The sequence below is a fragment of the Paenibacillus sp. RC73 genome, assembly GCF_044908085.1.
GTDB classification, from domain to species: Bacteria; Bacillota; Bacilli; order Paenibacillales; family Paenibacillaceae; genus Paenibacillus; species Paenibacillus terrae_A.
This window is the reverse complement of the sequence record NZ_JBIYCV010000003.1, coordinates 461,371-576,713: the sequence shown is the minus strand read 5'-3', so window position 1 is coordinate 576,713 and position 115,343 is coordinate 461,371. Positions and strand designations below refer to the sequence as shown.

The following is a 115,343-nucleotide window of genomic DNA, read 5'->3' as shown; positions in this document are numbered from 1 at the left end:
CCTGCACATTCGCAAGTTTGGACAACTGGTCAATCGCATAATCCCGCTGATCCCGCAAATCATTCGGGTTATCTCCAATTTGCTCCAGTTTATAAATATTACCGTTCAGATCCGCTACAGACTGCAATAATGAGTTCATCTCAGTTGTTTTTAATGTAACGTTACTAGTCAAATCAGAACTGAGTGCATCCAACTGTTTGCTGGCCTGATTCATAGCATCTGTCAGAGCAAGCGTAGTCTCTTTTACAATTTTGCGATTCGTAACATCCTGAGGATCTTGGCTCAGATCGGACCATGCATCCCAAAAGTTATCCATGACTTTGCGGATCCCCGTATCCGAGGGCTCGTTCATAATCGTTTCCAGCTTATTCAACGTATCATAGCGGATATCCCAGCCACCTTGAGAAGAACTTTCGTTGCGGTACTGGTCATCCAGAAATGTCTGACGAACACGCTCAATAGCGGTAAATTCGACCCCTGTACCCATCTGACCTCTTACAACAGAACGGTTCAAACCATACGCCTCCATAGATTCAGAGGCTTTCATACTGACCACTTGTCTGGAATAACCGGCTGTGTTGGCATTGGAAATATTGTGTCCGGTTGTATTTAATGCTGCCGTTTGTGTGTTTAAGCTTCTTTTGGCTGTTTCTATACCATGAAATGTTGAGACCATGTTTTCCTCCTTCTATTAGGCGCGTGTATCAAATAGGCCCGCCGTCACAGTTGATATACTTTTATCGGCCGGGCGCTGGTAAGTCGCTTCCGATTCCGCATAATATGACATACTCTCAATGGAAAAATCGATATAGGAAATCGCCTGCTGTATAAGCTGTTGATTCAACTCATTTAGTTTCTTCAATTCCTGAAGAGTATTCGCCAAATTTTTTTGAATATGAAGGAGCCGCTGCTTGTCTTCTAGATCAAAAACGAGACGGGACAATTCCGTAATATTGAGGTTCAACCTGGACTTAATACCACGTTCCTGCAAAAATGCATATGCAGCCTGCATACGTTGTTCATCCAACTGCTCAATGTATCTGGAAAGCTTCGATTCCTGATTCATGACAGCGATAAGTTGTTCCACCCGATTGGAGATCAGCGCATCTTTTTTCTGCTCTCCCAATGAAATTAATTGCTGATGTGACACTCTGAGTTCCTCCAACACATCAATCAGGCGCTCTAAAGGCATACCCTTCACCTAGCTTTCGGAAGACTGTTTGAAGTAAGGTAACAGCTTCTCTGCAATTTTGTCAGCATCCACACGGTAGGTTCCAGAAGCTACTTGCTGCTTAAGCTCCTGAATCTTTTTAACGCGGTCTGCGTCACTGCTGCGGTTCAGCATTTCCATCGCTTCCGGGGAAATCGAGACCTCGTCCTTGCGACGGGATTTCTTTTGTTCCTCCTGGCGTCCTGCTTCAATATTTCGTTGATATGGGTTAATGGCTCCGATGCGGTTGGTCTCGTTAATTTTCATAACTTCCACCTTCCTTATTTATTTGAAATGGTCAGAATGTATCAGACGACATAGCGTCGAACATGGTTCGTATTATGTCTTACTTCTTTATTTTGTGCATGTTTGCTAAAAATAAAAAAACCGATAAGCTCTATAAAGATTATCGGCGGTATTTGAAACTTTTTGAATAGCTGAATTCGTTTTTAATTCCCTTGTACTACTTTCCGCGAAGTTTATCAATCGCACTGTAGGTACCTGAACCCATACCATTACTCTGATCCTGCTTGCTGCTTTCGCTGGCGGCCTGATGCAGGTCTTTGGTCAGGCGTGTTCGACAAGAATCGCACATATGCCCTTCCCGTATCGGTGTCCCGCATACCTCGCAAGGATACGTCATATTAGGCGCATTAGCAATGGAAATACGTCCCTCACGTATAAAGGTCGTAACTTGCTTAACGGATATCCCGGTAGCCTCCGAAAGCTCCTGCATATGACAGCCCTTATTTTCACGTATATATTTGACGCATTGCTCGTATTCAAGCTCAATTTCTTTAATACAGTTTGGGCAGATTCCCCTAACATTCATAATAAACAGCTTTCCACAGCGAGGACAGTTATCCAAGTTCATCCTCTGCAGCGCCCCTTTCCTGTTTCCGGTCTTGTATTGGTGTATCCTTACATTACCTTACACCTAAGAGCCTCGTCTAGCGAATATTTTTAAAAAAAGTGTGATAGATTTTACACAATTGCACATTTTGTACGATATCATAATAAAGGTACAAAATGCTTAACGTACTCTGTATTAGGAAGTGCAACGAGAAATCTAAGCATTTAAATCCTACACCAGCTAACGGGGCCATAACCTAATATCAAATCTTTACTTACATCTATATAATGATATGCAAATCGCATGTAACCTAAGGAGACAAATGATTTCTCCCAGATCAATCTAATGCATGTGTCTATTTATCGTCATACAACGCTCAGGTTTTTAGATGAAAATAAAATAAGCGCCATTCCGGTTATTTCGGGAATAGCGCTTCACTATAATTAAAATAGCTGTATATGATTATAATTGGATGTAGATATACGAATCAAGATGAGGGAAAAACCGGGCGAAACAATCCTCAGAAGAATTCATGTTCACCTGTGCCCCGAATGCCACCAAGTAACTGATACAAATCCGGGGGAACGGCGCCCATACGAATGCTCCGCACATGGAGTGTGGGTATTCATTATATCAATGCGACTAACATCATCCCAGCTTAAAATCTATCTGAAGATAGGTGTAGACGCACCATTGAAAATTTGCAGTCCAAAAAAACATGCTATTTCACAAATAATTATTCAAAAAAGCATTGTTTTAATAGAGGCCTTCCCGTATACTGTAGTCAAACACTTGGTTTAATAAAAACATTTTATTATGAATTTATAATGGATTATTTATTAGTGTTTGTTTGTGGAACTTGCAGTTCTTGGCCTGCTTTAATCAGGTTGTTGATTTTAAGCAGTTCTTCAACAGTTACACCGTATTTTTCAGCAATGGAAGTCAGCGTATCGCCATCTTGAACACTTACTGTGATTGTATTTACAGTAGCCGGTGTTACAGTTGTAGTAGCTGGTGTTGTTGTTTGATTATTGTTCTCGGCAGCTGGTTGAGCCGGTGTTGTAGTCGTAGCATTTTCAGTTCCGAAGAGTCTAGCTTCCAGTGCTTTCTGTGCTGCTTCTTGTTGTTCAATAATCAGTTGTAGTTCTGCCTGATCCTTGTTGTAATCCGAGTTAGACTTTGCGGATACTTGACCTGTAGCAAGTGGACTCAACAGAGATACTGCACCTAAACTGATTGCCAACATGCTAGATACTGCTACTTTTTTCATTACGTTTTTCATGATTTTTTCTCTCCTCTTTTTTAAGTCAAATTTTAATTAACTGCTTTACTACTGAGCGAGACACTCCCAATGTCCGCTCTGTTGTCGTTAGCTAATCATTTATTACCAAACCATGTTAGCTATCAACAGATAGAAATTGTACTCCTATTTTCCAAATAAATCAACCTCTAAATTGAAATATTCTGTTTTCATCCCTCACTTCCTTACTTTTTGTGTGTGTCTATATTTTTATTATATACCTCTCTCTATCTCGTTGTCAAATCTTGCTTATTGTGCGGTTTAAAAGGCTTCTCTGCTCTAGCATTTGGGCTTTTCTCGGAACGGTATGAACTTTTTTCCCTGGCTCCAAACCAAAACTCTCGTAAAGGGGACATGAAATTCAGGCTTATGACCTTGCCAAAGTCAGACAAAAAATGGTCATATGTATACCCTCTTCGGATGCCTTTTCCCCTAAAACACGCGCACACGCTTGTAAAGTACTTCCAGTTGTATAAATATCGTCCACCAGCAAAACAGTAACATATTTATGATACTCCATTTTGCGTTGAAACTCAGCATTTAAAACAAAATGCTTAATTAACTCCGTCATACCTGGCACAACAGAGAACGCATTATACATCGTGTGTGTGCGTTCTTTTTTTGTTTTGAAGCTTTGTTTGCCAGTATCTTGCGGACGAGCAAGTAAAGGTAAAAAGAGCAGCTTATTCCGCTTGGCAAGCTCCTCTGCCAAAATTTGAGCCTGATTGAAACCTCGCTCTGTCAGTCGTGTCTCACTTACCGGAACACATGTCACCAAATTCACGTTCCGCAGAGACTGATTGAAACGAAAATATTCCCGACCAGTAAACTCATGCCTCATAGCCTGATAAGCCCGATGCATCATTTCGCCGAGCGGAGGACCGTACTTTTCATTTCCGCGATACTTAAACTGCCCAATCCATTCTCTCATGATAGGCGTATAGCTAGCCGCACTCCGATTACACACATAGTAGCGTGCTGTCCGGTCAGACCTTACACAATCAGGACAAAATGTCGAGCGTCCACAATGAACACATCGAATGTTGTGAATCCAGGGAATTTGAGCCGAACAAGAAGTACAAATCCCGGGAAACTTGGAAAAACTCCCAGCGTGAATTCCACAAGCGATACATGTTTCCGACTGACGCTGAAGTAGCCAATTCAAAAAAAGTTGAGTTCTGCGCATCATTTTCATACAAAATGCACCTCTCTTGGTAGTTTACGTGTCAACATTGCATCAGGTTTCACATTTCCAAAAAAACTTTTTTTATTTTGCGCATTTAATGTTTTACCTCCTGTAGATAGCCCTTTTTTCGCGCTAGTGTATTCATACGCTTAATTTGTCTAATCGCCCTCTTTTGGCCGCGAGTCCATTGGGGAGATGTGAAAACGACGCTTCCACGCGGGTCATCCTTCGACCTTCCTGCTCGACCAGCCATTTGTACCAGAGAGGCTTCATCAAAAAGACTGCTATCCGCGTCCAGTACATATACATCACTCCGTGGAACCGTCACACCGCGTTCCAAAATAGTGGTTGTGACCAGTACACGTATTTCAGTTGCCCGAAAGGAACGTACCTTAGCGCTTCGCTCTTCATCCTGGGATGAGGTGCCCGCAATTGGGATATGAGGCAGGCGTTTGATCAACAATTCTACTAGAGATTGAATATGTGAGATTCGTGTTACAAACAGGAAGACCTGAGCGCCGCGATGTATGGATGCGGACAAGCGTTGAATCAGGGATGCAGGAAGCCGCCCTTTTTGCAGCCAATGCTTCACCGGAGTAGTCTCCAAACGGAGTGGGACAGGCAGTGGATGACGATGAAAACGAACGGGAACCTTGGCGTGCGGTAATAGGCCGCGTGCAGCCTCTTTTTGCAATAGTATCGGTGGAGTAGCAGACAAATAAATGAATTTCCCCTCCGGCTTACACACAGCCTGTGCGGCAAAGGCGAGCATAGGATCATTGTGATAAGGAAACGCGTCAATCTCGTCAATGACAACCAGATCAAAGGCCTGACGATAACGCAGAAGCTGATGAGTTGTCGCAAGTGTCAGCTGTCCCCTTTGCCAGCGTTCATCACTGCCTCCATAGAGCGTCACCATGCTTACATGGGGAAAGGCGATAGCCAAACGGGGGGCCAATTCCAGTACCACATCCCGACGCGGTGTCGCTACAAGCGCCGTTCCTCCATGCTCCAGCACATGTTGCAGGAGTGGAAACATCATTTCTGTCTTGCCTGCGCCAGTCACGGCCCAGAGTAAAAACCGCTCTGCCGCGACATCGGCCTTACCGCCGACGCCAGGCATGTGCCATACGCCTTCGCCAGTTGTTGGCGAAGAATGCCTGCTGCTGCTGTCGCGGGCAAGGACATTGCCCTGCGGCGCAGCAGCAGGGCTTGGCCCCCGGCGTGTAGCCATGCCACGCCGCAGCAGCTCGCACGCCCGGAGCCAGAGGCTTTGCGGGCGGACTGGCCCCCGCACCCCACCGGGCGGTGCGGCCAAAAAGCGCAGCGCCGCTTCGGCGGCGGCGCGTTGCGCAGGGCTCAGCCCCCAGCGGTCAAGCTCCGCGGCCGGGGCTGTGTCCGCCGTGCGCGGCACGGCGGGTTTCGCTGCACCGCGCAGCAGCAGCGAGCACTCACGGCTGCGCCCCAGCGCGAGACACGTCTCGCAGTAGGCGCACGCCTTGCGTCCGCACGATGCACAGCCCGTGCGGTACATCGCCCCGCTGCCGCAACGATTGCAGCGGAGATCACGCGCGGCGGACCGGCGCGTATATGGTGCAAGGCCAGCAGCAAAGCTGAGCCGGCCTTGCAGGTACGCGAGCTGCGCAGCTGAGCGCCAAACGCGCTCCAAACCTGGCGCCGCCTCAGCCAGCAGCGCTTCAGCTTCCGGAACGAGCAACTGGCGTCCTGACAGCAAATCAGCCAGCACATCCGCTTGTCGTGCCACACACTCCATATCCAGTTTTTCGATTTCACTGTTAAAATGCCTTGTTTGACTGAGGTACGTTACTCCTGCCATTCTCCGTTCCTCACTCCCTCTCCCAAACATCATGCTGCTTGGATGGAGTATCTGCCCATCCCAAATGCATATAGCATCGATTCCTTTGGCCAAATACTGATCTGCGTCAAAAGGCTCTGAATTCAGCTCATCCTTTAGCTGTGCGAGAACGTATTGCCACCATTGCTCCCTTGTCCATCGCTCCATGTCCGTTGATCCCCTGAACACTTCACACAGCTTTACGCCCCAAGGCAACGGAAGACCTCGCCCCAGTATCACCCATTTTTCGACAGCATTCTCCTGTCCATCGCTCGCTTTCAACCACCATGTCATATCTACTCGAATATCCACGGATAAGCGGATATCCCATTTCCCCCTATAATTGACCACATATACCGAAATTTTCATTTGGCCCCCCTCCCACTCCTCAAGTGTTTGTTTTTCCTCCTACCCATACAACAAAAAAAGCACACTTCCATGGCTCATAGCCTGAAGTGTACTTCACATCATTCGGATTTCAGCGAAATCCCTTTTATCTTGCATATGCAATTCCTTATAACATTTATATCCGGTTTCGACCGTAATGTCCACAATACTTTGTCATTAACGAACAAGTGGAGCATCCACCAACGGGTTGACTGTTCTGAGGTCAATAACAACCTGCTTTTCACCGCCTGACCTCGGTAAAACCGGGTTTCCCGGTGAAAAACGATATGAAATGACCGAAACATCCATATGGCTGTAACCTATCATCCGTGTAAGGATCGGCAGCGTATCGTCCACGGATTCATCATCCAGTACCGTCACATGCAGCGGCTTACGACGTAACCAGGCAAGTATGCTCAATGAACGCATCACCCACTCCACACGTTCTCCGTCATTAGAAGTAATGACAATATAACGGGTCGGCCATTGATCCGAAGATAACGCACGCACATCGTCGCCATTGCGATAGGCTTGAACCGCTTGCCGTATATACATAAGATGCACGACTGCGGCTCCCAGACCATATATAAGCAATATCCAAACCAAATGAGCCATCACGAAGGTTCCACCTCCTCCTATAGCGACAATATATGCCGTATAACAGGAAGAGGTGTCACGGTTATGTACTGGGTTTCAAAGACTACACTTTACAGCGTAACCCATCCGTATTTGATTGAGTTAATAACCGCTTGTGTCCGGTCATCAACCTCCATTTTTTGCAAAATACTGCTGACATGGTTTTTGACCGTTTTTTCACTAATGAATAAATATTCACCGATCATCTTGTTGCTCTTGCCTTCTGCCATTAAGCGCAACACTTCAGCCTCACGACGGGTCAGTGGGTTATTTTCGCCTGCGACGAACTTCACGCCAGCTTCCTTGGTATGACCTTCAGCCATAGCCCCGGTTTCATTCAGGTACGTCATCCGACGGAGCTGCTGAATGAGTTTACCCGTTACCTTCGGATGAATAAACGCATACCCTTCATGTACAGAGCGAATCGCGTTAATGAGGGACTCGGCCTCCATATCTTTTAACAGGTAGCCGTTAGCTCCCTTGCGCAACGTCTCGAATACATAGCTTTCATCATCATGAATGGACAGAATGATAACTTTGACATCCGGGAACATCTCACGCAGTTTTTCAGTTGCCTCTACACCGTTTTCAATAGGCATATTAATGTCCATCAGAACGATATCCGGCTTCTCTACATTACAGAACTCCAACACCTGAATACCATCGCCACATTCGCCGATGACCTCAATGTCGTCCTCCATATTCAAAATACGTTTAAGCCCTTCACGGAACAACTGATGATCGTCCGCCAAGAGTACTTTAATGGGTGCGTTACTAATTTCCTGATTTTCCATGTTGTTACTCCTTTCCCTTTTCCACGTTGGTTGGGATATGAATCACTATCTTGGTGCCTTGATTCTCAGCTGATTCGATCTCCATTCTCCCCTCGAGCAGTTCAACCCTTTCCCGCATACCAATCAGACCAAAATGCCCATGATCTTTGCTTTTCTGCTGAAAAAGCTCTGGCTTAAAGCCCAGACCGTTATCCTGCACCACGATTTTTACAAGCTGCGCCTGATAAGTAATCTCAACAAGCACATAGGTAGGATAAGCATGCTTGGCAGCGTTGGTCAAAGCTTCTTGGATCAGACGGTAAATGGCTGCTTCCATCGCGGAAGAGAGACGGTGTTCCTTGCCCCTTGTTTCAAAAAGCGATCTAATCTTCGTTTTCTCTTCAAAATCCTGCACATATTTCCGGAGCGTCGGAACAAGTCCCAAGTCATCCAGGGCCATAGGACGCAGATTGAAAATAACCTTTCGCATTTCCTCAAGACTGGAGCGAACCTGTTTCTTCAAGTCTACTATTTCGTCCTGAACCATCTTAAATTCCTGCTTGGCGATCATTCTTTCCACAATTTCCGTCCTAAGCACTAGATGCGCAAGAAGCTGTGCAGGTCCATCGTGAATTTCACGGGATATCCGCTTGCGCTCCTCTTCCTGGGCTAAAATAATTTTCAGACCAATAAACTGCCGGTTTTTGGCCGATTCGATGATCCGCGTTACTTGTCCCAACTCACCCGACAAGTATTCCAGCACGACGCCCATCTGCGAACCGATGGTTTCGGCCCGCTCGACAGAGGCCTCGACACTTTTAGCCCGCTTTTGAAGATCATCTCTTCTGGCCTTGAGGTACATTTCCTTCTCGCGAAAGATCATCACATCGAGCTGAAGCTGTGTTGCTTTCTCGTAAGCCTGCTTGATATCCTCTTCCGAATAGCGGACAAAGTCACGGCTGACCTCAGTCAGCCGAATACGGGACCGCCGATAGTTCATTTCCAACTGGTCCACCTTTTCAATCGTTTCTGCCGTTTCCTTCAGGACGCTCTGGAGTTCCTGATTTAATGTGATCAGCTCGGTCCGGGCCGTGTCCAAAATTTCGAACATCTGATATTTACTGTTCTCCATCACCTGAATGGCATTCTTAATGACTCGGTCTATGATATCGGCTTGAAAGTCCACAAATGTTCTACTCCAATCCTAGCATTTCAAGTATATATCATACCATATCATGACTGGAGGGTGATGGTCTTCGTTTCTTGTTCCCATTTTACAGTCATTCCTAACTGCTCTGACACGAGTCTTAATGGGACTAAAGTCCTGCCACCTAACACAATGGGCGCTACATCAGTGCTCTGACGCTTGCCGTTCATGACGACTTCTTTTTTACCCACCGTCAAATCCATCAGCACACCGCCACGCATAATCGTAATCCGCTGATCGCCTGCGTTCCACTTGGCTTGCCCGCCAAAAGCGTCCAGCACGTACTTGATCGGTACATACGTTGAACCGTTGCGGGTCATCGGAGCCGCATCAATTGTTGTTAGCGTCCCGTTCACGGTCATTGACTTTTGTCCGATTGCCATTTGAGCCGTTCCTTTTTTGAGTCCTTCGGTTCCGACCGTTCCCGGTGTATTAAAAGAAATATTATCAAAAGCAATATTACCTGTTTTAGCACGCTCATCCTGACCTTCAGCGACATTGACTACATACAGGCGCTTGAGCTTCGCCGGATATGAGATATTCAAACCGCTCATGTCTGCGTTAATTGTTTTCCAGCCGTTCCAGTCGATCACTTTGGCCAGGTCTATATATGCCGTTTTGCCTTGGGCATCTTCCAGCTCCGCCCGCAACCAGTTCAGGCTCTTATCTCCTCTAACATCAATCGAGATGGATGTAGCCGCTTGTTCAAGCGTTTTGCCAGTTGTACCGTTCAGCTGGGCGTAAGCATACATGTTACCACTGCCGTTCGTCATGTCATAATTCAGCTCAAGCACTTTGGAATTGGCATGGTCGCCATCTCCTTGTGCAACAGCCGCTGTGCCAGTAACGCCTTCCACATTCGAAGTAAAGTCAACCGGATACGAAACATTTTCGAAGTTCTCCCAGTTGTTTGTGCTCGCCCCGTCAGCAGACAGGAAGACGACAGCGCTGAAACCATCGTAGCGACCGATGGCATAGCCCGTTTTCACACCCGCATCTACCGTATTTACCGTAAGTTGATTGTCCTTAACACTTCCCTTAAAGCCGATGAACTCCCATTTGAGCGCATCTGACGAAATGCTGACGCTCTGGCCGTCTTTCGTCTTTGCAGTTACCGGAACCGCAATTTTAGCTCCTGCCGTAAGCGATCCTGTGCCACTGCCTGCTGTAAGTGATGAAATTTCATCTGCTCCCAGCACAGTAACCTTGGTTGTAGCACTGGCTGAGCCACTGGACGCCGTCAACGTAGCTGTCCCTGGTTTGGCTCCCTTCACAACCCCGCCACTCACCGACACGACGGACGGGTTGCTCGATTTCCACGTCACTTGTACATTCGAGGTATCGAACGGATTGTAGTAGGTATCATAGCCTTTAAAAGAATAGCTTCCGGTCTGACCAATAAGCAGCGTTTTATTGCCTTTAATCGTGAAGCCTTTGAGCGTCCCTTTAGGCGCACTGGTGTACACACCCACACCGTTTACTACGCTCCGTTGCTCCGTACCGTATTCCGTATTGAACGTAAGTCCTGCTGTCGTATCTCCCAAATCACGGGTTACCATCGTGGTGGAGCCTCCCCCATCCAGGTTCATACCCTTCCAGACACCAATATCTTTCATCAGCGTTTGCAACTCACTCAGGGATACACCCACGCTGTTCCCGTTCTTCTCAACGGCAATGACGTAAGCGTAACGCTTGTCACGGGAATATCCCAAAGCCGTCCGCGCCCGCGTCCCGCCTATGCTCGTTGTACTGCGGGAAAACGAAGTTTTCTGACCGTCATTCACCAATATGGTGTGTCCGCCAATCATCATCTGGAGATTGGAAGGATCCACCTCACTCCCTGTCGATTTGACACGAAGATGATAGCTGGTTTCTACCGTTTCTCCCACTGTCAGATGGGCTTTGACATAATCGGCCGCTTTGCCGTGAGTACGTAAAATATAGCCGTCCTGTGGCACAGTCATATTCAACGTAGCATTGTTGGAAATTTGTGTAACCACACCATTTTGCACCAACACCTCGGTAGGCGTTGTTGAGCTGTTTTTCGGCCGCTCAATTGCTTTCCAGGCAGATGTATAAATATACATTGCGTTGGAATGACTATAGCTGCTTCCACTTGTTTCAGGCGAATACGAAGCCTTATTCATCCCCGTTAAAGGGAAAGTTGATCCATCCCCGGCTTTTACTGTGCCTTCAAAGGTAAACTGCTCTACCATTGGGGAACCGTCCTTGGTTACTGCAAAAGCATACATCCCCGTTAAATCGGACGGAGTAGACATCAATACCCCCTTCGATACTTGTCCACCAATCGGGGCACCCTCGCTGGAGGTATTAAAATAATCTCCGTTCACACCAGCGACTGCTCCAGTCTCTTTTGCCATACCACCTGTGCTTTGACGGGTTGTGAACTGTCCATTTTTCCCGGTCATAACATCCAGCTTGACATACGGATTTTGCAAGTCTACCCGGACGATATCAGCTAACGCTGTTCCTTTGGAGCCTTTAAAACGATAATTCATCAATGTTGCACCAGAAGTAATTATTTCTTCCCCCAACTTTACAGTTGAACCGGAAGCTGCACTCGCAATCGGCGCAGATATCCAGTCGTTTAACGGAATCAGGGCGCCTGTTCCGGCTACGGGTCCAACCCACAATACTCCCGCCAGTGTCAAAACAGCCCATCTTTTAGCGATCCCTCTGCCATCTACCTTCTCATTGCCTTGTTTCCTATTACCTAAAACCATATGGATGATAGCTCTCCCATCTTCATTGTATTCAAACGGACTTTTCCGATCATGTACTCTAAACTCTATCAAATAAACAAAAAAAGCCTCTTATGTTAATAGACTTATTATAAAGGCAAAAGTTACGAAAATCCCGTTAACTATTTCATAAAACACAAACTATAAATTGACGAATGCATAATCAGCACACTATAATACACATGAACTAACAAGTTCAAATAATACTAATCAGTTCAGGTCTAATTTTTGTGACCTATCGTGGAGGTTTGAAATCATGAATAAACAACGGGCACTCATCGTACTTACTTTATCCCTGAGCATAGCGACCGCTGGATGTTCCAGCGTGGAGAAAGATGCCACTCTAAGCTCAGCTGCACAGCCAACCGTTGTGCGTACTGCAGTTGTCAAATCCTCTCCGCTCTATACTGCCTATAACTTGTCAGGCACTCTTCAGGCTTATGAGGAGCACACACTGGCTTTTCAAAATGGAGGTACTGTAGCCAGTGCATATCTCACTGTCGGCACTGCTGTACAGAAGGGCGGCATTATTGCTCGTTTGGATGACGCTGACTACAAGCTTCAGGTAGCGCAGGCGACAGCCTCCATCCTGGAGGCGCAGGCTGGGATAGATAACGCACAGGCTAACCTACAGGCTGCTGCCTCTGCGATTCAATCCGCCGATGCTGGTATCACAGGTGCTCGCGCGAATGTCAACAAGGTCAATAAAGGTGCACGTGCTCAAGAGAAGCAGCAAGCGCAAGCCGCTGTAGATAAGGCGCAAAGCGCTTATAACAAGGCCAAGACGGATAGCGAGCGTACACAGAAGATGTTTGAGGCAGGCGCTGCTACCGCGTCGGATAACGAGAATGCCCGCCTGAATGCTACGGCAGCCCAGAAAGATCTGGAGCAAGTCAAGGAATCCCTGTCCCTTTTGCTGGAAGGGGCTACAGCCGAAGATCATCAATCCGCCCAGGCTTCCTTTCAGGATGCGCTTGCAGGTAAAAGCAAAGCTTATGCTGCCATTGAACAGGCGGAGGCTTCCAAAAAACAAGCCAGTGCCAACTACGAAAAAGCCCTTGTCGCCAAGGGGCAAGCAGAACTCGCACTTTCACGTACCCGTCTAATTTCTCCTGTGAACGGCGTTATTTTAGGCAAAAGCGTGAATACAGGTGACTTGGTCGCTTCAGGCCAGGCCATCTATCGCATAGGCTCCATTGATCGTCTCAAGGTACTACTTCCGGTACCGGACAGTGAAATCAGGGATTGGAAAAAAGGGCATCCGGTGAATGTGGTGCTATATGAAGAAAGCCGCCAAGGTACGGTGTCCAACATCTATCCTTCAACCAGTACCGATACGGGAAGAGTTAACGTAGAGGTCGTTATAAACAATCTGCAGCGAGACTGGTTACCCGGTCAGGTCATTAAAGCTGCTCAGCAGGTGACAGACAAGAACGGCATTCTCGTTCCCGCCGAAGCGGTCATTAACACGGGAAGCAAGCCTTTTATTTTCAAAGATGTTAAAGGGAAAGCTGTTAAAACACCCGTAGAGCTTGGCGATCAGGTTGTAGAAAATCAATTGCAAATCGTATCCGGCCTTCGTGAAGGCGAACGTATTGTCATTAAAGGGTCGGAAAACCTGTTTGATGGAAATGCGATTCAGTCGGAGGAAGGCAGGCGCCCATGATTGAGTATATCGTAAAAAAACGGAAAATTACGTTGCTGTTTTTTGTCATGCTGATTTTAATTGGGGCTTTCGGATTTTTCCAGTTGCCGAAGCAGGAAATGCCAGATGTCACGATCCAGAATGCTATGGTAACAACAGTCTACCCTGGCGCTTCACCACAAAAAGTAGAACAAACCGTAACCAAAGAACTGGAAAAACGCATCAAGGAAGTGGAAGGCGTTAAAACGATTAATTCGACTTCTGGTAACGGATTCTCCTCTATTTTAATCGAATCCAAAAATGGAGTTGATCCTCAAACGGTTTGGGATAATATGCGAAAAAAAGTACAGGATGCGCAAGCTGATCTTCCCCAAGGTGCTGAAACACCTGTTGTGAATGATAAGCTGACCAGCTCGTTTATCGGCTCCTATGCCCTGGTCGCTGACTCTCCTGCACCGCTGTATAAACTAAATGATTTGACCACAACGTGGAAAGATCAGCTCAATACATTATCAGGTATATCAAGTGTCAAGTTCAATGGTCTTCCTGACCAGGAAGTACGTGTCCAAATCGACAATCAGAAGCTTCAGCAGTACCATCTGTCGTGGGGGCAGGTCGCACAAGCAATCCAGTCACAAATTGATCGGGTTCCTACCGGTGATATTGAATACAACGGACGCACCTTTCAACTCATTGTCAGAGAAACCCAAAAAGCCGAAGAATTAAATCAGGCCATTCTGACACGTACAGAGGAAGGGGCTCCTGTGTATTTGCGAGATGTCGCTACAACGGAGCTGACACATCCCCAAGCAGAATACTTTGCCTATGTTGGGGGTAAACCAGCCATTACGCTAAACATTGGAGCAGAAAAAGGTACAGACGTCCCGCCTATGAGCGAAAAGGTCAATACCAAGCTCAAAGAGCTGGAGAAAACACTTCCCGAAGGTGTTCGCCTTGAAACTCTTTTTGCACAAAAGGATCAGGTAGATCATATCTTCGAGGACTTAAAACGTGAAACGATTCTTGCGATTGTGGCTGTTATTCTCGTTTGTATGCTGGGCTTGAATTTGCTTACCTCTGCTTTTGTCGCACTAGCGATTCCGATTTCGGTTGCGATTGCTATTATCTTTTTGCCTATGCTCGGTATTACACTCAATCAAATTTCCGTTGTCGGTCTGATCATTGTACTTGGCATACTCGTCGATGACGCCGTAGTGGTCAATGATAATATTGAGCGGAGACTTACGGAATTAGGAGAATCGCCTACAGATGCAGCTATAAAAGGAACCAAAGAGGTGATGCTTTCTATTTTGGTTGCCACACTGGCTACCATCTCGGCCTTTGCTCCACTGTTGTTTCTACCCGGAAATGTAGGGGCATTCATCAAGCCCATTCCCACCATTGTTTCTCTGACCATGCTTGCCTCCATGATCATGTCACTCACCATCATCCCTATTTTCCGAGAATGGTATGAGAAACGCAGACAGACTCGTCACCCTAAGGGTAAAACTAAACCGGCAGGCTTGTTGGGCCAACAGATTCAGTCTTTAAACAAGCTGTATTCACAAAAGTTGATGCCCAAAGTCATTAAGCGTCCCTTGCTGACTGCAATGGCAGGACTCATGCTCGGAACAGCCGCTTATGGATTGGTTCCTTTTACCTCAGTTGAACTCTTTCCTGAATCGGAGGACCCTCATGTCGCATTAAATATAAAGATGCCTATAGGCACCTCCGTTATAGAAACAGACCAGATCGTCAAAGACATTGCAGGCTGGATAAAGAAGCAACCCGAAACCTCCAAGGTCGTCTACAGTGCCGGAGGAACTGCACCGCAGTTATATAGTGACATTAATAGTTCGGGTGGAGATATTAGATATGATGAGACCGTAGGACAAATTGCCGTCGTCGGCAAACAAAATATTTTTGATCTCGATACGACAGTTGATGCTTGGGAACAGCATGTTAAAAAGTCCTACCCTGGAACTACAGTTACGACGTATGTTCCACGTCTGGGAGTCCCGGTGGGTAAGCCCGTTTCTATCCGGATTTCAGGTCAGAATCTGAATCAGCTGCAAACCCTTTCCCAAAAAGTAAAAGAGCAGATCGCCACAGTAGAGGGTACAACCGGCATCGTGGATGATATAGGAATTGAAAGATATGCACTGGATTTGCAGGTTAACAAGCAAGCCATGGATCAATATCTGGTAAGCTACACAGATCTGACCCGTACTCTGCTTCTATTAAAAGAAGGGGCTAAAGTTAGCCAATTTGATACAGGTAACGATCTGGTGGATATTAAATTGTATTTGAATCATAGCAACGAGGAGCCCAGCGCGCTTTTCCAACAATTAAGTGTAGTCAATTCAGCCGGTGTGCAGATTCCGTTAAACCAGCTCGTACTGCTTAAGCCATCATTTGCTATTCAGCAAATCAAGCATTACAATATGGAGCGGACGATTACGGTGGAAGCCGACTTGAACGGGCGAACTGCAAGCGAAGCGATGGTGGATGTAGAAAGCAAACTGGCACAAATGAAGTTCCCTGAAGGATATAAATGGGAAGTGGGCGGTGAAACCTCCGATCAGTCCACCATATTCGGGGATTTAGGGAAGCTGGCGATTGTTGTAGTCTTGCTTATTTTACTCTTGATCACTATGCAATTTTATTCTCTCTCCATTCCTATTATCATTATGACGACAGTGTACTTGGCAGCAGCCGGCGGCATTATTGGTATTTTCCTGACAGGTATGCCTATCGGATTTATGAGCATCATGGGAATTATCGCGCTGGCGGGAATTGTAGTGCGAAACGGAATTGTGTTAATTGAGTTCATCGAGGATGCCCGGCATGAGGGAATGGAGTTGAAAGAAGCTGTGATAAGAGCAGCCGCTGCCCGTTTTAGACCCATTTTATTGACTTCTCTGGCTGCAATAGTAGGTATGATTCCGTTAGCCCTATTGGGAAGCCTGCTCTTTAAACCACTGGCGTTTACCGTCATTTTCGGATTGTTATTCTCGACTTTTTTAACCCTGTTTGTAGTACCATCATTGTATATGATCATGGCCAAGTTCAAGATGCACCGTCAGCTCAAAAAACAGCAACACACGGCTATCACACCCGATCAACCTTTGTAGTTGCATGTAGTGAAGTATATACTGTCGGATTGAACCCTAGGGGGAAGTAAGTATGGAAAGCAAAAAAAATGATATCTTACAGGCAGCCATTCGGCTGTTTTCCAGAAAAGGCTACTATTCAACATCTGTTGAAGAGATCGCAAAAGAAAGTGGGATGGCAAAGGCATCCTTTTATAAATATTTTCAGGGAAAAGAAGAACTGCCTCTAGAAATGTGCATTATCCTAGAGAAAAATATTGAACAGGATATCCGGGCACTTTACAGTAAACCTGATCTCACTAATCATGATAAACTGCACGGTTTTGCCGTTCTTTATTTGAAAAACCTCGTTGAAAACAAAGTGTATCTCATGATGGATCTTCCTGAGCCGTCCATGCTTATTTTTCAAAATGAGCAACTCAATGGCGCCTTTGAACAACATGAGTACAAGCTGTACAAATGGGTACGTGACTGTCTGATTGATGTTTTCGGACCGGAGATTGAAGATCATGCATGGGATATGACCTTTGTGCTAAAAAGTGTTGTATTTGAATATATTCGCTTCTTTGCCGATCGGATGAATGATGAAACGATTGAGCAGCTTGCGCAATTCATCATCTTCTTATCCAATTCCTTGGTTGCCAGCCTGAAGAGTACCGATTCGGCCTCTCATTTGTGGAGCAATCAGGGTTGGTTACCTGAAAGCATTCTAAGCAATCCCTTTGATCAGGGCCGCCAGATTAACGGCCTTCTCTACTCTCTGGAGGACAGTATTCTGCTGTCTTCATGGAGTTCGAGGGAAAAGCAGGAGTACCAGCAAATTGCGACTCTATTAAAGGAAGAAGCTTTGAAAGCGAATCCCCAAATGGGTCTTTTAAAAGCTCTTTTCTCATATTTGGAGCAGCGTAAGGAGCTGAAAAAAGTTTGTCATTTGCTCCAAAAGCTGTTGAATCTTACACCCCCAACAGAGTAGTAGGCGCTAGAAATTCATCACAGCTATTCACAACTTAGCTTGTAGAATACATCAAAAAAAGACTGCTCATGTAAATCATGAGACAGTCTTTTTTTGGTTATTGCTTATATTTGATAGCATATGAGAAATTACAGACCGGCTTGCACTCTCAGAGCGTCAGCTTTGTCTATGCTCTCCCATGGCACATCCAGATCTGTACGACCAAAGTGACCGTAAGCAGCCGTTTGCTTGTAAATTGGACGACGCAGATTCAGCATTCGAATGATACCTGTGGGGCGAAGATCAAAATTGTTACGAATCAGTTCAACGAGCTTCTCGTCGCTTACTTTCCCAGTACCGTATGTATCGACGCTAATCGAAACTGGTGTAGCTACACCAATGGCATAAGCAAGCTGAATTTCCACTTTATCTGCCAATCCGGCTGCAACTAGGTTTTTCGCTACATAACGGGCAGCGTAAGCTGCGGAACGGTCCACTTTGGTCGGATCCTTACCAGAGAATGCTCCCCCGCCATGACGCGCATAACCACCATACGTATCTACAATAATTTTGCGGCCTGTTAGACCTGCATCCCCTTGAGGTCCGCCAATAACAAAGCGACCTGTTGGATTAATGTAATACTTGGTTTGCTCATCCAGCAATTCCGCAGGAACAACTGGCAAAATAACCTTTTCCTTGATGTCTGCTTGAATTTGCTCCAACGTAGTATCTTCTGCATGCTGCGTAGAAACTACAATGGCATCAATACGAATTGGCTTGCCATTTTCATACTCTACCGTTACCTGGGTTTTACCATCCGGGCGAAGGTACTTTAATGTTCCATCCTTGCGCACTTCGGCCAAGCGGCGTGCAATACGGTGAGACATGGCGATAGGCAACGGCATCAACTCAGGTGTTTCATTCGTAGCAAAACCGAACATCAACCCTTGATCGCCTGCTCCAATGTTTTCCGTTTCTTTATCTACTTCAGCAGGATCACGGCTTTCCAGAGCAGCGTTAACCCCTTGAGCGATGTCCGGCGATTGTTCATTCAAAGAAGTCAATACAGCGCAAGTATTATAATCAAAGCCGTATTTCGCACGTGTATAGCCAATTTCCTTAATCGTATTGCGTACAATGGATGGAATATCCACGTATTCCGATTTGGAGCTGATTTCACCAATGACGAGAACGAGACCAGTAGCTACTGATACTTCACACGCTACCCGTGCATTAGGGTCGTTAGCCAAAAAGGCGTCCAATACGGCGTCGGAAATCTGATCACAGATTTTATCCGGATGACCTTCTGTTACAGATTCAGACGTAAACAAATGACGGCCTTTTACAGACATGAATTTCAACCTCCCACAATTAAAATACATGAGGACTTATATAAAATCCTGACATGGCAATGGCATTAGCCAGACACTCTCACGCCAACATGTGGCTGGAAAATGACTTCTATACCTGATTAACAAAAAATGAACCTTTTCCGGTAGGAAAAGGTTGCGTACAAGCCTCAAATGCCATGATATCCTATTTAAAACAAGGTGTCAATTCATATCACTCAATTACAAAGGGCAAAACTAAGGCAAATTGACAAGAAATAAATTTCTGATCCACATGAGGATAGCCTTATTTTAAAAACGATTGCACGTCAAAATCAGTAAAAATTATTGCAACTTACAAGGTACCAAATTCAGATAAGCTGCGTTCGGCAGATTGTACCAATCGCTTGGTAATTTCACCACCTACAGAGCCATTCTGTCTTGATGTCAAATCGCGCCACTCCACATTTGCGTTTCCTTTAAACTCGCCCAACTCCGCAGCAAACTCACTGTCTGCACTCGGATGTATATGCGCATATTGGGGATTATAAACAGGAAGCCCAAACTCAGCAGCAATTTCATACTTCAAATCATGTAATCTGGTACGGCTTTCGGGAATCAATCGTCTTTGACCTCTTGATGCCATCGTACACACCTCCATCAATTGTATTTTCTTTCATGAGGTTAGTGTGCAGCGTTTGGAGTCAGCTTAGCCAAGAACAATTTTCTATCCTAAGAAGTATTTACGAAAAAGAACATTCCAACATACAACCTATTGGAGAGTATAACCGCCACGTACCATGACGACCAGGCCAAACTTCTGGCCTTCTTTTACCTGAATACCTCTTCCTTCTCTAGGAAAGGATAGTAAATGATTTTTCTCAACCGCCTGATTATGGACAATTTCTGTTCCAGAAGTGATATCAATAGCTCCGCTGGCATCCATAGTATAAACAACAGCATTCCCGTTACGTAAAATAAATTCCGCTCCAACTTTGGCAATCAGCTTTTGACCAGGCTTTACATCAACAACCTTCAATTCCTCGGTCTGTTCCACAGCTGTGGAAGCTTTACCTGAGCTAGAAGCTCCAGCTGTCGTGGCGTTAGAAGTAGCATTTGTGGTGGGGGCTGCTGAGCTAGTCGTTTTACTATTAGTGCTACTTGCTGATGCTCCACCTTTGATTGCCGCAGCGATTTTCTGGTCAACATAGCTTTTGGTTACGACTGGATCATCAGCTGTACCTGGTTGTCCGGAGCTGGAGGCTCCATTAACTGAGTTGTTCATTAAGGAGCCTGCAACTATCCCTCCTCCAAGCAAAACTGCTGCCAGCGATACTTTGTAGCGTGATTTCATGTAAATCCTCCTACAGCAGGTTAATGCATCTGTAAAAAAAAATTATATTAGCATTATTATTGGCTTGCTCCAGAAGAACCGCCTTGCATAGCCCAAGGCTTGTCATAAGCCAGCTTCAACGTATCAATACTTGTAACTAAATCCTCAGCTTGTTGTTCTGCGGTAGTCACTTTCAGATTGGCTTCATAAACCTGGAGCTCGGTCGCCAAACCTACATCAAATTGCTTTTTAGCCATATCGGCCGCACTTCTAGCGCTCACTAAACCAGCTTGAATTTGAGAATACTGACTTTCCAAACCTTTAATGTTGTTATAAATTGATCTTACAAGTCCTTCGAGCTGTTTCTTTGTTCCCTCAGTAGCATACTGAGCTTTTTCAACGTTAAGCTGTTCAGCTTCGTAAGGCGTATTTCCAGAAGCATTAAAATTATAAAGCTTTAGGCTTAATTCAGCTAAATCCACTTGTTGCTCACTTAACCAAATAGCAGTGCTGCTAGTAAGTACCTGGCTTACCTTAGTTTCCACATTATCTTTAAATTCAGAATAGACAGGCTTATCCTTTAATTCATAACGTTGCTCCGGTTTATAGCCAATCGCTTGATTCAAAGATATATACGCACTGTCCAGATCTTTTTTAGCCTTATCTAAAGCAGCTTGATTTTGAGTCAACTGGTTGGTTGCTTGAGTGACCTCATAGTCACTTGACATTTGATTGTCTCTTTTAATTTGTGCGACTTTCAGCTTGCGCTCGGCATCTTCAATATTCAATGCAGTTAGCTTAACTGCATTTTGCTTTTGAAGAAGCTTGTTATAAAGATCCTTCACGTTGTATTGAATGCCTTCCTTAGTCATCTCTAAGTTTTTCTTTGTAGTCTCATAGTTAAGATTTGTTTGAGCATAACCTTTGAAGGCTTTATCAGAGGCTTCAACACCGGCTTCAGCAGGAACAAAGTCAATATTTTTGCCTGCTTCTTTCATGATTTTCCCAGCTTGATCAATACTGGTTTCTCCTGATTTAACTGAGGTACTATCAGCTATAGCCAGTTTAACTGCATCATCGTAGCTCAAAGAATCATTATAGTAGGTATCATACGTAACTTTAGTCACAGGAGCTGTGAAAGGCTTACTGGATAAGCTGTTGGCTTGATCACCAGCAGTGCTTCCATCAGCTTGATTTAAAATAGTTACCGTCCGAGTAGTCTTATCCCAATTTACTTTGGCGCCTAATGATTGGCTCACAAAGCGCAGAGGAACGAACACTTGACCCTTTTGAATTTGAGTAGCTGCATCGAGTTGTACAGGAGCACTATTCTTATAAGCAAGTTTAGAACCAACATTCAAAGTTAAGGTATCATCATTTTTGGATGCAATTACTTTTTTAGCTTTGCTATCCCACTCCACTTGTGCTCCCAGGCTTTCAAAAACCCCGCGAAGAGGCACTAAGGTTGTACTTTGACTAATCACTGGGGACTGTGTATATTGCTGAGTTACACCGTTAATAATAACCTTTATATTACCTGTTTGAGCCCCTGCAAGATTGGCAAATGCAGAAGAAAGAACCAATGTGGAAAGTACCGCCACTCCAAAACGTTTCATAATTTCTCTCCTTTGTCAATAAGGCTAATAAAAGAAAAGGGCTCCAAAAGGAACCCTTTTCTCATCTAATTCAGTTAACTCAAAAGAGCTGCTCTTAAATTAGTTGTTGTTTTCAACAGTTACTGTTTTCGCAGTTGCATCATAGTTGATGGATGCATCCAACGCTCTGCTTACCCAGAAGATAGGCAGTACAGTACGGTTTTTGTTAGTTACAGCTTTAACGTCCATACGAACCACAGAACCGTTAATTGTCAACAGGTTAGTGTTCAGTTTGATTTGAGCAACGCGGTCACCTTTAATCAGGGTAACTGTGGAAGTTGCTTTGTCAAACAGGATGTTTTGTTGGGATACACCCAGAGCTTCAGCTGCATAACGTACTGGCAAGTAAGTGCGTCCGTTTTCAGCATAAGCAGCTACATCAGCTGTTTTAGATTCGCCGTTCACTGTGTAAGCAGTGCTTCCCAGTGTGAATACAGCTTTGGATTTAGTAGCACCTGGAGCTGGAGTTCCAACAGTTGCGATTGCTACTTCAGCAGCTGCAGTGTTGTTGTCTTTCCAGTTTTGAGTGTTGTCAGTTGCGCCTTTGTATGCAGTGTAAGAAACAGCGCTACCTTTCAGCTTAGCAACGATGTCGCCTTGAGCTACAGTACGGTCAACAGTCAGCTTAGGAGCCGAGATTGTGATTGTACTTGGAGTAGCACTTTCGCTATCGATGTAGAAGCTCAGACGGCCTTTGTTGCTTTCGCCGTAAGTATCAGTAGATACGCTCTTCACTTTAACGTCACCAGCTGTAACTTTCACTTCTGGAGTAGCAGCAAAGCGTACGCCTGTTGGCAATTCCAAGATTACTTCACGGCTACCATCTTTCTTAACGAAAGCTTCTTTAGCTGCTTCAGTAATTGTGATGTCGCCAACTTGTTGGTCGCCCAGACCGATTGTCAGAGTTGGTTTGGATGCAGCAGCCAAAGTAACAGCTTGCTTCACAGCTGCAACCTTAACAGTACCGCTCAGACCTTGGCTACCAGCAACATCAACGTTCAGGTCACCGGAGAAACCTGGTTGTGTAGCAACTTCAACGTTTTTCAGTTTCAAAGTACCAGCGTCAGTAGTGCTGTTAGCGTTCTTGAAGGTCAATTTCAAAGTACGTTTGTCAGAGTCAGTATAGGAAACCTCTGCTCCACCCAAGCCGTTAGTGTTCTCCATAGAACCGGAGAAGTTGCTTCCAGGGTTGTTGCTTTCAAAAGTTGACTGCCAACGAGCACCTTCAGGCAGACGCAAAGTTACAGTACGTCCTTTTACAAAGGAATTAGCAACAGTTTCTTTAATTACGATATCACCAATTTTTTGCTCATCATGACCAGCAAGAATTGTTGTTGGAGTAGCAACGGAAACGCCACCACCGATTTGACCATAGCTACCAACTACAAGGGAGCTAACGTCAGTCGTTGCGTTACCAGAGATACTAACAGTAACATCGCCCTCTTTAGCACTGTTTTCATCATCAACATAGAATCCTACAGGCAATTGGAAAGATGTTTGGTCGTCACTTACTGTTCTCAAAGACAAAGTAAGTGTATCGCCATCAGTAGAATACTTCACATCATCTGGCTTAATTGCTTTGTCTGTCTTAGAAGTATACAAAATAGTGGCTGGGGCTTTAGGAGCGGAGTCCCATTTGAAACCGCTAGGCAATTTCAATTTAATGTTGTTGGTACCCAAGGAACCAGCAGTTTCTTCTTTAACTTTCAAAGTTGCAGTAAAGTTTTCTTCACTGGAAACTGTATCAGCAGCAGACAAAGATACTTGACCAGAAGAAACTACGTTTGCAATTGTCGCTTCGCCGCTAGTAAAACCACTTGCAGAAGCTGCATCAATAGTAGCTTTTACAGGTCCATTGCTAGGTCCGTTAACATTGATTTTACCAAAGTTCATATAAAGATCAACGCTATCTTTAGAGTTAGTAAAGTTGAAAGTCACTCTTGCAGAGTTAGTAGTGAGCTTCTCTACAGTCAAACCTTCACCCGGAACATATCCAGTTTCTGCACGAGCAGCAGCATCATCATTGTTATCGCCTGGATCAATGTAAACGCCCAAACCATAAGTAGAATCAATAGCAGTAGGAACAACTCCAGGGTTAGTAGCAAATTCAAAGCCTTTAGGCAATGTAACAGTGAAAGATTCACCTTTACCAACAGAAGCTTGGCTTACGTTAACTTTTACTCTACCCAAAGTAAGAGGTGTAGTAGATTGGCTTGAACCAATGCTAGGAGTATTAACAGCAGTATAGCTAGAAGCTGCATGAACTGCAGTTGGGGAAGTCAGTGCTGCGATTGGAGCTGCAACACCAGCAACCAATGTTGCTGTTGCCAGCACGTTGATCATTTTTTTATTAAACTTTGTCATAACCTTTTTTTCTCCTCCTTGAATATAACCAGAAATATTATTTTTGTCTTTTTGTCGGATCTTGTCACTCATCAGTCGTTACACCTCCTTTCCGAGCTTTATGAGAACCCTTATAAAATGATATCTGTGACAATATCACAGAAGCTTGGAATCTAGTTGAAAGAAAGCGTCCATTTATGACGTACTCCAGTATTATACAATGTGATAACAATGTCGTAAAGAATTTTTTTAGCGAATTATGTCTTTACGCTTTTGTACCCCTTTGTTTCATACTCACCCAATTAGACGTAGCATGGGTTCGAAAAGTTGCGTCCGTTTCAAAAAAAATTTTTATTTTTTTTGAATATGTATTCCGCTTTCCTACAGTCATAATTATACTATTGAACCTGTTCCTCCGTCATCCTACAACTTTTACCTGTTCAACCTTAATGTACAAGAGTTCTCTTGCGCATTTATGGTAGTCCCTTAATGAGTATATTCACTGTACATTATCCATAGAATATAAAGGATACATAAATCCCAAGGATACGCCCAGATTGAACACTTAAAGTAGCAGGTAATGACGGAGGATCAGCAATTTTTATAGCCTGCACACCCAGAACAAAACAAATTACTTCACTATATTAACCTTAGCACCGTCAGTAAGCAGGCTTATCCCCTTAACGGCAATGGTCTGACCCTCGGTGAGCCCCTTGGTTATTTCAACCTCCTTGGCGCTTTCCTGACCTGTTTGCACTTCTACCCGTTTAGCAGTAGTACCCTCAACTACATAAGCATACTTTTTCCCAGCCTGCTCCGTAATGGCATCCTGTGATACCAGAATGTTTTGTGCAGCTTCGGATTTCATATAAACATACACAACCATACCGGATTTGAACTCGCCAGATGGATTGGGTACTGAAATTTCGACAGGATATGCCTTGAGATCATTATCCATAACCGGATTGACAGCTGTCACTTTGGCTTCAATGCGCTTATCCAAAGAGTCCACCCCTACGGTTACAATAGATCCTACTTTTAGCTTAAGCAACTCTTCCTCAGAAACGTTCACTTTGGCGAGGATAGGATTTGTATTTGCAATCGTAACAACGGTCGCCTGAGGACTGACCATTTGTCCTGTTGTACCAGTCACAACTGAAATGGTGCCAGACATAGGTGCTCTGACTACAGCATTGACAAGCTGACTACGTGCAGTGTCCAAAGCAGCCTTGGACTGATTGGCCGAAGCACGTGCTACATCAATACCCGTTTTCTGTTGTGCAAGACGCAATGACTTCTGGGCATTAGTATATGTTGTCTGGGCACTTTCCTTGGATGTTTGCGCATTATGAAGTGAGAGCTGGGCGTTTTCCAATGCAGTTTGAGCTCTTCTATGAGCTATTTGAGACTGTTCCAGGTCAGATTGCGAAACAGCACCAGCACTAAACAACTGCTGGTTACGATTTAGCGTATTCTGAGCATCACGCACAGAACTCTGGGCATCTACCACAGCAGTCTGCGCTTGGGTAATGGCATTGTCTTGCTGTACCAGTGCGCTCTTAGCCTGGTCCACAGCAGACTCTCCCTGCTGAACAGATTGCGCTGCTCCGCTTTCAGCTTGCTTCAAACTAGCAAGGGCAACCTGGTAAGATTCCTGAGACTGCGTAATCGTGTCGTGAAGGTCTTTCTGATCAATCGTAAACAAAATATCGCCTTTGTTTACCTTTTGTCCCACCGTCAAATTAATGTTCAGTATTTTTCCGCTAATTTTCGGGGCAACCTGAGCCGTGTCTTTGGGCGCAAAGCTGCCTACAATACCTGATGAATCCTCAATACTGCCTTTAGCCACTTTTGCTACCTGGATCGGAATCGTTTTCTGCACCGCGGCCGGAGCGGCGGGGGCTTCCCCCCCACCGCAGCCTGCCAATGCAACTGACAAAAGCAATGTCGTGGCAATCAGAGCACTTTTTTTATTCATTATATCTCTTCACCTCATTATTAAATGTGAACACTCTTTTGTTGCATCTTTGCTTCTTTTTTGAGCTGTCTTTTCAATTTCCGTTCTTTACGCTTTTGTATCCTATTATCCATGATAACGTAGACTACCGGAATAAGAACCAATGTAATAACAGCTGCGAAGGATAACCCGAATACAACAACAACTGCCATCGGCGCTTGTGACTCGTTACCACTGCCTGTAGCAAATGCCATTGGGAGCAAAGCTAGTACAGTAGCCAGCGTTGTCATCAAAATCGGACGCAACCGCTCAGACGCTCCATGAATAATAGCTTCATCCCGATCTTGTCCTTCTTTTCGGAGCTGAATGATGAAATCAATCATGACGATAGCGTTATTCACAACCAGGCCGACGAGCATAATATAACCGGTTAGAGCCGACACACTAAGACTAGATCCTGTTACAACCAAACCAATAAGCACACCTATTAATGTAGGTGGAATCGAGAACATAATAACAAACGGCGTAAGCAAGGATTCAAACTGCCCTGCCATGACCATATAAATCAGCACTACAGATAGTAATATAGCTACTGCCAGATTTGTAAAGGACTCCATCATTTGCTCATTTTGTCCACCACCCGTATCTGCACTATATCCCTCAGGGAAATGAGTACCTTTCAGGAGAGCATCTATTTTTTGATTAACTGTAAGAATGTCTCCTGTTCCGTCTATGTCAGCAGTAATCTGTACTTGACGTGTTTGATTCTCGCGTGTAATAGTCTCGGGAACCTCACGCTTATCGATACTGGCCACCGATGACAGAGGCACATCGATCCCTTGTGCAGTTGTAATCCGCAATGTTTGCAGATAGGCCAGATCATGGCGATACTCATTCGGCAACGATATTTTCACATCAATCTGGTCTTCTCCGGTACGATAGCTTGTAGCAACCGAGCCGTTAAAGGAGGTACTCACAACAGACAAAATTTGAGATGCTGACAAACCATATCGGCTGGCAAGCTCTCGATTAATCGTAATCTCATATTCCTCACGAGTAGCATTCAACGTACTCTTAACATTCACCGCTCCCGGTATATTCTTAACCTCAGCTACGAGATTATCCGAAAGCTCGCGCAATACTTCTACATCATCACCCTTCAAGTTGATGTTTACGGCTGATCCACTTGATAACCCGGTTGAGGATTGAAGAATGATTTCCGCATCAGGGATATTTTCGACTTTTTTTCGGAGCTCATTTACCACGTCGTCAGTAGGCCGGACATGCCCATCCTTCAGCGTAACGCTAATCTGCGCAGCATTAGCAGATGTTGAACCGGATACACTTGATACACCGCCTCCAGAGCCTATAGTTACTGACATTTTATCAAGTTCAGGAATCTTTAAAATTTCCTTTTCAATTCCTCGAACAACCTTCTCTGTTTCTTCCAACATGGTTCCATTAGGCATCGTTACAGAGAGCGTAAACTCACCTTGGTCCGATTCAGGAATAAATTCCGTTTTAACCATAGGAATCAAAGCTGCCGCAGCTACAAACATAAGCAAAGTAATAGTCAAAACACTTTTACGGTGGTTAATCCCCCACTTGAGAATACGGCTGTATCCGCCTTTAAATTTCTCAAAGGCGATATTAAACCAGATAATCGGGTTAATCCCTTTATAGGTACCCGAAGAATATATTGACTCATCTGGTACAGTAGGCAACCAACGTGAACTAAGCATAGGTACAAGCAAAAGCGATACTAGCAAAGCAGCAATATGAGAGAAAATTACGGTCAAGGCTAACGGCTTAAACAGCACGCCCGCAATTCCATCTACAAATACAACTGGTAAAAACACTACTATTTGTGCAAGTGCAGATGCCATTACCGCATTACCCACTTGCTTGGAGCCATCAATAGCGCCCTGCAGCATGCTTTTGCCTTCATGTCGTTGTCTAAAAATATTCTCGATAATAACGACAGCAAAGTCAACAAAGGATCCTAGCCCCAGTAGCAATCCACTCAATGAAATAATGTTAATGGTTTGTCCACTGAAATACATCATCATAAACGTTGCTACAAAAGAAATTGGAATAACGATACTTGCAATAATTGTAGAACGTGCGCTATTAAGAAATAACAGTAACACGATAGCTGCAATAATAAGTCCTAATACAGCATGCTCTACTAGTGAATGTACAGAATCGCTAATAGGTTTGGAAGCGTCTGTGACCATCTCAAGCTGAGTCCCCGCAGGCAAGTTCTTACGGATTGAATCCAGGCTTTCCTTCACAGAATTAGCAATGGCAAGTGTATTCCCTCCGGTAGCCTTTGTGACTGAAATATTAATACTTGGCTTACCATTGTATGTGGAAATGGTGGTGACATCATCCAAGGAATCTTCAATGGTTGCGACATCCTTTAATTTCACACTGCCTTTGCCCACAGTGATCGGAGTCTCTCCCATTTCCGAAACAGCCTGATATTCACCTTGAACCCTGATTTGAATCTCCGTATTACCACGATCAACAGAACCTGCAGAGCCGGCCACATTATTAGCTGATAATGCCTGGCTGATCTGATCTAACGTAATACCATAACTTTGCAGTTTGGCTTGGTCTACAGTAATTCGAACCAACCGCTCTTGTCCCCCAGACAAACCGACTGAAGCGACCCCTGAGATTCTTTCGAGCTGTGGTTCGATGATATCCTCTGCAATAGGCTTCAGTTTGTTAACATCCTGATCACCAGTAAATGCCAAATTAATTACAGGTGTAGCATTGAGATCCAGTTTCAAAACACGCGGTGAATTGGCAGCTTTGGGAAGTGAACCCCGAACACCATCCAATTTATCTCGCATATCCAATGTAGCCTGATTTAGATCTACTCCCCAGTTAAACTGAATCATGACCATAGAGGTCCCCTCAGAAGACTGAGAGCTAATCGTATCCACATCCTGAATGGACGATAGACCTTTTTCAATAGGCTTGGTAACCAATTCCTCAACTTCTGTCGGTGTCGAGTTTGGAATACTGGTCACTACCATAGCAATAGGCAGCTTCATATCCGGCATCTGCTCGACAGGAAGTCTTAACGCAAAAATACCGCCCCCGATCAACAAAGTAACAATTAACATAAATACTGTTACAGGACGGCGTATTGAAAACTGAGACATCTCATCACTCCCCACTCACTTCTTTATGTAGCATTTAAGCACACTAATCCTCTACTACGATGAAATAGGCGTAAAGTTTCAGATAAATGTGCAAAAAAACATATAAGCAAATAATAAACACATTTTGAGATAAATACTTAAAAAAAAGTAGTTAATTTAAATGCATTTATGGTAGTTCAAGAACAAAAACGCTGTAAACTTACCCATCAGTTATCTGCTCATTGTTATTATGGCATAGGCCCTTAATCCCAGTCAAATAGCTGATTTTTAAAAAACATCCCTCTCATGTATATGAAAGGGAATTCCAAGTTCGCATGGAGGGATGTTCAATAAATTCAGTTTTTTTAGGATCTAGATTTTAGGAAGCAACTTTTTATCAGCCATAACTTTAGCTATAATAATGGCCGCATCTCCACGCAAGGTCAGAGATGTAGGATTAAACATATACCCTTTTTTCAGATCACTAGCATCAACAGGTGAACCCGTGATAAAGCCCTTCTTGGCAATCGCAAGCACAGATGCTTGTGCATAGTAATCAATCTTGTCTGCATCTTTAAAGGTTTTAGACAGATTCTTCATGATCTTGTCGTGATCTGTCTCCAGCTTCAAATTCAATGCCTTGGCGATAATGACTGCTACATCCTGACGTGTAATTACATCTTCCGGCATAAAGATTCTCGGTTGCGAACCTTTTACAATACCGGCACGTGCGGCTGTTTCAATATAACGATAATCATAGAGAGCATCTGCCGATATCGTATTTGGAATAGACACGTCATCAAAATGCTTCGCTCCGCTGAAATTAAGAGGAATTTGCAGACCTTTGACAATCATAGACGTAAATTCGCCTCTTTTAATGTAGCTGTCAGGTCCAAAGCTATTAATTGGATCCATTGGGTTCATGACACCCTTAGCCAAAGTGGCCTCAATGTAATCTCTGGCATACTTGTGCTTAATGACATCACTATACGTTTCTCCAACCTTAGCTACAACATAGTAGCCGAAACGATCAAACGGTACTTTAATGGTATGTTTCTTCGGATCCACCACACCGCCAATGTTCTGCCAATCTTTAAGATCCGAATCAAAATAGAACACTGTCATTTGTTTCCCTGCATCCTGCGCGATACTGCTATCATACGTCAAGGTTAATGTTGCACGCTTGGATGGTACTAATTCATTAGAAGGATCACGCCAGTAGAAGTTTTTGATCTTACTACTGTCATTTTGTGACTTATTAGCCAGTTGATAAGGATCAGTACCATAAGTTACCGGATCGTAAGCATCCGTTTTGATATCATCTGCTGTACCTGGGTCAATCCAGAATACCGGACTTGACTTGGTAAAACGAGTTGGGAATTCTCTGTTGAAGTATCTACTTCCATCTGCAATCAAGCTCTGCATATCCGACAATGCTTTTTCAGTTTCAAATTCATGACGGTCCACCACACCATCTTCGCTATTTGCTATCGCAAAGTACAATGTATGACCAGAGAAAACCTGATTTTTGAATTGCTGCGGTTGATCATAATCCCGACGAATCAGACTAGTTCCCTTAGCAAAAGCAAGTGTAAGATTACCATCAAACACTTTGTGCGATGTTTTCATCGCTTCCATGTACTGCTCACCAGGAATATTAGTAGGCACATATTTAACCGTAATGGTCTGTTTCAGTTTATCTTTACCTTTTGTAACCACTACGTCAATTTTATTATCTTTGTTGGCCTTTAGACCTGTGACGATAGCTTTGTAGGTTGAAGGGTAATCAACAGTGCCATCATAATCAGAATCGAATCCCTCTTGAATTGCTGTTTCCTTACCTACCATAACACTATCTGCATTACCTGCGTTCACAACCACTTGCACAAAGTTTTGATTCACGATTCTCTTTTCAGGAAGCGGACGCAAAATATCAAAAGATGTGGATTGACCAGATACTTGCAGTCGGAACGTTGCAAATGGTCCGCTCTTGCCACTGTTGTACAAGGTAATGTTATAGGCTACTGGTGTTCCATCTTGCGGAACGGTTTGGTTTTTCAACACAAAGCTGAAATACTTTTTGTCCGGGTGATAGTACACAAGCAGGTCTTTTAATTCTTTATTTGTAAATTTATCTGTAGTGGAACCAGAGTTGTATGCTGTCTTAGCATCTTCTGCTGAGTAAAACTCATTATTCAGCGTCCAATTAACCTCGCTGTCGTCCGATCCCTTAATCTCCAAAATATATTGATCTTTATTGGCAATATCGCTTAACGAACCATTGACCTGATCCGCTTTACCCAAATCAGCAATACTGAATGTACCAAATACATTGATATTTTTCAGGGATGTATTGTAATTGGTATCATCCACTTTAGTGAAATTAGCATCTTTTGTTTTCGGTGCAATTTCGCTATATTTCGGAGTACTGCTCAAGCCACTAACAGGTGTAAAAGGAATAATCCCCTGTGTGTTTGGAACTGGAATTACTGGAATATTGGTCTGTGTAAAGTTTACTTTTACCGTATTGCTATATTCAATACCTGGCTTGTACACAAATTTGATTTCATTATTCCCGCTTGCCAGTGCGTTGGCTGCGGCTGTTTCCGAGGAAGAAGCAAGCTTAAAGTCCGCCCCTGAGCCATCCAAATCAACCAATACATTATTAATATACAGGAATACATTTCGGTTACTTCCAGTGTAATGAATATCTGCTGTGTTGCTCACATCAAGCAATTTACCTTTAAAGTAGCCCAATTGAGTCAGCTTATAGGTATTCAAGTTTGAGCTGGAGGTATTTAACGGAATTTGTTGTCCGTCATAAATCGTATCATATTTCATGAATGGACCCTGCAACAGATTCACTGTGGCTTTAATTAACTTGGTCGAGTCACCATTCAGGTAAAAATTCAGTACGTTCTGTCCTTCTTTAGGCAAAGTGTCTACATAAGCAACGATTTTCTTCACTTGTGTTGACTTGCCATTGATTGTCCGAATCACATCTTGAGGTGATCCTACAGTATGAACCGATACCCCAGAAAGCTCACTGATTGAAGAAGGTGCACCGTTAACAACGATGAACTCCATACCTACAGGAACAGATGGAGCATCTGTAGTCTTGTTCTTCATAGAGCTTCCAGTTAACTTCATAGCTTCATCTATGGCAGTCGCCTGATCAGACCCGCTTCCATTAATTCTACTCAACAATTGATTGTTAAAATCAGGAAGATAGTTTACATCATCAATATACGGCTGAGTGCTGCTGCGCAATGTAAATTGGACAGCCGATGGAGAAGGCGGGGTACTGGTATCACTATAAGTTAGACCCAAGGATACTCTGGTCAAATGATCCACCACAACCTCTGAAGGTACAGTCACCTGAAATGGATATACCTTATAACCATTGGATGTAACCACATTAGCAGTATCAATCGTGGCATCAATCCCACTAGCACTACCCACAGCACTGCCATTGTTACTCACATCTGTAAACCGTGCATTGATTGTAGCCACTCCCGGATCGGATGCACCGCCTGGAACCAAAACCTTACCCTTCAAAACAACTCCACTCGTAGATGATACGGTAAAGTCAGGCGAAGTGGTCAGATCGGCCGACACATTCCCGTCCATGTTCAGGTTCAAATCGGAAAATTCAGGCTTGCCCGTATAGATCGTAATTTCACGTGTAACCGTAAGAGCCTGAGTTCCGTTACCCACTTTAAGAGTCACTATATTTTTACCCGGACTGAGTACAACGCTTCCTGTTAGTTTGTAGCCGGTATAAGAGTTAACAGTATACGTATTACTGCTTTTTGCAGACGTGAGTGTTACACTGTCAGCATTAGGCGCCGTACCTTGAATGACCACTTTAACGTCATCCGAACCGCTATTACCAGCGTCTGTCAGCACAGCTGTCTGGTTCTCTACTAACTGCTCAGTTTTACCGTTCAGCGTAGCAGACAGATCATAAACCTTTGGTCCATCCTGGTACTCTACGTAAATAGAATCCTTCATATCCGCCGAGTTTTGGCTGCTTTGGAATGTGATTCGGTTCAAACCAGGAAACAGTTTAATGTCTGTAACTTTAAGCGTGGAGCCAGTGACTGTAATTCCGCCCTTTTGGCTCTCATTTTTATTTACCACGTTAAGGGTCGTTCCATTTTTGGAGAGCTGGAATACACTATATGATATCGTGCTTCCGTTCACTCCGTTAATCGTTCCGTTAACTGTAATACGGTCCGTGTTTACCGACCTGGCTGAATCCACGTCATATTTTTCATTTGGAAAAATAAAATAAGTTCCCGTCGCAGCATGAGCCGTACCTACCAGGGCCGCCGGCACCAAGCCAATGATGAGACCAACCGTCAGCAACATAGATAGCAATCGTTTCAAATCATTGTCCTCCTTAGATTCTGTCGCACCTTGGGGTACGTAATCATTCAATATCTTTTTTATCGGTAGCGAACATACAAAAAATTAGTAAATACGCAAAAAAGGAGGGAGTTTTTTCATAGCGAAGAACAAAAAAGCCCTCAAACCCGCGGTATACCGCCAAGCTTGAAGGCTTACTTTTTAAAATAAAAAATTATAATTTCGAACGAGTCTGAGAATCTGGCTTAGCCAGCAACCGAATCAAGGTGTTAATCACCGGACGTTTGGTTTTACCGACAAGACCAATAACCTCGGCGCCGATCTGCAAGAAGAACATCATAATACATATCACGACAAAGATAACCCAGTTCGCTTCATTAAGCGCAGCATATGATTGAATCACGGCTAATACACCGAAAAATGCAGCAATAGCGTAAATAATCAATACGGTCTGTCTGTGGCTAAAGCCCAATTCACGCAGGCAGTGATGTAAATGACCTTTATCTGGTGAGAAAATCGGTTTTTTCTGCAACTTGCGACGAATGATTGCAAAAAATGTATCTGACAAAGGTACGCCGATAATGATCAATGGCGTAATAAACGATACAATAGCGATCTGTTTGAATCCAAGCATCGACAGCATCGCCAGGCAGAAGCCCAAAAATAGAGATCCTGTATCACCCATAAATATTTTTGCAGGATGAAAGTTAAAAAACAGAAATCCGATAATGCTGCCCAGCAGCACCAGACAAAGCATAGCAACCATATAGTTGCCCATCAGAAGAGACATTACAAAAATCGTTCCGATTGCGATTCCCGAAACACCAGCAGCCAGTCCATCCAGACCATCAATCAAATTGATGGCATTCGTTACACCTACAATCCAGAAAATCGTAAGCGGGATGGAGATCCAGCTTTCCAAAGAAGAATATGCATCCTGAAAAGGCACATTCACAAAATCAACACGAATATCAAAAGCAAATACAACCATACACGCAACGGCAATTTGAGCCAAAAATTTCAATTTTGCATTAAGATCAAAACGATCATCGAGAGCACCAATCAGTGTAATCAGCGTTCCGCCAATCAGAAAGGCTGCGATAAAATTAATATCCCGTGAGGACAACATTCCTTCAGGCACAAAAGGTAAAATCGCCAATAAGGACAAAAGAAATGCCAGGAAAATCCCCAGACCGCCAAGACGCGGCATAATTCGGGTATGTACCTTTCGGGCATTCGGCACATCGACGGCTCCAACCTTCACAGCAAATTTCTTGACGAGCGGTGTCAATAACAGCGCAAGTCCCAGTGCCATGATGAAACCAATAATATAGATCAATAGCATTTGATCATTCGACCCCCAATTTTAAAGCAATCCCTTTTCAGATGTAACCGCATTGAATTATACTCTGATCGAAAATAAATACCAAGCTTCATATTCTGGCAAATTAGTGGGTTTTGAAGGCAGATTCAAGCTATTTATCACACTTTTGTGACGTTTTCTTTTTCACGCATCACTTTCACGGCGAATTTCGGCAGCGCAAGCATTCTTTTGTAGCGACTTGGCTCTTTCAGTAGCCTATACAGCCACTCAGCTCTGAGCTTTTGGAACAATTTAGGAGCGCGTTTAGCTTTACCGGATATGACATCGAAGCTGCCGCCCACCCCCATCATCACGGGAACTCCTAATTCTTCTTTATATTTACCAATCCAGGGTTCCTGCGTGTCTGCTCCACGTGCTACAAACAGCAAATCGGGATTTGCTTCACGAATAGCTGCAATCACTGCTTCATCCTCTTTCGGTCCAAAAAATCCGTCACGCTTGCCGCAAACCGTAATTCCAGGATAAAGCTCATGTACCCGTTGTGCAGTCGCTTGAATCACCTCGGATGTCGATCCGAGCAAATAAACCTTCCAATGATAGTTTTCTCCAGCTCCAAGCAATTCATGTAACAAATCAAAACCCGCCACACGTTCTGGTACTGGATGCCCTACATAATTTGCGGCCCAAACCACGCCAGTCCCATCCGGGACGATGAGTTCCGCCTGCTTCATCACGGACATGTACATTGGATTTTCCAATGCAGCCATAACCATAATTGGATTAGCAGTAATTACTTGATGCGGACGGCGAGACTCTACCGCTTGGATCAATACATTTAATGTATCTTTCATATTAAGCCTTGATACCGGAACACCGAAAATCGGGACGGTAGGCACATTCGTAACCTTATCAACTGTCACTGTATCCATCATCCTTTGCGACACAAGTAATTAACGATATGCTGTGCCGGTAAGCGAGCCTCGCTTTTTAACAAAGCAATTGCCGCTCCCTGGCTCTCGATCCATTGACTTCGCTGATCCAGCAGTCGTACAGCCTCAGCAGCCAGCTTTTGACCATTCAGCGCTTCTGTGGTACCTACAGGCTGGCTACCGACACGATCAAGAAAATGGTCAATTTTCGGATCATAGGATATCCCCAACGGGGGCACATGATGGGATGCTGCATAAATCAGACTATGCAATCTCATCCCGATCATCAAACTGCAACGGCTGACTTCCAGCAGCATCTGCTGAGGATCGGTAACCTGCTCACACATGCTGACACGACTGCCCGTTTCCCTAACATCCCCTAATAAATCCATTACCATCCTTGAAGCCTGCTCATCGTCCGGCAGATGAAAAGGGAAAAAGCGCAAATGCACACGGCGTTCAGCAACTAATTTCTTCAAACCTTCCGCAATCGCCATTAATTCACGACGCTCCTTGTCCCAGTAACGTACCGACACACCAACAATCGGAAGTTCATCCTCCCCTTCAACAGCCGCTTTGTGCAAACCTTCAGAATGGGAGGGCATTGGAAGCCCCATTACGGGATCGGGAACAACCTCTACAGCAGGGCGTTTTAATTTCATGGTGCCCAGTAGCGCCGCAGACTGTTCATCTCTTACAGATACATATTCGCAGCGCTGAAACACAGACCGGATCATAGGGTAGAATATCTTCCGTTGCACCGGACCAATGCCTTGAGCATACACAAACGTCGGCTTTCCGGCCCACTGAGCCAGCTTGAGAATCGCAAGATAATAAGGAATGCTTTTGGGACTTGTTGCGTCCTGAAGCAAACTTCCGCCGCCGCTGATTAACCCGTCACTGTTTTTAATCGCTCTCCGAACTTCTCCCAGACTCATACGTGGTACGGCTTCTACTCCGTACATCTTCTGCGTCCAATCGGGGTCCGAAGACAGCACAACAGGCTTAACCGTAATACCCGCATGACGGCTTTCCTCCTCTAATGCTGTCAAAATCGACTTGAGCACTGCCTCGTCTCCACTATTGCGAAAGCCGTAATAACCCGAGATTATTATCGTTTGAACGGTGGTGACCATTTCTTCCAACATCCTTCCAGCACTTGCCACACGACAATTGCGATAATTCCCAGAATCAGACCAAATCCCAATCCTAGCAGCCCACGACTAAGCGAGAGTGCCGCTGGAGAATGAATGTGAGCAAAGGTATCGACCATAGAGGCTTGACCAATAACAGCTATAATCAGCAAATAGATCGCTTTGCGATATTTCAACGCAAGGAATGCACCTGCAATAAACAGTGGGTGTGCCATCAAAAATTCCTTATTACGCGGACGCACACCAAATGCATTCTCAAGGAAATTTCGGAAAACCAGCTCTGTGTTAGACACGGTACCCGCATTCCCTGTACGGCTCAAATAGTACACTCCTGCAGCTCCAATAACAGCCAGTACGATGACCCATAGTACGGTAATCGGCGTGCGCAGCAGCTTTGAGATTTCTTCGCGTATAGAAACGCCCCGATAAAAGAAAATATATATTGCCGCCAAAAAAATCGGCAAAATGTGAAGCAAACTTACGCCTCTAAATTGGTTCAGCACAAGGCTGTAAGCAATACTATTCAACAACGCAATAACAAACGGTACAGCAGCCAACGACAAGACTGCTGTCTGAACGTACAATACAAGTGTTTGAACGAGACGACGACCTACTGAAAGCTCAGGCTCCTGTTCACGTTTGATTCTAATCGTACGCACAGCAATAACCATTGCAACTGTGGGTCCGCTAATCGCTGCAAGTAGTGCCAAGCCCTGCTCCATCAAGCTGGAGTTCAGAACGTAAAGACCTGCTGAGCCAATCAATCCCAACCCAAATGCTAGCAAGGTCAACGCTGGAACAAAATACGACACCATAATGGAAAAGAAAGCCAGTGCCCCCAGCACAACCACCAATTTCAGGTAACGCTGGTACGACGAATCAACCACTTGAAATGATTCAGCCTGTCCAAGCTCAAATCCCTTTTTCTCCATCCGTTGAACAGCATTACCCGGTTTGTCCAAACTATGGATCAGGTTATCTACAGAATCCTTCACTTTGGCCTCAGCCACACTGCGGGTCGGAGCTGTATTAAGATACAGCATGCGAATGTTGCGGTCCTTGGTCGCCAATGCAAAACGATCAGCCAACGTCTCCACATCAAGCGTTGAATCTTTGTCGCTCAGTGAGTACAGGCGCACAACGTTATATTTTATAGCGTAAGCCAGCTTGTTGAAGCCTGCCTGCGGTTTTTTCAAGTTTTCAATAGCGGCCAGGCCAATATTGTATTTGTTCAGTAGTTGAGCGAATGCCGCCAGACTGTTTTCTTTCTCATTATCTGTAAACCCTTTGACAGAATCTCCTTCAAACAAAATGCGTTTTACGCCATTCTCCTGAAAAGAAGCCAACGTCTCTTCCGTCAATTCCTGATTGTAAGGAAGACTGTCGCTCATCCGAGGAACGATAAAAAATCCTTTACTCCGAAGCTGTTTCACGGCAATCGGATCAGGCTGCATGGGTTTGAGATACGCATCCTCTGGAGAAGTTTCTACAACGAGCCCTTCATGGCCCTGATAAGTCCATGGTTTTACGTTAATGTCCAGACTGTTAAAAGTACGTTCAATTAACGGCTTCAATGCCGAAGCGTTTTCCTGATTAGTGAAAACAACGTAAGTAAAATTCTCGTTGGCGGGTGATACCCGCTTTTCCATATCTGCAATGTTCTGAGTCGTATAGGTTACAACATGGCCTGCTTTGCGGAAATCATCCAGCGTGCTTTCATACATTGCCATACTGTTCACACCGGCCTGCTTTAAGCGGTCAAGCTGCTCATTCAGGTAATCCTGCGGGTGAGCCTGATACGAAGCTGCCTCCGTCAAATCCCGATAGTCGAATACGATCTCTACTTTTTTACTTGATGATTCTGTCTGCAGACGATCGGCAATTATAGGAATTGAAGCCAGCAAACCAAGTGCAACCAGAATCCATAACCATTTTCGAGAAGCCGTATTCCAATACTGCCATTTCTGATACACTAAAGAACCTCCTTAATATTCGGGATTTTGCAAAATCCAATGCTGCTCACCTTGTCCTTACTCAGTTGTTGGTAGGCACTCATTGGATTTTGCAAAATCCTCCGTTACCGGAACAAGCTTATTTTCCCAAAGCCTCTTCCAGTTTATTCTACAACACAGAAATAACCTCCACGGCGTACTGCCCTTTGCCGTGAGAGGTCACCGATTTCTTAGTTCGTATCCAATTACCTTAACCCTATTCTATTATAAATGGATTTAGCTCAAGCGTCTACGCGTGCCATAACAGCTTCCACCAGACGGCTGATTCTTCGCTCAGCATCCGCCAGAGAGGAACCTCGTACGGCAAAGTATACTTTAATCTTCGGCTCGGTACCGGAAGGACGCAAGCAGAACCACGAACCGTCTTCCAGTAAGAACTTAAGCACATTCTCTTGCGGAAGTCCGTCCAACCCCTGTGAGTAATCCAGCACTTTTTCCACCTTCACGCCTGCAATTTCCAGAGGCGGGGTAGTACGCCAATCCGTCATTTTGCCTTGAATCTGCGCCACTCCATCCTTGCCCTTGAGTGTGCGGGACTCCAGCTTTTCCAGAAAGTAACCAAACTGCTCGTACAGCTCCTCTAAAACATCATACAGCGTCTTGCCTTGGGTACTGTAATAAGCAGCCGCTTCAGCGATCAGCATAGCCGCCAAGACCGCATCCTTGTCACGGGCATAATTACCTGCCAAATATCCGTAGCTCTCCTCATAGCCAAACAGGTAGGTATAATCGCCTGTTTGGTCAAACTGATTCATTTTCTCACCAATGTACTTGAAGCCCGTAAGCGTGTTAAATACGGTTGCTCCAAAATGCTCAGCAATCACTGCGCCCATTTCACTCGTTACGATGGTTTTAATGACCGCTCCGTTACTTGGAAGCTTACCCGTTTCTTTTAGCTGGTTCAACAAGTAGTAGACCATGATCGCGCCAGACTGATTACCGGACAATACTACATACTCGCCGTCACGGTTTTTCACAACCGCTCCCATGCGATCTGCATCCGGGTCTGTACCGATCAACAAGTCCGCACCAATCTTTTCACCCAGCGCAATCGCCAGCTTGAAGGCATCGCGTTCTTCCGGGTTTGGAGATTTGACAGTGGAAAATTCAGCATCTGGCTGTTCTTGTTCAGGCACAATATGCACCTGCTCGAAACCGATTTTCTCCAACACATGGCGAATCGGTACGTTGCCTGAGCCATGAAGAGGTGTAAACACAACCTTGAAGTTTTTGCCCGGTCCAGCTGCAATCAGCTCACGATTAACACTCACACTGGCTACCGTATCCACAAACGCTTCATCTTCTTGCTCTCCAAGCCAAACCAGCAGGCCCTGTGCCTCTGCTTCTTCACGTGTCAGACGGTGAATATCAGCAAAAGAAGGAACCTCATGGATATAACCAATTACCTGCTCGGCCTGATCGGGAACAAGCTGACCACCTTCATCGTTGTATACCTTGTATCCATTATATTCAGGAGGGTTATGGCTTGCTGTTACGACAATCCCGCCACTGGCTCCCAAATGTCGTACGCTAAAAGAAAGCTGTGGCGTTGGACGCAAGGACGGGAATAGCTTGGCAACGATGCCGTTGCCTGCCAGCACCAAAGCCGCATCCAAAGCAAACTCTGGCGAGAAATGACGCGAGTCATGCGCGATTACAACCGAAGGCTTCCCTTCTTTCCCCGCATGCTGCTCCAAAATATAACGAGCCAGTCCCTGAGTCGCACGTCCAATGACGTAACGATTCATCCGGTTGCTGCCCGCCCCGATCACTCCGCGCAGACCACCTGTACCGAATTCCAGCTCTTTGTAAAAGCGATCCTCCAACTCCTGCTCGTTGCCTTCCAATGCGCGCAACTCCTGTTTGGTCTCTTCATCAATATAAGGGTCATGCAGCCAGCTCTCAATGCTTTCCAATGCTTTTTTACTCAACTGCGTCATGCCAATTTCCCCTCTCCGTTTTTGGTTGGTCAAAACAGGATTTCTATGTACACATCCACTCGGTTCAGACGTCGTGCTTATGTCAGCAGAGCTTGCTTATTGGGGAGGATCGGACAATGCAAACATAATCTCGCCCTCAGCTACTACTGTATCGCCTACCTTAGCCGTAGCCTTCCCTTTGCCGAATGCTCCTTTGGAACGGGTTATTTCCACTTCAAGCGTCAGCGTATCCCCAGGAACCACCTGTCCGCGAAAACGGAAGCCATCCAGCCCTGCCAAGAAACCAATTTTGCCGCGATTGCTTTCCAGATGCAGCAGTGCGAATGCCCCTACCTGAGCCAAGGCTTCAGTAATCAGCACACCCGGCATAACCGGATAACCAGGAAAGTGTCCAATGAAATGAGGCTCATTCATCGTTACATTTTTAATACCTACTGCTCTTTTCCCTTCCTCCAGCTCAATAATGCGGTCCACCAACAAAAACGGCGGCCGATGCGGGATAATCTCCTGAATTTGATTAACATCCAATTGCAATTTGTCCATTTACTTTAATAACTCCTCCCGCTTGCAGGGTTCAGGCCCTTAACAAAATAGAGCCGCTGCAAGCATAATATTACCCCGCCTGCGCTGCATAATAACAGTTCAAAGCGGTAACAATGTTAGATATCCTTCACCTACTGCAGAAGTGAAGGTTGAGATAAGGGGCTTTTTCCGCCGGTTATGCAACCAGAGGCGCGAAGAGGCCCTTTTGCCCGTGCTTGGTCTTACCCCGCAGTGTTTAAACTTCCCCATCATTATACAGTTATCAGATGTAAAAAGAAAATTACGCGGAAGTACCATATTGGGTGCTCCTATTATGGGGTGAAGCGGAGCTTCAATTTGAGTCAAGGGGGATGGGCTGCGCGATTTATTTGATCTTCCGATCGCTGTTGCCCCTTAATTTTTTCATTATATAAAACCCGATAAGGCTAAAATTCAGGGGCAAAGGCGAACGCTGCCGCTTCTCCAGATTCAAATAAACCTCTCCGCCAAGTTACTTTTGGCTCAAAAAAAGAAAGCCTCGCTTCAATAATACTCGCTTGGCGTGAAGGGCGGAACAACACCGAAGGCCCATGCGATGGCCTTCATTGGCCCTCCAACGACGTGCTGCGTTGGGCCAGTTACGTTTGGGCATAACAAAACCCTGCGCCGCTTGGCACAGGGTTTTGTTGTTTTTATATGCTACCCAACACAAATTGCGAGTGGTTTACCTTAACAAGAGTGGGGTCGATTGCGGGTAGCCAGCGGAGCGAAGGATTTGAATCTGGAGAAGCGTAAGCGTTCGCCTTTTCAACGGGATTTTCACATCTGAATAACTTATAAAAAAAGAAAATCCGGTTGCAACAGCGATCGTAAGATCAAATCATTCGCGGAGCGACCTTCTCCCTGCCCCACTATTTTTAAAGTAAACTAAGGCGCAAATATAAGATCAATGACATGCTGCCAGGTTTTCCATTCAAATACGCCTGCCAGCCCTTGCTTGCCTACGATCACATATCCTGCAATCAAACCACCCAGCAGCGAGAATAGGAACAGCAACGGGATTACGAAATAACGGGCAGTACTCCAGCGAGACTTCGCCTTTTCAGGCACCGGACGAGAATCGGGTTGTTCTTCTTTCATCACCAAATCCCTATGCCCTCAGATTGTTAGCCAGGTTCAACATTGTATCGCTAGAAGTCAGCGCCCGTGCCGCCAATTGATACATTCGCTGAACTTGCATCATGTCCGTCATTTCACCCGCTAAATCCACATTAGACTGTTCCAAATAGCCGGAACGTACAGATACGTCCGCTGGAACAGCGCCCGCTACACCTGCTGCACCAAATACATTCGCTTCTGTCACACCATATGCTAACACGAACAGGTTATCGTCCCGCTGTTCCAATCCTTCTGGACGTTGCACATCCATCAGCTTGATCCGCTGACCAACTATTGGATTTCCCGTTCCGTCTGGGCGAATGAGCAATTCACCGTCCGGGTTAATCGCTACCTTGGAGCCAGACGGAGCAGTTACAGGAACATCATTGTTATCCAGCACTTGATAGCCTTCAGCAGTTGTCAGGAACATCGTTTTGCCGTCATTCGGATCTGGAACAAAATGAAAGCTGCCGTCACGCGTCCAAGCCTTCTGTCCATTTCCCTGAACTTCGAACATGGCATTGCCCTGGATCGCCAGATCGGTAGGAAGCCCCGTCTCTTTAAGCGGTCCCTGCTCCATATTTTTCATAGCCGAAGCTAATTTCACACCGTAGCCCAAATTATAGCCGAGCGGCATAGCCCGTCCATTTTGGAGATACGTCGAAGGCTGCTGCTGCACATTGGCCAGCACATCTTCAAAAGAACCCTGTTTACTCTTATAACCAACCGTATTGACATTGGCGATATTATCGGCAATCAAATCCAAGCGTTGCTGCACACTGGCCATAGATACCATTGCGCCGATCATGGAGTTGTTCATCACTTACCCCCTGTTATACACGGCCTACTTCATTAACGGCCTTGTCCAAGCTTTTATCATAAAATTGAATGACCTTCTGATTCGCTTCATACGCTCTTAACGCAGCCATCATATCCACCATCGACTGCGAAGCGTCCACATTAGATACTTCCAGATAGCCTTGACGGACAGATACCACATCATTTGCAGTCATCGTTCTGGCCGTAGCACCGTCTGTATCATTCAGACGAAAATTCCCGTTACCTTCACGAACGAGCTGGTATGGACGGTCAATGACACTGATTCCGAGCGTCGTTCCCAACGTCTGATTGGAGGCTTTGTCCACCAATTCGCCCCGCTCATTTACTTTAAGCGCTGAAACAGCCCCCGTCAATTGAATCGGCTTACCATTCGTATCCAGCACTGCTGAACCCGTCGACGAGAGCAACGCACCCGTTCCATTTACCTGAAAATGCCCATCACGTGTGTAGCGTACATTACCGTTGCTGTCTTGAACCGTAAAAAACGCTTCCGGACGATAGGTGACTTCACCGTTAGCATTGATGAATTTCCCCGCCCGATCAAAAGCCATTGGCCGACCGGTTGCCGGGTCATTCACGTTAATATTGGACTGTATCGCGAAATCCGTAGCTTGTCCGCTATCCTTCAATGCCCCCTGAATGTAAGGGGAGAGGCTTTCCTCAGCAAAAACGCCAGTATTGAGCTTGCCGACCGTACGGTCCGGGTTATTTGGATTGCCCCCGGTCATCGAAATAAGCATTTCGGGAAAAGAACGCTGAACACTATTTTCCTGCTTGTATCCCGTTGTGTTCATATTGGCAATATTTTGCGTCACAGTGTCATGGCGTCGTTGTTGCGTTGTCATTCCGGCGGCCGCAGTATATAAACCTCTCAACATGTATCGTGCACCCCAATCCTATACTCTCCTGGTCAAACATCTGCTCGTACGGAGGCATGGAAGCCAAAACCTAGATAGCCTGCCTGACCGTATACGAGTCTTTTATAATCACTATCGGCAGATTAGAACTTTTTCTTAACGACATGATCCAAATTATCCAGCATAATTCCTGTGCCCTTAACGACACAATGCATCGGATCTTCAGCAACCAGCACCGGAACACGCAGTTCCTCGGCAAGCAGCTCGTCCAATCCGCTCAGCAACGCGCCGCCGCCTGTCAAAATAACACCGCGGTCAATAATGTCGGCTGACAGTTCCGGTGGGGTCTGCTCCAATACAAACTTGGCCGCAGCAACAATCGCTGACACAGGATCTCTGAGCGCATCCTGCACTTCAGCCGCAGAAATACTTAACGTTTTAGGCAACCCGGATACCATATCTCGTCCCCGAATGTCCATCTCTGCCTGTCGTCCGCTCGGATGCACGGTGCCGATGGCGATTTTAATATCTTCCGCCGTACGTTCCCCGATCAAAAGCTTGTACTTTGTTTTCACATATTTCATGATGGCGGAATCAAACTTGTCTCCTGCCATTTTAATGGAAGAAGCCGTTACTACATCCCCCATAGAGAGAACCGCAACGTCTGTTGTTCCACCACCAATATCCACAACCATGTTGCCACTAGGCTCAAAAATATCCATTCCTGCCCCGATGGCAGCTGCTTTTGGCTCTTCCTCCAAAAATACTTCTTTAGCCCCGCTACGCTCCGCCGCTTCACGAATCGCTTTTTGTTCCACTGAGGTAATGTTCGTCGGCGCACAGATCAGAATACGAGGGTGGCTATACCAGCTTTTTCCCCCTACACGATTGATAAAATATTTTAGCATGGCTTCAGTCACTTCAAAATCGGCGATGACACCGTCGCGCAGTGGACGGATGGCTATGATATTACCGGGAGTACGTCCAACCATACGGCGTGCTTCCTCTCCGACAGCCAGAACTCTTTTTGTATCGCTTTCTATTGCAACAACGGAAGGTTCGTCAAGAACAACCCCCTTCCCTTTGACGTGGATAAGCACGTTGGCCGTACCGAGGTCGATACCGATATCATTACTGAACATATTAAAAAGGCCCCCAAAGTGATATTTTAAAAAGCTAAGATTCGACAAGAAGCGGCAAATATATGTATAAACCTACGGTTACATGTCATTTTTCGATCTTGTACCATCTTTTAACATATCATACTTCAGGGGGTTGATTCAATGGCTTTGCCAGCCAATTCACTATATATTTTTAAGACTTGCCTGAAACGAGGATCTCCCTTCTTTTTCCGCTCGTTTTTTTGTACTTGATTTTCGTCGCTTCCCCTCCCCGCAGATGACGAATGGATTTATGGTATTCGAGAATGTGCTTCACCTGATCTGCAAGGTCTGGGTTGATTTCAGGCAGCCGTTCGGTCAGATCTTTATGCACCGTGCTCTTGGAGACACCAAATTCCTTGGCAATCGTACGGACCGTATTCCTTGTTTCCACGATACAGCGACCGATTTTGATGGTCCGTTCCTTGATGTAATCGTGCACGCTCCCGCCTCCCCACTGTGGATAGTTTGGTACATTATATGAGGAGTATGCCTATATATTCGCGGTATGGCGGGAAGACATGCTTCGGAAGGCCTATTTATTTGGCAAAAGCAACTTATGTTTACCCAATGAACTACAAAAGCACAAGAAAAAGCGAGGGATGATGATCCCCCGCTTTGCATGAAAAGCTATGCCGAATTTATTTTTTAGGAAGCAGACCGGTTGGATTCACTGGCTTGGCATCCTGATACACTTCAAAATGCAGATGTGTTTTCAAATCCTTTTCAAGTTCATTACGACCCGCCGAAGCGATGACATCGTTCTGTTTTACTTGATCGCCTTCTTTTACTTTCAGATCGTTCAAGCTTTGGTAAACGGTTCTGAGATTGTTATCATGCGTAATTTCCACAACATTGCCTGCCAGCGGGTGTTGTTCCACACGGGTCACCTTACCACTGAGGGCGGCTCTCACTTCGAACGTTTGATCATCGGCGCGAGAAAGATCAATGCCAGTGTTGGCGGTAAAGGTTCTATCGTACTCTACCATCGCAGCCGCCTGTTCGTCAGCTGTCGCGTTTTCGTCAAAGAATGGCTTTACGACCTGTACTGCGGCAGCATCCGCCACCGGCCATGCGAGATTTTCCGACTGGGCAACGACTTCCATACTTTCAGGCTGTTGTCCGGTGACATCGGTATTGACCGTTGATGTATTCTGTACCGATGAATTAGCTGGGTCAGGTTTGAAAGACTTCTGGTTGGCATCCTGATAGACCCACACTAAAGTTAGTATAATGGCTGCTGCGGCAATGTAGGCTGCCGGGTATGCCCACCTTTTGGACAACAGCTTTTTCCACGAAGACGGCCGTGAAGCCCTTCCACCCTGAAAGGTTTTGGGTGTTTCTTCATGATTTTGGTTCTGGTTTTTATTTTGTTCACTCATTTGCTCATCACCTCAGTAACCAGTGTTACCGGGTGCAACTCTTTTATACTTCAAAGTTTTGAAAAATTTACTAACTTAGAATACGAGAGGCTTGGGCAAAGGAAACGCCCGTGTAATAGTGAAGGAGAATTTGAGTGGCTGTATGTCCTTCCTTGGCCATTCCGTTAGCTCCCCATTGGCTCATACCGACACCATGTCCGTAGCCGTAGGTTGTAATGGCGATCTGATCTCCTTCGGCCTTCCACGTAAATTCAGCAGAACGCAGCCCCAGCTTGTTTCGGATTTCCGGTCCTGTAAAAATAGTGCCTCCTACCTCGATCTGCTTGATCCGATGCCCCTTTGTCTTGGAAAGTACCCGAATTTCCGGTATACTCCCTCCTCCAGTAGAAGCGGCTATCGCTGTACGGCTCAATCCCAATCTATCAAGCACATTCTGACGGCTCAGCGTGATGGTTTCTGTATAACGGGGCGCAAGCTGCTTGTCCCATGGACTTGACACACTCCGTAAATAAGGCACAGCCTTGGCCCATACATCCTCTGAATTTTCAGTATAACCGTTACTGGTAGAAAAAAAGGAAGCGGTAATCGGTTTACCCTCATATACCATGATCGTATCCTTGGTGTCGCGTACAGCCTGCCGGATTTTGGCCAGTTCTGCGGATTTGCCAGAATGCCCCCACTCTCTATTAAGTTTGGCTTTGGAAATGTAGGCCTGGTGCTTAACCGTATCGGTCACATCCGCCCCCGCCGGAGCGCCGCTGGTGTCATCAGCCAGCAAACGCCGGGCAATGAAGGTACGCGCGGCAATAGCCTGCGCCTTCAGCGCCTCGCCCTCGAAGCTGGGCGGCATTTCGGCTGCTACTACGCCGACAATGTATTGCTCTAGCGGCAGCGTCTCCGTGCGACCGGTGGACGTGACGTACACGCGCACGTCCGGCTCTGCCGCCGCTGGTACACTGCGCGCTGGCGCGGCGGGCACCGCAGGAATGGGCGGGACGCCCGGCAGGCGTGTAACAGGCGTCTCGCCCTTCGCAACCGCAGACGTGGCCGTGCGGTTGCTAGGCGGCAACGGCTGCGCCGTGTGGCTAGGCCATGCCAGCAGTGTGGGCACGGCCAGCGCTAGCGCCAGCAGGCCCGCCATAGCCGCGGCGGGCAGCCATGGGCGGCGGCTGCCCCAGCGCGGGACACGCCCAGCAGAAGGCCGCAGATGCGGCAGCAGCGCGGGCGGCAGGCTGCCGCGGGTCGTAGCTGCCCCAGAGACGGGCGGCGACGCGGGGATAGGGCGCTGCGCGGGAGTGACCGCCGCCGCCGTACGCCGGGCGGTGAAGGTCACTCTGTCAGGAGCTGACGCGCCCGGCGGAACGATCTGCTGTGGCACAGGACGCCCTGCCTGTACAACAGCTATAGAGCCGTGACTGTCTCCCTCAGGTGAAGCCCGGCGATGTTCCTTGGAATGATGAATCGGTATACGAATACGAACCTGTGAATCTTTCATAAGCTGAAACCTCCATCAAAGGGCTTGAGTCCGGCTGGAAGCAGTGATATGCTCCAGCAGATACTTTCAATCATATGAGGTCGTCCACTTTGATAGAACCCTTTTAAGAGAACTGAAAGAATGAAAAAGACAGGCTGAAAACATAAAAAAACCAAGCCCTTTATGGACTTGGTTTCTCACTTGTTCGTAAATGTTACAGCATGTAGCCGCATGAGGCTATATACGCTAAAGCTTAGGCCAGGGAAGGCTGGATCTTAAACAGATTCCCTGATGCCGGTTCTGGTATGACGCGCTCAGCACTGGAGACATCCAGCTTGGGCTCTTCTACCGTTACTCTGTAAATGTCCGCGCCTAACCCGGTCAGCTTCTCGGCCAGATGAACATAACCACGGTCGATGTGATGTACGCCGGATACCTCCGTTGTACCTTCCGCAATCAGTCCAGTCAGAATCAAAGCAGCACCTGCACGCAGATCTGTCGAGGTCACTTTTGCACCTGTCAATTTAGCATTGCCGGTTACAATTGCGGAACGGCCTTCAACTTTAATCTCCGCATTCATCAGATGAAATTCATCCACATGCATAAAACGATTTTCAAACACGGTTTCCGTGATAATGCTGGTGCCTTCAGCGGCAAGTTGAAGTGCCATCATCTGGGACTGCATATCCGTAGGGAAACCAGGATAAGGCAACGTTTTAACATCAACGGCCTTTAACGGTTTATCCGAAATCACGCGAATTCCATTTTCATCCGGTTGAATGATTACACCCATTTCTTCCATCTTAGAGATAACCGGTCCCAAATGGTCCGATATCGCGCCTTCTACATATACGTTCCCGCCTGTGATCGCAGCAGCAACCATGTAAGTACCTGCTTCTACCCGGTCGGGAATGACCGTATGCTTCACACCGTGCAGCTTTTCAACGCCTTCAATGCGAATAACGCCTGTACCTGCACCGCGCACCTTGGCACCCATACCGTTCAGGAAATTCGCAAGATCGACGATCTCAGGTTCCTTCGCAGCATTTTCAATGGTGGTAATGCCCTCCGCAAGAGTAGCGGCCATCATAATATTTTCGGTCGCACCTACGCTGGCTACATCCAAATAAACTTTGGCTCCACGCAGACGCCCGTTAATTTTAGCTTCAATAAACCCTTGGCCCAGACTAATCTCGGCACCCAATGCTTCAAAACCCTTCAAATGCTGATCAATCGGTCGCGTACCAATTGCACATCCGCCTGGAAGCGAAATTCTTGTGTGTCCCAAACGTGTAAGCAACGGCCCCATAACCAAAAACGATGCGCGCATTTTCCTAACCCACTCGTAAGGGGCTTCACAGGAAATTATCTTCCGTGCGTCAACACGAATGACCTCGTCTTGGTATGTAACGCCTGCTCCTAAGGACTCCAGCACTTTGCTAATGGTCATCACATCGTCTAGAGGAGGTGCATCAATGATAACACTTTCTCCTTCTTCTCCTAAAAGAGATGCGGCGATGATCGGCAGAACTGAGTTTTTGGCTCCGCTGACTTTGACACTCCCGGTCAATCTGTTGCCACCGCGGACGATAAATTTGCTCATCTATGGTTCCCTCCGCGCGTCATTTCCCTTTTCCATCATGGAAAAAAAGAACATATTCCGCTATTTTCATGCCTTGCTTTTTCATTACATAAAAAAACAAGATTTTACTAATACACTAACTGCCATCATAACACTGATTAAATCAAGTATACAAGCGTTTTTTAAACATGACGACTATTGTGTTTCCAGCCTGTCGGGCCAGCTATACACGTATAGTTCTTTTGTTTACCATTGTTAACAATATGGCGCGATGTTATTCGACAATTCCCGCAGATACAGGGCCATAAAGTCATATAACCCGCCCACTTCATATTAAAACACATTCTAAAGCATCTGGCTCCATGAGATATAGCTTAAAAGAAAGCCGGACACCAGCTGTCCCAACATAATGGCAAGAAACAAGTGCAGCAATCTGCCCTGTGGCCCCTTAGGATGCCTGATGAATAAATCCAGCTTTAAGCTCTGTAAAGCCCACCAAGCTAGCGCTATACAAATGAGCGACACGATCATGGAGACCAGCGCGGTCATACTCGCCGATTGACTTAACTGTTCAGCCAATTGCTGCTTCCCGTTCATCCGTAATCCCTCCCATCTGCGTCACAGACTTCTTTATAATACTCGGCGAACGCCTAATATGCCAGTGCTATTTCTACTTTCAGGACAATTATTTCGACAAAATACGAACATTTCCTTCTGTTTCGTGAATTTAAAAGGTACTATGTACCTAGCTATTAAGCAAGAAATGGGACAGTATTTTTGGAAATCATATCAAAAAAAGGGCTCGATCACAGTGATCGAAGGAAGGAAAAGTCTACCTCATCTTCTTCTGCCGGAACATCATTTGGCAGAAACTATGAAGCGGTCTCCTTGTCATCCCATCCGTATACCATGCCGAACCCTTTTACAATCCAGTTAAAAACCCAATGTTAATTCTTATTGGTTCTGATGCTCGTTGCATTCAGACGATTAAGTGCCCGTTGCAGGGCTACCTCCGCCCGATGATGGTCTACTTTCTCCTGTTTGCTCTGGAGCCGCAGCTCTGCCCGCTCCCTTGCCGCACGGGCACGCTCCACATCAATATTCTCGGAACGCTCCGCACTTTCAGCCAAAATGACCACTTTATCCTTGCGGACTTCGACAAAGCCCCCATTGACCGCAATCACTTCTGTCTGACCGCCAGTTTTAATACGTACCGGCGCAATCTTCAAGGGAGTGACCAAGGGAAGGTGTCCGGGTAAAATCCCGAGATCGCCTTCCGAGCCGCGAACACTGATGCTGTTTACCTGTTCTGCAAAGACCAGGCGCTCCGGCGTCACAATCTCCAACAAATATGTGCTCACTTGAATCCCTCCTGAAAGCTGCCCGCAGACAGCTCACTTCGTAAGGCTCGGCTATTCTTCGCCTGTATGCTACAGCGTTTTGGCTTTTTCTACCGCTTCCTCGATGGCCCCTACAAAAAGGAAGGCCGCTTCTGGAAGATGATCATACTTGCCTTCCAGAATTTCTTTGAAGCTTCGTACAGTTTCTTTAACCGGTACATATTTACCCGGGAAGCCGTTGAACGTTTCGGCAACGTGGAAAGGTTGGGACAGGAAACGCTGGATTTTGCGCGCACGGGCTACCAGCATTTTGTCTTCTTCACTCAGCTCGTCCATACCCAGGATGGCAATGATATCCTGAAGCTCGTTATAGCGGGCCAAAATTTGTTTTACGCCTTGTGCTACATTGTAGTGCTCTTCACCTACAACTTCTGGAGCCAAAATCCGGGAGCTTGATGCTAGTGGATCAACCGCCGGGTAAATACCCATTTCGGAAATTTTGCGCTCCAGGTTTGTCGTTGCATCCAAGTGGGCAAACGTTGTAGCAGGAGCCGGGTCAGTGTAGTCATCCGCAGGCACATAGATGGCCTGAATGGAAGTAACAGAACCCTTTTTAGTAGAAGTGATCCGTTCTTGCAATTGACCCATCTCAGTTGCCAGTGTAGGCTGGTAACCTACTGCCGAAGGCATACGTCCCAACAGGGCGGAAACCTCAGAACCCGCTTGGGTAAAGCGGAAGATGTTATCAATAAAGAGCAACACGTCACGGCCTTCTTGATCACGGAAATACTCCGCCATCGTCAGACCGGTAAGGGCAACACGCAAACGTGCGCCTGGAGGCTCGTTCATTTGTCCGAACACCATCGCTGTTTTATTGATAACGCCGGAATCTCTCATTTCATGGTACAAGTCATTTCCCTCACGCGTACGTTCACCAACGCCTGCGAATACGGAAATACCACCATGTTCCTGAGCGATATTGTTAATCAATTCCTGGATGGTTACGGTCTTACCTACACCGGCACCACCAAACAATCCGACTTTACCGCCTTTGGCGTACGGAGCCAGCAGGTCGATAACTTTAATGCCGGTTTCGAGCATTTCTGCTTGAGTTGTCAATTCATCGAAGGCAGGAGCCTGACGGTGAATCGGATTTCTAGCTGCTTCACTCAAATCAGTACCATTATCAATTGGCGTTCCAAGTACGTTAAATACGCGTCCCAGAGTTGCTTCACCGACAGGTACCGAAATAGGTGCTCCCTGATCGATTGCTTCAACTCCACGAACCAGACCATCTGTGGAAGACATGGCAATACAACGCACACGGTTGTCACCAAGGTGTTTCGATGCTTCGAGCGTCAGGTCAACTTTGACTCCGTTCTCCAGCACAGTCCCAATATGAATGGCATTCAGGATTTCCGGAAGCTGTCCGCGTTCAAACTCAACGTCGACAACCGGACCCATGATGCTCACTACGCGTCCTTTGTTCATCTTTTGGTTTCCCTCCTACAAGCTTGCACAGCCGCAAATCCGAACTACACGATTTGTTTTGCGCCCGCAAATTATCATATTAGTATAGGACCAGCTATACAGCAGTCCGCAAAAAAAAACCATTAAGACTGGGCACTTGCCCCTGCCACGATTTCCGTAATTTCCTGGGTAATAGCCGCTTGACGAGCACGGTTATAGGTCAGCGACAGCTCACCAATCAGCTTCGTAGCATTTTTAGTGGCAGATCCCATTGCTGTCATTTTTGCTCCCAGTTCACTCGCCTTACCGTTCAGCAAAGCACCGTAGATGAGTGTTTCCGCGTATCGCGGCAACAGCACTTCCAGCACTCCTTCCGGTGACGGCTCATACTCATAGTTAATCGAGGATGCAGCAGCAGCGGAATCCGGCGTCGCCATAGGCAACAGACGGTCAACGGTTGGAATCTGAGTCAATGCATTAACAAAGCGGTTATAGCATAGATACAGCTCATCAAATTCTTTGAGCTCAAAACCCTGCACAGCTTTGTTGGCAATCGTCTTGATATCTGCAAAAGCAGGTGTATCCGACAGATCTGTTACCGACTCGGCAATAGGAAACTCGCGGCGTCTGAAATAGTCCCGTCCTTTTCGTCCAATAATGAAAATTGTAAATTCATCCTGTGAACGGTGACGTTCCGCAATTGTCTGTGTAACCTGCCGCAAAATGTTGGCATTATAACCACCAGCCAGACCACGATCAGATGTAATGATGAGATATGCCGTCTTTTTGACCGGACGCGATTCCAGCATCGGGTGCTTAACGTTGTTTGACCCCGCAGCAATACTGGTCACAACTTCCCTAAGCTTTTCCGAATAAGGACGAGCCGCCTCAGCCTTCTCCTGAGCTTTTCTAAGCTTGGATGCAGCTACCATCTCCATCGCTTTCGTAATCTGCTTCGTACTCTGCACACTTTTGATCTGACGTTTAATCTCGCGCATACCTTTTGCCATGATTTCACCACCTTCAAGCTTTGGCAAAGCCAAAGCTACTTCGTAAGCATTCACTTAGCTTTGACAAAGTCAAAGCTAACTTCGTAAACCGGTTCTGGATATCCGGCCGTCCATGATGAAGGACAGTCCAGCCGGACTAATCATAAAGGGCCTGTTATTGAGTATAAAACATGCCAAGGAAGCCACAGCCCGGAGGGCACGCTTCCTTAGGACACTTCTCGTCATAAACTGGCAAATTCCAATGTATTAAACCGACGTGGCAAATGATTTTTTGAATTTCTCGATAGCTGCTTTGAGAGCCGCATCGTTATCAGGAACCAAGTCTTTTGTATCACGAATAGATTGAAGAATATCTTGATGATCAGACTCTATATAAGAAAGGAAGTCTTTCTCAAAACGTTTCACGTCTGCTACAGGAATATCATCCAGGAAGCCTTTTACCGCAGTGTACAAGCTCACAACCTGTTGCTCTACAGCCAGAGGCTGGTTAACACCCTGTTTCAAAATCTCCATCATACGCGCGCCGCGATCCAGACGAGCTTTGGTGGACTTGTCCAAATCGGAACCGAATTGGGAGAACGCTTGAAGCTCACGATATTGGGCGAGATCCAGACGCAGGGAACCTGCAACCTTTTTCATCGCTTTGATCTGAGCCGAACCACCTACACGGGATACAGAAATACCTACGTTAATCGCCGGACGTTGTCCTGCATAGAACAAGTCAGCTTCGAGGAAGATTTGTCCGTCTGTGATGGAAATAACGTTCGTTGGAATATAGGCAGATACGTCGGAAGCCTGTGTTTCAATGAATGGCAACGCAGTTAGCGATCCGCCGCCTAACTCGTCATTCAGCTTCGCTGCACGTTCCAGCAAGCGGGAATGCAGATAGAAAACGTCTCCTGGGTATGCCTCACGGCCCGGTGGACGACGCAGCAACAGGGAAAGTTCCCGGTAAGCTGACGCTTGTTTGGTCAAGTCATCGTATACAACCAATACGTGCTCGCCTTTGTACATAAAGTACTCACCCATAGCGCAGCCAGAGTAAGGTGCGATATAGAGCAATGGTGATGGGTCGGAAGCTGCCGCTGTAACGACAATCGTATATTCCAAAGCACCATGACGACGCAAGGTTTCAACGACTTGAGCTACCGTAGATTGCTTTTGGCCGATGGCAACATAAATACATTTCATGCCGCTGCCTTTTTGATTCAAAATCGCGTCAATCGCAATAGAGGTTTTACCTGTTTGACGGTCACCGATGATCAGCTCGCGTTGACCGCGACCAATCGGAACCATCGCATCAATAGCTTTAATCCCCGTTTGCATTGGCTCATGTACCGATTTACGGGCCATAACGCCTGGAGCTTGGCTTTCTACCGGACGGAATTCCGTTGTAGCAATCGGGCCTTTACCGTCAACTGGTTGTCCCAGCGGATTAACAACACGTCCGATCAATGCTTCCCCTACAGGAACCTGCATGATCTGACCTGTACGTTTCACTTGACCGCCTTCACGGATATCGGAGAATTGACCGAGAATAACAACACCGACATTGCTTTCTTCCACATTGAGCGCCAAGCCCAAAACGCCGTTTTCGAATTCAACCAATTCACCGGACATGACTTTTTCCAGTCCGTAGACGCGGGCAATACCGTCGCCGACTTCAACAACAGTGCCGACTTCAACGACCTCAATATCATTTTTATATTGTTCAATCTGACTTTTAATCAATGAACTGATTTCTTCAGGTTTGATACTCAAGTGTGTTCACCCCTATCTTCTATACTCGTCTGTTAAAGGATTTCTCAAGACGATCCAGCTTGCCGGCCAGACTACCGTCGTACAGCGTATCGCCGATAACCACTTTCAATCCGCCCAGCAGACTCGGGTCCACTATGTTTTCCACACGGATTGTTTTATGTTCACGGGCTCCGAATTGCTCGGCTACCGCTGTTTTTTCCTGCTCACTGAGCGCATAAGTGGAATACACCTTTGCATGGGCAAGTCCCAGCTTGTACTCCTGAATATCGAGGTATCCGGCGAGAAGAGATTCAAACAAATCCGCTCTGCTACGCTGGATCAACAGCTTAATCGTGTTGATCAGTGGGGCAGACAGCTTGCTCTCAAAACTGTTAGCCAGAACCTGAAGCTTGACCGCTTCCGTAATGTTAGGAGAGTTGATGAACTTACGGATTTCAGCATCCCCAGAGACAGCTTCTACAAAAGCACGCAGCTCTTGCTCGGTCTCCATAATGGTTTGCTCTTGCTCCGCCACTTCAAACAAAGCTTTCGCATACCGTTTGGCAACTACCGTATCCCGGCTCATGCTTTGCCTCCTACCTCTTTAAGGTACTGGTCGACAAGCTCTCCCTGGACTTGGTCTTCCTTGATTTCTTTTTGAATCAGCTTGGAAGCGATTTGTACCGAAGCACGGCCCACTTCGCTGCGCAGCTCGGCAACTGCCTTATTGCGCTCGCTTGTGATCTCACGAACAGCTTCGTCTTTCAGGCGGACAGCTTCGTCCTTAGCCTGAACGATAATTTGCTCCGCTTGCTTGCTACCTGTTTGTTTCGACTGCTCAATAATATCGTAGGCTTCTTTGCGTGCCTGTTGGAGAGCCTGCTTTTGCTCCTCAACATAAGCAGCAGCCTGTTCACGCGTCTGTGCCGCTTCATTCATTTGCTTCAAAACAAGCTCACGCCGCTTCTCCATAACTGAAAAGAGGGGGCCGAATGCATAACGGGTCAGCAACCAGTACAAGATCAAAAATGCAATTACAGTAAAAACGATACTTGTCCAATTAAAATGCAATTGAAGTCACTCCTTTCCGGTGAACGTCAGTCCTAGATCTTTCATATCTCAAACGAACAAAGAAGGCGCGGATGGCTGTGCCTTCCCCGCCAAACCTTGCTTCCATTCAATTAAGCTGCTGCGTAGAAAATGAATGCCAGGACGACACCGATGATTGGCAGTGCTTCGACCAGACCTACACCGATAAACATGACAGTTTGCAATGAAGCTTTTGCTTCTGGCTGACGAGCGATACCTTCAACTGTTTTACTTACGATCAGACCGTTACCAATACCTGCGCCGAGCGCACCCAAACCTACTGCGATAGCTGCTGCTATTAATGCCCAAGCTCCCATTTTAAAAATCCTCCTTAGAGATGTGTATTTGTGTTGTACATGTATTTGCAGTTAAGAGCGAAGCGCACTCCTGAACTTAACTAAAAACCGGAAACTGAAATGACCTAATGCTCTTCTTCGTGCGTATCAATTGCCTGTGAAATATACACGAACGTCAAAATGGTAAAGACGAACGCCTGAATACTGCCGACAAAGATACTGAATCCTTGCCATACAACCAGCCCCAGTACGGAGGCAATCCACCCTCCAACACCAATTGCTGTCAATTTCAGCAGCACACTAATCAAAACCTCGCCGGCAAAGATATTACCGAATAGACGCATACCATGTGTCAAAAGTTTCGAGAACTGCTCAATCAGGTTAATTGGCAAAAAGAAAGGGAATGGCTGAATGTAATGCTTGAAATAAGCTTTGGTGTTACGGAAGATTCCCAGGAAATGAACCAGCACAAAGATCATCAATGCCAGACCAATGGATACCCCTGCATCTGCGGTAGGTGATTTCCACCAGTTGACACCCACGTGGGCAGGTTCGCCCGGATGAGCCGCCTGTGCTTGCTCCAATGCTTCCTTGACTGGAACGATTTCATGCCCAAATACTTGTGCGCTTTGTACATTATCGAATTCAGTCACGATTCCGAACGGCAAACCAAGCATATTCCCGACGAAAATGAACATGATCAGCGTCATCCCCAATGATAGGAATGGCTTCCCTTTCTTCAAATCCATCGTACTGGATATAAGCCCTTGAACGAATTCTACAACCCATTCCATAAAGTTTTGCAGCTTGCCAGGATTGTCTACAGACAAATTGCGTGTTGCGGCAAAAGCCAGTCCAAACACAATAGCACAGGTTACTATAAGCATAATAATGATGGACAAGTCAATGTTGAACCCGCCCAATTGGATAATCGGTGATTCATGCAACATGTTTTCTCACCCCTTTCTCAGTTGAGCCATCATTTTTCCTGTAGCGCGAATATGATGCCTATAATTAAAAGAAGAAACTGTCCAGTTACCAGGCTTGCCATTACAGCGATCTCATGGAAATAGGCCGGAAATTCTATCGCCAGCACTACCGCCAAAATAGAGGTCGCTACACGAACTCCAAAGCCGATGCCCACCCTTTTCTTCTTACCTTCACCGGCGGCCGCACTCGCAACCTGTCGAATTTTGTAGGCCATATACAGCACATTAAGACAGCTTACTCCCGTTCCCAGAATGATTCCGTGAGCAATGTCACGATGTTGGGGCATGAAGGCGGAGACCAGGAAACACAGAGCCATAATACAAAGCGCTACGATCCATAACATTTTTTGCATTCGGGTCATCTCACTCATGGTTATCCCTCAATACCTTTCCGATCACAAGGGCAATACTCAATGCGCCTACAACCAAGCCTGCGAGAACGCTTACGCCAATCCAAATTCCGGAACCACCAAGTTTGGTGTCTAGCCACTTTCCGGCATAAAAACCACCCAGTGTGCACACGGCCAAATCAATGCCGATAGCGCTCACCAGTCCAATTGCCTTGAAGGCATTTCCGGTGTTATTTCGGTTGTTGTTTTGCTTGGAAGGTTTGACCACTTTTCCATGTCACCCCTGCAATTCCAGTCCATTTTACTTAAATATAAGATGCTTTGTCAATTGAGATATTTTAGTGCCCTAAAGTATAAAATCAGTCGACAAAGCATCCTAAAATGCCGTACCCCTTGGTAACCGTACAGTTTAACTGTATGCTTACCCTGTAAGGATGATTATGTGGTGCGGACACCTTTTGTGAACATTGTGTGAAATTCTTCAGGACGTTCGGATTGAACACCATAATGGTGCAAAATAGCATTGACAATTCTTACCGAAGCTCGTCCATCGCCATAAGGGTTTGCTGCCTGACTCATAGACTCATATAATGCAGAATCCGTCAAAAGAGCCTTGGTCCGATTGTAGACGTTCTCTTCACTCGTACCCACCAGTTCCAGTGTGCCAGCTTCAATTCCTTCCGGTCTTTCAGTCGTATCACGCAGTACCAGTACAGGCACGCCGAATGAAGGTGCTTCCTCCTGAAGACCACCCGAATCAGTAAGTATGAGATGAGTGTGCGGATAAAAGTTGTGTAAATCCACCACATCCAGCGGATCAATCAGCTTAATACGCGGATGGTTGCCTAAAATCTCAAATGCAGGCTCCTTCACAGCCGGACTCGGATGAACTGGATACACGATAGCGATATCCTCAAACTCGTCTGCGATCCGTTTGACCGCACTAAAAATTTGGCGATGTGGTTCGCCCTGGGACTCCCGGCGGTGTGCCGTCATCAGAATCAGGCGTTTGCCTTCAGCCCATTCCAGCACCGGATGCTCGTAATCCTGGCGAACCGTATACTGAAATACGTCAGTCACGGTATTGCCTGTTACATATATTCGCGATTCAGGTTTATTTTCCTTCCGCAAATTCCCAGCAGATAAAGATGTAGGAGAAAAATGAAGATCAGACAGCACTCCTGTCAGTTGACGGTTCATTTCCTCAGGGTACGGAGAAAGCTTGTTCCACGTCCGCAAGCCCGCTTCCACATGCCCTACTTCGATCTGTTGCATAAAGGCCGCATAGCTGGCCAGGAAAGTCGTCAGCGTATCCCCGTGAACGAGCACGATATCAGGCTTTGCCTCACGTAACACAGGTTCCAATCCTTGAAGTACACGAATGGAAATTTCATTAAGCGTCTGACGATCCTTCATCACATCCAGATCATAGTCAGGGTGGATATTAAACACTTCCAGAACCTGATCGAGCATTTGGCGATGTTGAGCCGTTACGCATACTAAGGACTCGATATGCTCGGGGTGACGTTGAAGCTCCAAAATAAGAGGAGCCATCTTAATCGCTTCCGGACGCACGCCAAAAATAGTCATCACTTTGATTTTGGACATTTTCTGTTGAACCCCTTTTCAAGATAAACGTCCGGTTCCAAGACCGTTCTCCTATGAAAAACGACTTGTCCGTAACGCCCATATATTATGCCGAACCAGAGGCCCTTTACTTGGTTCCGTACAGACGGTCTCCCGCATCACCAAGACCCGGAATAATGTAGCCGTGATCATCCAGACGCTCGTCCAGTGCAGCAACATAAATATCTACATCAGGATGGGCATCCTGAACGGCCTTGACTCCCTCAGGAGCGGCAATCAAATTCATCATCTTAATTTGGGTACAGCCTCTCTTTTTCAACACATCAATAGCCGCGATCGCCGAGCCGCCCGTTGCAAGCATCGGATCAATCACGATCAATTCACGCTCAGTCACGTCTGTAGGCAACTTCGTATAGTATTCCACAGGCTGCAATGTCTCGGGATCACGGAACAGTCCCACATGCCCTACCTTTGCTGCCGGCAGCAGTTTGACAACGCCATCCAGCATCCCCAAGCCTGCACGCAAGATTGGAATGAGACCCAGCATGCGACCGGAAATAACCTTGCCTTCTGTCTCAGCAACCGGTGTCTGCACCGTAATGCTCTCCAGCGGGATATCCCGCGTAATTTCATAAGCCATCAATGTTGCTACTTCATCCACCAGTTCGCGGAAATCCTTGGTGTTGGTCCGCACATCGCGGATAAATGTAAGTTTGTGTTGGATCAAAGGGTGATCACAAACCACCAGTTTTGCCATGATATATTCCCTCCGGTATTATCGTCACGTTCTTTCGCACCAGAATATCGAACATCCTGTATGGAAAGGATCTATGTAACCTATTTGTACAAACCAAATAAGCACAGATGCAATGCGTGCCTGTAAATCCTGTTTATTATAACATTCCCTTGATTGATTTAACACCTGCCACCGCAACCTTTTGTCAAGAGGAAGATATGACAGGTAAAATGCATACTTCGCCACTTCAAGAGTGACTTTTGTCATACAAAAAGTGCATAAAAAAGGCTCTGACGGCACTTGACCGTCAGAGCCTTTTGAATTTTGGACTTCCTGCCTAACCTACAGGCTTTGTGTCCTAATACAGCATCAGTCTTTTATCTGTACTTCAAATTGTCCCATGCCTCCTGAAATTGCTGGAGCATTTCATCCTTCGTAATGACTCCCGCAATATAGGCCTGCATGCTACTACTCAGATCCTGATTCAGTCCCTTAGGGAAACGTTGAAAGTTCCAACTCCATATCTTGTCGCTGTTTTATTTTATTCCAGGCATTCGCGTAGTTCTCAAAATGGAAGGTCATCGGCCACGAAGCGAAATGAGCCAAAATGTCGCTTGTTTTTCCCATTACATTTCGACCTCCTTTTTCTTCGTCAGACACACCTGGATGCTGGTAATGATTGCAACGATGACAAAGAAAATAATGGCTTTGGCAGTACCCAATCCAAGACGGTTATTTGTAAACGCTTCATTATATATGTCCAAACGCAACAGACTCCGTCGACTTGAAGGGTCCACCCTTTGTCAGCGCCAAATTCAACTCAAATACTTTAAAGGACCAGGATATCGCCAGAAACAGGCAGAATCGCTAGAAATCAAAAAAAGGCTGTTCCCCCTCCGGCTTACGGAAGAAAAACAGCCTTATCAGTCACATCATATGTGTAGTCATGGCCCCCCCCCAGATACCAAGGCTGACAACCTGAGGCTGAGGGGGAGCATGAACAAGCCGATTGATTAGTATTGAATACTTGGGTAGATCGGGAATTTGTCTGTCAGTTCGCCAACAGCTTGGCTGGCTTTGGACAATACCGTATCATCCTTCGGATTTTTAAGAGTTTCGGCAATGATTTTACCGATTTTGACCATAGCCTCTTCATCCATACCACGGGACGTTGCAGCAGGTGTACCAATGCGGATTCCGCTGGTAACGAACGGACTGGTCGGGTCGAAAGGAATCGCGTTTTTGTTCACTGTAATGCCCACGGAATCCAGCACATGCTCCGCTTCTTTTCCAGTGATGTTCAAGCTACGCGTGTCCAGCAGCATCAGGTGATTATCCGTACCACCGGATACAATGTTAATGCCTTCAGCCAGCAATGTCTCAGCCAGCACCTGAGCGTTGCGAACTACGTTTTGTGCATAGGTTTTGAAGGAAGGCTGGAGCGCTTCACCCAAGGCAACGGCTTTGGATGCGATCACATGCATCAACGGCCCCCCTTGAGTACCTGGGAAAATAGCTTTATCAATCGCTTGCGCCCACGCTTTGCGAGTCAAAATCAGACCTCCACGCGGACCACGCAGCGTTTTGTGTGTCGTTGTTGTTACAAATTGAGCATGCGGAACCGGGCTTGGATGAATACCCGCTGCCACAAGACCCGCGATATGTGCCATATCGACCATGAACAGAGCGCCCACATCGTTGGCAATGGAAGCGAAGGCTTCAAAATCAATGGTGCGCGGATATGCGCTCGCGCCGGCTACAATCAGACGAGGGCGATGCTTGAAGGCTGCCTTGCGCACTTCATCATAGTCGATGCGGAAGTTGTCTTCACGTACACCGTAAGCGGCAAAGTTATACAACAAGCCGGAGGCGTTAACCGGGCTTCCATGTGTAAGATGGCCGCCGTGCGCTAGGTTCATACCCAGTACGGTATCTCCAGGTTTAAGAGCTGCCAGATATACTGCCATGTTCGCTTGCGCTCCAGAGTGAGCTTGTACGTTAGCATGCTCTGCACCGAACAGTTCTTTGGCACGGTCGCGTGCAATGTCCTCAACGATATCTACATGCTCACAGCCACCGTAATAGCGTTTACCCGGATAGCCTTCAGCATATTTATTTGTCAGTACAGAGCCCATTGCTTCCATTACCGCTTCGCTGACGATATTTTCGGATGCGATCAGCTCGATATTGTGGCGTTGTCGTTTCAGTTCAAGTCCCATTGCTTCCAGCACTGCCGGGTCACTTTTACGCAAATGTTCCATCATGATTGATTACTCCCTCTCCATGGTCAATTGTCAGGTATACAGGCAAGCGCCTGCTCCTCTGTTGGGTACCTCATCATCAATACAAAAAAGATACAAACATGCTGTCCAAACCAAATTGCAAATGCTAGTCACAGCTTCCGCCGGCTTCTTGCTCCAGACTATACACCGCTCGTTGTCCACCGATGAGCGGGGGACGAGTGAACGCCGCCGTCACACGCGCTTCGCCAATCCAGCGAAGGCCTGGACGAAACGGAACAGCAATCGGTTGCAAATGCATACCGATCAGCGTCTCACCAATGTCTATCCCCGCATGTGCTTGTACATTCGCCGTCAGACATGCATCTTCCAGCGCACGATAGGCGACGGTAGCCATAGATCCGCCTGCCGTACGAACGGGAACGGCGGCAACCTCCGTCAGTCCCAGCCGCTCCAGCACGGCTCGCTCAACGACTAGCGCACGGTTCAAATGCTCGCAGCATTGAAATGCCACGTCAAAACCATACGCCCTGCTAACGGATTCCACTCCAGCCAGCAATTGCTGCGCTACATCGAGCGCTCCCGCCGTGCCAATCCTGCTTCCAGCCACCTCACTGGTGCTTACCCCGATAACCAGCAAACGACCAGCCTTGAGACTGGCTGCTTCTGCTATTTCCTTCACGACAGAAGCGGTCTGTGCTTCAAGCGTAACCTCATGATCCAATTGTCCTGCCATTGGAACCTCCTTTGGTTGAACAGCCCCACAGAGACTGGGCACGGGCTTATGCCCCATGTTCAACACACTCTCTCCTGAATCACAATCTGACTATATTATAGCCGATGAATCGGATTTCGAGCAGGAAAAATGGAAGACCCAACTAAAAAAAGGACCCTCTCTCGGTTCGAATACTCGAAGTAACAGCACACGGAAGAATCATTGTCATTTGTCTGGACAGAAGGCCACCGGAGGCCGGACCTAGCTCATATACGAAAAAAGAGCAGTCCACAGCCAATGTGGATTTGCTCTTTTGCCCAGGCGACCGGCCGTATATCCGGTGCTCCATCGTGGTTAATCCCACTTTTGTCGCCAGTTACACCGGATTCTTGTTTTTCCACCTTATCTTAACGGATTAACCGTCGAAAATCAACAGATCCCGTACAAAATAGATGAGTGATACAAACTTTATTCGGACAATGCCTTTAGCTTGTCCACCAGCTTATGCAGCGCCGTTCGGATTTCCCCAGCCGTGACATCGTAATCTTCACGCGGACCGCCGAACGGATCAGAAATATCAAAGCCCGGAATACGTTGATGCAGTTCAATCATCCGCTCACGCTCCCGTGCCGAAAGCTCCTGCCCCAGCGAACCCATCAGTTGTTGTGAAGCGTACAGACCATCCAGCTCCTGTACATCATTCAGCACCGAATCCCGGTCCTCCACATATTCCTTGAGCGTAAACACTTTGCCCGCCGTTTGGGGAAAGCGCTGAATTACGTGCTGCTTATGCCCTTGGGTCAAGGTTAAAATCAGATGCGCCCACTCGGCAAGCCCACCGTTCAAAGGAGTTGAGGTGATTTGATCCGAGATATTGTGGTCACGTAGCACCGCCTCTGCATGTCGGGAAATGGGTGTGCCTTCCATCGCAGCTACTCCCGCCGAACGCACTTCCAACCCTAGTCCGTGCTCAGTAGCCAGCTTGCGCAGCATCCCTTCAGCCATCGGACTGCGACAGGTGTTCCCTGTGCATACGAATAAGATATGTTTCAACGTCTTCACCCCCCGTATGTTGAAATAATATATAATTAAAACATAAACATAAAGCCGAACGCCAGTAGAATGGCACCGCCCACCGCTTCTCCATAGTCTCCCAGATTGCGGCTGACCTTTCGGCCTAACAGCAGTCCCAGCATCGCCATCGCTCCCCCGCAAAAGCCAAACGCCAGAACGGTTAGTACCAAATCACTCTGGAACATGCCAAGTGACACCCCAACAGAAAAGGAGTCAACGCTCACTCCAAGCGCAAATAGCAAAAGGCCCAAGGACGAACGATGGTCCAACACCTGTACTCCGTCCCCTTTGAAGGAATTATAAACCATATGCCCGCCCAAAAGGATGAGTAATCCCCCTGCAAAGTAGGTCGTCACATGGCCCAGTAAAGAACTCATATAATGGCCTGTGAACATACCCAGCAATGGCATCAGAATGTGAAAAAAGCCAATGACCGTGCTGATCCGCAGCACGTCCCGCAGGCGTATTCCTTTCATGCCGATCCCTACGCCCAACGATAACGCATCCGTCCCCAGCGCTACAGCCATGACCAGAATCGTTACAATCTGCCCGGCATGGGCAGAGGCTGCCAGCATACTCCATCCCCCCAAATATCCGTCCGCTCTTGTACACGTTATGCGGACAAGAGGCAAAACAGTACAAGCATACGGTGAACGTGCCTGTACCGGGATAAGTTGAGAGGAAACAATGCTGAAAAGTTAATCCATCTAAAGCCTCTACATCATTGGACAAATATCGGCGCCGTCCTAGAGACGGACGATCCGATGGCCCGCCGCTTTGAGCAGGCGGTTCATAACGGCGTCTCCCAGCCCTTTCGGCGGACAGGCTTCCGCCAAAATAAAGGTGACGCCTTCCTCATCGCAGCGGCGCAGCACGCCGTACAGGCGCTGCGCTGCCTCATGGAGTGCGTCCAGCTTGCCCAGCGTGTAAACGCGCTCTCCGGCATAGCCGGCGGCATGCTCGTCGAACGCGAGCACTGCCGTGCGCTCCCCCCGCGCGGACGCCTCCGCCAGCGCGGCGCGAATCCAGCCCGTCACCTCAGCGGATGACGAGCCATGCACTACGCTCAAGCGGCCTCGCGGCGCGTAGTGCGTGTACTTCATGCCCGGCGAACGTGGTGCCGGGCTATCGGCGTCCTCGCCGGACGAAGCGGCGACCAACGCAGGGTCCAGCTCGACGGCGCGAGCGACCGCAGCGAGCTGCTCGGCCGTCACGCCGCCGGGGCGCAGGATGGTGACGGTTCCGTCGTCACCGGCCTGCACCACCGTGGACTCCAACCCCACACCCGTGGGGCCACCGTCCAAAATGCCGCCGATGCGGCCCTCCAGGTCCTCACGCACATGGTGTGCAAGGGTCGGACTGGGCCTGCCCGAGCGATTGGCGCTTGGCGCAGCCAGCGGACAGCCTGCTTCTGCGATCAGACGCAGCGCTACCGGATGATCCGGCATGCGCACGCCGACCGTGTCCAGCCCCGCCGTCACACGAGGCGACAGTGCTTGAGGCATCACGGGCAACACCAGCGTCAGCGGTCCCGGCCAGAACGCATCCATCAGCGCCCGCGCCGTATCATTCACTTCCGTTACCATGCCGTCCAGCTGGGCAGGGTCGGAAACATGCACGATCAGCGGATTATCGGAAGGACGCCCTTTGGCGGAGAATACCGATTCTACCGCTTCCGTGCTACGCGCATCAGCGCCCAAGCCGTACACCGTCTCGGTAGGGAACGCTACCGTCTCTCCTGCTTGCAGCAGCACAGCGGCCTCACGAATGCCTTTTTCCGCCGCAATACGGTCTTGTCTGGATAACATTTCACCAGATGATTCCCCTTCAACAACCAATTCTCTTACGTCCCACCATTTCGTATGGGAATCGGCCAACGGCGGCTTTAGCCCATGAAGCCCCTGTTCGTCCAATACCCGCTCACATATTTCCTTCTGCAAAGACTCTCCGCGCAAACCTTGTATTTGGTTCGATTTATCACTCATATTAGATCATCCCATATCTTATTGTCATACAGTCCTGGTTCAGTTAGCTCTATCCCTAAAGAACTTACTTGGGCGGCTTATCTGAACCAAATCTGTCCATGTCTCATAGCTGTAAACCCTATATCCCATTATAACATACCGGGGTCATGCACCCGTTGTTCTCTTTTCTACAACTTACGACGATTAGGCAAAAAGACCACTCACCCATCCCCACAACCCCGTCAATGCATCCCATAGAAAAAACCGTACTTCCGGCTCCTTGTCAGCGGCATTCGTCCGTCCGCCTCCTTGGTCCGCTTTTGCCGAGACCGTTTGAGCTGCCGCTTCCCCGCTGCCCGCATCAATGAAGCACAACGGAGGAAACAGCACGCACCACCAATTTTGCCCTTTGCCTTGTCCCAGCGTGACCCGAAGCGCTTCATAATCCCCTGCCGGATAGACAAGCCCACCGTACATCTTCGTCGGAAAAGGTACGTTTGCCAATTCTACCTGATGATCGTACGAGATGCCCCGTCGAGCCAGTTCCGCACCTACTAAACGGTCAATTTCGGGTAAATGAGCAGCAATCAGCACTCTGGCCTGATCCAAACTTTGCGGGTTTTCCAGCTTGCCAACCCACGCATCCATCTGTTGTACGATGGTATCCCTAATTTCACGTTTTACCAGCTGATCCTCTGGACGATCCGAATTGGCCAAAATGCGCAATCGGATGGAATCATGAGGAATGACGCCCGCTCCTGTCGTTGCCATCCCTGCCACTACAGGCCCTCTTGTCCCTGTTGTCATGGCGGCATCTGTTTTTTGACCTTCCCACGACATCAATAATATTGAAATACAAAATAGTATCATTGCAGCTTGCTTGGTCCAGCTTCTCATCCCAATCCCCCCAAACTCTATCATGTCTATCAGTCTGTCCGGTTTGGGAGAGGCTAAACCTATGAATCTCGTAAAATGTTCAAGACCATTTTAAAAACACCCAATACACCCTACATCAAGCACATGGATCTGGGCCGAAGCTTCGGAGCAGTCCGCGAATACGAAAAAGCCCAGATTTCACAATCTGGACCCTTCGTATCTCACTATTTCCCCTCACCCTAAGCATCAAGTGACATCCATTTAGAAGCATAGCATTAAGCCTTCTTCTCCTTCGCCAAACTCACTCTGGATGGCTGTGGCAGATCGTCCTCCAGCTCCTGACCGTGGACCTTAATACTCATAACCAAGCCAATGCTAGCCATGTTAATAAGCAAAGACGTCCCCCCATAGCTTATAAAAGGGAGCGTAATTCCCGTCAGTGGCATGATGCCCAAAAACGCGCCGATATTTTCAAAAATCTGATACAGCAACATGGATACAATACCGACGATAAGATATGGTCCGGCACGGTCACGGCATTCCAGCGAGATCAGGATCATTCGATGAATCAAAATAAAATATAGCAACAACAGCACCGACGAGCCAACAAAGCCAAATTCCTCCGCTACGACCACAAAAATAGAATCCGCATACGTGTAAGGCACACGACCGGATTGAACCGAAGTCCCCTGCAAAAAGCCTTTGCCCATCATCCCGCCAGAGGCAATCGCCAGCTTGGCATTTTTGGTATGGTAAGATGCCTTTGCGGTCGCTTTTTCCGGTACCAGCCAAGGGTCCAGTCGCTCTACCCAGTGACTACGGCCAATCCCCTTCATAAAAGAATCGATCTCATCATGAAACGAAATATAGGCTTTGAGCCCGCCACCAACGGCAACTACAAATATGGTAAATCCGATCAGTGCATGGGATGCCTTCACATTACCAATCCATAGCATACCAAGGACGATGACGATGTATCCGAGCGCATTCCCCAAGTCATTTTGCACCATGACCATAGCAAAAGGGACAAAGCTCACCAGAGCGACTGGAAGTACATCCTGAACAAAATACAGCTTGCTCTTGCGCTTCTTAATCAGCATATAAGTCAGAAAAATGATAAGAACCAGCTTGAATACCTCAGCAGGCTGAAGGTTCAAGCCACCAATTTTCAAAAAGCCCTGAGAGTTGTTAACCGTCCCGCCAAAAAAGCCGAGAGCAAGCAGGAATATTCCGCCTCCATATACATACAGTGCTTTTTTAATAAATATTCGAAAATCGACTACCGCTATACCCAAGATCACCACAAAACCCAATATATAATACCCGATCATCTTCTGGTAGTCATTGCCGTGCTCCGCCAAGTTGGTAGGGCCTCTGCCCGCGCTATATACCGTTATGATGCTGATTGCCATCAGCAAAACCAGAATGAAGATCACCGGACCGTCAATTTTTTTCAATTTCTGAAGCATGATTTCCCCCTGAGCCGTTTCTCGGTCATACTCCTTTTATTCTAAAGGAAAGACTCGCAAAAAGAAAATGCAGCATTATTCCGCAACGCCCAGGACATGACGTTCGATTCCAGCAAGGTCTGGAACGATTAGAATCGTATTCCAATGACCTGCCTGCTCCAGCAGTCCAGCCACGTCTCTGGCCTGTCCCATGCCCAGCTCAAACCCGATCAACCGCGGCGGAGCCTGAAGCAGCCCAAGCTGCTCCAGCATCGCCCGATACGGGCCAAGTCCGTCAGGCCCGCCATCCAGTGCCATGCGCGGCTCATGGTCGCGCACCTCCGGCTGCAAGCCTGCGATGTCGGCGGCCGGGATATACGGCGGATTGGACACCAGGATGTCCACCGCCTCTCCCGCGAACGGCGCCAGCAGGTCGCCTTCGCGCAGCTCCACGGCTGCGCCGTTGACAGTGGCGTTATGCGCCGCCATCTCCAGCGCTGCGGCGGAGATATCCCCCGCCGCCACGCGCCAGCGGGGCCGCTCAGCCGCCAGCGTGACGGCAATCGCCCCGCTGCCCGCGCCGATATCGAGCGCCTGCGGAGCGCCGTCCGGCCACAATCGGTCGCCGTGCTGAAGTATAGCCTCGACGAGCAGCTCTGTCTCAGGGCGCGGAATCAGCACCGACGGCGAAACCGCGAACGGACGGCCATAAAACTCCTGCCGTCCGATAATATACTGCGCCGGTTCACCTGCTGCTTTGCGGGCTATGACCGCTTCCCACGCCTCTTTACCCGAGGCTGGGAACGGATCGCCCAGCGCAGCGTAGAACGCCGTGCCTTCCAGCCCGAGCACATGCTCCAGCAGCAGACGAGCGTTATGCTGCGGCTCCAGCACGCCGCAGCTTCCTAAAAAAGAAGAAGCCTCAACTAAGGCTTCTCTGATACTCATGCTCCGCTCCGGCGACATCCGATACACAAGATCGCGTTCGTGTCCCAAAACTTAAACCTCTTGTTCCATCAAATCAGCCTGCTCTGCAATCGTGAGCGCCGATACGATTTCTTCGATCTCCCCGTTCATCACCTGATCCAGCTTGTGCATGGTCAGCCCGATGCGATGATCTGTTACACGGCTTTGCGGGAAGTTGTAGGTACGAATACGCTCACTGCGATCCCCGGTACCTACTTTGCTCTTACGCTCGCCTGCATATTTGGCTTCCTCTTCCTGACGAAGCATATCCGAAATACGGGCACGCAAAACCTGGAGTGCCTTCTCCTTGTTGGAGTTTTGGGATTTACCGTCCTGACAGGTTGCCATAATGCCTGTTGGCATATGCGTTACACGCACCGCCGACTTGGTCGTATTAACGGACTGACCGCCAGCACCGCTGGAGCAGAACGTATCTACGCGGATATCCTTGTCGGAAATTTCAACATCCACTTCTTCGGCCTCAGGCATAACGGATACCGTAGATGTAGATGTATGAATACGTCCGCCGGATTCCGTCGTCGGAATCCGCTGTACGCGGTGTGCTCCGCTTTCGAATTTCATTTTGCTGTATGCACCGCGTCCGTTAATCATGAAAATAACCTCTTTGAAACCTCCGAGGTCATTCATGTTCGCGTCCATCAGCTCTACACGCCAGCCTTGGGTATCGGCATAACGAGTGTACATCCGGTACAGATCCGCCGCGAACAATGCCGCTTCGTCACCACCCGCTGCACCACGAATCTCGATAATCACATTCTTATCATCGTTCGGGTCCTTCGGCAGCAGCAAAATGCGGATTTTCTCGTCCAGCTCCCGTTTGCGGGCACTGAGCTCATCAATCTCCATTTTTACCATTTCACGCATCTCGTCGTCCAGCTTTTCGGCCTGCATAGCTTTAGCAGCGTCCAGCTCTTCAACGACAGTTTTATATTCAGTATATGCTTCATAAGCAGGCTGTAAATCAGACTGTTCTTTGGAATAATCTCTAAGTTTCTTGCTATCGTTCGCTACATCCGGATCGCAGAGCAGTTCGCTCAGTTTATCGTAGCGGTCCGCCAATGATTGCAATCGGTCCAACAAGCGATTCACCTCTTCAGTTAAATTAATATGAAGCCAGATTCAAATTCACTGGCTACAGCTCTTTATTATACCAACTAATTAATTAATTAGCTACTAAAAATACTTCTAATTCATGAATTGAATAACAACCATAATTTAATAATAAAAAGCCGCCACCCAATACAGGCAGCGACTACTTTATTTAGCACAATGTTTTATACTGCAAACCTAATGTTATACATTAAAACGGAAATGCATAACGTCTCCGTCTTGTACCACATATTCCTTACCTTCCAAACGAAGCTGACCACGTTCCTTAGCCCCGTTCATAGAACCAGCAGCAACCAAATCGTTGTAGGATACAACCTCGGCACGAATAAATCCGCGTTCAAAATCCGTATGGATTACGCCTGCAGCGCCCGGTGCCTTTGTTCCTTTGTGAATGGTCCATGCGCGTACTTCCTGCACACCCGCTGTGAAATACGTATACAGACCCAACAAGCGGTAAGCTGCTTTAATCAGACGATTCAGACCGGATTCAGCCAGTCCCAGTTCCTCCAGGAACATTGCCTTGTCTTCGCCTTCCAGCTCGGCAATTTCAGATTCTACTTTGGCGCTAATCGGCACCACTTCTGCATTTTCCGCTACAGCAAAATCACGTACCTTTTGCACATAAGGATTGCTGTCGGCTTCCGTTACACCGTCTTCGCTGACATTAGCTGCGTACAGTACAGGCTTCATCGTAAGCAAATGAAGATCACGTACAATCAACTGTTCTTCATCCGACAATTCCACGCTGCGCGCAGGCTTATCAGCATACAGTGATTCCTTGATCCGCTCCAGCACTTCAACTTCCTGGGTGTATTGCTTGTTGCCACCCTTCATGTTTTTGCGGGAACGCTCAATGCGCTTGTCTACGCTTTCGATATCCGCCAGAATCAGTTCCAGATTAATGGTCTGAATGTCACTGATCGGGTCGATTTTGCCGTCCACATGGGTGATGTTCTCATCTTCAAAACAACGTACTACATGCACAATCGCATCCACTTCACGAATATGAGCCAGAAACTTGTTACCCAAACCCTCACCCTTGCTCGCACCGCGTACAAGTCCTGCAATATCAACAAATTCAAAAGCCGTCGGTACCGTTTTGTTCGGCACAACCAGTTCAGTCAGCTTATCCAGCCGCTCATCCGGTACTTCAACGACACCCACATTAGGGTCAATCGTACAAAATGGATAGTTTGCGGATTCCGCACCCGCCTGCGTTATTGCGTTAAACAGTGTTGATTTGCCCACGTTCGGCAAGCCCACGATCCCCGCTTTTAAAGCCATAATCAGAACAACTCCCGTTTATATAAAATGTGCGTTATGCCATCCGTTAGTTTACCAACCCACATTATATATGAGAACCCATACATGCGGCAAGCATATGGCTGTGACTTTCAGGATTTTGCTACAACCTCTACTTCTTCATTTAAATCTCTTTGCTCATCTGAATATCTGTAACCCGATAGCCGGACTTGCGATACACATGCAAAGCCCGCTCATTATGCCCAAATACATGCAAACCGATGCGAACAGCTCCCAGCCTGCGAGCTTCCTGTTCCAAAGCCCCCATCGCCATTGTACCTAACCCCCGCCCCTGATATGAATCGTAGACGAGAATATCCAGCAGAAAAGCTTCTTTTCCTTGCACGCTATCCGTAATATTGAACCAGATATAGCCCGCTTCCTCTTGGCTCTCCACATCATCAGTATCCGAATACATCAGCATGTAAAGGTGAGCATGGGGAGTGTCCAGTCTCTGTGGCAGGTATCGGGCAAAGCTTTCTGCCGCGCGTTCCGGCGCTTCTTCCACCGTCCATGTGCCTGCCTGGATTTTTTCGTCCGCGTAGTCTGCGAGCGAGCGCTGCTCAAACCATTCATATTGCTCTGCGTTCATCGGTACCAAGGTTGTAGTGCTGCTCATGCGTTCACCTTCTTTCTCAACCGAGTCGTGTCTTTAAGTCCTTTAATGCCAGCTACTCCAATTCCGAACATGACTGTGCGCAATTCCAGCTCCACCTGCTCCAATCGCGCCTCCAACGCCTCTCTGGAAGCAACCGCCGAGCCAAGCAAGGAACGTCCGAAGCCAGCCATATCAGCGCCCAAGGCAAGTGCCTTGGCTGCATCGACACCGTCTCTCAATCCACCGCTGCCTATCAGAGCACCAATGGGCTGAGCGGCTCTGACTTCTACGATACAATCTGCAGTGGAGTTTCCCCAATCCGCAAATGCTTCCGCCGCTGCACGGCGTACAGGATCGGGATTACGGAATTTTTCCACCTGACTCCAGCTTGTACCGCCTGCGCCCGCGACATCAATAAAAGCTGCCCCCGCATCGTACAGTCTCGAAGCTGTCTCACCATCTATACCCCAGCCTACTTCCTTCACGCCTACAGGCACTGAAAGCTGGCGGCACAACTCCTCAATACGTCCAAGCAATCCGCTAAAATCCAGGTTCCCTTCGGGTTGGAAAACCTCCTGCAATCCGTTCAAATGAAGTACCAGCATGTCCGCTCCGGCAATCTCCACCGCACGGCGACAGTCGTCCACACCAAACCCGTATTTCAACTGCACCGCTCCCAGATTGGCAAGGATTGGAATACTTGGTGCCAGACGGCGAACCGCAAAGGTCGGAGCCAATTCTTCTTTTTCCACCGCAGCCCGCACCGAGCCTACCCCCAGCGCCCAGCCGCGTTTCTCCGCTGTTTCTGCCAAGCGCTCATTAATCGCTCCCGTCTCGGCGCTGCCACCTGTCATGGAACTAATCAACAGTGGCGTTCGCACAGCTCGTCCCAAAAAAGTAGTGTCCAGACGTATCTCATCAAAATGCAGCTCAGGCAGCGCACAGTGTTTAAAGGCATAGCGCTCCAATCCATTCGTGATGCCTTGACCTGCCACGTCCTCTTGCAAACAAAGGCGGACATGCTCTATCTTCCGTTCACCTGTCCGTGCAGCAGGCAGCAAAGAGCCGGATCTGCCAGAACCCTCAGGTGCTTCGGGTTTATTTTCCACATTACTCATCTATGTCCCACCTCATTCAGGTCACTTCATGTATTTACACTGGTCTGAAAACACAAATAAGACCGTTCCCGAACATGGTAACCGATCTTTTATGTATTATTACAGGCAATCATTTAGATACCTTCATTGTAGCATGGATGGAAAAATATATACACAATCGCGAGCCTTTCCTTTGCTTATATAAACCGTTCAGGTGAGTTTTGTTTGTGCCTTAGTCCTCAATGTCTTCGTAATAATCATTTTTTTGCTTTTCCCAGTACCGTCTGTCTCCATCTGTAATTTCCCTTAGCACTTTACATGGATTTCCTACGGCAACCACATTATCAGGAATGTCTTTGGTAACGATAGATCCAGCCCCAATAACTACATTATTTCCAATATTCACTCCTGGAGTGATTACGGTATTTGCGCCAATCCATACACTGTTTCCAATCGTTATCGGTTTACCAAATTCCAGCAAGGTGTTGCGCACATCTGAATCTATCGGATGCCCAGCCGTATATACGCCTACCCTGGGGCCGAAAAAAACATGATCCCCTATTGTTACTTTCGCTACGTCAATAATGATGCAGTCATAATTGGCATAGAACTGATTGCCCACTGTAATGTGACAGCCATAGTCACAGCGAAATGGGGGTTCGATATATATCTCCTGACCTGTAGACTCGAACAGTTGTTTAAGTAGCTCTACCCGGTACTCCTGTTGCTCTTCCGTACTGTAATTGAACAAACGGGTAAGCATTCTCGATTTCTTGCTATCCTTTGCCAATTCTTTTCCGCCAGCCATATATAGTTTGCCTTCTAACATATTTTCTTTATTCGTTGCCATGTACACTTTCCTTCCTGTTTAAAAGGTTTTCATTTCACTCCATGAAGTTGGACAAATGCCTGATACTAAATTATAGTACAGTTTATTATCATGCTTTTAATAAGTATTGTCAAAAGCATGGAAGGATATATAAAACGACATGTCCACTTAAAGCTTTGTCTATTCTTTGCGGCTTTTAGATAAGCGGCGGTAAGGAGTTCTTTGTATGACAGCACAGCTTTCCAAAGATCCAAAGTTCGTTCGCAATATGCTATTCTTATTATTTGCTCTTCCAGGTGTGGCTTTTGCATCTTGGGTCTCCCGAACACCTACAGTCCGGGATACACTGGGTGCTTCAACTGCGGAGATGGGAGTTATTATTTTCGGAATGGCGGCAGGCTCTATACTGGGACTACTGAGTACAGGCCACATCATTGCACGTACAGGTGCGCGACTGGTTATCCTCGGCAGCTCGCTGTTGTTTTTAATAGGTTTTATAATTATAGGTGTAGGGACTGTCTTTTCATTAACGGGTATGGTATTCGTCGGACTTGCTATTTTCGGATGCGGCTACGGGTCGGCAGAAGTCGCTTTGAATGTGGAAGGGTCCGCTGTTGAAAACCGTTTAAGCAAAACCCTGCTGCCTGCTTTCCACGGATCGTTCAGCGCTGGTACACTTATAGGCGCAGCCATCGGCTCAGGAGCTGCCGCAGCCCACGTCCCTGTGCTTATACCACTCTGGCTGTTCTTATTGCCACCACATCTATTTATTTGTATCGATTCCTGCCCTCCCATACAGGTAAAGAAGCTTTGGAGCATTCTCCTCAAGCCAGATCCGTCTTATCGCAGCAGCTTGCTGTTTGGAAGGAACGACGGGTTCTGCTCATTGGTATTATCGTACTGGGTATGGCCTTTGCGGAAGGATCAGCGAATGATTGGCTGCCTTTAACCATGATAGACGGGTACGGAGTGGATTCTTTAACCGGCTCTTACATTTATGGTTTATTTGTCGCAGCGATGACGATTGGGCGTTTTACTGGCGGATTCGTATTGGATAAGTACGGAAGGGTGCCTGTTTTAAAAGGAAGTGCGCTCATGGCAGCTGTCGGCATTGTTCTTGTGATTTGGGGACCGCATTATGGGGTAGCCGCATTCGGTGTGCTGCTATGGGGTCTTGGAGCCTCGCTTGGCTTTCCCGTAGGATTATCTGCTGCGGGAGATGAACCCCAAGGGGCAGCCGCCAGAGTGGGTGCAGTGGCGACCACCGGATACATTGCCTTTTTAGTAGGCCCTCCCGCATTAGGGTTTCTGGGGGAGTCTTTCGGTCTCTTACACGCCATGATCGCGGTACTTATTGGTGTTATCATTGCCGGCCTTCTATCAAACGCTGCCAAGCCAATAGATTCCAAAGAAACTCATTTAAAGTGTCCTAATAACGATTTAACATAGCCTCATATCTTAATAAAAGACAAAAAAAGCCTTGAATATCAAGGCTTTCAGCTTGAGAGAAAGTCCAGGGAGCTTTTCATTCCATTTTGTATATTTATAAATTGAAATATTAATAGTTTTCCCCTGCCCGTCAGTTCCCGTTCAGCTTCCTCCACATAGTACTACGCCCGATTCCGAGCCGTTTGGCCGCCTTAGACTGATTCATGTTTTCCTCCTGCAAAACCAGCAAAATGATATCCTTCATGATATCATCGAGTGTCTGGTTCATATTGATGCTGGAGATGGAGCGCTGCGGGCGCTGCGATTCTTTTTTTAAAGTCGCCGCCACCTCTGCTTTGGTAATGCAGCTTCCCATTGCATTCAGGGCCAGTTCCTCGACCACCCTTTTTAACTGCTCCAGGTTATCCTCCCAATAAAAATCCCGCATCAGCTCCACCGCCTCCGCTTCAAAATCAATCCGTGCCTTCTCCGGGGTTTCATTCATCTCATGGCGGCACAGACGGATCAAGTTCGGAATACTTTCTTTTCGGCTGCGCAGCGTGGGCAGCTGCAATTTTAGACAGCCCAGGTTGTTGGCGAACAGCCGGCATATTTCATCCGGTTCATCATCCGAGTTGCGGCAGGAATAGGAAAAGATAATTTTGTTGTGCGAATAGACGGCCCCGTCTTTAAAATACTCATGCATTTGCTTGATAAAAGAAACTGACAGTACCTCCACATTTTTAATATAAATGATGTGTCCGATCTCCATAAACGGCGAGTTGCTGTGCTCCAGTATCCACTTCCATTTTTTACTTGTCATTAGAATGCAGTCGATAATCATCAGCGGCTTTTGCCTGATGAAATGATCTTTATTCAGAAAGCAGGTTTTATAGAGCTCGTTGGCAACTATATTTTTGCCGGTGCCGACCTCGCCGATAATGATCACGGGGCTCATGCTCTGGCCGTATTTATGAATTTGGGCGATGATTTCCTCAATGGCTGCGCTTTGGTCAAACCAGATATGATCCCTGTCCCAGTCCTGCTCGTCCTCGAACCGGATGGCATAATCATTGTGCTCCCCACCGGGTCCAAGCTTCTCGAAGAGGAACAGATTCATGCTGATCCCCTGAATATTCATCCGTATTCCTTTGATTTCCCAGATGCTTCTGCTTATTTTTTTTCTGAACTGCACGTCTTGCCTGTGCCGCAGCAAGGGCAACCTGCTGCGCAACTCCGCATCCGCTTCAGCGCGGATATTGTCCTGCAAGGTGGAATGGAATACACTTCCGTCATCCCCGTACACCACAACCAGACTGTGTTTTGTGGAGGCATTCGCATTTAGATGCTTCTTTCTCACATGTTGTCCTCCTTTTTCGATCATTTTTGCAATTGTTTCAAATTGAATCATTTCACCTTTTAAATCGCATTGAACATATAGGAATACTAATATAAAGTATACAATCATACAACCAAGCATTTTGAAAAATGCTGAACCTACAAAATTTGATCTGTTATGGAGGTAACCCGATGTCAAATCCATCCTTTTCACTACACGGAATCGTCACCACTGTGCTCACCCCGTTCACCGCTGATTTGAAAATTGATTATCCCTCATTGCAAAAGCAAATCCAGGCTGCGCTCGATGCCGGTTCGTCCGGTTTCCTGGTTCCCTGTCTTGCCAGTGAAATCGCGCATTTGACGCTGGACGAGCGGCGCGAAATCGTGAAAGCCACCGCCGAGGTCAGCAAAGGCAAAGCCTTGATCATCGCCAGCATCAATGCGCCGACAGGCAAAGAGCGACTTGGACTGCTGGACGACTTCCTGAAATATGGAGCAGATGGCGCCAATATCATGCTGGATTACACGACGGACAGCCAATATTGGCAGGATATTCAGGAGATTGACAAGGCGCGGCCCCCTTTCCTGATCCTCCAGGATGTGGACGGCCAAGGCGACGGATTAAAGGATGAGCTGCTGCTCCGTTGCTTTCATGAATTTGCCAGCGTGGTCGGGGTGAAGGTGGAGGTGAAGAACAACAATCCGAAATACTCCAGGCTACTGCAGGCAACGGACGGGGCGATCAATATTTCCAGCGGAAAAGGGAACGAGCAGCTCATCGAGCTGCTGGACAGGGGCGTGCAGGTCGTGATGCCGTCGGGGTTGTTTGAAATTTTCAACGGAATCTATCAACGTTATGCGGCAGGCAACCGGGAAAGCGCCAAGCGGTTATTTTATGCGGCACTTCCGATTATTGCCTACACGCGCCAGGACGGCACGATCAACCGCGCTTTTCACAAACGGTATTTGCAGGCCACCGGCGTGTTCACAACCCATCTTACCCGCGAAACCGCTTATTACGATGCCGTCAACGAAGCCTACAACCGGGAATTGCTTCAACTGGCCTTAACTATCAAAGAAAATATCGATCAATATTGATAAGCCTCACCGCTTCAAATTGTTTCAAAACGAAACACTTTTTCCAAGCAAAAGCTTTGACTGAAAAAAGTGATCTGGCTAAAATAACGTAAAAGCAGACAAAAACGATGTGAATTATATGTTTTTAGAGAGGAGCTTTCGCAATGAAGTTGAACACATCTATGCACACGGTAAAAATGGCAGGCCTGTTATTGTTGGTGCTGTTGACAGCATGCGGTCAAAACACAACGGCTCAGAGCACGAATGCGAAAGCAGGCAGGGAAGCGGCGACACAGCCGGAAACGGTGACCACTTTGCTGGTAGGCACAGGCGGAACGACAAAGCCTTTTACCTTCTCAAATGACCAAGATGAGCTGGATGGCTACGACATCGCCCTGTTGAAAGCGGTGGACGAGTTGCTGCCACAATACGAAATCAAGTTTGAGCGGGTGAAGTTCGACGGAATTTTTTCTGGAATTGATGCGGGGCGTTACCAGATCGGAGCCAACAGTATTTCCAAAAAGCCGGAGCGGGAAGAAAAATATCTTTTCAGCTCGGAGCCTTACGGCTATGCCAGCACAGTTATTGTGAAACGGAAGAATGAGGACACGCTGAAAAGCCTAGATGATCTCGGCGGAAAAAGAGCCATAGTCACCACCGATGGCAGCGCGAACGACAACTTCATCGAAGCGTTCAATAAAGAGCATCCCGACAATCCGATCCAAATTACCTATGCCGATCTGGAGGATGTCCAGGTCTATCAGAAAATTGAAAACAATGAGCTTGATTTCAAGCTGCACGGCTTGTCCTCATACAAAGAAATCGTGGACGAGTTCGGATTCAAAAATCTGGACAAAGTGACGCTCCCGCTGGAGCAGGCCAAACGGATCAGCGATCCCGGCGTATATTTTATTTTCCCAAAAACGGACAAAGGAGCGGAAATCCGCACTGCGGTGGACGGCGCACTGGCCACATTAAGAGCGGACGGAACGCTTTCCAGGCTGGCCGTTCAATATTTTGATACGGATATCAGTAAGGGCACGGCCGAATAACTGATCAGGCAGTACGAAAGGGGTCTATTTTATGCCAAATCTATTTGATTTTGGTGTGGTTATGGATATGATTCCGCAACTCATCAAGTACATTCCAATCACATTCGAAATCGTGCTGTTATCCGTTGTTTTCAGTTGGCTGATCGGATTCGTCGTGGCTCTGGTCAAAATAAACAAGGTGCCTGTGCTCTACCCCCTGTCCGGCTTGTATGTTTCCTTCATGCGGGGCACCCCGCTGATCATACAACTGTACATTGCCTACTTCGGCATACCGCTGCTGCTGCAATACTGGAGCCATGCCCAGGGGGTGGAGTACAGCGTGAACGGGATCAACCCGATAGTGTTTGTCGTCGTCGCGTTTGCGCTTAATGAGGGCGCCTACTGTTCGGAGACGATCCGCGCCGGCCTGGAAGCCGTGGACAAGGGCCAGACCGAAGCCGCCATGTCCATCGGAATGACCGCAAGCCAGACCTTTTTCAAAATTGTGCTGCCCGAGGCTTTGATCGTTGCCCTTCCTTCACTCGGCAATGCCTTTATCGGCATGATTAAAAACACTTCGCTGGCGTTTACCTGCGCCGTGGTGGAGCTGACTGCCGGAGCCCGGCTGCTGGCCTCAAAAAACTATCGCTTCTTTGAATCCTATGTCGCGCTGGCTATCATCTATTGGATTATTACCATCGTTGCCGCACGGCTGATCCGGGTCGCCGAGAACAAACTAAGAGCAAACGAAAGACAGGTTGACTTCAATGATACGAGTTCGTAGCCTTCATAAGCAATTTCATAAACACCAGGTTCTCAAAGGCATTGATCTGGATGTCGGGGAAGGGCAGGTCGTGGCCATTATCGGCCCGTCCGGTTCGGGCAAATCAACCATTTTGCGCTGCATCAATTACCTGGAGAAGCCGGAAGACGGCATTATCGAATTAGACGGCAGGGTAATCGATGCCAGACAAGCGAAAAAAAATGACATTCTTTATTTAAGGCAGCATACAACAATGGTGTTCCAGCAGTTCAATCTGTTCAAGCATAAAACGGCGCTGGCAAATGTCATGCTGGGGCTTACGGAAGTGCAGAAAAAAAGCAAAGCCGAAGCGCGGAAAATCGCTGATCATTATTTGGACAAGGTCGGTCTGAGCAACAGAAAAAGCTATTATCCCCGGCATCTTTCCGGCGGACAGCAGCAGAGGGTAGCGATTGCCAGGGCGCTGGCGTTGAACCCCAAGGTCATTTTGCTGGATGAACCGACCTCGGCCCTGGACCCGGAAATGGTAAACGACGTACTGGAGGTGATCCGAACCGCCGCCCGCGAGGGCAGAACGATGATTATCGTCTCGCACGAGATGAATTTTGTCTATGAAATTGCCGACAAGGTCATCTTCATGGACAATGGGCAGATTGTGGAACAAGGGACCCCACAGGATATTTACCTGAGTCCCCGCCAGGAGAGAACCAGACAATTTTTGTCCAAGGTCAATATCGGCTCTAATTACTCTATTTGACGAGCAACTGCTGCAGCTATAGGTTGCGGCATTCAACTACCCAAGGGAGGCTAAAGCAATGAGTACATTAAAAGAGTACTTGCAGCAGAAACGGGAAGCGGGTCTGCTTCTCAGAGAAAAGGCCGAGCAACAGCCGGAATACAACCGCTTCAGCGCCAAGGTAAAGGCCAAGGGGCGCAGCGGCGTGCGTGAAATCCGCATCCGTGATTTCCAGGTCATCAGCGACAGCCCAGAGGATTACGCCGGCTACAGCCTGGGCCCAAGCTCTCCGGAGCTTCAGCTTGGCGTGTTGGGAAGCTGCCTGACGCATATTACGCTGATCCAGGCTTCACAGAGGGGAGTCAGCCTTGACGCGCTGGAGGTTGAGGTGAGCGGCCAGCAGCACCCGCTGGCGGGCAGCCCCGGATACGAGCATATTCCGATTTTCCCGCACAATATCCGCTACAAGCTGCATATTACATCCTCCGAGTCACAGGAAACCATTGACGCGCTGCATAAGGCCGTGGAGGAGGCCTGCCCAATACTGAATCTGCTGCTGAACCCGCAGACCATAGAAGGCGAGCTGTTCCTTACCGCCCCCGAGCAGGTGTAAACGGATTTTTCGAAAAAAGCTGCAGCGTTATCCAACTGATCGGGATATATAGCAGTATCCTATAATTGCAAAGGAAGTTATTTGCCCATGCTTCACTCTTTGAATGTGCGGCTGAACCGGTTGATGCCCCTGATCACTCCGATCAGCATCATCGTAGGCGTGTTTTGCGGCAGCAGCCTGTCATCCTTTACTTATCTGTCGCCATGGCTGTTTGCCTTCATGACCTTTGCGGGAAGTATCAGTCTCGGGTTCAGAGATTTCCTGAATGTGCTCAAGAAACCCGCTCCGCTCATTATCTGCCTGTTCATTCTGCATCTGGCCATGCCGGTCGTTGCTATGGCCTTCGGCCATTTAGCTTTTCCCGGGGATGCCTATACGATTACCGGACTGATTCTGGCCGCGGCCATTCCGACCGGAGTCAGCAGCTTTGTCTGGGTCAGCATTTATAAAGGCAACATCGCCTTAACCCTGTCGATCATTCTTATCGACACGATACTGGCTCCTTTCGCTGTTCCCGGTGTCCTCTCGCTCTTGATCGGAGCGAGCGTGAAGCTGGACGCGGCGGCCATGATGGGCAGCCTGTTCTGGATGATCGTCGTCCCCTCGCTGCTGGGCATGATCCTCAACGAATGGACCAAAGGCACCGTCGCCCCGCACTGGAGCCCGCGGCTGAACCCGCTCTCCAAGCTGATGATGGCTACAGTGGTAGCCATTAACGGGTCAGTTGTCGCACCTTACCTGACCCATCTCAACCTGAGGCTCGCCGGTCTTGCCGCCGTCATTGTTGCACTGGCTTCCACTGGATATATGCTGAGCTACTGCTCCTCCAGGCTGCTGGGCTGGAACGAAGCGGATCAGGTAGCGCTCATCTTCAACGGCGGCATGCGCAATATCAGCGCAGGGGCCGTCCTGGCCGTCTCCTATTTCCCTGCTCCGGTCGCACTGCCGGTCGTGCTCGGCATGGTGTTCCAGCAGATGCTGGCCTCCCTGGTCGGCTTTCTGCTCGGCCGACGTTCCCGCATCCGTGAGCGCCGCGGGACGGCTTCCGCGGCCTGATAATTAAGGGGCCTTCCGCAAAGGGTAGCCCGAAGCAGCAAACGAGCCCGTTCTCCGCATCAATATGGAGAACGGGCTCGTATACTTGGAAATAGTCTTAACGATAGCATTTTTACACCCAGCAGAACGTCGCCCGGATGATGCGCCCCTCTATCTCCAACGTTTCTCCATTTTTTCATCCATTGAAGTCGTACCCTAGGCGACTTTTTATATCCCAAAACTCGCACAACAACAGAGCAGGGAACACCCATTAATGCATCGCCTGCAATAGCACAACCTAATAACACAGCTACGGATGCGGCTGGCCTTTTAGCAGACTTCAATTCCCTGTTTGATAAGCTTCATGATGTCAAGATAAAGGTCAGGTCATATTAACATCCGTTATCCCTTCATCGAATCAGGTACATGTGAAATGCTTTCTTGCTGGTCCTTCGTACGTCCGTTGCCGAACTTGAATATCAAAATGCCTCCGATAATGACCAGCACGCCGATCAGCTTGGTGAAGGTGAACGGAATCTTTTCCAGTCCCAGCCATCCTAACGAATCCCACAGCAAAGCAGTGCCCAATTGTGCCGTTAATACGATAGAGATCGCATAAGTCGGACCAAGCAGCTTCACTCCTTGTACCAGACAGAACACCACGCCAACACCAATCATTCCACTGAACCAGTACCACGGCTGCATATGCTGTAGTGTAAATGTATTTTTCCCTGCAAAAATAAGACTGCCGAGCAAGGAGGCCAGAAACCCCGTTCCCAGCACAAGTGTGGTTGTAGCCCATGAACCTGTCCGTTCGTTCACCTTATTATTGAATATCGTTTGCAGGCTAACAAAGGCTCCTGCGATAACCGCCAGTACAATTCCTGATAGCATAATTTCAACTCTCCCCCGCTAATTCTTTTACGAATGATTATGCTTCATAAATATTATGGCCTGCCAGTTGGCCCAAACCTTCTCTGTCACGAATTACAATATAGCCCCGTGCTCGTTCCACCAATCCATCTGCGCTCATCTTGCGAATCACACGGTTGAGATGCCTATAGCTAGTTCCGATTAAATTCGCCACATCTACGAGACTGGATGCCCGCAGTTCCTCATGAAAAGAAGCATCACCTTCGTCAAAAGAAACGGATAGCAGGTAACTGGCCAGCCTGACTTCCACAGGATACATTAAGTTAAAGCTGGAGAAGTCGGAATCCATGCAAAACTTCCGGGTAACGATATCCAGCAAAAATTGCAGCATTGGAGCGTAGTCTCTGCCATATTTATTCATCCACTGGTGGTGAATACCGATTACATATATAGGAGACACAGCCTCCACCGTGTTGATCACGTTGCTGCTGCGAATATATTCAACATCTCCTATGATCTCAATCGGTGTTTTAAAGCAAAGAACCAGTGTTTTACCTTCCGTTGAACTGGTATAAATCTTGACCTTGCCCTGTACCAATATGTACAGATGTTCAATGGAATCCCCTTGGGAGCACAGCTTTTCCCCTTGTTCCAAACGATGCAGCGACAAATGAGGCCGCAGTGGCTCATGTAGTATCGATTCTAACTGATGCAATTGTAAAAAATGCTTCAGTTGCTCTTGATCCTGAATTTCTTTCATGCTTGGGCTCACCTTCGTTTTCTACGTTCTGGGTTCCTTCTCCGAATAAAGTTCTATTTAGAGCTTCAAAATGATCACACCCGCAATCATCATGCCAATGCCTATAAATTGCGGGAGCTTCATCTTCTGCTTCACTACACCGAACCATCCGTTTATATCAACCAGGAAGGTCAGGCACAACTGGGCAATCAACAGCGCCGAGATCGTGAACGTAACCCCAATATGCTGAATAGCGGTGACTTCACTAAATATGATGATAGCTGCAAAAGCGCCACCTAAGAGATACATGGGCTTCACCTGCTTCATCTCTGCCAAGCTGCCATCTCGTGTAAACATCCAGACCAATGCCGCCAAAATAACACCCGTCAGTTGAGTAACCGTAGCCGCCTGCCATGTACCGATATCCTGACTAATCCGTGTATTCGCTACCCCTTGCAGCGTAATACAAGCGCCTCCCAAAAAAGCAAACAAAATTCCTCTCATGAATCGTTATTCTCCCTATCTAAGTGACTTTTCTATTTATTAAAGTATAGGTTAGTCTCACCATAAAGGACATATGTCCTGAAACAACTCCAACCATCCATACCTTTCCTTCCGATCATTACGCTTCAATCCTGTACACTTGCGTTAATAACTAGACAGTATCCCATCATAAACTGCAGGTTCCGGCACGATAAAATGGAATGCAGCATTCAATTGAGGAGTTGAACGCCATATGGCTAAACATAATTGGCTGCATCGAAAAAGCCGTACTATTAAAATCATTATCCTGTTACTCATCCTGTGGCTGATTGCCGTCATGATCTATCAGACCCATAAGCCATTGCCCCCCTTCGTCTCCTATGAAAGTCAGGAGTATTCAACCAACGAGGTGAACTTCTGGACGGATTTGACCTATCCCTCCAGGGATGGAAGTACCGCACAGCATGAAGGGCAAATTTTAAACCGTATGTTTGGGATCATTGATGAAGCCAAACAATTTATCGTCATCGATCTGTTTCTGTTCAACGATTATAAACATAAGGGCCAGCGCTTTCCCCAAGTCAGCGCACAGATGACCGAGCGTCTGATTGCCAAAAAGAAGGCTCGTCCCGATATGCCTATCTTTTTCATTACGGATGAAGTCAATACCAATTACAATTCATCTCCCAATCATTTGCTGGAGAATATGAAGCGAGCGGGAATTCAGGTCGTTCAGACTGATGTGGACCCGCTGCGGGATTCCACGCCGATCTATTCTGCCGTGTGGCGTACCTTTTTCCAATGGTTCGGACAGCAGGGCACGGGCTGGATTCCCAACCTGATGGCCAGTGACGGACCTGACGTTACGGCACGCTCCTATCTCAAGCTGTTGAACGTCAAGGCCAATCATCGTAAATTGGTTGCCAGCGAGCAGACAGCGCTCATTTCCACAGGCAACGTTCACGATGCGAGTGCATATCACTCCAATGTTGCGCTGGAGGTGAAGGGACCCATCATCGGGGACATTTTACAAACCGAGCAGGCGGTGCTGGACTTCTCTGGCGGAGGGCAGCTTCCTGCCTATACGCCACAAGCAGAAGCCTCTGCTCAATCGGGAAAAGACAGATACCGGATCCAATATCTAACCGAAGGCAAGGTATACACATCGGTTCTGGATGCCATCGGGCAAACAAAGAAAGGCGATAGCATTCATATGGGCATGTTTTATTTGGCAGACCGTAAAGTGTTGAACAGCCTTCTGGATGCCTCTGCACGCGGTGTGAACATCCAATTGTTGCTGGACCCGAATCAAAACGCGTTTGGACAGGAAAAAATCGGTATCCCCAATCGTCCGGTTGCCAAAGAACTGTCCGATAAATCGGGCGGAAAAATCCAAATCCGCTGGTATAATACGACCCATGAGCAATACCATACCAAGCTAATTTATATTGCCAAGGGACAGGGAGATCACATCATTTTGGGCGGCTCCACGAATTTGACACCACGTAATCTGGACGATCTGAATCTGGAGAATGAATTGCGGGTGGCCGCTCCAGCGGACAGTAAGCTGACCCGACAGATTGCGGCCTATTTTGATACATTGTGGAATAACCGGGGAGCTAAATACAGTCTGGATCTGGAAGCTTACGAGGATAATTCTACATTTTGGAAAGATATACTATATCGTTTACAAGATATGTTGGGCTTTACCACATTTTAAAATTGGGATGGCACTGTTGCGTGCTTGCTTGCTTTCTTCATTCAACCTATAGCAGCGGTGAAAGCAGCCGGGCGAGTGATTCCATCAAACGCTTGAACAGACGCTTCTTCATAAATTCCTCGCGGACGATCAGGCTGGCAGACTGCAAATCCCGCTCGTAATCCGCCACCATCTGCTGTACACTATGCGTTCGGATCAACAGAGCGTTCACTTCAAAATTCAGGTGGAAGCTACGCATGTCCATATTAGCCGTCCCGATGGTCGCAACCTCTCCGTCAATAATGAGAAGTTTGGAATGGAGGAAGCCTTTTTCATACTCATATACCTTGACCCCAACCTCCAGCAACGTTTGGAAATACGAATGGGACGCGAGGAACGGCAGCCACTTGTCCGGTTTCGCAGGAAACAGAATCCGCACGTCCAAACCGGACAGAGCCGCCATCCGCAGTGCGGTCAAAATATCTTCATCCGGGATAAAGTAAGGAGTGGCAATCCATACCGATTTGCGGGCGGATGTGATCATGGAGAAGAACAGATTTTTGAGCACTCTTCGCTCATTATCCGGGCCGCTGGCAATAATCTGCACGCCTCCGTCCGTAATTGGCTCGATTTTGGGGGACAGATATTCCTTATCCAGCACCGATTCACCCGTCATATGAAGCCAGTCCTGCAAAAATATAAGTTGCAGCGTCCGCACAGCCTCGCCCTTTACGACCATGTGCGTGTCACGCCAAAAGCCGTAGGCTTTGTTGCGGCTGAGGTACTCATCCCCTACATTCAGACCGCCGATCAATCCAATATTGCCGTCGATAACCACAATTTTACGGTGATTACGGTAGTTTACCCGGCTGGAAAAGAACAAGATCCGTGCGCCGCCATAAGCGACGACTTCTATCCCCGCATCCCGCATTTCCTTCAAGAAAGTCTTCGACAGCTGAATGCTGCCCACCGCATCGTACATAAACCGCACCTTGACGCCAGCTTTGGCCTTTTCGATCAAGATTTCCTGAATGCTGGTGCCGATATCATCCGACCGAAAAATGTAGTATTCCATGTGGATATGATGCTCTGCCTTGCGTAGTTCCGCCAATAGTGTGGAGAAGGTTTCATCTCCGTTGTTCAAGATTTGGGTTTCCGCCGCAAAATAAATCGGGGAACGGGCCAGCCTGCGTGCCAAACGCATCAACTGCTGCTGCTCATCTGTAAAGCAGGTCAGATCGCGTTTGACGTGCATGGCATCCTTCTCAATACGGTCGTAAGCCTGCTGGTCACGCAATGCCTTTTTGTTATACTTGCGGCGTTTGAACACATTTTGCCCAAACAAAAAATAAAGAGGAAGTCCAACCACTGGCAGCAAGGCCAGCAGCAAAATCCAGGACATCGTGGTGGAAGGATTACGATTCTCCGAAAAAATAATCAGACTGATGGAGATAACCGACAGGGTAGAAAAGATACTGATAACGGTTCCTTCATTTGTGCCGATGGAATTAAACAAGCCAAAATAATAAATACCAAAAACCATAGCCGCAATTAACACGGCCAGTAAGCTTCGCCTCATAATTTACCTCATTTCCAATGCACTGCATCCTCATCAAGCAGCAAGAAACAGACAATGTATATATGAACTGGATGATTCATCGTTAAAAAATAGACATCTTCATTATACTGTACATGAGAACCTTATTTCTTCCCACTTTTTTGTTAAGATTTATGAAGAAAAAAAGAATCCGTAGAAAAACTCAAAACAAAACCGGATAAAGCCGGGTTGACACTTACTTTTTTTCGTGCAAAAATAAACTAACGAACGTTAGGTAGGTGAGAATGATGGGAATGGAAGACATTCGAAAAGCCGCTCTTTTCCAATTTGCAGCCAATGGGTATGAGGGGGCATCCTTAAGCAATATTGCCGCTGAGGTAGGTATTCGAAAACCTTCTATATATGCGCATTTTCAAGGCAAGGAGGATCTGTTTCTACAGGTGGCGAGGTACGCTTTTCAAGAGCAGAATTTACGTATTTTTGAATACTTTTCGGAACGCAGAGATCAGCCGCTGGAGCATACGCTGCATGACTTCCTGTTTTGGATGGGACAGGAATATGAGAGCAACAACACAGCCAAGTTTATGCTTCGCTTTTCCTTCTTACCGCCTGTGTCTTTGTATTCCGAGGTTCTGGATATTGTTAATCCTTTTCTGGAAAATATGGAGCGAAAATTAACTCGCATCCTCCGGAATGCACGAGATAGGGAGCCCTTTGGACATATGGAGCCAGTGGATGTGGCTCTATCCTTCATAACACTGCTGGACGGAATCATGGTGGAACTGCTCTATAGTGGTAGCCTCAACTACCACCGAAGATTGAAAGCTGCATGGCCTATTTTTTGGCGCGGGATTACGTTAACCCCGCCTCATGAAGCGTGAAGAACAAGAACATAACGAGTGATTAATTTACAACTATTCTATATTTAAAGGGGAACGCTCATCATGAATCGCAGCTGGATTTATGTTTTTATAGGTGGCCTTATTGAGGTCGTATGGGTCTCGGGTCTGAAGCACGCAGATTCTGCACTCGCCTGGATTGCAACCGTGCTGGCTATAATAGCCAGCTTTTATTTGATCATAAAAGCGGCCAGCCGTTTGCCCGTAGGCACGGTATACGCTGTATTTACCGGACTAGGAACAGGCGGAACCGTTGTAGGTGAAATGCTGCTGTTCGGGGAACCGTTTCAATGGTCCAAAACGCTGTTGATCGCGCTTTTGCTGGCAGGTGTCGTAGGCCTGAAATTGGTTACTGACCGGGATGCTCAGGAAGGGAGTGGCGCATAATGGCTTGGATTGCATTGGTTATCGCGGGATGCTCGGAAGTGTTTGGAGTCATTGGCATGAAAGGAGTTACGGTTGGCAAGGGCTGGAAAGCACTCATGCTCATGGTTCTATCTTTTGTCATTAGCTTCTCGCTGCTCAGCTACGCCATGAAGAGTTTACCCATGGGAACTTCCTACGCGGTATGGACAGGCATCGGAACGGTCGGCAGCACGATTACGGGCATGTTCTTGTACGGTGAACAAAAAAGCGTATTGCGTGTCCTGTTCATCGCTATGATTCTTGCCGCAGCACTGGGTTTAAAGCTAATTTCTTAAAGGAGTGATACCTTGTGATTACCACCGTAACGCTTAACCCGGCTGTAGATAAAATCTACACGGTTGCAGGCTTCGGTCTGAATGCCGTCCACCGGATCGAGGGCGGCCTGACGGTGCCGGGCGGCAAAGGCGTCAATGCCGCCCGTGTCATTCGCACGCTGGGCGAGCCTGTGCGGGCGACCGGGTTTGCCGCCGGACACACTGGGCGGCTGCTCATCGACGGGTTGAGCTCGGAAGGCGTAAGCGCCGATTTCATCGAAACGGCGCACGGGGAAACCCGTCTCGCCATTACCGTGCTCGACCCGTCCACGCGCACGCAGACCGAGCTGATCGAAAGCGGCCCGACTATCGGGCCGTCTGAGCTGTCCGCGCTGCGGCGCAAAATCACGACCCTTGCCGCGGACTCGGCTTGGGTCGTGTTCTCGGGTAGCCTGCCTCGGGGCTGCCCGCCGGATCTGTACGCCGAGCTGTGCACGCTGGCGAAGGCGCGCGGTGCGCGAGTGGCGCTGGACGCGAGCGGCGAGGCCTTGCGCCTGGGGCTACGCGGCAGGCCCGACCTCGTGAAGCCTAACGAGGACGAGGCCGCCCGCTTCGCCGGCATCGACGCAGCGCGCCCGGGTGCCGCTGAAGCGGCGGCAGCGCAGCTGCTTGAGGCCGGAGCGCAGCTGGCCGTCATCTCGCTCGGCGCGCGCGGAGCGCTGGCGGTGACGCGTGATGCGCGCTACCGCGTGAGCCTGCCGGACGCGGACATTGTCAGCGCGCTCGGCAGCGGTGACGCCATGGTCGCCGGGCTGGTCACCGGCGCGGTGGCGGGGCTGGAGCTCCCGGCCATGCTACGGCGGGGAGCGGCCTGCGGCACGGCGGCGGCTTTGCACGCCATCGCCGGAAAGATCGAGCTCCAGGACGTGCAACGTCTGGAGCAGGGTATTACAGTGACGCTGTTGTAATCAGCGTCACTTTTTTTCATCCAATCCAAACATTCTTTTATTCGATATTCCGAATATTGGATGCTCTGAATGTCCTGTTCTCCAACTGCCTTACAACAAAACTCTGTTTTCCAGTATATTTTTCATACAAATATGCGACTTCGAAGGGCCTAATTTCACCAGTGAATCCTGAAACTCTGCAATTTCCTCTACCGACGCAGTTTGTAACTTGATGAGATAATTAAATTCCCCGCTGATGCGAAATAAATCGGTGACCTCCTTCACTTCTCTACAAAAATCAACCAGCTCTTGGCAATGCTCTGTCTTTAATAGAATAAAAGTGGTCGTTCCCCGATTCAGTTCACGTAAATTAAATACGGTGCTATAACCGGAAATAATCCCTCGATCCTCCAGCTTGATAATTCTTTCTTTAACGGACGGTTGAGACATCGAGATTTCTTTACTGATCTGGGAAATAGATATCCGGGCGTCATGCTGAAGCAACTGCATAATTTTGTAATCAATATCGTCTATGTGATGATGCATATCAAGCACCTCCTGCTTCGATCTTAAAAAGTAATGTTTTTTGTACGAATTAACTTTTATTTAATAACTAATATAGGCTAAAATCCTCACTTTTCATATATATGAACCTTATTATTATCCATATAATAAGGTGAACTTATTTATAAGGGGAGATTTTGAATGAGCGTGAAGGGTCTTGCACATGTGGCGATCCAAGCCCAGGATTATCAAGCAACCATTGCATTTTATACGGAGGTGTTGGGTTTTAAAAGAGGACATCATTGGAGTCTGCCGTCCTTTCAAATTCGGGAAGCTTCCATGCTCATTTCACCTGATCAAAGGACCTGTCTTGAAATTTTTGATAACGATGCAGTCATTCCCGCTCAAGGAAAAAAAGCTTCCTCGGAGGATGAAATTGCCCACGGTGCTTTGCTGCACTTCGCATTTTACGTGGATAATGTAAACGAAATATACCAAAAAGCCCTTGCTCATGGAGCAAGAACCTTTGTAGAACCGGATCAGCTCACGCTTGGTGAGCCCCCTCTGGTGGTAAAAAATGCTGTGATCTACAGCCCCAATGGCGAGGTCATCGAATTTATCGAGGATGTAGATTTTGATATGTCCTTGTCCAGCAAAAAATAGTCAGCATCGTTATAAGCTCATGATTTCAAATTTACTGAAAAGTCCGCTTCTCCAGGAAGTGGGCTTTTTCATATTTCACTTAACCCTGATCTATGACCAATCCGGAAGAATTAAAACGATTTTAATAATGGACCGATATATTGATAAGCTACCTTTTTCACCAACATGGATGGTCACGAAATTATATTTAATATTAAACTATGCAAAGGAGTAGATTATCATTTCAATTGATTTCAATGTATATTGGTTTCATTTTAGCTCTGAGCTGCTGATGCCGTTCTTCTGCTTGCTTGGACTAGTACTCATCTATTTTGGATTCAGGACCATCCGCCGCCATCGCTACCGCAAACGCCATTGGGTTCGTACCAAGGGGCAAATCGTGGATGCGCATATCGAGGTAGACGTTGATATCGTTCCCTTTGACCGTGATGATCCGGTAGATACCAGTTACACCCGCCGATTGAAGGTACGCTTCTACACCACTTCAGGTGAAGTCGTAGAATTCTGGAATCCTTATAGCACCAATCTGAGCTTCAACAGGGTTGGCAGAAAGATTAACGTATTATACAATCCAGCGAACCCTCGTGATGCCCTAATTGCAGGCGGTGTAAATGGTGCAGGCTGCCTTGCCTTTATGCTGTTTCTGATCGGTATTCCCTTCGCTTTGAGCGGGGTATTCGCGTTACTGAAGTTTTTCTTGTAACAAGGTTTGGATCACATACTGTTCATAAAATTTACCGCCATATAAATAGCCAAGCCTAAAATAATCAAGGCCGATATTTTATTGAGCATGATGCCGAATCTTCCTTCTGAATCCATACGTCCTACAAGACGTCCGGCCGTCGCCAAACCAATAAACCATATCCACGATACCGACACGGCGGCCAGTCCGAAAGCCCAGCGTTCCCCACCATCATATTGGAGGGAGCTGGTTCCAATCACGCCGACGGTATCCAGAATGGCATGAGGATTCAGTAAGGATACTGAAGCAGCAAAAATCATCTGCCGCTTCGGCGGGATAGGCTGGCTTTCTCCCGAGGAAGCCGCCTTCGATTTCCACAGGGTCCAGGCCATATAAAGCAGAAATAGACAGCCTGCTGCATAAAGCGCATTCGTAAGCCACAGAAAACGCTGCAAAATAAGGGAGACGCCCCCAACTGCGAGCCCAATCAGGACCGTGTCACAGACTCCCGCCGTAATAACGGCAGGCAGTGCATTGCGAAACCGCGACTGTGACGCCCCCTGATTAAACACAAATACATTTTGCACTCCCAAAGGCAAAATCAGCCCCAATGCCAATAAAACGGCATGGATAACAGCTTCTAGCATGTTATGTACTCCCCCAAAAATCATTACCTACCTTCTCTCTCATCTTTCGATATTTCCTTCCTGTCCTTGATGTGATTATCGCTCTGTATTTTCTGAGTTTTCTGCACATCCGGTAAATCTTGCATGTGCTCCAAACGATTTACTGTAAGCTGATAATCCTGAGGGTTGTTCATATTGAAGACGGCTTGCTGCCACATTTCTAAGCTCGCTCCCGGCCCATCATCCGCTGTCGCATAACGAACGTTCAGGAGATCCAGCCAGCCAATCAGACGAAGACGACCATTGCGCAGACAATGCTCGGCGGACGGCAGCACACTTCGATGATACATGCCCAGCAACGGATGTATACGCCCATCCACAGAAGTGATTACCGCTTGTAATGCTGATTCCGTTGCCCGGTTCAACAAGCCATTTCCACCCATCAGTGCTTGCTCCCCTTCCGCTTCTTGTTTCCTTTGGTCACTGGTTGTCTTTTGCACCGCTGCCCAGTCCGTTGTATGGGCAATCAAGGCACGTAGTACCTCTGGCTGCACGAAGGGCATATCACAGGCGACGACAATCCCCCACTCCGTGTTGGAAGCAGAAAGCCCCGCATGGATGCCGCTCAAAGGCCCCAAGCCAGGATACAGGTCTGTCGTCGTTTCCAGACCAAACCGTCTATACTGCTGCGTATCTCGGGCCACGACGATAACTCGTTGCGCTACTTGCCCTAGCACAGCAGATATTCTCTCCAGTACTGTAACTCCCCCAAGCTGGAGCATCGCTTTATCCTGTCCCATTCTGCTAGATCGTCCGCCTGCTACGATAATTCCAGTCACCTCCACCATCACCATTAAACCTCCTTTTCCCAGATAAATTCTATCATTAATTATGAATGATTACAGAATAGAGCCATCACTTCGAGGATTTCCTGTTATATAAGTGGATTTCAAAAAAAGGGACAGCTCTAATCATAGCATCCAGATAAAGAATAAAAAATGGCGATCCATCTGGATCGCCTGAAAATAGAAAGTACCTCTTTATCTCTTCATCTAGTTCATTGCTTTTTAATTCGTGAATTTAATGAGTTGCAAAAACCGTTTCAGTATGGAAGTCGCTTCCACCCGGGTCGCCTGCTGTTTAGGGGCAAGCAAGCCGGGGGAGACGCCTTTAATTAAGCCTTGCTCTGTAGCCTTCGCCATAGCCTCTTGAGCCCAAGGAGAAACAGCGGATGCATCGCTGTATATCTCTTTATATTTCTCACTAGCAGGGCCAGCATTCAGAATTTGGGCATAATGTGCTGCCTTTTCGGTAATAACCACGATCTCCTCACGGGTAATCAATTTTTCTGGTCCAAATGACCGATTCCCGTAACCACGGATCAGACCAGCTTCCATTGCAGCTCCCACACTACCAGCATACCAGGCGTTTTCTTTCACATCCGTAAAATGTTCCGTTAACGGCTTTTCCTGCATACCGAGCCCACGCACAAGCAATGCAACAAATTCAGCTCTTGTTACAGGTCGATCCGGATCAAAAATATCAGGCTGGACACCTTTGACAATCAGCTTGTTTGCCAGCATCTCCACATCTTTTTGCGCCCAATGATTCTCCAGATCCTTAAACTTTTTGTCTGCTGATACTACAGCATAAATACTGTTATGATTTGATTTGATGATTGCCTCTGTTTGGCCATTCACATTCCGAATCAACACGGGAACTGACGATAACGCGCCTGTTTTAGGATCGAACCATACGGCCGCTACGTGCTCAGGATCAACTTCATGATCCAGAATTAACTTCCGTTCCACGTAGTGCCCGAAAAATTCAGTGATCTCTTGATTTCCGGCCATAAGCTTGAAATCAACCGGGTTTACCACAACACCCGCTAAACCCGTGTCAGTAATAGCTTGTCTTACTTGTGCACCGTTTTCGCCTGTCAACGACGAAATTTCAACTGTCAGACTATCTTCTGGATATAATGCGACTAATTTGTCGATCAGTTCAGTAGAAAGAGTAAACTGGGCTGCTGCTGTTCGTATGCTAATCGGCAGATTTGTGTTTTCTTTCGCGTATTGTTGTAAAAAGGCGGAAGGTATACTCACTTTTGCTGCTTCACTATAGCCAGAAGCATCCACCACCAGTTCTTTCTGGTCAACATTTGTAACATTTAGAGCTTGACCCGCGTCTCCATCATTCAAACCGATAAGTTGAATAGTACTGCTCTTATCGGATGCTGTCTTAGCGTCTGCTATTACAACACCAGTCTTGTTCTCTGTTGGGGAAGCAGCAGACGAAGTATCCTGATCAGACGTTTCTTTATCCTTAGAACGATGTGGGCGCGTATCTAGGACGCGGAACGTCCAATCCTCCGGCGTATGCATCCCCACATACGGGTTCATCGCCAAATCCGTCAGCGCTCCTGAGGTAATTTCCAGATAGTAGGACTTTCCTTCCTCCAGTTCACCTGATAGCTCAATGTACGCTATATTTTCCTCGCCTTTTAGCATAAAATTCGAATTCCCGGCTCCGGTTATCCGCAGCTCTCGTACCACGGTTCCTCCCAAGGCTTCGTGCAACCTTACATACCCCTGGCCCCACTTCATCGGCTCATTAAACTCCATCATAAAGCCTGCAACTGGGCCCGATCCACTTAGCTCTGAACCTTCCGGTGATACTTTCCTTACCAGCTTCGGCGCTGTGACGTCTGCTGTCCGGAAGCTCCACGTGTTCTTGTCCCAAATTGCATTGTTTCCCTGGCCTGCACGGTCCACAAACATCCCCGAGCTAACCTCTACATAGTAGTCCGTACTATCCGTCAGCGGGTGATCCAGTTTCATCACCACACTTTGGCCACTGAAACGTATATCTCCCCCTGTAACCGTTCCTCCACTTACGTTTATTCTTCCCACTTCGCTCCCATCCTGCCGATGCATGACAAGACGGCCTGCGCCCAGTTGCATTTCTTCGCTAAAGGCTATTCCCAAATCCGGCGTGAGCGTATGTGCATATTCACGGGGATATGTATAGATAGAATATGGGCGCTCATCTCGTACGCGGAACGTCCAATCCTCCGGTGTATGCATCCCCACATACGGGTTCATCGCCAAATCCGTCAGCGCTCCTGAGGTAATTTCCAGATAGTAGGACTTTCCTTCCTCCAGTTCACCTGATAGCTCAATGTACGCTATATTTCCCTCGCCTTTTAGCATAAAATTCGAATTCCCAGCTCCGGTTATCCGCAGCTCTCGTACCACGGTTCCTCCCAAGGCTTCGTGCAGCCTTACATACCCCTGGCCCCACTTCATCGGCTCATTAAACTCCATCATAAAGCCTGCAACTGGGCTCGATCCACTTAGCTCTGAACCTTCCGGTGATACTTTCCTTACCAGCTTCGGCGCTGTGACGTCTGCTGTCCGGAAGCTCCACGTGTTCTTGTCCCAAATTGCATTGTTTCCCTGGCCTGCACGGTCTACAAACATCCCCGAGCTAACCTCTACATAGTAGTCCGTACTATCCGTCAGCGGGTGATCCAGTTTCATCACCACACTTTGGCCACTGAAACGTATATCTCCCCCTGTAACCGTTCCTCCGCTTACGTTTATTCTTCCCACTTCGCTCCCATCCTGCCGATGCATGACAAGACGGCCTGCGCCCAGTTGCATTTCTTCGCTAAAGGCTATTCCCAAATCCGGCGTGAGCGTATGTGCATATTCACGGGGATATGTATAGATAGAATATGGGCGCTCATCTCGTACGCGGAACGTCCAATCCTCCGGTGTATGCATCCCCACATACGGGTTCATCGCCAAATCCGTCAGCGCTCCCGAGGTGATTTCCAGATAATACGACTTTCCTTCCTCCAGTTCACCTGATAGCTCAATGTACGCTATATTTTCCTCGCCTTTTAGCATAAAATTCGAATTCCCGGCTCCGGTTATCCGCAGCTCTCGTACCACGGTTCCTCCCAAGGCTTCGTGCAGCCTTACATACCCCTGGCCCCACTTCATCGGCTCATTAAACTCCATCATAAAGCCTGCAACTGGGCTCGATCCACTTAGCTCTGAACCTTCCGGTGATACTTTCCTTACCAGCTTCGGCGCTGTGGCGTCTGCTGTCCGGAAGCTCCACGTGTTCTTGTCCCAAATTGCATTGTTTCCCTGGCCTGCACGGTCTACAAACATCCCCGAGCTAACCTCTACATAGTAGTCTGTACTATCCGTCAGCAGGTGATCCAGTTTCATCACCACACTTTGGCCACTGAAACGTATATCTCCCCCTGTAACCGTTCCTCCGCTTACGTTTATTCTTCCCACTTCGCTCCCATCCTGCCGATGCACCACCAGATGGCCTGCTCCCAGTTGCACCTCTTCACTGAATGCCATAAACAGATTTTCATAAAAAGAAACGCCGCTTGCCTGAGGTGAAAGCCATGTATAGTATGGGGGCTCGTCTATTTGCGCCTTCATATAGACCGATGAAACCACGCTGGATGAAGAAGCTTCTTGGACGAACCCGTCAGAAACGGATACATTCTCCGTCGCGTTGTTACTTACACTCTCTGATGCAAACGCCGCTGAAATATAAGGGTTTGCCAGGTTGAGTACCTGTGTTGTCAGTACACTTGCCTTAATCATTCGATTTACATGATTCTTATTTCTTTTTTTCTTGCTCATATACGTACTCCTTTTATTTGGGTGTGAATGGAACGGTGAAATTCATGGATCTCACTCTTAATTTCCATATAATCTTGCTGACATTTCCATATGAAATCCCCGAAGTACAGCAGAATTTGCTCCCCTCTGATCTGAGAATTCCTACTGCTCCGAATGGCGTCCATTTTACTGTACAAAAACTCATACCGCATACGCTGGCGAGGCAAAACATATATTTTGAAAAAACAATTGCCTATTAATGAGGCAAACAAGTTATCAAACTGCCCAAAGGACACGTTTAGCATATTAAACTGCTTCAGACTGAGCTTATGTTTGATATCGAGCAGAGCGTGGTGAATCTGTTCCATAATTGCTTGAAAGGCCTCTTCAGCCCGCTGAAGCTCTTCAATGCGTGACCTCAGATACAAGAGATCGTATTCCGAATTACTGCTGGTTTGCAGCCACGAATCCTCAATCGGACCTTTTAACCGCGTCTGGATTACCTCTTCCAAGTTCTGAAAAGATGTTCCCTTGATAGCAGCGCCTTCACATGTTGTGTTAATAAATTCAGTTCCCTTCGCTGTACTGATGTAAAATTCCATCTCTGTTTTCATTTTGATAAAAGAATGTCGTGTAACCACCTGCTGGCCATGAACGCCCTGTACACGCGGCAAATCCGCACTAGCTGGAACACCTTGGGCATGAGTAATCCCCTCAGCATAATATTGTTCATCACGATAAGCTAAATTTTGCCCCACCAGCACAATAGGGTCTGCTTTCATCCGGATCATACATTGGAGTGCAATGACCGCTACAGAAGGAGCATCGTTAATAATCGTCGGTTTATGTCCCTCCGGTGTGCGCAATATGTGCATGGAGAGCTCATCCTGAGAGATGATGACATGCATAAGACGACCTGGATAATCATCGAGTGTGTGTTTGCCGACCGTACTGCCGAAAATGAGTGGAATAGAATCAATTCCCTTGTCGATCACCTTTTGAATGACATTTACGTTGTATTCGTTCGGATCATAACTGAACGTGCCATGCGGGTATATGCCATGCTCCACCATCGTGTTCACTGCCGACCCTACCGTAAACAGGTACGCAAGATTATTCTCCCGAATGTAGCGCAGGTGCTCAATTTCGTCGTTAAGGGAAGGACCAGCTGATATTATTAAGGCTGGCTTGCCTGCAATATGCTCTGATCCCGTGTACAGAAAATCCGAACTATGTAAAATAAAGGGAATATTATGCATACTGTTTAGTGCCCACTTTTTCTCATAAACATGGTTGATAGCCATTTTCTCCTTCTTGCTGGACACCATCCTGTACAATATTTCATTAAACTTCTTCAGTTCCGCAGTAAATAAAGAGCGATACGGGAGCCACGGAACAACCAGCACTCCAGATACACGATCAATCAACCTGTGCAGTGTACCGAGCGTCTCCCCAGTAATTGCTCCTACCATAACTTCTTCGATCATCTCATCAGCCAGCCAGTCGTTTTCATTCAGGTGCTGCAAAAAAATATTCATCACACCAGTATCCGGCTCGACGATGGAGAAGCTGGTATTTGGGTGTCTACGCAAAAATTTGCGGATATGATACCCTAGTCCTACTCCAAAAAAAATCACGTGCGCTTGAGGTTTAACTTCTTTAAAATCGAAAACAAATAGCTCTGCTTCCCGCCCAGGCTGCTCAGGATCATGCAAATAATATGATCGCCCCTCACGAGTCAGTGCTATGTTGGGCTCGTTGGTTTTAGAAGCCAGCAACTCATATCCTTCTCCTGCCTGAAGCAGATGAAGCCGAGGAAAACGGCGGTACAAGGAATTGTCTCTACGATGCTGCGATGCCATTTTTCATTCCTTTCCATCCGATATCTCATAAAACCAACGATATAGGTCAGATAAACCCATATATTCCCTTATAAGGAATAGTATTCTAGTTTTATGTAATATCTGCGTCATTATATTTTAAATCAGAAAAAAATAATCCTAAATCACCCTGATTATGGATTAAGTATCGGCTATTCTTTGTATAAACTTTAGGTCTTAAGAACCTATTTTTAAATAAGGATTTTGTAACCAACCAAGTATCTGCTTGAACCAACAATATATAGACTCAAACGCTGCAGTTCATCTACATGTCGCCCCTTGGAGCACCAAAAATAAAAACCAACAAAATAACGCAATAGTCATTAAGTTTGCTTAAACTATTATCGAATTAGTATCCTCGAATAAATATTACATAATTGTTAATTTATTGGTTTGTTAACCCTTTCAACACATGATACATTGGATAGAGAACCTTCCCATAGATCGGCATCCTATGCTTTATTCTCTACCGGGCTAAGAAAGGAATGGCTTGCCTTGCAAAATAGAGAAATTCAAGAGACTCCTCTATACTCCTTAAAGCTGTACAATTTTTTTCTGTATGGAGCCATGGTCATTTTCTCCAGCTTCTTCCCGTTGTATCTTCAAGAGATCGGCATGGACAAGCTTGAGATCGGGAGCCTGATGGCGATTGGGCCTTTTGTATCGGTATTCGCGAATCCCTTCTGGGGATATACCAGTGACCGGAGTCGTAACCTTCGGCGTATTTTACTGTTTATGATTACAGGTACATTACTGCTGCTGCAAGCTTTATTTCATGTCCATACGTATGTCATGATTTATGTGTCGATGATCGGTTTTTATTTCTTCCAAAGTCCTTTGTTCGCCCAAAGTAACAGTCTCATTCTCAGCTACATTGAGGGCACGGACCGGAAATTCGGCTCCTTCCGCATATGGGGTTCCTTCGGCTGGGCTGTGACGGCGGCAGTAGCTGGCCTGATCATTGACCAAACGGGAATATCCAGTATATCCACCATCTTTACTGTGCTGCTTCTGGCTGCCCTGATCTGTACCCTGGCGATTCCACCACTGAAAAGCAGCGTTGAAACGGCAACCATTCATTTGCGTGGCTTTGGCAGCATTTTAATGAACGGATACTTTATATCTTTCATTTTGTTGGGTATCTTGGTATCCATTCCGAATTCGATCAACAGCGCCTTTATGTCCCTGTATATCACCGAGCTGGGCGGGTCCAAGCTGATGCTGGGTTTTGCTGTCTTTATGTCATCGATATTCGAAATTATTGTTTTTTTGCTGTTCGACCGCTTTTTGAAGAAAAAAATGACAGTAATGGTCGGCTGTCTGGCCCTTGTCAGTTTGCTGTTTGCTTTACGTTGGGAGCTCATGGCCTTGGCCACGGACCCGATTCAGATCGTATTCATTCAGGCACTTCATTGCGTCACCTTCGGTGGATATTTCTATGTAGGCACCCAGTTGACCGTCCTGTTCACACCGATAGCTTACCGCTCATCCGGGCAGGCCGTATATACGTTGACGTGGAGTGGGATATCTGGCATTGTAGCAGGCTTTGCAGGAGGCTGGCTGTTCCAGAATTTCGGTGGCGAAATGATGTACAATGCAGGTGTCTTCTTTGCCTTGCTCGGCTTTATAGGATTCGCCATCATGTGGTATATGCTGTACAAGAACGGTTACAAGCCCTGTCATGCCGAAGACCACAAACAAGCAGAAGAAGCCCCTTAACAACACCCGAGGAATATAACACCCTTTTCTTCTCTTGCTTGCCCCTTACAGACAGGGATGTCTAGTATCGCCAACTATCATTATATATGGAGCCCGTGAGCGTAAAGCAAAGGAGTCTGCCGATGGCAGACTCCTTTTTGACTTGGTCACACGAGGCTGCCATCCGTCCCATGCTTTCCAATAACCTATTGCTTGGGCAATTGGAAAGAGCTTTTCAGTGATACCACACGGTTGAACACAGGCTCACCCGGCTTGGAAAGCTTCGGATCGACACTAAAATAACCATGACGGAAAAATTGGAACTTGTCCTGCGATTGTGCTTCCTTCATATTCGGCTCGACAAAGCCGTGAGCAATTTCCAGAGAGTTTGGATTCAATTGGTCGAGGAAGGTTTTTTCCGTTCCATCCTCTTCAATCGCTTCCGGATCTTCTGCGTTAATCAAAGGCTCATACAGGCGGAATTCAGCAGGAACGGCCTGAGTAGCCTCCACCCAATGGATTGTGCCTTTGACTTTACGTCCGGTAAAGCCGGATCCGCTCTTGGTTTCTATATCGTAGGTACAATGGATTTCCGTTACATGACCATCCGCATCTTTAATGACATCGTTACATTTGATGAAATAAGCATGCTTGAGGCGTACTTCATTGCCTGGGAACAGGCGGAAGTATTTGCTCGGCGGATTCTCCATGAAATCCTCACGCTCGATATAAATCTCACGCGAAAACGGAATTTGGCGTATGCCCAGCTCCGGATTTTCCGTGTTGTTTTCCGCTTCCAGCATTTCAACCTGTCCTTCAGGATAGTTCGTAATGACCACCTTCAACGGATCAATGACCGCCATTGTACGAGGTGCCTGTAGCTTCAAGTCCTCACGTGCAAAATGCTCCAGCACTTGCAGGTCAATCACGCCATAGGCTTTGGAAATGCCCGTCTCATATACAAAGCTGCGGATCGCTTCCGGCGTATAGCCACGGCGGCGCAAGCCGGAAATCGTTGGCATACGCGGATCATCCCAGCCGTCTACATGCTTCTCATCTACCAGAAGCTTGAGCTTACGCTTGCTGGTTACGGTTTGAGCCAGGTTCAACCGTCCAAATTCGTATTGGTGCGGTACCTTTTCCATCTCGCATTCGGCTACAACCCAATCGTACAACGGACGCTGATCCTCAAACTCCAGCGAACAGAGCGAGTGCGTTACACCCTCGATGGCATCCTCTAGCGGATGAGCGTAGGAATACATCGGGTAAATGCACCATTTGTCACCCGTGTTGTGATGCTCGGTATGCGAAATACGGTAAATCACCGGATCACGTAAATTAATGTTTCCCGAAGCCATATCAATTTTGGCACGCAGCACCTTTTCACCGTTTTGGTATTTCCCTGCACGCATTTCTTCGAACAGCTTGAAATTTTCCTCCACACTACGTTCACGGTAAGGACTGTTTTGCCCCGGTTCGGTCAGTGTGCCACGAGTTTCGCGGATTTGATCCGCGCTTTGATCGTCCACGTAGGCTTTACCCTTCTGGATCAGCAAAACGGCGCGCTTGTACATTTCGTCAAAATAGTTGGAGGCAAAATGTTTCTCCTCCCATTCGTAACCCAGCCACTTCACGTCCTCCTGAATGGAGTTTACGTATTCCGTGTCTTCCTTCGCCGGATTCGTATCGTCAAAACGCAGGTTGGTGCGTCCTCCGAATTCATCTCCCAACGAGAAATTGATCCAGATGGCTTTGGCATGTCCAATGTGCAAATATCCGTTCGGCTCCGGTGGAAATCGTGTAACAACTTCCTTTACCTTACCGGTACGTAAATCCTCTTCAATGACACTCTTAATAAAATTGGGGGGAGTGATCGGCTTCTCCACGCTAATCAACCTTTCTTCCGTGTAATCTGTACAAAATCTGTTCCCTTAAATATACCCTTTCACACCGCATAACTCAATAAAATGAAAAACCTTATGCCCTCTTCAGCCCAAAAAGTAACAAGTTATGAAAAAGAGTTAACATTTCTGACAAATAAATTCGTTATAGTGTATATATCTTTTATTTTACCCGGAAAAGGAGAACCCACCCGTGTTTAAGCTACTCATCGTGATCCTGCTGTCTATGCTTTTGTCCTCTTCCAGTATAATTTCCGGTCATCCTTCACCGGATCCGGCACCTGAACCCATACAATCGCGTCCGTTAGCCGTCGCTCCTGAAGACTCATCCGTAAAATTGTATGTTGAGGAGCCGTCCCAGGGGCTATTCCGTACAGCCACGCTGAAAATCGGCCAGCAGCGTCGTACATTCGCATGGTCAGGCTCAGCAGATGTCGCCACCGCACCACAGTTGTACTATACGGATGTAAACGGCGATGGCGTTCACGAAGCTGTAGTCATCCTGACCCTCGCCTCAGGCACAGGTGTCGAATTGCAGGAGCTTCATATCGTCAACGCACAGACCATGGACGAATATCCGGTTGAATCGGCGGCAGATGCTGTGTCCCGGCGGGTTCACAGCAGTGTAGAATTGTGTGACCACAACCAGCAGGTGCATATTACAGTCACGATTGATGGCATCACACACACGCTCGACCCTAAAGCATCGGCGTTTTACGATGATCCAGCCCATTTTACAGACCGCCTCGATTTCAGCTCTGTCGTCATGTACGATGCCGAACAACGTCCTCTACGCGCCACCGTATCGGGCAGCGTATCCCCAACCGAATTTGTAGGGGATTTGGAGCTGAAGTATGTATATGAGCATGGACGGTTCCGGGTGGGACCTATTGAGTTTGCAGCTTCCTCTCCATTTTGACGACTCTCGCAGAATAAGGTAGCATGGGATTAAATGCTAGACTGGCTGGTTTAGCGATTTTCCGAGTGAAAGAGGGGATCAATCATGTTTACATACGCGTTGGACGAACGCACCGTCCTTCGTCCGCTCACCAAGGAGCATGTGCAGCCTCTGTTTGAGCTGATCGAAATGTCCCGTGACCGCCTGCGTCAGTGGCTTCCATGGGTGGATTCCACTACGGAAGTCAGCCACACAGAGCAGTTTGTGCAGAGCGCCTTAAAGCAAGCCGCAGAGAACGGCAGCGTGACCGCCGGAATCTGGCTGGATAATGAGTTGGCTGGCATCATCAGCTACCATGAAGTCAATTGGACTCACCGTTCGGTCAGCATTGGATACTGGCTTGGACACGGTTACGAAGGACAAGGTCTTATGACCAGCGCATGCCGCGTATTCATCGAGTATGCGCTGATAGAGCTGGACCTTCACCGGATCGAAATCCGTTGCGCCACCACCAACCGCCGCAGCCGGGGGATCCCGGAGCGTCTGGGCTTCGTGCTCGAAGGTATTATCCGCGAAGCGGAACTGCTGCCCGACGGCTATATGAACCATGCTGTGTACGGCATGCTCCAGAGCGAGTGGAAACAGCTTCGGTAACCTTGCACCATAAAACAGCGCCGCAACCCGTTTAGGGTCTGCGGCGCTGTTCCTTATGAACGGCTTATAGGATGCTATAAGAAGCTGATTGAGCTATAGAATCCATGTCTATTTTAAGAAATAGGCCATTAACACATCGTCCACGAATTGGCCCGCTATGTAAAACTCCTCATGCAAACGTCCTTCGATCGAGAATCCGCATTTTTCATAAAACATTAGGGCCTCCGTGTTGCACGAGAGTACCCGCAAGCTTAATTTGCGAATGCCCTCAGCGGCTGCAATATCCTTCATGGCGTTCATAAGCGCCATCCCAATACCGTTGCGGTGATAGGCTGGATGCACGGCTATATTTATTTCTAACACATGGCAATTACTAGCCAACAGCGTTGGAGAACGAAATCCGATATAACCGCAGAGCACTCCCTGTTCGATAGCGACCAGTTGAGAGCCCGGAGGCGTATTGCGCAAAAACTCCCCACGCGACTTCCATGACAGCGAGGCGGGGGCCGTTCGTTCATTCCATACCAATTCATCCAGCGCAATCAGATCAGGAGCATCCTTCATCTCCGAATGACGTATCGTCAGGGGTTGACTTGTAAGCAATTTCTTTCAATCCTTCCTGTGAAGGCGTTCCTGAAGTATAGGCAGCAACCATTCGTCATTTATTGTACCATAATCACGGGCTTGTCACAGTCTTTATTAGGACTTAAGTACTGGAAACGTCTGCCTTGGACGTAGTAGTCTCAAAAGCATCCTCTTCACAGCGGGAACGGTTCAATCCGCTATGCAGAATAAAGAACAGGATGGACAAAACCGCCACGCCCGCTGCCAGCCAAAGTGTGGGTGGCAGACCTCCGCCATCATATAGCCTCCCCATAATATAAGGCCCCATCACCCGTCCGGCAGCGCCAATCCCCCCGACTAACCCGATGTAAAAGGGTGCTCCCCGACCTCCATGGTCGGACAAAAATGCCGGAACCGCTGGTGCGATCAGCATCTCTCCCAGGGTCGCCAAAACCATGGCGAATATCATCCCCGTATAGTTCTGTGTGCCTAACATGACGATATAAGCTGCCAAATAAAATCCCCCTGCCCACGTCATTTGAGCCGAAGCGTGACGGGCATAAAGACGTTTGAGCCAGAAAATAATCGGCTGTGCAGCAAAAATAAGCACACCGTTCAGTGTCCATAGTAGCCCGTACATCGTTTTAGGCAAGCCCTGCTCAATAATATATGGAGATACGCCCGTATTCCAGATCGAATTACCGAACCATAAAAAGAGCGAGCCCAACCCGACGAAGAGATACAGCCTGGTATCACGGAAAAGCAGCCGCGCTGGTATTTCCTCTGTTCTTTTCTTCACGGACTTGCTGAGCTGAACTTCCCCCTCTTCCCGGTCGACCCTGCTCAGATAGGACCAGAAAAACCCGGCAAATACCGCAGAGGTAATCCCGTTCATGACAAAGCTGAGCTGATAAGAGAGATCAGCCAGAACGCCGCTCAGTCCCGTACCCAACGCCACCCCTATATTATTGGCAACATAGATAATGTTGAACAGCTCTCCACGACGGTCAGCAAAGCGAAAACCTACAAATGCCTGAATTGCGGGCACAGATACGACATTAAAAAAGCCGATAAAGCCCATCATAATAACAAACGCAACCCAGTGACCGCTGGTAAATGGAAGCGTGAGAAGTCCCAACGCGTTCATTGCCAGCGAGCCGACAATCAGTTTTTTGGCCCCAATGCGGTGATAAAGGGCTCCTCCTAGCACCTGACCAAAAATCCCGCCCAGGGACTGCACCAAAATCGCAATCCCCGCATCTCCCATACTGCGGTGCAGCTCGTCAAACACATACATGCTAACCAACGGCCACATTAGAGAGCTTCCGGCGGAATTAATCAGGCTGGCGACAAGAAACACTTTCACTTCTTTCGGATAAGAATCCAACCATTTCATATATTCTGTTTCTCCTTTAGCATCTGACACCATAAAAAGACATTATCTCATTGACGCTTCACATTCACCACCGTTGAAAAGAAAGTAGCCCCCCGCCCCATATCCGACAGTCGGTCAGAGGTTAACACATTGGCACGCTGTCTGCGTCCTTTACCTTCCCACCATAACCCTTGGCTAATCACCGTACCAGGCAGCATCAGATCCGTGACTTTGGCTTTCAGCTCATACGTTCCCCGGTCGTTCCATACCGTAACCGGATCACCGTCCGCGATGTCTCTTGCCTGAGCATCCTCCGGATGAATTTGCAGCAAAGGCTCCCGTTCCAGCCGCTGATGCTTCGGTAAATTTGCAAACGTGGAATTCAGAAAATTATGATTCGGCGGCGAAATAAACATCAGCGGAAACCGCTCGTCCGCTTGCGGTCGATGCTCTCCGTCGTATCCTTCAATCAGCGGCACATACGAAGGCATCGCGGGCAGACCCGCTTGCTTCATCTTTTCCGAATACAGCTCAATCTTGCCTGAAGGCGTAGTCAGACGATCCAGATAGGTAGCCTTCGGCGTCATGTCCAGTTTGACAAAAGGTGACTTTTTTAAGGCTTCCAAAGTCACACCGTTGAGATAAGGATTCGTCGGGTTATCAAGTGCACCCGCGATCATGTCCTCTTCGCTTTCCATGAAAGCAGCCTCATCAAAGCCCATAGCCTGTCCAAGCAGGCTAAACAGCTCATAGTTGCTTTTGCTTTCCCCGAGTGGTGCAATGACAGGCGCCTGCATCTGGATATAATGATGCCAATACGATTTATACAGGTCTGTGCCTTCAAAAGAAGACGCCGCAGGCAGTACAATATCCGCATAGCGGGCCGTATCGGTGAGGAACAGGTCGTGAACGACCGTAAACAGATCCTCCCGTTCAAACCCCTGCGTCACCCGATCAGCATCAGGTGCTACGACAACCGGATTGCTGCAATACACGAACAGCGCCTTGATCGGCTCGTCCTTCTGTAGCAGCGCTTCGCCGATTTGGTTCATGTTGATCGCCCGGGCATCCGGGTTCTTACGCAGATCAGGACGCGCCAGGTTGGCACCGTTGAATTTGCCGTAAGCCCCATTGGAACGTGATGCTCCCCCGCCGTGCTTCAGCCATTGCCCGGTGAGCGCTGGCAAGCATGTAACCGCGCGTATATTCATACCGCCATTATCGTGATGTTGAAGTCCGTTGCCAATATTGATATACGCCGCTCGCGCCTGTCCGTACATCTCCGCCAGACGAATAATATCTGCTTCCGGCACGCCTGTAATGCGTGAGACCCGCTGTGGAGTATATGCCTTCACATGCTCGCGCAGTTCCTCATGACCGACCGTATAGCGGCGCAAAAATTCATCGTCCGTCAGCCCTTGCTCGAACAGTACGTGCATAACACCCAGCGCGAGCGCGGTATCTGTTCCCGGGTATAGCGGAATGAACCAATCCGCCCATTGCGCTGTCCGATTGCGGTGGACATCAATGACGATCACCTTGGCACCTTTTTTACGTGCCTTCTCAGCCAATACCACTTGATGCATATTGGTGCTGATGACATTTCCACCCCATACAATAATGAGGTCAGCATCCTCTGTATCCTCCGGACTGGTGCCACCCTTAAAACCCATGACGGATGCCCAGCCTTCATTCCCAGCCACACTGCAAATCGTCTGGTCCAGTTGGCTTGAACCCAGCGCATTGAAAAAACGGCGATCCATCCCGTCCACACTCAACACGCCCATATTGCCGTAAAAGCTGTAGGGGAGAATAGATTCCGGTCCGTCCGTGCGAATCAGTTCCTTGAAGCGGCCTGTAATGGTATCCACTGCCTCCTCCCAGCTAATTCGTTCGAACTTCCCTTGCCCCTTGGGACCTACACGCTTCAACGGATAGAGCAGCCGTTCGGGGTCATACACTCGCTCCGTCATATTGCGAACTTTGTTGCAAATGGCCCCCTTCGTAATAGGATGATCCGGATTACCGGTCACCTTGACGATCTTTCCATCTTCCTTGTGAAGCAGGAGCCCGCACGTATCCGGGCAATCCAGCGGACATACAGCCGGAAAAATACCGTCCGTACGCTCCGTCACTCGCTGCCTCCCTTGCAAGTCTTGCTGAAGCACAGCCTCAGGAGACGCGCTGTTGCGATGATCCATGATGTTGATGCTCCTTTCCATTACCGTTTCCAAAAATTACACTGTTCTTATCATATATACAGCTATGTCCTATGGCAAGAGAAGGATTTTTCCAACCCAAATCCGTCCACAAAGCTCAAAAAATCCGCTTGCTGCTCACAGCAAAACGGATTTCTAATATTCTATATTATTTTTGACAATACCTGTTTCAGTAATGAATACCAAGGGTAAAAGAGATCAAGGCATTATGGACGAGAGCACACTCATCCTCCATGCCAAATCATGGACCACTCCCAAAAAAATCCGCCATGACAGGTTTCGTTCCCCCGGACCTGTCATGGCGGATTTACTTTGTTCCCATTTTTCCAAAGCGCTGCTTAATCAAGCATGGTCACTCAACGGAGTTGTTGCAGTAGATGAAGATGCCTGAGATGAATCATTCACAGAATGTACAGCGGAATGAGGCTTTTTCAAATATGCCAACCAGTAAGCTCCAGCTACGAACATGCTTCCTCCCACCAAATTCCCCAGCCAAACCGGAATGAAGTTCATGACATAATCTGCCCATGAAAAATGACCTGCGAAAATAGCCGCCGGAATCAGAAACATATTGGCTACAACGTGCTGGAATCCGATAGCTACAAAGGCCATCGTCGGGAACCAGATCCCCATAATTTTGCCACCGATCGAATCCGTGCTATACGCCAGCCATACAGCCAGCGCTACCAGCCAGTTACATCCAATACCGGATATAAACGATTGCAAAAAGCTTTCATGCAGCTTGTGTCCCGCCATATCCACCACTTTGTCCAAATAAGGTCCTGTCTCGGTTAAACCCAGCACATGACCAAAGAAAAAGGCAACAAACAACGCGCCCGCAAAATTACTAAGCGTAATAATCGCCAAATTACGGAACATCGCCCCGGTCTTGATCCGTCCTGCCCATCTCGCCAGTGGCACAGCCATCATATTACCGGTCAGCAATTCTCCGCCTCCGATCAATACCAATACCAGACCTACAGGGAACACGGCTGCTCCAATAAAAGTAGCAATACTTCCCCATTCTTTGGGCGCGCTTGCGATAACACGTATATCCAGCAAAAATCCAAGCGCAATAAATGCACCTGCCAAAAATCCCAATACCACTGCCACAGTCCATGGATTGTTCGCTTTGGCCACTCCTGTTTCCACCGTCTTTTCAGCAATCTGCCCCGGTTTATAACTTGCCATATATTCCGCTCCTTTAACATCTTTTCACTCGAATGTTCTCTCTCATATTTTATTTAAAATCAGTGATTTTGTTTGTGAAAAAAATCACTTTAATGAATATTAAAAAAACAGCCCTTGGATAAAGGACTGTTTTTCGTGTATTCTTGCATCTACCGCGCCACTAAGTGCCTATGATTTAGTTATATTCTTCCTTTTCAACTGCCCTCAGGAACCAAATAACTCCTCCGAGTCCTACCAGCGCCACGGCTACAAGAAAAAGGATATAAAACAAATCCATAAATCACTTACCCCCTAATCCTTATGCTCTCTATATTGTACTATAAGGATTCATCTGTACGTCTCATATTGTTGACAAACTTATGAACAATGTCACAGACAAAATGAATTATACGGTAACTGGCTTCCGTTCAGATATCAGCGGCAATGCTTGCAAACCCGCTGCATTCAAGAAATTCCAAGGCTTATTATAATGCGGCTGGAAGAAGAAATCCACAAAGGCCAGTTGATCAATGGTCATATGATTTTGGATCGCCACCGACAGGGTATTAATCGATTGGGTCAAATCTACCTTCGACATAATTTGTGCCCCGACAATTCTCCGTGTTTCCTGCTCATATACAACCTTCAGCAGTACCTTTTCCGAGGTTGGCATAAATTCAGGACGGTAGCTGTCCTCAATGGTTACAGCCTCTACAGCCATGCCTTCGTCCGCTGCTGCCGCTTCCGTCAAACCTGTTCCTGCAATATTATCTTCATAAATTTTAATACCCGAAGTTCCCTGTGTTCCCATATAGGCAATGGTCGGCTGAACCAAATTGCGTGCCACCAGCGTACCCATACGAACAGCGTTGGTTGCCAATGGAATATAAGCCGTTTTGCCTGTCGGGTTGTAGCGTATTGCACAGCTATCGCCTGCGGCAAATACGTCCGGGCAGCTGCTTTGCATATAATTGTCCACAATGATCGCGCCGTTGGGCAGCATGTCTACCTGACCTTTAAGCAGATCCGTTTGAGGACGGAAGCCGATGCAGAGAATAACAAGCTCTGTTTCATATTCTCCTTTGGATGTAACCACTTTATTCACCTTACCGTTACTTCCTTCAAAACGGCTCACTGTTTCTCCCAGCACCAGCTTGATGCCATGTTCCTTCAAGGAACCTTCAATTCGGTCTGTATATTCCGGGTCCAAATATTTATTCAAAATACGATCCGCGCTGTCAATCAGCGTAACGTTCTTACCGTTCATTTGAAAAGCTTCCACCAGCTCAACACCAATATATCCGGCTCCGACAACTGTAATGTTCTGTACATGCTTGGCTTTCTCAATGATGTCATTGGAATGATTATAGTTTTTGCAGAGCAGAATATGATCGAGCTCAATACCTTCCAGCTTCGGAATAATAGGCCACGAGCCTGTAGTTACAATCAATTTATCAAAGGTGTCCGTGAATTCTTCTCCTGTTTGGAGATTGCGTGCTTGCAGCGTTTTACCTGCTGTATCGACATTCGTTACCTCATGAAGCATCTTGGTCACGGCACCCAGCTCAGCCAGTTCATTCGGGGAAGAATAAAATAATCCGTGCGGATCTTTGACGACACCACCTACGTACAGTGCAATACCACAGGATAAAAACGAAATATTGTCATTACGCTCGTAAACGGTAATTTCTGCATCTGGATAGCATTTGGCTGTGTTGACGATGGCTGCCGTACCTGCGTGTGTACATCCGATAACTGCTACTTTCATGTTGAATTCCTCCTTGGTGTGGGCATAAAATGTATAATAATTGTGAATTGTTTCACGTAACTACTTTGTTGATTGTGATTTATTTCACTTCATGCACTTATTATAGTGTGATATTTTTCACATTACAATAGCTATTTATGATATTCACAATTTGTCCACATTTTTAAAGTCAGGAAGATACAACGTCAGTCGTTTGCTGCAACACCTCTTTGCTTCATTCAGTTTTTCCCGTATGGGGCTTGATTATGCCTTTTTATCAGGCTTCCAAATGCTACTGCAACGATCAATCAAATGTGAAATACAGAAAGCAAAAAAAGGCCGAATCTCGGAAAACAACGGAGATTCGACCTTATCTAAACGTATATTTCTGACTAAGCTGGAAGCTATTACAGGAGTTGCTCGATAGCCGCTTTCATCGCCTCTGGTGATTCCTTGGGTTCAAAACGCCCCACAGGCACACCTTCACGATCCACAATGAATTTCGTGAAATTCCATTGAATCGTGCCATCTTCCTGCTCTCCAGGCTGCTGCTTTTTCAAATATTCAAACAGAGGTGCTGTATCCGGACCGTTAACGTCCACTTTAGCGAATACCGGGAAATTAACCCCGTAATTCAGTTGGCAAAATTCAGCCGCTTCCTCGCTGCTGCCCGGCTCTTGACCGCCAAATTGGTTACAAGGGAAGCCTAATACAACCAGTCCCCGATCCTTATATTCATCATATAGCTTTTGCAAATCCCCATATTGCGGGGTAAGTCCGCATTTGCTTGCGGTATTCGCGATGACCAGCACCTTACCGGTGTAGGTATCCAGAGGAACCTCCTGATTCGCTGGTGTTACGGCATGATGTGAATAGACAGACATATAGCACCCTCCTTTGTTTCGCTTGGTTTAAGTTTCATCACCTATTTTACCCAAAACGAGACAGACACGCCAACATCCCTCGACTTTAGCGAGACGCCACCACTTCGAGTCTGCGTTCTTCACGTTCTGAAACAGACATCCTTGGACACGCAAAACAATACCGCTGACCTCCACCTGTCTTGTAATATTGGCAGCAGGACGGTTTCATATATGCCTTCTCACCGGGACGGTAAGGGTTATCCAGCTCAACAAGACGAACCGTAAACGGGTTTCTTTTACGCCCGAATACCTCTCCCTCCAGCTCCCGTGTCACATAATCATAATCTTGTTCAAAATGCTCCACATCCTGTGGATCGGTTAGCGATGGCTGGACTCTATCCTTAAAATACAGCAAAGTCAGCGGAAATTGTCCCCACATCTGTCCAACAGATGCACCTCCTGCCGAAGCCATCGCCTCCAGTATCGGTCTGATCTGCAAGCTGTAAAAGTCACGCAACACCTGCTGCGCTTGACCGGATGAATGATGCTCGTCTTGCCTGTTGTTGTCCAGCTCTGTTTGGTCGATGACCTGAAAGCTGATGGCGGGATATTTCCCTTGATAACAAATATGAAATCTGAGATTGGAAACGGACAGATCGAGACGGCGTTCACACAAAGACACCATAAAATGCTGAGCAAACACAAGACCTCGCAGCTGGTTTACAAAATAAACGGCTGTGGTCAAGCCGTCTTCCGCACGCAGCAACTCACCATAATACTCCATCACAGAGCCAAGCTTATCCGGTTCAAGCCATTCTGCCACGGGCCCGGAGTATACCGCATCTTCAGGTGTGTCTGTCACTATTCGCGCTAATTGCTCAAGCTGATCATAATCCAGTGGTTTCATTAGGTCTCCTTTATCCTCTTGCCGCTACCTGTGGTCTGGCTTCACGCCGCTCGGAAACGGAGCCCACCAGTTGATTCTCTTCCAGTTTCAATCCCTTTGCGGCTTGGCTTACCGCTGGTTGTCCGGCCAAAGCATATGGAAGACACAGCGGTACACCTGTACGAGGATCTGTTACGATATCTGCTTCAATACCGAACACCTCGCGCAGCACGTCAGGGGACATGACCTCGGTTGGCGTTCCTACAGCCTCGGCCTTCCCTTTTTTGATCGCGATCATATGCTGGGCGTACCGGGCTGCATGGTTCAAATCATGCACGACCATGACAATGGTACGTTCAGCCGAAGTGTTCAAATACTCTAACAAATGCAACACTTCCAATTGATGCGCCATATCCAAAAAGGTAGTCGGTTCATCCAGAAACAAAATATCCGTATCCTGCGCAAGCGCCATGGCAATCCATGCACGCTGGCGCTGCCCGCCAGAAAGCTGGTCGATCGGGCGATCGTGGAACTCGCTCATTCCTGTCACCTGAATGGCCCACTCTACCATTTTACGATCATCTGCTTTCATAGAGCCAAAGCCTTTTTGATAGGGGAAACGTCCGTAAGATACCAGTTCCGTCACAGTCAATCCTTCCGGTGCAGTCGGATTTTGCGGCAAAATAGCCAACTGCTTCGCTACCTCCCGGGTGGATTGCTTATGAATGGATTTACCGTCGAGCAGAACGCTGCCGCCTTTAGGATTCATGATGCGAGCCATCGTCTTCAGAATGGTGGACTTGCCGGAGCCATTTGCACCCACCAATGCTGTGATTTTCCCTTGCGGTATCTCAACGTTCAGATCCTCCACAATCAACCGATCTTCATAAGCAATATCCAGATTAGCCGTTTTCAGACGAAACATTCGGAATCATTCCTTTCCCTTATCTAATATATAGTCACGGGCTTAACGCACGTTATTCATCAAAACTTCATTCTATCTTTATATAATAAAGATATTGATAATCATTATCAAGTATTGATTGGCATATTGCCTTAGCATAGGAATCATTTCACGGAAAATGACCCCGAAAATTCACAAAAAAAGACCACAGCTCCTCAAAGCTGTGGTCTTCTAATATCCGGCAGACAACATCAAGACTGTACAGAACGCAGCCCAAATGCTTCAGCCATGAGACGAATGGATTTCAACTTGGCGTCAAAGTCATGAATAATACTTGCCACCATGATTTC

The 115,343-nt window shown here is 47.4% G+C and carries 99 protein-coding genes, 2 pseudogenes and 1 riboswitch (2 of these 102 only partly in view); of the genes and pseudogenes, 20 read left to right on the top strand and 81 right to left on the bottom strand.

The window, feature by feature from the left end; genetic code table 11:
• The 11 genes from flgK to ABH897_RS09425 all read right to left on the bottom strand — a co-directional run.
• A protein-coding gene (gene flgK, locus ABH897_RS09475; protein ID WP_283653551.1) for a flagellar hook-associated protein FlgK crosses the window boundary here: on the bottom strand, window positions 1-676 show its beginning. 905 nt of this gene lie to the left of the window's left edge; 676 of the gene's 1,581 nt are visible here — the first part of the coding sequence; it begins with the start codon at window positions 674-676; the stop codon falls past the left edge of the window.
• A 15-nt stretch (window positions 677-691) separates the two neighbouring features.
• A complete protein-coding gene (locus tag ABH897_RS09470) occupies window positions 692-1,192 on the bottom strand; it encodes a flagellar protein FlgN (RefSeq protein ID WP_283653552.1) in 501 nt (166 codons plus the stop codon).
• A gap of 9 nt (window positions 1,193-1,201) precedes the next feature.
• Window positions 1,202-1,477 carry a flagellar biosynthesis anti-sigma factor FlgM gene (gene flgM, locus ABH897_RS09465; RefSeq protein ID WP_014278436.1) on the bottom strand — a complete coding sequence of 92 codons (276 nt, stop codon included), beginning with the start codon at window positions 1,475-1,477 and terminating at the stop codon, window positions 1,202-1,204.
• A gap of 196 nt (window positions 1,478-1,673) precedes the next feature.
• Window positions 1,674-2,084: a TIGR03826 family flagellar region protein gene (locus tag ABH897_RS09460; RefSeq protein ID WP_283653553.1), complete on the bottom strand. Its 411-nt coding sequence runs from the start codon at window positions 2,082-2,084 to the stop codon at window positions 1,674-1,676.
• 811 nt (window positions 2,085-2,895) lie between these two features.
• Window positions 2,896-3,345: a LysM peptidoglycan-binding domain-containing protein gene (locus ABH897_RS09455; protein WP_404519442.1), complete on the bottom strand. Its 450-nt coding sequence runs from the start codon at window positions 3,343-3,345 to the stop codon at window positions 2,896-2,898.
• 385 nt (window positions 3,346-3,730) lie between these two features.
• Window positions 3,731-4,294 (bottom strand): ComF family protein, encoded by a 564-nt coding sequence (locus ABH897_RS09450; protein ID WP_404519440.1) that lies wholly within the window; start codon window positions 4,292-4,294, stop codon window positions 3,731-3,733.
• Window positions 4,295-4,643: 349 nt separating this feature from the next.
• Window positions 4,644-6,773, bottom strand: a complete 2,130-nt coding sequence (locus ABH897_RS09445) for an ATP-dependent helicase ComFA (RefSeq protein ID WP_404591684.1) — start codon at window positions 6,771-6,773, stop codon at window positions 4,644-4,646.
• 195 nt (window positions 6,774-6,968) lie between these two features.
• Window positions 6,969-7,406, bottom strand: coding sequence for a hypothetical protein (locus ABH897_RS09440; protein ID WP_283656335.1), 438 nt, complete (start codon window positions 7,404-7,406; stop codon window positions 6,969-6,971).
• Window positions 7,407-7,498: 92 nt separating this feature from the next.
• On the bottom strand, window positions 7,499-8,221 hold the full coding sequence (locus tag ABH897_RS09435) for a response regulator (protein ID WP_007432713.1): 723 nt from the start codon (window positions 8,219-8,221) through the stop codon (window positions 7,499-7,501).
• Between the two features lie 4 nt (window positions 8,222-8,225).
• Window positions 8,226-9,386, bottom strand: a complete 1,161-nt coding sequence (locus ABH897_RS09430) for a sensor histidine kinase (RefSeq protein WP_283653556.1) — start codon at window positions 9,384-9,386, stop codon at window positions 8,226-8,228.
• Between the two features lie 47 nt (window positions 9,387-9,433).
• Window positions 9,434-12,151 (bottom strand): stalk domain-containing protein, encoded by a 2,718-nt coding sequence (locus ABH897_RS09425; protein WP_404591682.1) that lies wholly within the window; start codon window positions 12,149-12,151, stop codon window positions 9,434-9,436.
• A 274-nt stretch (window positions 12,152-12,425) separates the two neighbouring features.
• On the opposite strand from ABH897_RS09425, the gene ABH897_RS09420 reads away from it, so the two are divergent.
• From ABH897_RS09420 to ABH897_RS09410, 3 genes are read left to right on the top strand one after another with little or no spacing between them, the layout of a single operon-like run.
• Complete coding sequence (locus ABH897_RS09420; RefSeq protein WP_404591681.1) at window positions 12,426-13,835, top strand: efflux RND transporter periplasmic adaptor subunit; 1,410 nt, start codon at window positions 12,426-12,428, stop codon at window positions 13,833-13,835.
• Window positions 13,832-16,948, top strand: coding sequence for an efflux RND transporter permease subunit (locus tag ABH897_RS09415; RefSeq protein ID WP_404591679.1), 3,117 nt, complete (start codon window positions 13,832-13,834; stop codon window positions 16,946-16,948). The genes ABH897_RS09420 and ABH897_RS09415 overlap by 4 nt, the downstream gene beginning before the upstream one ends.
• A gap of 52 nt (window positions 16,949-17,000) precedes the next feature.
• The gene (locus tag ABH897_RS09410; RefSeq protein ID WP_404519437.1) at window positions 17,001-17,900 is read left to right on the top strand and encodes a TetR/AcrR family transcriptional regulator; all 900 of its coding nucleotides are present in this window, start codon (window positions 17,001-17,003) and stop codon (window positions 17,898-17,900) included.
• Between the two features lie 128 nt (window positions 17,901-18,028).
• Here the strand turns inward: ABH897_RS09410 and metK are convergent, their stop codons facing one another.
• From metK to ABH897_RS09160, 50 genes and pseudogenes are all read right to left on the bottom strand, one after another.
• Window positions 18,029-19,231 (bottom strand): methionine adenosyltransferase, encoded by a 1,203-nt coding sequence (metK, locus tag ABH897_RS09405; RefSeq protein WP_044648613.1) that lies wholly within the window; start codon window positions 19,229-19,231, stop codon window positions 18,029-18,031.
• Between the two features lie 331 nt (window positions 19,232-19,562).
• The gene (locus tag ABH897_RS09400) at window positions 19,563-19,853 is read right to left on the bottom strand and encodes an alpha/beta-type small acid-soluble spore protein (protein WP_283653560.1); all 291 of its coding nucleotides are present in this window, start codon (window positions 19,851-19,853) and stop codon (window positions 19,563-19,565) included.
• Between the two features lie 126 nt (window positions 19,854-19,979).
• Window positions 19,980-20,561: a hypothetical protein gene (locus tag ABH897_RS09395; protein WP_283653561.1), complete on the bottom strand. Its 582-nt coding sequence runs from the start codon at window positions 20,559-20,561 to the stop codon at window positions 19,980-19,982.
• Between the two features lie 56 nt (window positions 20,562-20,617).
• Window positions 20,618-22,156, bottom strand: coding sequence for a stalk domain-containing protein (locus ABH897_RS09390; RefSeq protein WP_404580897.1), 1,539 nt, complete (start codon window positions 22,154-22,156; stop codon window positions 20,618-20,620).
• Between the two features lie 99 nt (window positions 22,157-22,255).
• Window positions 22,256-24,631, bottom strand: coding sequence for a copper amine oxidase N-terminal domain-containing protein (locus ABH897_RS09385; RefSeq protein ID WP_404591677.1), 2,376 nt, complete (start codon window positions 24,629-24,631; stop codon window positions 22,256-22,258).
• Window positions 24,632-25,169: 538 nt separating this feature from the next.
• Window positions 25,170-26,516: an efflux RND transporter periplasmic adaptor subunit gene (locus ABH897_RS09380; RefSeq protein ID WP_404591675.1), complete on the bottom strand. Its 1,347-nt coding sequence runs from the start codon at window positions 26,514-26,516 to the stop codon at window positions 25,170-25,172.
• 20 nt (window positions 26,517-26,536) lie between these two features.
• Window positions 26,537-29,671: an efflux RND transporter permease subunit gene (locus tag ABH897_RS09375; protein ID WP_283653565.1), complete on the bottom strand. Its 3,135-nt coding sequence runs from the start codon at window positions 29,669-29,671 to the stop codon at window positions 26,537-26,539.
• A gap of 351 nt (window positions 29,672-30,022) precedes the next feature.
• On the bottom strand, window positions 30,023-34,042 hold the full coding sequence (locus ABH897_RS09370) for an S-layer homology domain-containing protein (RefSeq protein WP_404580900.1): 4,020 nt from the start codon (window positions 34,040-34,042) through the stop codon (window positions 30,023-30,025).
• Window positions 34,043-34,235: 193 nt separating this feature from the next.
• Entirely contained in the window at window positions 34,236-35,366 is a 1,131-nt protein-coding gene (locus tag ABH897_RS09365; protein ID WP_044648751.1) for a glycosyltransferase family 4 protein, read from the bottom strand.
• A gap of 137 nt (window positions 35,367-35,503) precedes the next feature.
• A complete protein-coding gene (locus ABH897_RS09360) occupies window positions 35,504-36,265 on the bottom strand; it encodes a WecB/TagA/CpsF family glycosyltransferase (RefSeq protein WP_283653567.1) in 762 nt (253 codons plus the stop codon).
• Between the two features lie 8 nt (window positions 36,266-36,273).
• On the bottom strand, window positions 36,274-37,410 hold the full coding sequence (gene csaB, locus ABH897_RS09355) for a polysaccharide pyruvyl transferase CsaB (protein ID WP_283653568.1): 1,137 nt from the start codon (window positions 37,408-37,410) through the stop codon (window positions 36,274-36,276).
• Window positions 37,386-39,401, bottom strand: a complete 2,016-nt coding sequence (locus ABH897_RS09350) for a DUF5693 family protein (protein ID WP_404591673.1) — start codon at window positions 39,399-39,401, stop codon at window positions 37,386-37,388. Before ABH897_RS09350 ends, csaB begins: the two co-directional genes overlap by 25 nt.
• A gap of 260 nt (window positions 39,402-39,661) precedes the next feature.
• On the bottom strand, window positions 39,662-41,380 hold the full coding sequence (locus tag ABH897_RS09345; protein ID WP_283653569.1) for a phospho-sugar mutase: 1,719 nt from the start codon (window positions 41,378-41,380) through the stop codon (window positions 39,662-39,664).
• A gap of 96 nt (window positions 41,381-41,476) precedes the next feature.
• Complete coding sequence (gene fabZ / locus ABH897_RS09340; RefSeq protein WP_283653570.1) at window positions 41,477-41,923, bottom strand: 3-hydroxyacyl-ACP dehydratase FabZ; 447 nt, start codon at window positions 41,921-41,923, stop codon at window positions 41,477-41,479.
• A gap of 906 nt (window positions 41,924-42,829) precedes the next feature.
• Window positions 42,830-43,042 carry a DNA-directed RNA polymerase subunit beta gene (locus ABH897_RS09335; RefSeq protein ID WP_283653571.1) on the bottom strand — a complete coding sequence of 71 codons (213 nt, stop codon included), beginning with the start codon at window positions 43,040-43,042 and terminating at the stop codon, window positions 42,830-42,832.
• A gap of 10 nt (window positions 43,043-43,052) precedes the next feature.
• The gene (locus tag ABH897_RS09330) at window positions 43,053-43,880 is read right to left on the bottom strand and encodes a flagellar hook-basal body protein (RefSeq protein ID WP_283653572.1); all 828 of its coding nucleotides are present in this window, start codon (window positions 43,878-43,880) and stop codon (window positions 43,053-43,055) included.
• Window positions 43,881-43,893: 13 nt separating this feature from the next.
• Window positions 43,894-44,778 carry a flagellar hook-basal body protein gene (locus tag ABH897_RS09325; protein WP_283653573.1) on the bottom strand — a complete coding sequence of 295 codons (885 nt, stop codon included), beginning with the start codon at window positions 44,776-44,778 and terminating at the stop codon, window positions 43,894-43,896.
• Between the two features lie 122 nt (window positions 44,779-44,900).
• A complete protein-coding gene (gene mreB / locus ABH897_RS09320) occupies window positions 44,901-45,899 on the bottom strand; it encodes a rod shape-determining protein (protein ID WP_044646231.1) in 999 nt (332 codons plus the stop codon).
• A gap of 172 nt (window positions 45,900-46,071) precedes the next feature.
• Window positions 46,072-46,359 (bottom strand): sporulation transcriptional regulator SpoIIID, encoded by a 288-nt coding sequence (gene spoIIID / locus ABH897_RS09315; RefSeq protein WP_007432737.1) that lies wholly within the window; start codon window positions 46,357-46,359, stop codon window positions 46,072-46,074.
• Between the two features lie 199 nt (window positions 46,360-46,558).
• Window positions 46,559-47,299 (bottom strand): stage II sporulation protein SpoIIQ, encoded by a 741-nt coding sequence (gene spoIIQ, locus ABH897_RS09310; protein WP_283653574.1) that lies wholly within the window; start codon window positions 47,297-47,299, stop codon window positions 46,559-46,561.
• Between the two features lie 70 nt (window positions 47,300-47,369).
• On the bottom strand, window positions 47,370-48,794 hold the full coding sequence (gene spoIID / locus ABH897_RS09305) for a stage II sporulation protein D (RefSeq protein WP_404591671.1): 1,425 nt from the start codon (window positions 48,792-48,794) through the stop codon (window positions 47,370-47,372).
• Between the two features lie 232 nt (window positions 48,795-49,026).
• Window positions 49,027-50,376, bottom strand: coding sequence for a UDP-N-acetylglucosamine 1-carboxyvinyltransferase (gene murA, locus ABH897_RS09300; protein WP_283653576.1), 1,350 nt, complete (start codon window positions 50,374-50,376; stop codon window positions 49,027-49,029).
• Between the two features lie 324 nt (window positions 50,377-50,700).
• Window positions 50,701-50,952: a DUF1146 family protein gene (locus tag ABH897_RS09295; protein ID WP_044646227.1), complete on the bottom strand. Its 252-nt coding sequence runs from the start codon at window positions 50,950-50,952 to the stop codon at window positions 50,701-50,703.
• A 350-nt stretch (window positions 50,953-51,302) separates the two neighbouring features.
• Complete coding sequence (locus ABH897_RS09290) at window positions 51,303-51,716, bottom strand: F0F1 ATP synthase subunit epsilon (protein ID WP_283653577.1); 414 nt, start codon at window positions 51,714-51,716, stop codon at window positions 51,303-51,305.
• A 69-nt stretch (window positions 51,717-51,785) separates the two neighbouring features.
• On the bottom strand, window positions 51,786-53,186 hold the full coding sequence (gene atpD, locus ABH897_RS09285; RefSeq protein ID WP_014278469.1) for a F0F1 ATP synthase subunit beta: 1,401 nt from the start codon (window positions 53,184-53,186) through the stop codon (window positions 51,786-51,788).
• Window positions 53,187-53,308: 122 nt separating this feature from the next.
• A complete protein-coding gene (gene atpG, locus ABH897_RS09280; protein ID WP_044646224.1) occupies window positions 53,309-54,175 on the bottom strand; it encodes an ATP synthase F1 subunit gamma in 867 nt (288 codons plus the stop codon).
• Window positions 54,176-54,421: 246 nt separating this feature from the next.
• Entirely contained in the window at window positions 54,422-55,936 is a 1,515-nt protein-coding gene (gene atpA / locus ABH897_RS09275; protein WP_283653578.1) for a F0F1 ATP synthase subunit alpha, read from the bottom strand.
• Between the two features lie 19 nt (window positions 55,937-55,955).
• A complete protein-coding gene (locus ABH897_RS09270; RefSeq protein WP_044646223.1) occupies window positions 55,956-56,501 on the bottom strand; it encodes a F0F1 ATP synthase subunit delta in 546 nt (181 codons plus the stop codon).
• Window positions 56,498-56,986 (bottom strand): F0F1 ATP synthase subunit B, encoded by a 489-nt coding sequence (gene atpF, locus ABH897_RS09265; RefSeq protein ID WP_283653579.1) that lies wholly within the window; start codon window positions 56,984-56,986, stop codon window positions 56,498-56,500. The genes ABH897_RS09270 and atpF overlap by 4 nt, the downstream gene beginning before the upstream one ends.
• A 110-nt stretch (window positions 56,987-57,096) precedes the next feature.
• Window positions 57,097-57,321, bottom strand: coding sequence for a F0F1 ATP synthase subunit C (gene atpE / locus ABH897_RS09260; RefSeq protein WP_014278475.1), 225 nt, complete (start codon window positions 57,319-57,321; stop codon window positions 57,097-57,099).
• Between the two features lie 104 nt (window positions 57,322-57,425).
• Window positions 57,426-58,250: a F0F1 ATP synthase subunit A gene (atpB, locus tag ABH897_RS09255; RefSeq protein WP_283653580.1), complete on the bottom strand. Its 825-nt coding sequence runs from the start codon at window positions 58,248-58,250 to the stop codon at window positions 57,426-57,428.
• A gap of 29 nt (window positions 58,251-58,279) precedes the next feature.
• Window positions 58,280-58,633 carry an ATP synthase subunit I gene (locus tag ABH897_RS09250; RefSeq protein ID WP_289306506.1) on the bottom strand — a complete coding sequence of 118 codons (354 nt, stop codon included), beginning with the start codon at window positions 58,631-58,633 and terminating at the stop codon, window positions 58,280-58,282.
• A 19-nt stretch (window positions 58,634-58,652) separates the two neighbouring features.
• Entirely contained in the window at window positions 58,653-58,907 is a 255-nt protein-coding gene (locus ABH897_RS09245; RefSeq protein WP_283653581.1) for an AtpZ/AtpI family protein, read from the bottom strand.
• Window positions 58,908-59,077: 170 nt separating this feature from the next.
• Window positions 59,078-60,247: a non-hydrolyzing UDP-N-acetylglucosamine 2-epimerase gene (gene wecB, locus ABH897_RS09240; RefSeq protein WP_283653582.1), complete on the bottom strand. Its 1,170-nt coding sequence runs from the start codon at window positions 60,245-60,247 to the stop codon at window positions 59,078-59,080.
• Between the two features lie 106 nt (window positions 60,248-60,353).
• Window positions 60,354-60,983, bottom strand: coding sequence for a uracil phosphoribosyltransferase (gene upp / locus ABH897_RS09235; RefSeq protein ID WP_013312332.1), 630 nt, complete (start codon window positions 60,981-60,983; stop codon window positions 60,354-60,356).
• A 471-nt stretch (window positions 60,984-61,454) separates the two neighbouring features.
• Window positions 61,455-61,589, bottom strand: coding sequence for a hypothetical protein (locus ABH897_RS09230; protein WP_404519424.1), 135 nt, complete (start codon window positions 61,587-61,589; stop codon window positions 61,455-61,457).
• Window positions 61,589-61,823, bottom strand: a pseudogene (locus tag ABH897_RS09225) (sugar ABC transporter permease); the annotation flags it as partial. The pseudogene ABH897_RS09225 and the gene ABH897_RS09230, both read right to left, overlap by 1 nt.
• Before the next feature lie 152 nt (window positions 61,824-61,975).
• On the bottom strand, window positions 61,976-63,226 hold the full coding sequence (locus ABH897_RS09220; protein ID WP_044646218.1) for a serine hydroxymethyltransferase: 1,251 nt from the start codon (window positions 63,224-63,226) through the stop codon (window positions 61,976-61,978).
• Window positions 63,227-63,350: 124 nt separating this feature from the next.
• The gene (locus tag ABH897_RS09215) at window positions 63,351-63,938 is read right to left on the bottom strand and encodes a TIGR01440 family protein (RefSeq protein ID WP_404519423.1); all 588 of its coding nucleotides are present in this window, start codon (window positions 63,936-63,938) and stop codon (window positions 63,351-63,353) included.
• Between the two features lie 287 nt (window positions 63,939-64,225).
• Window positions 64,226-64,307, bottom strand: a riboswitch (ZMP/ZTP riboswitch).
• Between the two features lie 78 nt (window positions 64,308-64,385).
• Window positions 64,386-64,970, bottom strand: coding sequence for a low molecular weight protein arginine phosphatase (locus ABH897_RS09210; RefSeq protein WP_283653585.1), 585 nt, complete (start codon window positions 64,968-64,970; stop codon window positions 64,386-64,388).
• Between the two features lie 35 nt (window positions 64,971-65,005).
• Window positions 65,006-65,566: a manganese efflux pump MntP gene (locus tag ABH897_RS09205; protein WP_283653586.1), complete on the bottom strand. Its 561-nt coding sequence runs from the start codon at window positions 65,564-65,566 to the stop codon at window positions 65,006-65,008.
• Window positions 65,567-65,737: 171 nt separating this feature from the next.
• A complete protein-coding gene (locus tag ABH897_RS09200; RefSeq protein WP_404591668.1) occupies window positions 65,738-66,976 on the bottom strand; it encodes an L-threonylcarbamoyladenylate synthase in 1,239 nt (412 codons plus the stop codon).
• Between the two features lie 183 nt (window positions 66,977-67,159).
• Window positions 67,160-67,852 (bottom strand): stage II sporulation protein R, encoded by a 693-nt coding sequence (gene spoIIR, locus ABH897_RS09195; RefSeq protein WP_404591666.1) that lies wholly within the window; start codon window positions 67,850-67,852, stop codon window positions 67,160-67,162.
• A gap of 254 nt (window positions 67,853-68,106) precedes the next feature.
• Complete coding sequence (locus ABH897_RS09190; RefSeq protein WP_283653589.1) at window positions 68,107-69,300, bottom strand: FtsW/RodA/SpoVE family cell cycle protein; 1,194 nt, start codon at window positions 69,298-69,300, stop codon at window positions 68,107-68,109.
• A gap of 75 nt (window positions 69,301-69,375) precedes the next feature.
• Window positions 69,376-70,275, bottom strand: a complete 900-nt coding sequence (gene prmC / locus ABH897_RS09185) for a peptide chain release factor N(5)-glutamine methyltransferase (RefSeq protein ID WP_404591664.1) — start codon at window positions 70,273-70,275, stop codon at window positions 69,376-69,378.
• A 3-nt stretch (window positions 70,276-70,278) separates the two neighbouring features.
• Complete coding sequence (gene prfA / locus ABH897_RS09180; protein WP_025683383.1) at window positions 70,279-71,346, bottom strand: peptide chain release factor 1; 1,068 nt, start codon at window positions 71,344-71,346, stop codon at window positions 70,279-70,281.
• A 213-nt stretch (window positions 71,347-71,559) separates the two neighbouring features.
• Entirely contained in the window at window positions 71,560-72,660 is a 1,101-nt protein-coding gene (ychF, locus tag ABH897_RS09175) for a redox-regulated ATPase YchF (RefSeq protein ID WP_014278491.1), read from the bottom strand.
• A 142-nt stretch (window positions 72,661-72,802) separates the two neighbouring features.
• A complete protein-coding gene (locus tag ABH897_RS09170) occupies window positions 72,803-73,297 on the bottom strand; it encodes a GNAT family N-acetyltransferase (RefSeq protein ID WP_404591662.1) in 495 nt (164 codons plus the stop codon).
• Window positions 73,294-74,394 carry a type 2 isopentenyl-diphosphate Delta-isomerase gene (fni, locus tag ABH897_RS09165; protein ID WP_404591660.1) on the bottom strand — a complete coding sequence of 367 codons (1,101 nt, stop codon included), beginning with the start codon at window positions 74,392-74,394 and terminating at the stop codon, window positions 73,294-73,296. Before fni ends, ABH897_RS09170 begins: the two co-directional genes overlap by 4 nt.
• A 211-nt stretch (window positions 74,395-74,605) precedes the next feature.
• Complete coding sequence (locus tag ABH897_RS09160) at window positions 74,606-75,223, bottom strand: sugar O-acetyltransferase (protein ID WP_283653593.1); 618 nt, start codon at window positions 75,221-75,223, stop codon at window positions 74,606-74,608.
• 205 nt (window positions 75,224-75,428) lie between these two features.
• On the opposite strand from ABH897_RS09160, the pseudogene ABH897_RS09155 reads away from it, so the two are divergent.
• Window positions 75,429-76,651, top strand: a pseudogene (locus ABH897_RS09155) (MFS transporter).
• A gap of 130 nt (window positions 76,652-76,781) precedes the next feature.
• Here ABH897_RS09155 and ABH897_RS09150 read toward each other — a convergent pair.
• Window positions 76,782-77,990, bottom strand: a complete 1,209-nt coding sequence (locus ABH897_RS09150; protein ID WP_404519418.1) for a helix-turn-helix domain-containing protein — start codon at window positions 77,988-77,990, stop codon at window positions 76,782-76,784.
• Between the two features lie 170 nt (window positions 77,991-78,160).
• On the opposite strand from ABH897_RS09150, the gene ABH897_RS09145 reads away from it, so the two are divergent.
• From ABH897_RS09145 to ABH897_RS09120, 6 genes are all read left to right on the top strand, one after another.
• Window positions 78,161-79,069 carry a dihydrodipicolinate synthase family protein gene (locus ABH897_RS09145; protein WP_283653596.1) on the top strand — a complete coding sequence of 303 codons (909 nt, stop codon included), beginning with the start codon at window positions 78,161-78,163 and terminating at the stop codon, window positions 79,067-79,069.
• Window positions 79,070-79,212: 143 nt separating this feature from the next.
• On the top strand, window positions 79,213-80,100 hold the full coding sequence (locus ABH897_RS09140) for a transporter substrate-binding domain-containing protein (RefSeq protein WP_283653597.1): 888 nt from the start codon (window positions 79,213-79,215) through the stop codon (window positions 80,098-80,100).
• Between the two features lie 31 nt (window positions 80,101-80,131).
• Window positions 80,132-80,863, top strand: coding sequence for an amino acid ABC transporter permease (locus tag ABH897_RS09135; RefSeq protein WP_283653598.1), 732 nt, complete (start codon window positions 80,132-80,134; stop codon window positions 80,861-80,863).
• On the top strand, window positions 80,847-81,599 hold the full coding sequence (locus ABH897_RS09130; protein WP_283653599.1) for an amino acid ABC transporter ATP-binding protein: 753 nt from the start codon (window positions 80,847-80,849) through the stop codon (window positions 81,597-81,599). Before ABH897_RS09135 ends, ABH897_RS09130 begins: the two co-directional genes overlap by 17 nt.
• A 58-nt stretch (window positions 81,600-81,657) precedes the next feature.
• Window positions 81,658-82,191 (top strand): OsmC family protein, encoded by a 534-nt coding sequence (locus ABH897_RS09125; protein WP_404580909.1) that lies wholly within the window; start codon window positions 81,658-81,660, stop codon window positions 82,189-82,191.
• A gap of 87 nt (window positions 82,192-82,278) precedes the next feature.
• Window positions 82,279-83,247 carry a bile acid:sodium symporter family protein gene (locus ABH897_RS09120; protein WP_404591658.1) on the top strand — a complete coding sequence of 323 codons (969 nt, stop codon included), beginning with the start codon at window positions 82,279-82,281 and terminating at the stop codon, window positions 83,245-83,247.
• Between the two features lie 381 nt (window positions 83,248-83,628).
• On the opposite strand, the gene ABH897_RS09115 is transcribed toward ABH897_RS09120, so the two are convergent.
• From ABH897_RS09115 to ABH897_RS09105, 3 genes are read right to left on the bottom strand one after another with little or no spacing between them, the layout of a single operon-like run.
• On the bottom strand, window positions 83,629-84,120 hold the full coding sequence (locus ABH897_RS09115) for a DMT family transporter (RefSeq protein ID WP_283653602.1): 492 nt from the start codon (window positions 84,118-84,120) through the stop codon (window positions 83,629-83,631).
• 37 nt (window positions 84,121-84,157) lie between these two features.
• Window positions 84,158-84,859, bottom strand: a complete 702-nt coding sequence (locus ABH897_RS09110; protein ID WP_283653603.1) for a Crp/Fnr family transcriptional regulator — start codon at window positions 84,857-84,859, stop codon at window positions 84,158-84,160.
• A 57-nt stretch (window positions 84,860-84,916) separates the two neighbouring features.
• Window positions 84,917-85,342 (bottom strand): DMT family transporter, encoded by a 426-nt coding sequence (locus tag ABH897_RS09105; RefSeq protein ID WP_283653604.1) that lies wholly within the window; start codon window positions 85,340-85,342, stop codon window positions 84,917-84,919.
• Window positions 85,343-85,574: 232 nt separating this feature from the next.
• On the opposite strand from ABH897_RS09105, the gene ABH897_RS09100 reads away from it, so the two are divergent.
• On the top strand, window positions 85,575-87,041 hold the full coding sequence (locus tag ABH897_RS09100) for a phospholipase D family protein (RefSeq protein ID WP_283653605.1): 1,467 nt from the start codon (window positions 85,575-85,577) through the stop codon (window positions 87,039-87,041).
• Between the two features lie 46 nt (window positions 87,042-87,087).
• Here the strand turns inward: ABH897_RS09100 and cls are convergent, their stop codons facing one another.
• Window positions 87,088-88,599: a cardiolipin synthase gene (cls, locus tag ABH897_RS09095; RefSeq protein WP_283653606.1), complete on the bottom strand. Its 1,512-nt coding sequence runs from the start codon at window positions 88,597-88,599 to the stop codon at window positions 87,088-87,090.
• 266 nt (window positions 88,600-88,865) lie between these two features.
• Here cls and ABH897_RS09090 point away from each other — a divergent pair, with 266 nt between their 5' ends.
• The 4 genes from ABH897_RS09090 to ABH897_RS09075 all read left to right on the top strand — a co-directional run bounded on the left by ABH897_RS09090 (window position 88,866) and on the right by ABH897_RS09075 (window position 91,125).
• Window positions 88,866-89,459 (top strand): TetR/AcrR family transcriptional regulator, encoded by a 594-nt coding sequence (locus ABH897_RS09090; RefSeq protein ID WP_349362263.1) that lies wholly within the window; start codon window positions 88,866-88,868, stop codon window positions 89,457-89,459.
• A 63-nt stretch (window positions 89,460-89,522) separates the two neighbouring features.
• Window positions 89,523-89,864, top strand: a complete 342-nt coding sequence (locus tag ABH897_RS09085; protein WP_283653608.1) for a DMT family transporter — start codon at window positions 89,523-89,525, stop codon at window positions 89,862-89,864.
• Window positions 89,864-90,178, top strand: a complete 315-nt coding sequence (locus tag ABH897_RS09080) for a DMT family transporter (RefSeq protein WP_283653609.1) — start codon at window positions 89,864-89,866, stop codon at window positions 90,176-90,178. The genes ABH897_RS09085 and ABH897_RS09080 overlap by 1 nt, the downstream gene beginning before the upstream one ends.
• A 14-nt stretch (window positions 90,179-90,192) precedes the next feature.
• Complete coding sequence (locus ABH897_RS09075) at window positions 90,193-91,125, top strand: 1-phosphofructokinase family hexose kinase (protein ID WP_404519412.1); 933 nt, start codon at window positions 90,193-90,195, stop codon at window positions 91,123-91,125.
• Window positions 91,126-91,215: 90 nt separating this feature from the next.
• Here ABH897_RS09075 and ABH897_RS09070 read toward each other — a convergent pair whose 3' ends face one another.
• The gene (locus ABH897_RS09070; RefSeq protein ID WP_283653611.1) at window positions 91,216-91,650 is read right to left on the bottom strand and encodes an Lrp/AsnC family transcriptional regulator; all 435 of its coding nucleotides are present in this window, start codon (window positions 91,648-91,650) and stop codon (window positions 91,216-91,218) included.
• Window positions 91,651-91,809: 159 nt separating this feature from the next.
• On the opposite strand from ABH897_RS09070, the gene ABH897_RS09065 reads away from it, so the two are divergent.
• A complete protein-coding gene (locus ABH897_RS09065; RefSeq protein WP_283653612.1) occupies window positions 91,810-92,271 on the top strand; it encodes a VOC family protein in 462 nt (153 codons plus the stop codon).
• 271 nt (window positions 92,272-92,542) lie between these two features.
• Complete coding sequence (locus ABH897_RS09060; RefSeq protein WP_349361880.1) at window positions 92,543-92,974, top strand: DUF3592 domain-containing protein; 432 nt, start codon at window positions 92,543-92,545, stop codon at window positions 92,972-92,974.
• An 11-nt stretch (window positions 92,975-92,985) separates the two neighbouring features.
• Here ABH897_RS09060 and ABH897_RS09055 read toward each other — a convergent pair whose 3' ends face one another.
• From ABH897_RS09055 to ABH897_RS09040, 4 genes are all read right to left on the bottom strand, one after another.
• On the bottom strand, window positions 92,986-93,600 hold the full coding sequence (locus tag ABH897_RS09055) for a LysE/ArgO family amino acid transporter (RefSeq protein ID WP_404519410.1): 615 nt from the start codon (window positions 93,598-93,600) through the stop codon (window positions 92,986-92,988).
• A gap of 23 nt (window positions 93,601-93,623) precedes the next feature.
• On the bottom strand, window positions 93,624-94,427 hold the full coding sequence (gene mobA, locus ABH897_RS09050; RefSeq protein WP_283653614.1) for a molybdenum cofactor guanylyltransferase: 804 nt from the start codon (window positions 94,425-94,427) through the stop codon (window positions 93,624-93,626).
• A gap of 219 nt (window positions 94,428-94,646) precedes the next feature.
• On the bottom strand, window positions 94,647-98,255 hold the full coding sequence (locus ABH897_RS09045) for an Ig-like domain-containing protein (RefSeq protein ID WP_404519407.1): 3,609 nt from the start codon (window positions 98,253-98,255) through the stop codon (window positions 94,647-94,649).
• Window positions 98,252-100,096: a motility associated factor glycosyltransferase family protein gene (locus ABH897_RS09040; protein ID WP_404519406.1), complete on the bottom strand. Its 1,845-nt coding sequence runs from the start codon at window positions 100,094-100,096 to the stop codon at window positions 98,252-98,254. The genes ABH897_RS09045 and ABH897_RS09040 overlap by 4 nt, the downstream gene beginning before the upstream one ends.
• Window positions 100,097-100,609: 513 nt before the next feature.
• Between ABH897_RS09040 and ABH897_RS09035 the strand changes: the two genes are divergently transcribed.
• A complete protein-coding gene (locus ABH897_RS09035) occupies window positions 100,610-101,833 on the top strand; it encodes an MFS transporter (RefSeq protein ID WP_283653617.1) in 1,224 nt (407 codons plus the stop codon).
• Window positions 101,834-102,018: 185 nt separating this feature from the next.
• On the opposite strand, the gene ABH897_RS09030 is transcribed toward ABH897_RS09035, so the two are convergent.
• Entirely contained in the window at window positions 102,019-103,698 is a 1,680-nt protein-coding gene (locus tag ABH897_RS09030) for a glutamine--tRNA ligase/YqeY domain fusion protein (RefSeq protein ID WP_283653618.1), read from the bottom strand.
• Between the two features lie 208 nt (window positions 103,699-103,906).
• On the opposite strand from ABH897_RS09030, the gene ABH897_RS09025 reads away from it, so the two are divergent.
• Together ABH897_RS09025 and ABH897_RS09020 are read left to right on the top strand one after the other, a co-directional pair.
• A complete protein-coding gene (locus tag ABH897_RS09025) occupies window positions 103,907-104,632 on the top strand; it encodes a copper amine oxidase (protein ID WP_283653619.1) in 726 nt (241 codons plus the stop codon).
• A gap of 84 nt (window positions 104,633-104,716) precedes the next feature.
• Window positions 104,717-105,265 (top strand): GNAT family N-acetyltransferase, encoded by a 549-nt coding sequence (locus ABH897_RS09020; protein ID WP_044646191.1) that lies wholly within the window; start codon window positions 104,717-104,719, stop codon window positions 105,263-105,265.
• 108 nt (window positions 105,266-105,373) lie between these two features.
• Here ABH897_RS09020 and ABH897_RS09015 read toward each other — a convergent pair whose 3' ends face one another.
• The 9 genes from ABH897_RS09015 to ABH897_RS08975 form a co-directional block, all read right to left on the bottom strand.
• Window positions 105,374-105,868 carry a GNAT family N-acetyltransferase gene (locus ABH897_RS09015; RefSeq protein ID WP_283653620.1) on the bottom strand — a complete coding sequence of 165 codons (495 nt, stop codon included), beginning with the start codon at window positions 105,866-105,868 and terminating at the stop codon, window positions 105,374-105,376.
• A 103-nt stretch (window positions 105,869-105,971) separates the two neighbouring features.
• Window positions 105,972-107,225 carry an MFS transporter gene (locus tag ABH897_RS09010; protein WP_283653621.1) on the bottom strand — a complete coding sequence of 418 codons (1,254 nt, stop codon included), beginning with the start codon at window positions 107,223-107,225 and terminating at the stop codon, window positions 105,972-105,974.
• Between the two features lie 47 nt (window positions 107,226-107,272).
• Window positions 107,273-109,405: a molybdopterin-containing oxidoreductase family protein gene (locus tag ABH897_RS09005; RefSeq protein ID WP_404519405.1), complete on the bottom strand. Its 2,133-nt coding sequence runs from the start codon at window positions 109,403-109,405 to the stop codon at window positions 107,273-107,275.
• Window positions 109,406-109,765: 360 nt separating this feature from the next.
• Window positions 109,766-110,614, bottom strand: coding sequence for a formate/nitrite transporter family protein (locus ABH897_RS09000; RefSeq protein WP_283653623.1), 849 nt, complete (start codon window positions 110,612-110,614; stop codon window positions 109,766-109,768).
• Window positions 110,615-110,999: 385 nt separating this feature from the next.
• On the bottom strand, window positions 111,000-112,361 hold the full coding sequence (locus ABH897_RS08995) for an FAD-dependent oxidoreductase (RefSeq protein ID WP_404519404.1): 1,362 nt from the start codon (window positions 112,359-112,361) through the stop codon (window positions 111,000-111,002).
• 386 nt (window positions 112,362-112,747) lie between these two features.
• Window positions 112,748-113,224: a glutathione peroxidase gene (locus ABH897_RS08990; RefSeq protein ID WP_014278523.1), complete on the bottom strand. Its 477-nt coding sequence runs from the start codon at window positions 113,222-113,224 to the stop codon at window positions 112,748-112,750.
• 85 nt (window positions 113,225-113,309) lie between these two features.
• A complete protein-coding gene (locus tag ABH897_RS08985) occupies window positions 113,310-114,110 on the bottom strand; it encodes a hypothetical protein (RefSeq protein WP_404519403.1) in 801 nt (266 codons plus the stop codon).
• Between the two features lie 10 nt (window positions 114,111-114,120).
• Entirely contained in the window at window positions 114,121-115,014 is an 894-nt protein-coding gene (locus ABH897_RS08980) for an ABC transporter ATP-binding protein (protein ID WP_283653627.1), read from the bottom strand.
• 230 nt (window positions 115,015-115,244) lie between these two features.
• Window positions 115,245-115,343 carry the end of an LLM class flavin-dependent oxidoreductase gene (locus ABH897_RS08975; RefSeq protein WP_404519401.1) on the bottom strand. It continues 921 nt past the right edge of the window, so only the last 99 of its 1,020 coding nucleotides appear in the window; the start codon falls outside the window, past its right edge; it ends in the stop codon at window positions 115,245-115,247.

Excerpts from the sequence above, each read along its gene's own strand:
- ABH897_RS09330 (WP_283653572.1), bottom strand. The coding sequence starts at position 43,880 with ATGAACAACTCCATGATCGGCGCAATGGTATCTATGGCCAGTGTGCAG.
- ABH897_RS09425 (WP_404591682.1), bottom strand. The coding sequence starts at position 12,151 with ATGGTTTTAGGTAATAGGAAACAAGGCAATGAGAAGGTAGATGGCAGA.
- ABH897_RS09410 (WP_404519437.1), top strand. The coding sequence starts at position 17,001 with ATGGAAAGCAAAAAAAATGATATCTTACAGGCAGCCATTCGGCTGTTT.
- ABH897_RS09170 (WP_404591662.1), bottom strand. The coding sequence starts at position 73,297 with ATGAGCAGCACTACAACCTTGGTACCGATGAACGCAGAGCAATATGAA.
- ABH897_RS09420 (WP_404591681.1), top strand. The coding sequence starts at position 12,426 with ATGAATAAACAACGGGCACTCATCGTACTTACTTTATCCCTGAGCATA.
- ABH897_RS09130 (WP_283653599.1), top strand. The coding sequence starts at position 80,847 with ATGATACGAGTTCGTAGCCTTCATAAGCAATTTCATAAACACCAGGTT.
- ABH897_RS09080 (WP_283653609.1), top strand. The coding sequence starts at position 89,864 with ATGGCTTGGATTGCATTGGTTATCGCGGGATGCTCGGAAGTGTTTGGA.
- ABH897_RS09375 (WP_283653565.1), bottom strand. The coding sequence starts at position 29,671 with ATGTCTCAGTTTTCAATACGCCGTCCTGTAACAGTATTTATGTTAATT.
- ABH897_RS09000 (WP_283653623.1), bottom strand. The coding sequence starts at position 110,614 with ATGGCAAGTTATAAACCGGGGCAGATTGCTGAAAAGACGGTGGAAACA.
- ABH897_RS09435 (WP_007432713.1), bottom strand. The coding sequence starts at position 8,221 with ATGGAAAATCAGGAAATTAGTAACGCACCCATTAAAGTACTCTTGGCG.
- ABH897_RS09220 (WP_044646218.1), bottom strand. The coding sequence starts at position 63,226 with ATGATGGAACATTTGCGTAAAAGTGACCCGGCAGTGCTGGAAGCAATG.
- ABH897_RS09345 (WP_283653569.1), bottom strand. The coding sequence starts at position 41,380 with ATGACGCAGTTGAGTAAAAAAGCATTGGAAAGCATTGAGAGCTGGCTG.
- flgM (WP_014278436.1), bottom strand. The coding sequence starts at position 1,477 with ATGAAAATTAACGAGACCAACCGCATCGGAGCCATTAACCCATATCAA.
- ABH897_RS09190 (WP_283653589.1), bottom strand. The coding sequence starts at position 69,300 with ATGCTTCAGAAATTGAAAAAAATTGACGGTCCGGTGATCTTCATTCTG.
- ABH897_RS09135 (WP_283653598.1), top strand. The coding sequence starts at position 80,132 with ATGCCAAATCTATTTGATTTTGGTGTGGTTATGGATATGATTCCGCAA.
- ABH897_RS09395 (WP_283653561.1), bottom strand. The coding sequence starts at position 20,561 with ATGAAATCACGCTACAAAGTATCGCTGGCAGCAGTTTTGCTTGGAGGA.
- ABH897_RS08995 (WP_404519404.1), bottom strand. The coding sequence starts at position 112,361 with ATGAAAGTAGCAGTTATCGGATGTACACACGCAGGTACGGCAGCCATC.
- metK (WP_044648613.1), bottom strand. The coding sequence starts at position 19,231 with ATGTCTGTAAAAGGCCGTCATTTGTTTACGTCTGAATCTGTAACAGAA.
- ABH897_RS09090 (WP_349362263.1), top strand. The coding sequence starts at position 88,866 with ATGGGAATGGAAGACATTCGAAAAGCCGCTCTTTTCCAATTTGCAGCC.
- ABH897_RS09470 (WP_283653552.1), bottom strand. The coding sequence starts at position 1,192 with ATGCCTTTAGAGCGCCTGATTGATGTGTTGGAGGAACTCAGAGTGTCA.
- fni (WP_404591660.1), bottom strand. The coding sequence starts at position 74,394 with ATGAGTAATGTGGAAAATAAACCCGAAGCACCTGAGGGTTCTGGCAGA.
- ABH897_RS09415 (WP_404591679.1), top strand. The coding sequence starts at position 13,832 with ATGATTGAGTATATCGTAAAAAAACGGAAAATTACGTTGCTGTTTTTT.
- spoIIQ (WP_283653574.1), bottom strand. The coding sequence starts at position 47,299 with ATGAGTGAACAAAATAAAAACCAGAACCAAAATCATGAAGAAACACCC.
- ABH897_RS09440 (WP_283656335.1), bottom strand. The coding sequence starts at position 7,406 with ATGGCTCATTTGGTTTGGATATTGCTTATATATGGTCTGGGAGCCGCA.
- atpG (WP_044646224.1), bottom strand. The coding sequence starts at position 54,175 with ATGGCAAAAGGTATGCGCGAGATTAAACGTCAGATCAAAAGTGTGCAG.
- ABH897_RS09205 (WP_283653586.1), bottom strand. The coding sequence starts at position 65,566 with ATGCTGGCAGCCTCTGCCCATGCCGGGCAGATTGTAACGATTCTGGTC.
- ABH897_RS09160 (WP_283653593.1), bottom strand. The coding sequence starts at position 75,223 with ATGGCAACGAATAAAGAAAATATGTTAGAAGGCAAACTATATATGGCT.
- cls (WP_283653606.1), bottom strand. The coding sequence starts at position 88,599 with ATGAGGCGAAGCTTACTGGCCGTGTTAATTGCGGCTATGGTTTTTGGT.
- ABH897_RS09145 (WP_283653596.1), top strand. The coding sequence starts at position 78,161 with ATGTCAAATCCATCCTTTTCACTACACGGAATCGTCACCACTGTGCTC.
- upp (WP_013312332.1), bottom strand. The coding sequence starts at position 60,983 with ATGGCAAAACTGGTGGTTTGTGATCACCCTTTGATCCAACACAAACTT.
- ABH897_RS09040 (WP_404519406.1), bottom strand. The coding sequence starts at position 100,096 with ATGGCATCGCAGCATCGTAGAGACAATTCCTTGTACCGCCGTTTTCCT.
- ABH897_RS09065 (WP_283653612.1), top strand. The coding sequence starts at position 91,810 with ATGAGCGTGAAGGGTCTTGCACATGTGGCGATCCAAGCCCAGGATTAT.
- ABH897_RS09250 (WP_289306506.1), bottom strand. The coding sequence starts at position 58,633 with ATGTTATGGATCGTAGCGCTTTGTATTATGGCTCTGTGTTTCCTGGTC.
- ABH897_RS09085 (WP_283653608.1), top strand. The coding sequence starts at position 89,523 with ATGAATCGCAGCTGGATTTATGTTTTTATAGGTGGCCTTATTGAGGTC.
- spoIID (WP_404591671.1), bottom strand. The coding sequence starts at position 48,794 with ATGAAAGATTCACAGGTTCGTATTCGTATACCGATTCATCATTCCAAG.
- wecB (WP_283653582.1), bottom strand. The coding sequence starts at position 60,247 with ATGTCCAAAATCAAAGTGATGACTATTTTTGGCGTGCGTCCGGAAGCG.
- ABH897_RS09390 (WP_404580897.1), bottom strand. The coding sequence starts at position 22,156 with ATGAAACGTTTTGGAGTGGCGGTACTTTCCACATTGGTTCTTTCTTCT.
- ABH897_RS09385 (WP_404591677.1), bottom strand. The coding sequence starts at position 24,631 with ATGAGTGACAAGATCCGACAAAAAGACAAAAATAATATTTCTGGTTAT.
- atpE (WP_014278475.1), bottom strand. The coding sequence starts at position 57,321 with ATGGGAGCTTGGGCATTAATAGCAGCAGCTATCGCAGTAGGTTTGGGT.
- ABH897_RS09115 (WP_283653602.1), bottom strand. The coding sequence starts at position 84,120 with ATGCTATCAGGAATTGTACTGGCGGTTATCGCAGGAGCCTTTGTTAGC.
- ABH897_RS09215 (WP_404519423.1), bottom strand. The coding sequence starts at position 63,938 with ATGGCAGGACAATTGGATCATGAGGTTACGCTTGAAGCACAGACCGCT.
- ABH897_RS09110 (WP_283653603.1), bottom strand. The coding sequence starts at position 84,859 with ATGAAAGAAATTCAGGATCAAGAGCAACTGAAGCATTTTTTACAATTG.
- ychF (WP_014278491.1), bottom strand. The coding sequence starts at position 72,660 with ATGGCTTTAAAAGCGGGGATCGTGGGCTTGCCGAACGTGGGCAAATCA.
- atpD (WP_014278469.1), bottom strand. The coding sequence starts at position 53,186 with ATGAACAAAGGACGCGTAGTGAGCATCATGGGTCCGGTTGTCGACGTT.
- ABH897_RS09045 (WP_404519407.1), bottom strand. The coding sequence starts at position 98,255 with ATGAGCAAGAAAAAAAGAAATAAGAATCATGTAAATCGAATGATTAAG.
- csaB (WP_283653568.1), bottom strand. The coding sequence starts at position 37,410 with ATGGTCACCACCGTTCAAACGATAATAATCTCGGGTTATTACGGCTTT.
- ABH897_RS09455 (WP_404519442.1), bottom strand. The coding sequence starts at position 3,345 with ATGAAAAACGTAATGAAAAAAGTAGCAGTATCTAGCATGTTGGCAATC.
- ABH897_RS09070 (WP_283653611.1), bottom strand. The coding sequence starts at position 91,650 with ATGCATCATCACATAGACGATATTGATTACAAAATTATGCAGTTGCTT.
- ABH897_RS09365 (WP_044648751.1), bottom strand. The coding sequence starts at position 35,366 with ATGCTATTGATCTATATTATTGGTTTCATCATGGCACTGGGACTTGCG.
- ABH897_RS09140 (WP_283653597.1), top strand. The coding sequence starts at position 79,213 with ATGAAGTTGAACACATCTATGCACACGGTAAAAATGGCAGGCCTGTTA.
- spoIIR (WP_404591666.1), bottom strand. The coding sequence starts at position 67,852 with ATGAGAAGCTGGACCAAGCAAGCTGCAATGATACTATTTTGTATTTCA.
- ABH897_RS09200 (WP_404591668.1), bottom strand. The coding sequence starts at position 66,976 with ATGAGTGATAAATCGAACCAAATACAAGGTTTGCGCGGAGAGTCTTTG.
- ABH897_RS09020 (WP_044646191.1), top strand. The coding sequence starts at position 104,717 with ATGTTTACATACGCGTTGGACGAACGCACCGTCCTTCGTCCGCTCACC.
- mobA (WP_283653614.1), bottom strand. The coding sequence starts at position 94,427 with ATGGTGGAGGTGACTGGAATTATCGTAGCAGGCGGACGATCTAGCAGA.
- ABH897_RS09325 (WP_283653573.1), bottom strand. The coding sequence starts at position 44,778 with ATGTTGAGAGGTTTATATACTGCGGCCGCCGGAATGACAACGCAACAA.
- ABH897_RS09445 (WP_404591684.1), bottom strand. The coding sequence starts at position 6,773 with ATGAAAATTTCGGTATATGTGGTCAATTATAGGGGGAAATGGGATATC.
- ABH897_RS09460 (WP_283653553.1), bottom strand. The coding sequence starts at position 2,084 with ATGAACTTGGATAACTGTCCTCGCTGTGGAAAGCTGTTTATTATGAAT.
- ABH897_RS09100 (WP_283653605.1), top strand. The coding sequence starts at position 85,575 with ATGGCTAAACATAATTGGCTGCATCGAAAAAGCCGTACTATTAAAATC.
- ABH897_RS09060 (WP_349361880.1), top strand. The coding sequence starts at position 92,543 with ATGCCGTTCTTCTGCTTGCTTGGACTAGTACTCATCTATTTTGGATTC.
- ABH897_RS09295 (WP_044646227.1), bottom strand. The coding sequence starts at position 50,952 with ATGAACGGGAAGCAGCAATTGGCTGAACAGTTAAGTCAATCGGCGAGT.
- ABH897_RS09450 (WP_404519440.1), bottom strand. The coding sequence starts at position 4,294 with ATGAGAGAATGGATTGGGCAGTTTAAGTATCGCGGAAATGAAAAGTAC.
- murA (WP_283653576.1), bottom strand. The coding sequence starts at position 50,376 with ATGAGCAAATTTATCGTCCGCGGTGGCAACAGATTGACCGGGAGTGTC.
- atpB (WP_283653580.1), bottom strand. The coding sequence starts at position 58,250 with ATGTTGCATGAATCACCGATTATCCAATTGGGCGGGTTCAACATTGAC.
- ABH897_RS09270 (WP_044646223.1), bottom strand. The coding sequence starts at position 56,501 with ATGAGCCGGGATACGGTAGTTGCCAAACGGTATGCGAAAGCTTTGTTT.
- ABH897_RS09400 (WP_283653560.1), bottom strand. The coding sequence starts at position 19,853 with ATGGCATCAAGAGGTCAAAGACGATTGATTCCCGAAAGCCGTACCAGA.
- ABH897_RS09055 (WP_404519410.1), bottom strand. The coding sequence starts at position 93,600 with ATGCTAGAAGCTGTTATCCATGCCGTTTTATTGGCATTGGGGCTGATT.
- ABH897_RS08990 (WP_014278523.1), bottom strand. The coding sequence starts at position 113,224 with ATGTCTGTCTATTCACATCATGCCGTAACACCAGCGAATCAGGAGGTT.
- ABH897_RS08980 (WP_283653627.1), bottom strand. The coding sequence starts at position 115,014 with ATGTTTCGTCTGAAAACGGCTAATCTGGATATTGCTTATGAAGATCGG.
- ABH897_RS09010 (WP_283653621.1), bottom strand. The coding sequence starts at position 107,225 with ATGAAATGGTTGGATTCTTATCCGAAAGAAGTGAAAGTGTTTCTTGTC.
- ABH897_RS09230 (WP_404519424.1), bottom strand. The coding sequence starts at position 61,589 with ATGGGAAAAACAAGCGACATTTTGGCTCATTTCGCTTCGTGGCCGATG.
- ABH897_RS09125 (WP_404580909.1), top strand. The coding sequence starts at position 81,658 with ATGAGTACATTAAAAGAGTACTTGCAGCAGAAACGGGAAGCGGGTCTG.
- ABH897_RS09120 (WP_404591658.1), top strand. The coding sequence starts at position 82,279 with ATGCTTCACTCTTTGAATGTGCGGCTGAACCGGTTGATGCCCCTGATC.
- ABH897_RS09105 (WP_283653604.1), bottom strand. The coding sequence starts at position 85,342 with ATGAGAGGAATTTTGTTTGCTTTTTTGGGAGGCGCTTGTATTACGCTG.
- fabZ (WP_283653570.1), bottom strand. The coding sequence starts at position 41,923 with ATGGACAAATTGCAATTGGATGTTAATCAAATTCAGGAGATTATCCCG.
- mreB (WP_044646231.1), bottom strand. The coding sequence starts at position 45,899 with ATGTTCAGTAATGATATCGGTATCGACCTCGGTACGGCCAACGTGCTT.
- ABH897_RS09005 (WP_404519405.1), bottom strand. The coding sequence starts at position 109,405 with ATGGATCATCGCAACAGCGCGTCTCCTGAGGCTGTGCTTCAGCAAGAC.
- ABH897_RS09335 (WP_283653571.1), bottom strand. The coding sequence starts at position 43,042 with ATGAAAGAAGAACAACCCGATTCTCGTCCGGTGCCTGAAAAGGCGAAG.
- ABH897_RS08985 (WP_404519403.1), bottom strand. The coding sequence starts at position 114,110 with ATGAAACCACTGGATTATGATCAGCTTGAGCAATTAGCGCGAATAGTG.
- ABH897_RS09380 (WP_404591675.1), bottom strand. The coding sequence starts at position 26,516 with ATGAATAAAAAAAGTGCTCTGATTGCCACGACATTGCTTTTGTCAGTT.